Below are 115,343 nucleotides of genomic sequence, written 5' to 3'. Positions count from 1 at the left end.
CCGGCTCGAAAGTTCTTCAAGACGTAATCGCAGGAACCGATGACTGCGCGGATTTGGCCGATCTGATCGAAACCGTGCTGGTGGACGAGCCGCCAGTTTCCATAAGAGAGGGCGGGCTTATTCGGGTCGGCTACGATGCTTACCTCGATCAGTTGCGCGAGGCCAGCATGAACGGCAAGAAATGGTTAGCCGAATTAGAGCGCCAAGAGCGCGAGGCAACCGGCATCAAATCACTGAAGATCGGCTACAACAAGGTTTTCGGCTATTATTTGGAGGTATCCAAAGCGAATATAAACATGCTGCCCGAAGGCCGGTACGAGCGGAAACAGACACTTGCCAACGCAGAGCGATACGTCACGCCGGAGCTGAAGGAGAAGGAACGGCTCATTCTGGAAGCCGAGGACAAAATGGTCGATCTCGAATATGAGCGATTTATCGAGCTGCGCGATCAATTGGCTCTTCACTTGCATCGTTTGCAGCAGGCTGCGGCAATCATTGCCGAGCTGGATGTTTATCAATCCTTGGCTGCGGTCAGCGCCGAGCGCCGCTTCTCGCGCCCGCGCGTGAACGAAGGCTACGATCTACTCATAGAAGAAGGAAAACATCCGGTCGTCGAGGCGATGATGGACGGTACGCCGTTTATTGCGAACGGCACCTCCCTGCAAAAGGGCGAGCAGTGGATGTTGCTTATTACCGGGCCGAATATGGCGGGCAAAAGCACCTATATGCGTCAGGTAGCTCTCATTAGCATCATGGCCCAGATTGGCTGCTTTGTTCCTGCGAAGTCGGCGGTTATTCCGCTGATTGACCGGATCTTCACCCGTATCGGCGCTGCCGACGATCTCATCGGCGGACAAAGCACGTTTATGGTCGAGATGAAGGATATTCAAATTATGACCGAGAAAGCAACGGCGAACAGTCTGGTTATCATTGATGAATTGGGGCGCGGAACCTCGACGGGCGAAGGAATGGCGATCGCGCAGGCCGTAATTGAATATGTACATCATCATATCGGCTGCAAAGCGCTCGTATCGACTCATTTCCATGAGCTGGCGCATCTGGAGGAATCATTGCCTTCTTTAACCAACGCGCGTATGGCTGTCGAGGAAAGCGGCGATAATGTAACGTTTTTACGTAAGCTCATACCGGGTGCGGCGAGTACGAGCTACGGTATTTATTGCGCGCAGCTGGCGGGTCTTCCGCAGTCGATTATCGGCAGGGCGTATGAGCTTCTTGACAATTCCGGTGTCGTAACGTCTAAGGCTGCAGTTGAACCAAATGCAGCATCGCGCAATCAGAATCTTTATACAGCCCCGTCAACAAGCTTTACCAAACGCGAAAATAAAACCGAAAGCGTTGCGGAGCATCGCGGAATCGTCCAACTGTCGATATTCGACGAACCGGCGGCAGCTCTGGAGACAGAGACCGTCCGACGCAAGGCGAGTCCGAAGGCGGAGCAGCTGGCTGAGCAACTGCGCAAGCTTGATTTGTTTAATTTGACGCCGATGCAGGCGATGCAATGGCTGAACGAAATGAAGAGCAAGCTAAATAGTTAAATGAAACGATAAGAAAGGAGGAGCGGTAACGTCATGGGAAAAATCAAAGTGCTGGACGAGCAGCTTGCCAACCAAATAGCCGCCGGAGAAGTCGTTGAGCGTCCCGCATCGGTCGTAAAGGAGCTTGTTGAAAATGCGGTTGACGCCGGGAGCACGACGATCGACATTTCGATCGAGGAAGGCGGACTTGCCTTCATACGAGTCGTAGACAACGGCTTCGGTATCGAGGCGTCGGATATCGTAACGGCTTTCCAACGCCATGCAACCAGCAAAATATCTACGGGCAGCGATCTGTTCCGCATTGCCAGCCTGGGCTTCCGCGGCGAAGCGCTCCCGAGTATTGCCGCTGTCTCCCGCCTTCAATGCCTGTCGTCGGAGACCGCTTCCGGTCTTGCCAGGCGGATCGTTATCGAAGGCGGAACCGTGACGATCGACGAGCCGGCGAATGCGCCGCAAGGAACGGATATGACGGTGCGCGATTTGTTCTATAACACGCCTGCCCGCCTCAAATATATGAAGGCGATCCAAACCGAGCTGGGCCATATTTCCGACTATATCAATCGAATCGCGCTTGCGCATCCCGGTATTGCATTTACGTTCAAGCACAACGGAAACATCCTTTTGCGTACGCTTGGCACGGGCGACAGGCTGCAGGTGATCGCTGCGGTTTACGGTACGAATACCGCCAAAGTCATGCTGCCGGTCGAGGCCGAAAATGCCGACTACGAGCTTCGGGGCTATATTTCCAAACCGGAGCTCACGCGCGCGAACCGCAACGGCATTACAGCTGTCGTGAATGGACGTTTCATTCGAAGCCATGCGATTAACCAGGCTCTGCTGCAGGCCTACCATACGCTGCTTCCGATCAATCGGTTTCCTCTAGCGGTCATTGAGCTTGGCATGCATCCGAGTTTGCTGGACGTGAACGTCCATCCTTCTAAAATGGAGGTAAGGTTCAGCAAGGAGCCTGAGCTGCGTACGCTCATCGAGGCTGCGGTGAAGCAGGCGCTGACCCGTCAGCGTCATATTCCGGGTCCAGACTCAACCCGCAGGCAAGAAAGGTCGAAACCGGCATTTGTGCAGGATGCGATTTCATTTCATCAGACCTACATCCCGTCCAAAGCTACGGAGAAGCTGTATTCGCCGCCTCTTTCGGCAAAAGAGGATTTGCTTGCCGTCCGCGAGACGGCGGCATACTGGGAGCAAGCGGCCCCAGCCGCGCCAAACGATTCACAGCTGTCACCCGCGTATTCGGCCTCCGAACCTGCCGGCCAGCAGCAAGCAGAGGAGCTGCCCTTTGAGATCAAGGATACGAATGGCTCATCTGAGGAGCAATCTGCCCCCGAGCAGGCTGAAGCCGAACAGCCCGCTTTCCCTGAGCTGCACTGGATCGGTCAGCATCATGGCACCTATATCGTTGCGCAGGCAGAGGACGGGCTTTACTTGATCGATCAGCACGCGGCCCATGAACGAATCAATTATGAATACTTTTTTCATAAATTTGGGAATCCTGAAGATGCGAGCCAGACGCTGCTTGTCCCTTTGACGCTGGAATTTACGTCAGGGGAGGCTGAGCAGCTTCGCGGGTTGTTGCCGTTGTTTGCGCAAGCGGGGGTGGAGATTGAGCCGTTCGGCGCGCAGACCTTTCTCGTTCGCTCCTATCCGGAATGGATGCCGCAGGGAGAGGAGCAATCGCTGATCGAGGAGATGGCCGAATTAATCATTTCGGAGCGAAAGTCGATCAATATCGCCAAGCTGCGCGAAAAGGCGGCAATTATGTGCGCATGCAAAGCGTCGATTAAAGCCAATGACCGGATGAACCGGGAGGAAGGCGAAACGCTGCTTGCCAGGTTGTCAAATTGCAATCAACCCTATACCTGCCCGCATGGCAGGCCGATTATCGTTCATCTTTCTACTTATCAGCTGGAAAAAATGTTCAAGCGGGTGATGTCGTGATTGTTACGACTACGGCGAAACCGTCTTCAAGTTCGCAGGCGCTGGCGGCAAGGCTGGCAATCGAGCTGGCCGGACAACTGAAGCCTCGCGGCAACCTGACGGTCCGCAAGCTCCTGTCGATGAGTCCGGATGAACGCCTCCTTGTCGTAACGGAGCTGGAGGTAAGGTATTATGCCGGACAATCTGACGAGCCGCTCTACTTTCATCCCAGCATGGCGTTCGTACGCGTGAAGCGGCTGCGCCGGGGAGAAACGGATCCGCTCATTCAGCTGTCCCGCTGCGCGGAGGGCGACCATGTCATCGATTGCACAGCGGGGCTGGCTTCGGATGCTCTCGTGTTCTCTTATGCGGTTGGAGCTGGCGGAAGCGTAACGGCCATTGAGAGCGAGCCTGTCCTTTGCGCGCTCGTGCGCGAAGGGCTGGCCGGTTATGATACCGGACTGCCCGATGTGAACGATGCGATGCGACGAATTGTCATGCATGGCGTTAATCATCTTGAATATTTGAAGGGCTTGCCGGAAAACAGTGCGGATATCCTTTATTTTGACCCCATGTTTCGGCAGCCGCTCAACGAATCAAGCTCAATGGGGCCGCTGCGTTCGATCGCGAATATGGCCGCGCTGTCATTCGAGGTTATTGAACATGCGAAACGTGTCGCTCGTAAGACTATCATCATGAAGGAACATCAGGCCAGCGGCGAATTTGCCCGACTTGGATTCGAGCGCCGACATGTGAATACGTCAAAAATTGCATATGGAGTGATAGAGCTTTGAAGGTAGATATGATGAAGGCGCAGCAAGCAGCCGAAGGAGCGCCTGCACGCAAGCAGCCGCTGCTCGTACTCATTGGTCCGACGGCGGTCGGCAAGACAAGAATGAGTCTCGATATCGCGAAAGCTTGGGACGCAGAGATCATTTCCGGCGATTCCATGCAGGTATACCGCGGCATGGACATCGGTACCGCCAAGATCGCTCCGGATGAGCGGGAAGGGATCCCTCATCATCTTATCGATATTTGCGAGCCGGAGTCATCGTATTCCGTCGCCGATTTTCAATCAGGGGCGACTGCTGCCATCGAACAAATCACTAAACGGGGCAAGCTGCCGTTTATCGTCGGCGGTACCGGCCTCTATGTCGAGTCGGTATGCTATCAATATCAATTCGCCGATAACGGGTCCGATGAAGCATTCCGTCAAGAGCAGGAGCGATATGCGGCGGAGTTCGGCGCAGAAGCGCTTCACGCGCGTTTAGCGGCCGTTGATCCGCTGGCGGGTCAACGTTTGCATCCGAACGACTTGCGGCGCGTCATTCGCGCGCTGGAGGTCTATCATATGACGGGGCAGACCTTCTCCGAGCAGCAGGCAGGGCAGACGAAGGAATCTCCCTATAAGCTCTGTATAATCGGACTAACTATGGACCGCGCGGAGCTGTACCGCAGAATAGAGGCGCGGGTGGATCTGATGATGGAGCAGGGATTAATAGACGAGGTAAAGCGTTTGCTGGAGCGAAACCTGCCATCGCATGCGGTGGCCATGCAGGGGCTGGGCTACAAAGAAATGGCTGATTATTTGCATGGGAATTGCACGCTTGAGGCAGCAGTCGAGCGGTTAAAACGCGATACACGCAGGTTTGCGAAACGGCAGCTGTCATGGTTTCGCCATATGAAGAATATTCACTGGATCGACATGGGGGAAAATTTTCACAACAATTTGCTTTCCATTCATGGTATAATAGCAGGAAAGTTTCAAGTTGATCTTGAATATATTTCTAATCAATCTTTTTAGACGGGGGTAACGTCCAATGAACAAAACAATCAATATTCAAGATACGTTCCTGAATCAGCTGCGCAAAGACAACATACCGGTGACGGTTTTCTTAATGAATGGCTTCCAAATTCGTGGCGTTATTAAAGCATTCGACAATTTCACGATTATTATTGACAGCGAAGGCCGTCAGCAAATGGTTTATAAACACGCGATTTCCACGTTCACTCCGCAGCGGAATGTATCGCTCATGCAGCAGGATCCTGGCGGTTCCTTGACATAAGTGATGGCGAATAGTGAAACTTTCTAATATCGTGCTTCGTTTAACTAGATAGCGGCATGCAAGAGCAACCCGCTCCAAGCTGGGTTGTTCTTTTCATTTCGTGGTAAAGATAGATAGATAGACGGAAGGACTACGGTTCAACAGGAGGGGAGTCGGCAATGGCTGAGCGACCACGCAGTAAATCTGCATCAAAACAAAAGAAGAAAAAAAGAATGTCAGGACGCACATGGTTTTACGGGCTGTTCTTTACGGCGGCAATCGCAATCGTATGCGGGATTATCGGGTATTTACTTATCATTTTGAACGGAGAGAGGATCTTAACCGAAAATGGCAGCAAACTCAATTTTGGCGAAGCCTCCATCATTTACGACGCGAACGAGCAGGAGATTGCCAGAATAAAAATAGGAACAGACAACCGGGAAATCGCTGAATATTCAGAAATTCCGGAGCAATTGCTGAATGCGATTGTCGCGACGGAGGACCAGCGGTTCTACGAGCATGCGGGGATCGATTTCTTTGCGATCGGACGGGCTGTCGTCAAGGACGTGATCGCCAGAAGCGCCGTCGAGGGCGGCAGTACGATTACACAGCAGCTTGCTAAAAATGTTTTTCTAAACGCGGACAAAACCTTTTTCCGCAAAGCGACGGAAGCATCCATCGCCGTTGCGCTGGAGCATCAAATGTCGAAGCCGGAAATTTTAACGATGTATTTGAACCGGATTTATTTCGGTAAAGGCGTTTCCGGCGTTAAAGCCGCTTCCAAGTATTATTTCGATACCGAGCTCGAGGATCTGGAGCTTTGGCAAATCGCAACGTTGGCTGCTATGCCGAAAGCGCCGAACAGGTATAATCCGATTATTGACCCGGAATCTTCCATGAACCGGCGCGCCGTCGTTTTGAATCTGATGCAGGAACAGGACTATATTACGGCAACTGAGGCAGAAGAAGCGAAGGCAGTTGTCTATGAACGGCCGGATAGCCATGAAGATGGCCAATCTGAGAACTTTCAAGAGTTTATTGATTATGTCGTGGAGGAAGCGATGGAGATCACGAAGCTTTCCGAGGAGGAGCTGCGTGTCGGAGGCTTCAAGATCTATACGACTCTTAATCAGCAGGCGCAGCAAGCAATGGACGAACAGTTTGCGAACAACGAAAATTTCGAGAAGAGCAAGGATGAACAGATCGTTCAGGGAGCTATGGTCATTATCGATCACCGCGACGGAACCATCAAGGCGATGGCCGGCGGGAGAGACTATATAAATAAAGGGTTAACTCATAATCGCGTTCAAGTGAAACGCCAGCCCGGATCTGCTTTCAAGCCGATTATCGTTTACGGTCCGGCACTGGAGACCGGCGAGATGTCGGCATCGACCATATTGAAAAACGATAAGAAATGCTTTGGCAACTATTGCCCTACCGACAAGTGGGGACCTGCGCCTGTCTCAATGACACAGGCGATCAAGGACTCGCGAAATTTAGCAGCGGTATGGACGCTTAATGAGATCGGGCTGAAACGCGCCTTTGCATTTGCGGGCAAGCTGGGCTTCGAACTTGACAATGAGGACCGCAATTTGTCTGCTGCACTCGGCGGTTTAACGCACGGGACGACGCCGATGGAATTGGCTGCCGCCTTCAGCGTTATCGCAAATGGCGGAAAGTCGGTCGATCCCCATTCGATTGTCAGAATGGAAGGGAAAAATTATACGTATACGTATCAAGCCCCAGCTTCCAAGCAGCTGATGTCGGCTCAAACGGCGTATTATTTGACGGACATGATGCAGACCGTCGTACAGAAGGGCGGCACAGGCACTAGAGCCGCGATCGACCGTCCGGTTGCGGGCAAAACCGGAACGACTCAGCACGGCATTCCGGATTATAACGGCCCGGGCATAAAGGATGCATGGTTCGTAGGCTATACGCCAGAGTGGACAGCAGCCGTATGGATGGGATACGATAAGACGGACAAGGATCATATCCTAAAGTCTGGCAGCAGTCAGTCGGCAGCCATGTTCGCTAAGGTTATGAAGGCCGCGATGAAAAATGTGCCGAAGTCCAGCTTTAATAAGCCGCAAGAGTTAATAGAAGAAGAGCCGCCGGCAACCATTACGAATTTTAACGCGATATTTATTGAAGAAGAAATGAAGGTTCAGTTGTCCTGGAATCCTATCCAGGATGGAGAGGTCACGTATCAGGTATTCCGGAAAGAGGCTTCCGAGACCGAATTTATCCGATTCGTCGATTCGCTTACTTCGACGGGTGTCGATGATATGAGTGCATTTCCGGGTCTCACCTATGAGTATTACGTCGTTGCTTATGACGCCGGGAACGATTTGGAAAGCTCGCCTTCACCGACGATAAAGGTTGCCATACCGGAAACGGAGATCATACCTGATATCCCAATGGAACCGGATCCAACCGTCCCGGACGGTGGAGATGTGACTACTCCGATTGACGAAGGCGGCGAAGAAGCCTCTCCAGAGCCCGGCGACGGGACAGAGCAGCCTGGCGGAACGGAGGAGCCTGGTGCAGGTAACGGCACAGGAGAGCCAAGCCCTGCGCCAATCGAAACTGAAGGCAGCGAGAATGGCAATGACGCTTTTGAAAACACGGATACCGGCGGCAATACGCAAGGAGCGGGTGGTTAGTAATGGCGAGTACAAAGAATGCGCGATTTTCTTTTTTCATCGCACTATTGGCCGGAGTTATGCTATTAGCAGGCTGCGGCGGCAATGGCGATGATGGGGGAGCACAAGGAAACAGCGCAGCGGCTTCCGCGAAGATGTTGGATTGGGATAAAATGCCAGAGATGACGATTGATCTCAATAAGTCTTATATCGCGAAGTTTCATACAACCAAAGGTGAGTTTACAGTTACGCTGTTCGCCAATGAGGCGCCGGTAACGGTGAACAATTTCGTCTTTCTTGCGCGAGAGGGCTTCTATGAGGGACTGGCGTTTCATAGCATCATCGAGTCGTTTATGATACAAAGCGGCGACCCGAAAGGGAATGGAACCGGTACGCCGGGCTATTCCATTCCTGATGAACTGGACACCGATTTGAAATATGAGGAAGGCATTGTTGCCATGGCTAACGCCAACAAGCCGAATTCAGGAGGCAGTCAGTTTTTTATTTGTACCGGGCCGGATGCGGCTAATTTAAACCGGGAGCCTAAATACACGATTTTTGGCAAGGTGAACAGCGGAATGGATATCGTTCAGGCGATCGCCAAAACTCCGACCAAAAATAACTTCCCGAGCGAAGAAATCCTAATCGAATCGATCGTCATACAAGAAATGTAGCGAAAAACGCTGTCCCGCGCGGGCAGCGTTTTTTATTTTACAGCTGATGCTTGGTTTATTTTGGCTGTCGGCTGGAGATGGACGTTAAGATATGGTAATCTTTTTTTATAGGATGATTTCAATTGTCGTCAGTCGCGTGGTGGAGGTTGCTTAAGCTCAATATGAATAAGCAATCGCAAGATGTAACAGGCTATCCCCAAATGAACGGAAAGGTACGTTCCGTATGAAGAGAAAATTTTCAGACCGGGCTAACTGGCGGCGTATCTTGCGCAAGAGCTACACATGTCTGGCGCTCGACGGCGAGGAGTTCAAAGGTCTCGTGACGTTTTACCGGATTCATGAATTGCGTGAGCCGCTTTGGAAGGAATATAACGGACGACGGCTTTGCCTTGCTGACCGCGGCTACTTATGGATGCAGCATTTTCCAAGAGGCGAGCATTTTGTCGTCACGACAATGTTCGATGACAAAGGACGCGTCGTACAGTGGTATATCGATGTTTGTAAAACGCAGGGCTTAACCGACCAGCAGGTGCCTTGGTTCGATGATCTCTATTTGGACGTCGTCGTTCTTCCAAGCGGAGAAGTGTTTCTTATGGATGAGGATGAGCTGGAGGACGCTCTGCGCCAAGGCGACGTGAACGGTAAGGATGTCGCGCTTGCCCGCAAGACGGCAGGGAAACTGCTCTCAAGCATCCGCAATGGCAGATTTCGTTATTTCACATTAAGTCTAAAGCATAGAAAGAGCTTGCTCGAGAGAAGCGGGGAGTTAAGTGAATCATGATTGCTGCAACAAGCCGAAGGAGCAGACCGCGTAAACGAACGAAAAAAACTCGTCCGCGGCTGCTCCTGTTTCGCGTTGCTGCCTGGCTTATCTGTGCAGGCGTGTTTTGGTGCGGATATTTATTGTGGTTAATTAATGGGTACGATACAAGCAAGCCTTTACTTAAAGCTGATGCCGGCATTGTACTGGGCGCTGCCCTTTGGAACGATGTGCCAAGTCCGGCATTGAAGGAACGGTTAGATTTCGCCTTACATCTATATGAGGTAGGCATTGTGGACAAGCTTATTTTGTCCGGAGGTTTGGGCGCAAACGGTTCGACGAAGACGGAAGCGGCCGGCATGCGCGACTATTTAGTGATGAAAGGTATTTCAGCTGACAAGCTGTTGCTAGAGAGCGATGCGACAAGCACGTACGAAAATTTGCGATTCAGCCAAAAAATAGCCAATGAAAAAAAACTGTCCAAGCTCGTTGTCATCACGCATGACTATCATGCAGCGCGAGCGAAAGAAGTGGCGAAACAGCTGGATTTTGAACATTTTCAGATTGCGGCAACCAAGTCCAAAGTTTTAAATCCGGTATACAACGAGTCGCGTGAGGTACTTGCCTTCACCAAATGGAAGCTCGACCGGCTCCTCCTCTCATTAGGAATACGCTCTTCTGATACGATGCTGTAAATCTGCTAATATGCGGCTGTAAGCTAGAATAAACTTGTAGTGCGGTCAGCCGCTATTTCGCTTTCGATGCAAAGGATAGGTGATGCGAACGATGAGTGGACACGTCATATCAGGACCCGGTAATGGAACCGCAAGGCCTTCCCGTCAAATCAATGTGGTCCTTAGAAATCAGGAAACGTTCCAGAACGGTGCTTCCGCGCACGCACTTGAAGCAGAAACGCTGCCTGCCGTAAAGCCGCTGCCGAGTATGGATCATTACGCCGATATTCAGAAAGAGCTTGAGCCGATGATCGGAATGGATAATGTGAAGTCGCTCGTTTATGAAATATATGCTTTGCTTTATATTAGCCGTATGCGCACGGAGGCCGGACTGTTTGGCGGCTCTCAGGTGTACCATATGATTTTCAAAGGAAATCCGGGCACAGGGAAGACGACGATTGCCCGCATCGTAGCGAAGCTGTTTCAGAAAATGGGCGTTTTGACTAAGGGGCATTTAATTGAAGTTGAGCGCGCAGACCTGGTTGGCGAATATATCGGACATACGGCTCAAAAAACAAGAGATCTTGTACGGAAAGCGATCGGCGGCGTTCTGTTCGTTGATGAGGCTTACAGCCTTGCGCGCGGCGGTGAAAAGGATTTCGGAAAAGAAGCTATCGATACGCTCGTGAAGGCAATGGAGGATCATCGCAATCAGTTTGTGCTTATATTAGCTGGTTATCCTGCGGAGATCGATGATTTTCTGCAGACAAATCCGGGCCTGCCCTCGCGGTTTCCGATTCAGATCGAGTTTCCCGACTATTCGGTAGATCAATTGATCCAAATCAGTGAGCTCATGGCGAAAGAGCGGGATTATATTTTGCAGCCGCAGACCATATTTAAATTAAGACAGCATTTGATGCAGGAGAAGCAAAGCGCCATGTTCTCGTTCAGTAACGCAAGATACGTAAGAAATTCGATCGAGAAGGCGATTCGGTATCAAGCGGTTCGTCTGCTCAGCCATTATGCAAACTCTGTTCCCCCGAAACAGGAGCTTATGTCGATACGGCCGGAGGATTTGAAGTGGGAAACGAAAATACAATGAAGCTGAAGTTTAAAAGGAGCAAAGCATGAGCGAGAAAACATTTGAAACCAATACGAATTTAGTGGAGAAGGCAATTCTGATCAGCCTGGTTACGTCCAATGATAAGCGTAAGGGCGGAGATCCTGAGCATTCCTTGCAGGAGCTTGTGCAGCTTACGGAAACGGCGGGCGTCGAGGTGCTTGCGACCGTTACCCAAAATAAAGAATCGGTAGACTCCAAATGGTTCATCGGTAAGGGCAAGGTACAGGAAGTAAAGGCTATGGCGGATGAGCTTGGCGCCACGACTGCGATTTTTGACCAAGAGCTATCGGGAGCCCAGGTGCGGAATCTTGAAGAGACGCTCGATCTGAAAATCGTGGATCGCACGCAGTTAATTTTGGATATCTTTGCCGGCCGCGCCAAAACCCGCGAAGGCATTATTCAAGTAGAGCTGGCCCAACTCAGCTACCTGCTTCCCCGTTTATCTGGACACGGCAAAAACCTGTCGCGTTTAGGCGGCGGCATCGGAACACGAGGGCCCGGTGAATCTAAACTGGAGACGGATCGCCGTCATATTCGGGATCGAATCTCTGATTTGAAGACGGTACTCGAGGAGGTTGTCCGTCACCGAAAGCTCCATAGGGAGCGCCGCAAAAAAGCGGGCGTCATACAAGTAGCTCTGGCAGGTTATACGAATGCGGGCAAATCAACCTTGCTGCGCGAGCTGACGAAGGCGGATGTTTATGTGGAAAATCAACTGTTTGCGACACTCGACCCAACCTCTCGTTCGCTTGTACTGCCAAATGGCCGCGAAGTGGTATTAACCGATACGGTAGGTTTCATACAGAATCTGCCGCATGACCTTGTAGCCGCATTTCGTGCGACGCTGGAGGAAGTATGCGAAGCGGATCTTGTGCTTCATGTTATTGACAGCAGCTCTGTAATGCGGGATGAACAAATTAATGTCGTTAATAACATTTTGGGTGATCTGGGCGCTGCCGACAAGCCAACCGTAATGGTATATAACAAAAAGGATTTGGTCGAGGCGAGCGGGACATGGATGGACCTGCCGGTAAACGGCGGCGGTAATTTGGTAATAAGCGCATATGAGCCGGCCGATCTTGATTTGCTGCGTGAAACGATTCAAGACAGGCTTAGCGGAGATACGCTGACTTTCAACGTGCCTGCCGAGCGTGGAGATCTCATTGCGCTTGCTTATAGAAGCGGCGAGGTCATAAATCAAGAGGTCGATGAGGAAAATATGAGACTGACGGTACAGGTAAGCAGACAGGACTTTGAGCAGCATGGACAGCGTCTGCAGGAATATGTCGAATAAAAAGCAAGGTTTGCGTATACAAGGGGAGAAGATAACGGAATGAATGAGCAGCAAGAAAAGCAGAAGGTTTGGGAACAGCTGGAGAAGCTTGCAGAGGATGCAGAGCAGCGTGCCGCTGATTCGTTCCGCAAAGCAGAGCGGATAGCGGAGCGAAATCAGTGGAAAGTTATTAAAGCCTTCCAACGGCATAAAGTGAGCGATTTTCATTTTACAGGATCAACGGGCTATGGCTATAATGATCGCGGCCGTGAAATTCTGGATCTCGTCTTTGCGGACGTGATGGGAGCAGAATCGGCAATCGTCAGGCCGCATTTTGTTTCCGGCACGCATACGATCAACTGTGCTTTATTTGGTGTCCTGCGTCCGGGAGACGAGCTTCTTTATGTTACCGGCAAGCCTTACGATACGCTGCATAAAGTGATTGGTAAACCAGGCGACGGCAAAGGTTCGCTGCAGGACTGGGGCGTGAAATATGCCGAGGTTCCTCTCCTATCGGACGGCGGACTGGATTGGGAGGGGATCGAGAAGGCTATTTCCTCTCAGACGAAAGTAATCGGGATACAACGTTCGCGCGGCTATGACTGGCGTGCGTCCTTTACCGTCGCGGAAATTGAAGCTGCCGTTCAGCGGGTTAAAGCGCTGAAGCCTGATGTGCTCGTCTTCGTTGACAATTGCTATGGTGAGTTCACGGAGCTGCTGGAGCCTACACAGGCAGGCGTCGATATAATGGCAGGTTCGCTTATTAAAAATCCCGGCGGCGGGTTGGCAGAAACCGGCGGATATATTGCCGGAACTGCCGCTGCCGTGCAAGCTGCCGCTTATCGGCTGACAGCGCCAGGTATCGGCGGCGAGGTCGGAGCTATGCTCGGGACGCTGCGGGCAATGTTTCAGGGGTTGTTTCTAGCGCCTCACTTGGTCGGACAAGCCATTAAAGGAAGCGTACTTGCCGCTGCTTTGTTTGAGGAGATTGGATTTGAGACGAAGCCGCGGTGGGATGAACCGCGTACCGATTTAATTCAAGCGGTACGCTTCGGACAAGCCGAGCATCTTATTGCTTTCGTGCAAGGAATCCAGCAAGCGGCAGCGGTAGATTCGCATGTCGTGCCCGAGCCATGGGACATGCCCGGCTACGAAAATGCGGTCATCATGGCAGCCGGTACTTTCATTCAAGGGGGCAGTCTGGAGCTGTCAGCCGATGCTCCGATTCGAGAACCTTACATCGCCTATATGCAAGGCGGACTGACTTACGCTCATGCGAAATATGGTATTTTGACAGCGCTATACCGACTTGTGGACAGCGGTTTAATTGTGACTAAACCTTACATAACTTGACACATTTATGGAGTAACGTTTAGAATAAACATATAAAAGAGCGACTGGAAGGTTGATGCGACATGGCTGATGATATTCGCAGAAATATGGCCTTATTTCCCATCGGTATCGTAATGAAGCTGACGGATTTAACGGCCCGCCAAATACGCTATTACGAGCAGCACGAATTGATCGTGCCTGCAAGAACGTCGGGGAACCAACGGTTATTCTCGTTCAATGACGTAGAACGGCTTTTGGAAATTAAAGCTTTGATTGAGAAGGGCGTTAACATTGCAGGCATCAAGCAAGTTATGAATCCGGTTTCGAAGGAGTCGGAGGAAGCGACGATCGTCAGCGAACAGTCTGAAGTGAAGCGCAGGGAGCTATCCGATCAACAGCTTCATCGCATGCTTAAGCAGCAACTATTGGAGAAAAGGCCGGGTCAAGCGTCTCTTATTCAAGGTCAATTGACTCGTTTCTTAAATAAGCGTTAAGAATGCTACAATAAACAAACGATTCGCAAACAAGGGAGATGATTATGTGAGCTTCACTAAAGATGACATCAAGCGTATTGCACAGGAACAAAATGTTCGTTTTATTCGTCTGCAATTTACCGATTTGCTGGGTACGATCAAAAATGTTGAAATACCGGTAAGTCAGCTGGATAAAGCACTCGACAATAAAATGATGTTCGACGGATCGTCCATTGAAGGTTATGTGCGGATTGAAGAGTCTGACATGTACTTATACCCGGATTTGGATACTTGGGTCGTTTTCCCATGGGTAGCACATGATCGCATAGCCCGCTTGATTTGCGATATTTATATGCCGGACGGCACTCCGTTCGCGGGAGATCCGCGCGGAATTTTGAAGCGTGCGCTTAAGGAGGCCCAGGAACTTGGCTACACGGCAATGAACGTAGGACCTGAACCTGAGTTTTTCTTGTTCAAAACGGACGAGCGCGGCGAGCCTACTACAGAGCTGAATGACCAAGGCGGATATTTCGACCTGGCACCGATGGACATGGGTGAAAACTGTCGCCGTGAAATCGTGCTGACACTTGAAGAGATGGGCTTTGAAATCGAAGCTTCTCACCATGAGGTTGCTCCCGGTCAGCATGAAATCGACTTCAAATATGCTGACGCGATTAAAGCGGCAGACCAAATTCAAACCTTTAAGCTAGTTGTAAAAACGATCGCCCGCGAGCATGGCTTGCATGCATCCTTTATGCCGAAGCCGTTGTTCGGCGTTAATGGATCCGGCATGCACTGTCACCAATCGCTATTCCAAGGCAATACAAACGTGTTCTACGATGAGAAGGACAAGCTTGGATTAAGCGCAGCCGCTCGCCATTACATGGCTGGCATATTGCTGCACGCGCGTGCGATGGCTGCCATTACGAACCCGACGGTCAACTCGTACAAGCGTCTTGTCCCTGGTTACGAAGCTCCATGTTATGTTGCTTGGTCCGCAAGCAACCGCTCGCCAATGATCCGTATTCCGGCTTCGCGCGGTTTAAGCACTCGTGTAGAGGTTCGTAACCCGGACCCTGCCGCGAATCCGTATTTGGCTCTTGCGGTTATGCTCAAAGCAGGTCTTGACGGCATCAACAACAAGCTGCCTTTGCCGGCTCCTACGGACCGTAATATCTACATCATGACGGAGGAAGAGCGTCAGGATGCAGGAATTCCAAGCCTGCCGCTTGATCTGAAGGAAGCGCTTGATGAGATGCTAAGAAGCGATATCGTGTGCGAGGCACTCGGCGAACACGCTCTAGCGCATTTCTATGAGCTGAAGGAAATCGAGTGGGATATGTATCGCACGCAGGTTCATCAATGGGAACGCGATCAATATTTGACTCTTTACTAATCAGAAAAGGGATTGCCCAAAAGCAGCTGGTTGCTGCTTTTGGGCAATCCTTTCGTATTATTGCAGGAAGATCATCTAAACAGCGCGTCGGTTGAAGCGTACGAGACTGACGTTACTGGAAAAATCCAACATAAAGCGTTGGTTGAGACGTATGAGGCTGAAGTTACTGGAGAAATCCAACATAACGAGTTGGTTCAGTTATAGTTCTTGACATAAAGACGATTCTAGTAAACGTCGAAAGGAAACAAAGAAAAGGCAGAATCCATTGTGCATATGCACCTTGATTCTGCCTCGTCTTTATTTATTGCATTTTCATTTGAATTAATGAATATCGCGGAAAAGCCCGATGACCTTGCCTAGAATCGTAACGTTCTGGAGCAAAATCGGCTGCATCGTGGAATTCTCCGGCTGTAATCGAATGTGATTTTTCTCCTTGTAAAACGTCTTTACCGTTGCTTCATCATCTTCAGTCATCGCAACGACGATCTCGCCGTTATTGGCGGTCTGTTGCTGGCGAACGATGACATAGTCTCCGTCATGTATACCAGCTTCGATCATGCTCTCACCCATGACGTTTAAGATAAATACGCTGCTGTCGCCGACGAAATGTGAAGGAAGCGGGAAATATTCTTCGATGTTTTCCGTTGCGGTGATCGGTACGCCAGCTGTTACTTTCCCGACGATCGGCACTTTGGATACGGCGAGCGGTATAATTCCGTCAACGCCCTCTTGGTCTAAAATTTCAATAGCGCGCGGTTTGGTTGGATCGCGACGAATAAGACCCTTCTTCTCCAATCGGTCCAAATGTCCGTGTACGGTAGAGCTTGACAATAATCCAACAGCTTCGCCGATTTCTCGAACGGATGGTGGGTAGCCTTTCTCCCGGACTTCGTTCTTAATAAATTCAAGAATCGAATGTTGTCGGTTCGAAATCTTCGACAATGCGATCACTCCATTAGTAGTTTTGTAAAAAATTATAGCATAGAACCGGAGTTCGTACAAACATAAGTTCTTAAGTACAAAAGTTCGCATTTTTCGTTGACACCAAACGTTTGTTCGTGTATCCTGAAAACAGAACAAACGTTTGGGGTGATGAGAGATGATAATGAGTCCGAGTTTTTATAGAACGATACATAAGCGGGAAGAGCGCAATACGGTGGAAAAGTGGAGTGGGAATGCAGCGTTATGGATTAAACGCCATGCAGCTAAGATTATGGTTAGTCTGGCTGTGTTCGTCTTATTGTTCACAAGCTTTCTAATGATGGGAACAGATGCGTCTAGCACTACTCCTGCCGCTGCCTCCCCTCAGGAACAGGTCATCACCGTTAGCGCGGGAGACACGTTATGGGAAATAGCTAAGAAATATGGAAACGGCTCCGAAGATATCCGATTTGTCATCTACTTGATTAAAGATCGAAACGGTCTTGAAAGCGTGGATATTATTCCGGGACAGAAACTTATAATTCCCTCAATATAGTGTGTAACTAATAAGCAGCATAACCATGTTATGCTGCTTGTACTACGTTTTCTTGACAACTGTCGGTTGAAATGTAAAAGTAGAGAGTAGAGCTTTTGTCATCAAGAGAGGAGTAGAAAGAGGTCATGGAGTTCGAGAAAATAATCGCGCGAATTAACGAGCTGTCTCGTAAAAATAAAACGGTAGGTTTGACCGATGCGGAAACAACCGAAAGAAATGAGCTGCGGCAGCAATATTTAAACAATTTCAAAAGAAACTTCCGTCAACAATTAGATAATATAACCGTCGTAGACGGTGAAGACGAAGTTAAGCGCTAGATTACGCGGTTGTAAACTCATTTAAAGTCCAGGAGAGGGTATGAGATGAAATATAATCTGTTAGGTAAGAGCGGGCTCGCTGTTTCGGAATTATGTCTGGGGACGATGACGTTTGGAAATACGACAAGCGAAGGAGATTCAATCGAAATGATTAATCGCTTCGTGGACCGCGGGGGCAATTTTCTGGATACGGCCGATGTGTACGTAAGCGGACGGTCTGAAGAAATTGTCGGGAAAGCGATTAAGAACAAACGTTCGGATATAATACTGGCCACCAAGGTTCGAATGACCACCTCCAGTAATATTAATGGCGTGGGCTTGTCCCGGAAGCATATTATGGATGGCGTTGAAGCCAGCTTAAAGCGGCTTCAAACCGATTATATCGATTTATACCAGGTCCACGTATGGGACCATGCAACACCGATCGAGGAAACGCTGCGCACGCTTGACGATCTTGTGTCCTCCGGTAAGGTGCGTTACATAGGCTGTTCGAATTTTTTTGCTTGGCAGCTGATGAAGTCGCTTGCCTGCAGCGATGCTAACCGATATGTGCGATTCATTTCAATTCAGCCGCAATATAGCTTAGTCAGCAGACAGATGGACCGCGAGATGATGTCGCTTTGCATAGAGGAGAAGGTTGGTGTCATCCCATGGGCTCCGCTTGGCGGAGGCTTCTTGACGGGCCGATACAATCGCAATATGCCGGAAGAGGGGCGCTTGACCTCGAAAGCAGGCGAGAGCGCTTGGGTAAATCGTGCGCTTGATAAAAACTTTGTTATCTTGGACTCACTGTTGGAAGCGGCTCAGGAGGCAGGTAAAACACCTGCACAGGTCGCGCTCAGATGGCTGTTGCAGCGTGAAGGCATGACTTCCCCGATATTTGGCGCCAGTAAATTGGAACAGTTTGAAGATAATATCGGTGCAGTCGGCTGGGAGCTTCCGTCTGAGGTGTGGAGCCGATTGGATGAGGTTAGCGCATTGCCGGATGATTATCCTAATCGCTTCATTCACAAATTCCGCAGACCATTCGAATAGGAATATCAATCAGGAGGAGTGTTAGCTTGTCACGTTCTTGGGAGCGCAAAGTGCGCAAAAATATGAGTGTAGTAAATAAGCAGCGCAAGAAGCAAGGGTCGGGCCAAATCGTATTTAATGCCGAAAAATCAGAAAAAATCGTTGGCCGCAATTTCATTGCACCCATTCTTCTGATCTTGTTCATTGGGATGTACGTTGTGCTCATGCAAAGCTCAACCGAGTTCAAAATGGATACGATGTTTTGGGTAACGGTAGGCTGTTATGTGCTGTTAGCAGCATTATTTTATTTCCGCAGGCCTTATATAACGATCGGCAAGGACTATGTTCAAACGCGTCGTATGACGGGTGACAAGCGAGTGCCGGCATCCGCGATTAAAGCCATAAGCGTTCAAAAGGGCTATGTTATCATCGAACAGCAAAAGGGCGCTAACTGGGTATTCTCAAAATTAACGAATCGGTTTCCAACAGAAGAAATCGGCGAGAAGCTGAAGCAGTTCGCGCAAACGAACGGCATTTCTTTTCAGCAAAAATAAATAAGTAGGAGAGTTCGAACAACGATGGCTAAACAAGCAGTATTATTTGATCTGGACGATACGCTTTTGTGGGATGACCGCAGCGTAAAGGAAGCATTTGAAGCGACATGCCAATCTGCAACTGAAGCAGTCGGCGTTGATCCTGAAGCGCTTGAGGAAGCGGTTCGCCGTGAAGCGCGAGCGCTGTATGAATCCTATGAGACATTCCCATTCACGAAAATGATCGGAATAAACCCTTTTGAAGGCTTGTGGGCACCCTTTCGCGAAGGCGAGCAAGAGGAATTCCGCAAGCTTGAGAGTCTTGCGCCTGGCTACCGCAAAGCGGCTTGGACGAAAGGGCTTAAAGCTCTAGGGGTTGACAATGAAGAGCTTGGTGCTAAATTAGCCGAACAGTTTCCTGCAGAAAGACGCGCGCGACCGATCGTTTATGAAGAGACCTTCCGTTTGCTGGATGCCCTAAAAGGGAAATACAAGCTGCTCCTGCTTACGAATGGATCGCCTGATTTGCAGAGAGAGAAGCTGGCGGGCGTTCCGGACCTGGTGCCTTTTTTTGATCATATTATCATTTCTGGAGAGTTCGGAGAGGGTAAGCCGGCCGCTTCCATCTTCAAGCATGCTCTGGAGCGTCTCGGAATCGAGCCGGATCACGGGATTATGGTAGGCGATAAGCTGACGACCGACATTCTTGGCGCGAACACGATTGGCATGACATCGGTTTGGGTCAATCGCCATGGCGCGGTAAGAAACGACGAGATTGTACCAACATATGAAATTAAGCATTTAGAGGAACTTCTGCAGCTTCTGGAAGCTTAAAGATAACAATGAAAAACCCCTCGCAGACAGTGTTAGCTGCCAGCGAGGGGTTTGCATTATTTTATAAAGGCATCAAGCTTACTTCGACGCAAAGGATTCATCGGCAAAAGGATGCGCGATCCAGCCTTCCGTTTCGATAAATAAACGAACCGCTACGATTTGTCGATTATCCATCAGCGTGAAGAAATGCGGCTTGTATTCCGGTACGGAAATAACATCGCCTGCCTCAAGCTCTACGTCGAAATAGCCGACATCATCCGTTCCCTTAATAATGAAGATGCCCCGGCCCGCAGTGATGGCACGAACCTCATCTTCTGTGTGCGTATGCACGTTTTCGAATTTTTTGAGCAGTTCATCCAGATTAGGCGTTGCATCGGACAGTGCGATGATGTCCCATGTTTTATAGCCGCGACGCTCAGCGAGATCCCGAATCTCCGCGTCAAAAGCCGCTAGTATTTGCTGTTTATCTTCATCGGAGAGGACAAACTTCTCTTGTAAGTCTTCTTCTAATTTTTTCGGATTCCAGTGTTCATACAGAACCTCTTGCTTTTCAAGAAATGCACGGACATTCTCTTCACCCTGGATCCGTTCCTCAGTATTGCGAATTCTTATTTCAGCCATGAACATTCCCTCTTTTCCTATAGAAATTAAATGATATAATTATTATAAAACAAAACAAATGGAATGTCGATGGATGTACCTTTTCACTTAGAGGGTATTCTGATAAACTATGGGTTAATGATTTTTGGGGAAGGGTGTAGTAATTTGTCGAAACCGACCATGCAACAAATGCTTCAAAAGCGTATACTCATTTTGGACGGCGCTATGGGTACGATGATTCAGCAAGCGAACTTAAACGAGAGTGATTTCGGAGGGCCAGAACTGGACGGTTGTAATGAAATGCTCGTTCTGACTCGCCCTGATGTCATACAATCGATACATGAGCAGTACCTGGAGGCTGGCGCAGATATTTTGGAGACGAATACGTTCGGAGCTACGAGCGTCGTGCTTGCCGATTATGATATTCCCGAGAAAGCAAGAGAAATCAATATTGCCGCCGCTAAGCTGGCTCGGGATGCCTGCGATAAATACAGTACGCCTGATAAACCGCGTTACGTAGCAGGCGCTTTGGGACCAACGACCAAAACGTTATCTGTTACGGGCGGCGTGACGTTTGACGAGCTCGTCGAGAGCTACTATGAGCAAGCGCTCGCGCTGATTGAGGGTAATGTAGACGCATTGCTGCTGGAGACGTCACAGGATACGTTAAACGTAAAAGCGGGCAGCATTGGTATTCGGAATGCGTTCGAGACGCTCGGGCGGGAGCTGCCGATTATGATTTCGGGTACGATAGAACCGATGGGGACGACGCTCGCCGGTCAGACGATTGAATCCTTCTACATTTCGCTTGAGCATTTGAAGCCGATTTCGATCGGGCTAAACTGCGCGACAGGTCCGGAATTCATGCGTGACCATATTCGGACGCTGAGCGACATTTCCAAAGCAGCAATCAGCTGTTACCCGAATGCCGGCTTGCCGGATGAGAACGGTCATTATCATGAGTCGCCGGAGTCGCTTGCGAAGAAAATGGCCGCATTCGCAGAACAAGGCTGGCTTAATATTGCCGGCGGCTGCTGCGGTACGACGCCTGAGCATATTCGCGTGATGGCCGAGTCGATGGCGACCTTTGAGCCGCGCAATAAACTAGGCGATCATCCGAATGCCGTCTCAGGTATCGATACCGTATACATCGAGCCGGAAAATCGCCCGATCATGATCGGGGAACGTACGAATATTTCGGGATCGCGAAAGTTTAAGCGGCTGCTGAAGGAAGAAAAGTTCGACGAAGCTTCGGAAATTGCCAGAGCGCAGGTGAAAGGCGGAGCGCATGTCATAGACATTAACTTGCAGGATACCGATATTGATGAAGCGTATGCCGTACATCACTTTTTGCCACAAGTCGTGAAAAAGATCAAGGCGCCGCTTATGCTGGATTCCACCTATGATCATATTATTGAGCTGGGGCTGAAATATTCGCAAGGTAAGGCGATTATTAATTCCATTAACCTGGAGGACGGCGAATCGAAGTTCGAAAAAATATTGCCGCTCATTCACCGTTACGGCGCAGCGGTCGTTATGATCTTGATCGACGAGCGGGGACAAGCGGTTACGCGCGAAGCGAAGATGGAGGTTGCTGAACGCTCCTACAATTTATTGGTCGATAAATATGGCATGAATCCCGAGGATATTATTTTTGATCCGAACATGTTCCCAGTCGGCTCGGGTGATCCGCAGTATATCGGTTCCGCAGTAGAGACGCTGGAAGGGATCCGGATGATTAAGGAAAAATTCCCGCTGGCGAAGACCATTCTGGGACTAAGCAACATTTCCTTCGGCTTGCCGGATGCAGGGCGCGAGGTGCTGAACTCGGTTTACCTTTATCACGCGACCAAAGCAGGTCTTGATTATGCAATCGTGAATACGGAGAAGCTTGAACGTTACGCATCCATACCGGAGGAAGAGCGCAAGCTGGCTGAGGAGCTTATATACAATACGACGGACGAGACGCTAGCTTCCTTCGTTGCCGCTTTCCGGGATAAGAAGGTAGAGAAGAAAGAGAAAATTTCGAACTTGTCTCTCGAGGAGCGACTTGGTTCTTATGTTGTCGAAGGAACGAAGGAAGGTCTTTTACCCGATCTGGACGAAGCGCTTAAGAAATATTCGGCGATGGATGTCATTAACGGACCGCTTATGCGCGGGATGGAGGAAGTCGGACGTTTATTCAATGGGAACGAGCTAATCGTAGCCGAGGTTTTGCAAAGCGCCGAGGTCATGAAGGCTTCCGTTAATTATTTAGAGCAATTCATGGAGAAAAACGAGTCCTCCGTGAAGGGTAAAATTATTTTGGCGACGGTGAAGGGCGATGTTCATGACATCGGCAAAAACCTCGTAGAAATCATTTTATCGAACAATGGTTATAAAATTATTAACTTAGGTATCAAAGTACCGCCTGAGCAGCTTATCGAGGCATACCGCAAAGAGAAAGTAGATGCGATCGGTTTGTCAGGTTTGCTTGTAAAATCCGCTCAGCAAATGGTTATTACGGCGCAGGATTTGCGGACGGCAGGTATCGATGCTCCAATCCTCGTAGGAGGAGCAGCGCTCACCCGCAAGTTTACGAAAACAAGAATCGGTCCTGAGTACGACGGACTCGTGCTTTATGCGAAGGATGCGATGGATGGGTTGGATATCGCGAATAAGCTGATGGACCCTGAGCACCGTGTGCGATTTGAGGATGAGATGGCGGCTTACAAAGCGTCGGGCGGGGCTGAAGAGGAAGAGAAGAAGCCTTTGCCGCAACTAACCCGTGCCGTTCGTTCGAAAATTTCGCCTGATGCGCCAGTATTCACTCCGCCTGATTTAGAGAGACATGTGCTGCGTGATGTACCTATTCCGCATATTATTCCTTATGTCAACATGCAAATGCTACTCGGTCATCATTTGGGGCTGAAGGGCAATGTCGACAATTTGCTTAAGGAAGGCAATGAGAAAGCGTTGCACCTGAAAGCAACAGTAGATGAGATTTTGCATCAGGGCAGCTCGGACGGGTATATACGTGCGCACGGGATGTATCGGTTCTTCCCTGCTCAGTCCTCTGGTAACGATGTTATCATCTACAATCCGGAGAACCCGACTCAGGAAATAAAAAGGTTCACCTTCCCGCGTCAGCATGTAGATCCATATCTATGTTTGGCTGACTTCCTGAAGTCTGTGGAGAGCGGCGTCATGGATTATGTAGGGTTCCTCGTTGTGACTGCCGGTCACGGCATTCGCGATCTCGCGAATGAGTGGAAGAATAGCGGCGATTATTTGCGGTCGCATGCGCTTCAGTCGGTTGCGCTGGAAGTAGCGGAAGGGATGGCAGAGCGCGTCCATCATATGATGCGCGACATTTGTGGATACCCGGATCCGGCTGATATGACGATGAAGCAGCGCCTTGGCGCACGCTATCAAGGCATTCGCGTTTCTTTTGGATATCCTGCTTGTCCCAACCTGGAGGACCAGGAGCCGCTGTTTGATCTGATGAAGCCCGAGGATATCGGCGTTGAACTGACCGAAGGCTGTATGATGGAGCCGGAGGCTTCCGTTTCAGCTATGGTGTTCGCGCATCCGGAGGCGCAATATTTTAATGTTGAGAAAGTGTAATTTGTAAATTTAAGGAATGTAGAGCCCTCCGGCGTTCGGCTAACCGAGCCAGAGAGGGCTCTTTGTTTCATAATAAGCAAAGGCGAGGCGGATGCTAAGGTAGAGGTGGACAAACAATGAATATTTGGTTTTTGGGAACGGGGGCGGGCAGGCCGTCCAAGCATCGCAATGTTACGGCTATTGCGCTACAGCTGCCGGAGCCGAGCTGCGGCTGGTGGCTTTTTGATGCCGGGGAAGCTACGCAGCATCAGCTCATGCGAACGCCGCTGAAGCTAAGCAAGCTGGAGGCCGTATTTGTGACTCACCTGCACGGTGATCATATTTATGGGCTTCCTGGTTTATTGAGCAGCCGTTCCTTCGATGGAGGTATTTCGCCTGTTCAGCTCTTCGGGCCGCCTGGTCTGAAGCGTTATATGGAAACGGTTTTTGAAATTAGCGGGACTCAGCTTGATTATGAGCTTCAGATTCATGAGATTACGGATGATGAAGGCTTTATTACGGACAATGGGCAGGTCAAGGTTGAAGCGGGTCAGCTTGACCATCGTGTGCCATGCTTCGGATATCGGATAACGGAGCATGACCAGCCTGGCAAGCTGCTTGTGGATAAGCTAAAGGAACTTGGGGTAGAAGCAGGACCGTTATATGGGAAGCTGAAGCAAGGGGAATCCATTGCATTGCCGAATGGAACAGTGGTTCGAACAGCGGATGTAACCGGTCCCATACAGGCTGGCAGAGTTGTGACGGTACTTGGAGATACGAAGCCTTGCGGGAATGCCGTCAAGCTGGCGAAGGATGCGGATTTGCTCGTTCACGAAGCGACCTTCGCGGCAGGTCTGGAGGAGAAGGCGCATGAATTCGGACATTGTACAACGATAGATGCGGCGGAAACGGCTGCTAAAGCTAATGCAAAGCGATTGGTTATGACCCATTTTAGCGGCAGATATGGCAATGAGGATTTAATTCGTTTAGAGGAAGAGGCCGCCGAGCGATTCACCGCGGTTACGGCCGCTACTGATTTCATGATGATCGAGATTAAACGCGAGCAGCGATAGAGAACAAGAAAAACGCGGAGGATTCCCGCGTTTTTTCTTTTGGATTATTTTGTCTTTTTCGCAAAGTAATAGACATGTAAATAGAGTACAGAACGACTAATATGATGATGCAAATGAAGAGTACGGATTGAAGCGGAGCAGGAATAAATGCCGTTCCAACGATGAGAAGTCCGCCGATGACATAAAATTTAGCTGCTGCTTGATTCGTTTGAATAGGTAATCCATGAAAAATAAAATTGCAGCCCGAACATGTATTCTGTAAAATAAAGAGAAACATATGTTTGATGGGAGAGGGACGGTCATGAACCGTTTTACGGGTAAAACCTCCGGCTTGGAGGAGTGGCTCCAGCATGTGAGGCAAAATGCCGAGATTATGGACAATGTGACGCACTGGCGAACCATTGCTCCGCGCGAGGCGCGTACCGCCCCGCTGCCTGACGGTCTCCACCATGCTTGGAAGGAAGCACTGCGTTCCCGCGGGATAAGTGAATTATATACGCATCAAGCGGCGGCCTATCGAGCGGCCCGCGAAGGTAATCATGTCGTAGCCGTTACGCCGACAGCCTCCGGGAAGACGCTGTGCTACAATTTGCCGGTTATGCAATCGTTGCTTGAGAATGAAGAGGGAAGGGCATTGTACCTGTTCCCGACGAAGGCGCTTGCTCAGGATCAGGTTGCAGAATTGCAGGCATTAGCTGATTTAATGGACGTTGGTCTTAAGACGCACACTTATGATGGCGATACGCCGCCTACAGTTAGGTCGGCTATTAGAAATGCAGGTCATATTGTCGTGACGAATCCCGACATGTTGCATTCGGCGATACTGCCGCATCATACCAAATGGGTGAAGCTGTTTGAAAATATAAAATATATCGTTATCGATGAGGTTCACGCCTATCGAGGCGTATTTGGGAGTCATGTAGCGAATGTTATAAGACGTTTGAAGCGCATTTGCCGGTTTTACGGATCGACTCCGCAGTTTATATGCGCTTCCGCGACGATCGATAATCCTAAGGAGCATGCGGAGCGGTTAATTGGCGAGAAGGTAACGCTAGTCGATAATAACGGTGCACCTATGGGAGAGAAGCATTTTGTATTTTATAATCCGCCGATCGTTAATAAACAGCTAGGCATACGCAGAAGCAGCGTACTTGAAACCCGCAAGCTGGCTGGTTTGCTCTTAAAGCAAGGCATACAGACGATCGTCTTCGCAAGAAGCCGGGTTCGGGTCGAGCTGCTGCTCACGTATTTGCAGGAATTAATTCGCGATAAGCTGAACAATAAGTCCATACGGGGTTACCGCGGCGGTTATTTGCCGAAGCTGCGCCGTGAAATTGAGCGCGGGCTGCGATCAGGGGAAATACGTGGTGTCGTCAGCACAAACGCGCTCGAGCTGGGAATTGATATCGGACAGCTTCAGGCGTGCGTATTAAACGGCTACCCTGGCACGATAGCAAGCACATGGCAGCAATCCGGCCGCGCAGGCAGAAGACAAGAAGGCTCTGTTACGTTCATGGTTGCAAGCAGCAACCCGCTCGATCAATATATGATTCAAAATCCTGACTTTTTCTTCAACCGGCCTCCGGAACGAGCGTTGATACATCCCGATAATTTGCTCGTGCTGATCGATCATGTGAAATGCGCCGCTTACGAGCTTCCGTTTGATGCTGGCGAGCAGTTCGGCTCCGAATCGCTTGAGGACATGATGGAGTTTCTAGTAGAAGAGAAGGTGCTGCACAAGGCGGGAAGCCGTTGGTTTTGGATGGCGCAATCTTTCCCTGCCCACAATATCTCCTTAAGGACAGCGGCGCAAGAGAATTTTGTCATTATCGATAACACGAACGGCAGCCGTGTGCTTGGCGAGGTGGATCGGTTCAGCGCGCCAACGCTTATTCATGAGGAAGCCATCTATATTCATGAAGGCGTGCAATATCAAGTGGAAAAGCTTGATTATTCGGAGAAGAAGGCGTACGTTCGGGAGGTTAGTGTCGATTATTACACAGACGCGAATTTAGCGGTTGAGCTGAAGGTGCTGTATGTGGACAAAGAACGGGTATCAGGGGATTTGATCAGGCAATACGGCGAGCTTGCTATTAATGCGAAGCCAACCATTTTCAAGAAAATCAAGCTCCGCACACATGAAAATATCGGTTCCGGTCCGATCCATTTGCCGGAAGAGGAACTGCATACGAGCGGTTACTGGTTCTCGTTTAGCGAAGAAGCCGCTGCCCGCAAGAGCAAAAACGAGATGCAGTACGCTTTGCTAGGCATTGCTAACGTGCTCGTCCACATTGCACCTCTTTATTTGATGTGCGATCCTTTCGATATTAGAGTTGTGCCTCAGGTGAAGGCGGTTCATACGCAGAAGCCGACGATTTATTTTTACGACAGGTATCCGGGTGGAATCGGACTTAGCGAACGTTTGTTCGAAGTTCATGACGATCTCATTCGGCAAGCTAAGTCTCTCATTCGTTCATGCACGTGCTTGAGCGGCTGCCCGGCTTGCGTAGGCCCAATCGAAGAGGTCGGTCTTCTCGGGAAGAAGCAAGCGCTGGAGCTTCTGAATGAAGCGGAGGGGCTGGGATGAGCGGATTACGGAATAGAATGAACCGTTTGCGGGGCGAAACGGCATCGAATGACGCTCTTATTGCTGAAGCAGAAGATCATAGTTTTGTGGATGAAGAATCAGATAGGCTTTCACCGGTATGGGAGACATTTGGTGTTAAGCTATACTCGAATGTTGAAGGAAGCTTCTTACTCCGGAAAACCGTTTATCCGGTTTCCTTTCGCCATGGGCATCATGCGATTATGGAGCTGAGAAAAGCGGCATCCGGATTATCTGCATTTCACCCTTCGTTTCAAGCCTCTGCCGAGAAGGTGCTGTTTCTCGACTTAGAAACGACGGGGCTAGGCATTGGAGCGGGGAACATTCCTTTTATGATCGGACTTGGATACGTTTTGGATGAGCAATTTGTGATCGAGCAGACGCTGATCAGACATCCTGCCGAGGAAAGAGCAATGTTAGCCTATTTAGCGGAGAAACTTCAACATTATAACTATCTGGCAACCTACAACGGTAAGACCTTTGATTGGCCGCTAGTTCAAAATCGATTTATTATGAATGGGCTCGGCCGAAAAATATGGGAGCCGCATCATCTCGATTTTCTCCACCCAGCGCGTTCCATTTGGCGAAATACGCTTGCTTCCTGCAAGCTAAGCCGCGTCGAAGAGGAAAGGCTCGGCATTCACCGTGAGGACGACGTGCCGGGGTCAATGGCTCCGCAGCTGTATTTTCAATATTTGGCGGACGGGAATCCTTCAACGCTTGAGGGCGTGTACCGTCATAATGAAACGGATATGCTTTCGCTTGCTTGCTTAGCTATTCGTTTCGGCCATTTATTAAACGGGGACATTCATCAATATATTCGACTTCCGGATGAACCCGAGGAAATGGTGCGAACCGGTCTCTGGCTGGAAAAAATGGGGAGAACGGAGCTTTCGGAGCTTTTGTTCGATTCAGCTATGAGGGCGGAAACGGCTAAGCCTTCTACACTTTTAATGCTGGCCGCCCGCGATAAGAAGGCTGGAAATTGGATGCGTGCTGTGTTATTGTGGCAGAAGGCTGTCATTCATTCTTTTTCGAATGTCGGAGCGGACGCGTTGGAGGCTAGCATTGAGCTTGCCATGTATTACGAGCATAAGCTTAAAGATTACGAGTCGGCGCTTAGTCATGCCAATTTTGCATTTGAACATGCTTTTAATCATTTTAAGCTGGCTCGACTTGATTCGAAGAAACGTGCGGAGCTTGAGTCATTACGCAATCGGATCGCTCGGCTGAAACGCAAGCAGGATAAGCTGCTTCTGTAAAGGTACTGCTTTAAATTTAGGGGGAACAATGCTATGTCTGTAAATCTGCCTGCGATGCGCGGTTTTCTTATAGATCTCGACGGTACACTTTATCATGGCGCATATCGGATTGACGGTGCGGATACACTCATTTCCTATTTGAGGGATGCGGCTCTACCTTTTCGTTTTGTAACGAATAATTCATCCGCCTCACCCAAAGAGGTTGCCGAGCGGCTGTTGAATATGGGAATACCGGCGGCTCCGGAAGATGTTTGTACATCAGCGCAAGCGGCAGCAGAGCATATTGCAGCCGTTCATCCCGGCGCAGCCGTCTTCGTGGTTGGCGAGGCAGGGCTTAGAAGCGCTGTTCAAGAAGCCGGATTATTTATAACGGAGGAGCAGCCGGATTTTGTCCTGCAAGGAATCGACCGGACCTTCACCTATGAACGGCTTGCGAAGGCGGTACGATATATCCATAGCGGAGCGCATTACGTATTGACCAATCCCGATTTATTGCTCCCTTCGGGAGACGGTCTCATTCCAGGAGCAGGTTCGATTGGCGCGATGCTTAAAGCGGCTGGAGGCAAGGAGCCCGTGCTAATTGGGAAACCATCATCTATTTTAATGAACTATTCTTTGAAAAGCATCGGACTTTCCGCGGATGAAACATGGGTGATCGGCGATAATATGGCGACGGACATCGCATTTGGCAAAGCTGCCGGCTGCGGAACTTTACTGGTGTTAACGGGGCTGACAACCGCTCAAAATATGGGTTATTATATGGAGCAGGCAGCTTGTAAGCCGGATATCATTTGTAATCATTTAGAAGAGCTTCGTTCGTATATTTCTGACTATAGAGGGAAATAAGAGAATCAATACGAGGGCTACAGGAAGGAAGAGAACTTTCATGCTGGAATTACCGGAACTGGACATCTATCGGACTTTATTAGCGGAGCAATTCGCCGGAGCTCAAATTACCGGTATTGAGGTCATAAACGCAAAAACTTTTCAAGCAAGTCAGGAGCAATGGGATCGGGATATCGTTTTGAAAAGCGTATGGTTCGTTGAACGGCGCGGCAAGTTTCTGCTGTTCCATTTAGACAATGGCAAACGTTTGCGTATACACCTGGGCCAAGGAGCCTACTTATATAAAGGCAGCGAAGACGATCATCCAGGTCGTTCAGCGCAGGTGAAGCTTCATTTTGGAGAGCGGATCTTATATTTCGTCGGACTACGCACAGACGATATGCAATTGCTGACAGCAAGAGAAGTTGAGGAGCAGTTAGGAAATCTCGGTCCAGATCCGTTTCAGAAGAGTTTAACGTTAAATCGTTTCATTGAACGGTTCTCCAGAAAACGCGGATCGATTAAAACCGCACTAATGGATCAGAACGTCATTTCTGGCATTGGAACCGTCTATTCCGATGAAATTTGCTTTGCGGCTGCCGTCCGGCCTGATGCGAAAATTTCTGTCTTCGAACGCGAGTCATGGGCACGATTGTATGAATCGATGCATAAAGTACTAAAGGAAGCGGTTTCATGCGGTGGAATCGGAGTACATCCCTTTAGTGCAGACGATCAATTAACGGGCGGTTACGCTTCGCAACTTCAAGTTTATAATCGCGAAGGTCAAATTTGCGAGGAATCAGGTACAACGATTGAAAAAATAGATGTTTCTGGCCGCAAAGCATTCGTTAGCCCGGGCTTTCAGCAGGATCAATGAATAAGCACGCTTTGAATCTTACTTATGAATGGGGGATTCATTCATGATTCATGTTTATTTAGACGATTACCGCGCATGTCCAAAGGGGTTTGTATTAGCAAGCAATGCGGAGGAGTGCAAGCAGCTGATTGATCTCGAAGAGGTTGATATTTTATCGCTCGATTTCGACCTAGGCTGGGCTCAGCCTACAGGCTATGAAGTTGTGCGTCATATCGTGGAGACCGGCCGGTATCCGGAAAGGATCTACTTGCATACCTCCAGTGCCGCCGGGCGCATTCAGATGTACCACATGTTATCTTCTCATGCCCCCGCGCATACCAAGCTATACAACGGCCCAATGCCGGACGCGTTAATAAATGAGATAGCTAGTCAGTAGTTTTCTACCCAAACCTTCAAAGGCTTTTGCTACCAAACCTTAAAGGCTTTCGAACCCTCCCAAACCCTCCCTTCCAAGGGAGGGCCCCAAGGGTTGCACCCTCTGGACACCCGCAATTGGACGAACCTGGGAGAAGAACAGTCGCTCGCGAGTTACGGTTGAGCATTGAACGCTTTCGTCCCTGCGGGACACGCTTGCATTGGATCGGCTAGGGTTACCTAAAGTTCATGGGCTTGAAAAACGTTTGAGTTACAGAGAGGGTAGCAGAAATCTTCGTCGTAGAACGCTTTCGTCCCTGCGGGACACGCTTTCAAGCGAGGAGGACATTAGTATCATTTTGTGAAACTATATAAGTTGAACTAATCAATCATGCAAAACCAAGTCTACACCGGCAGTATGAACTGGAAAAACTGAAGCTAATCTCAGACATGCTCTATTAAAGCATTTTATGGCTATCAAGTTAGCTCAGTATAGGTAATGGTCTTTGTGGCTAAACAAGAATGAAGGAGTCGATTAAATCCTTCCCCAACGAACTTCTTGCGATTGAACCGATAGCAGAACTCGTCTAAATAACTTTGCAGGTGACGAGAATCAAGACCGTGAAAAATACCGTGCACAAACGATTTGAGGTTAGAGATCAGCGTTTGTACCCACTTGAGATGTTCTGGATCTTCCTTTGCATTAAACTTCTTTGCTTCAATGGTGTAGTTGTCTATCAGCGTTAGGATCGTCCGATGGCCATCCGCAATAAGGGTAGAGTTCACTTCAATATTTTTTTTCACAAACGTCTCTACGGTCTCTCTATTCATCTGGCAATTCGGACAGCTAAATCCATTCGTCCATTTCAGTTGAAATAAATGATCGTGACATGCTTTTTCTGAATCGAATCTCTGTTGGAACTTGTTGAACGTCATCGTCTCTTGCTTCGTCATATAGATCATCTCCGAACGTATGTTTGTTTCTGTTTTATCGAACGTACGTTCGTATATCGAGGTGTTTCTGAGCTAGCTTGAGCGCCATATTTCTTTTTGCATTTTCTTTTTTCTTTTTTCTTTTTATTAATGATTTAGTATTATATTATGGAATCACCAAAGTAAAGCATATCCCTCGGGAGGAAAGCGAGACATGCTCAACCTTTACAACATACCGGCTCTATACCATTATCGTTACTCAGTTATTGGTTTCAGGTAACACGTGCGCACAAACAGAAAGCGTGTCCCGCAGGGACGAAAGCGATCTACAGCTAACGTAACACACTACCGTCTCATTTTCTCCCGCGTTAGTCCAATTGCAGGTGTCCAGAGGACGCAGTCCTTGGGGCCCTCCCTTGGAAGGGAGGGTTTGGGAGGGTTCGAAAGCCTTTAAGGTTTGGGTAGAAGCCTTTGAAGGTTTGGGTAGAAGCCCCATGAGGGTTTGGGTTAATTTAAAGTGAAAGAGGCATACAAAAGTGAGTCAATGGATTGGAACGGCTAATCAAAGTTATGCGCCATATGCAATGGAAGAGCTTCGGCGGCTGATCGGGGGAGTGGGCTTTACGCAGCTAGCGGCTGGGGAAGTGTTTTTGATGAGCAGTCCGCAGGGACGCGAAGAGACGCTGCAAGCAATCCTTCAGCAGGAGCCAATATTTTTGCGGCATGTGCAGCCGGTTGATCGCATGATCGAAATCGCCGGGAATGCAAATGACCTCGAGCAATTATCGGACATGGTGCGAAATGCAGTGCTCACTTTCGAAAATAAACGGACCGCGGTTCATATAAGACGCACCTCAAAGACGGAATATCTATACTCTGCCGCTGATACGAAAGCGGTGCTCGACGCTGTGCTGGAAGAAATAGGCGCTGAACCGGTTGTTCAACAGCCGGAAATTATTATTGCGATATATGCAGCCGTTAATGAGCTGTATATTGGTTTCGGTACGCCGCAGGACATGCTGTCTGATTGGCCTGGGGGAGCGGTCCGCTTTCAACGCGAGGAAGGCCAAATTTCGCGAGCTAAGTTTAAGCTGTTGGAAGCGGAGCGAGAGTTTGGACTGAATTACGCCAAGCATCAGCTTGCACTTGATGTAGGCGCGGCGCCTGGCGGTTGGACCTCGCTTCTGCTTGAACGGGGGTTGCGCGTAACTGCCATCGATCCCGCTGATTTGCATCCTTCACTAATGGCCTATCCAACCTTGACTTATCTGAAGCGCAACGCATCAGAGGTGAAGTTTAATGAAGGAACTTTCGATTTACTCGTTTGCGATATGAGCTGGAGTCCAATGTTAATGTGTAAGCTTGTGCTCGATCTCGAGCCGGCTCTTACGAAGGGGGCAACCGCGATAATTACGGTCAAGCTCATGCATCGGAAACCCCTTCAAACGATCCGCGATGTCATTTCCAGGCTCTCGACGGAGTTTCAACTTCAAAAGGCGAAGCAATTGTTCCATAATCGCGAGGAAATTACTTTGTATCTGCAAAAAAAATAAGGAGAGTCTCCCTATCTTGAAGGGCGCTCCTTTTCTTTATATAATGGCGGATGACCGTTGCCTCAAGGTAAAGGCTGTATACGCATAAAGGAGGCATTTGCCAGTGCATAGCCTGAAAGCGCTTTATAGTAATTTGCGTATTAAACACAAAATGTTCGTGCTTATATCCGTCATTATGATTGTGGTTGCTGTGATTGGAATGGTTGTGCAGCAATATGCTTACGATTTCTATGACCAGGAGATTTACAAGCAATCGTCCAAAGCGCTCAGCTTGTCCTCCCTTAATATTGAGAATGAATTAAAAAAGATGGAAAAACTAACGTTCATGATCGCGACGGACACAACGATACAAAGCTATTTGAGATCGATTAAAAGCGGCTTGTCCGATTATGATAATTACGTCGTAAGAACGACGGTGCAAGAGCGAATGGTTAATATTGGTGCGCTCGATAAATATGTGTTGTCTGCACAGCTTTATGACGTGAATGACAACGAGTATGCGGTTGGCGCGAATTCGATAACAGTTAGCCAGAATCGGTTATATAAATTCATGAAGCTAACGGCCGTTAACAAGGGAGGAAATACATGGATCGCACCTGACACGAAAGGTGACTCTTTAATTGCAGCCCGTCAGGTTCGCTCGTTCGCACAATTACAGCTGGATTATATCGGTACGTTGGCAATCCGGATCGATATGAAGAAGCTGTTCAACGATTTTGCCAAGGGCATGAATAGCAATGAAGCGCAGCTGATCATTATGAAAGACAACGAAGCGATTTATGCAGACGCATCCGATTTTTCAGTCGAGCAGCTATCGTCTTTGACCGGAAATGACGGCTATAAGGTTATCAAATCCAATGGCAAGCAATACTTTGTGACTTATATGGCCTCCACTAACACAGATTGGACCTATTACACGCTTATTCCATTCGATGATATTTTTGATCGAATTGTACGTGTTAAAAATACGATCCTTCTTATAGCTGTCATTTTGTTTATTGCCATATTAATTATTGCCGTTGGCTTTGCGAATGGAATTACGGAGCCAATCGAGCGGTTGAATGCAAAAATGAAAAGGGTGCAGCTTGGGCATTTTGATTATACGGATGAGCCGAATGCAAGGGCGCTTGCGATGGACGAAGCGGGGCAAATGCATCGAAACTTCCGAATCATGGTCGAACGAATCAATGAGCTGATCCATGAAAACTATGTCAAACAGCTGACAATTCGCGATACGGAATTCAAGGCGCTGCAAGCTCAAATTAACCCGCATTTCCTATACAATACGCTGGAGTCAATTAATTGGTCGGCCAAGCTCAGCAAACAAACGCATATTTCGCAAATGGTTGAAGCGCTTGGTTCGCTGCTCAGGACTTCTATAAACTTAAAAGAGCCGCTAATCCCGCTGAGCAAAGAGCTGGAGATTATAAACCATTATGTCACGATACAGAAATACCGTTTTGAAGAACGTCTCGATTTTCATGTCAATGTACCGGAGAAGCTGCTGCATTGCAGCATTCCCAAGCTTTCTCTGCAGCCGCTTGTCGAGAATGCCATCAATTACGGACTTGAGCAAATGATCGATACCTGCACAATCAAGATCCATGCATACGTAGAAGAAGCGCTTTTGTTCATTGCGGTTGAGGATAACGGTACAGGCATGGAGGAGCATTTTGTCGCGCAATTACTAAGCGGGCAAGTGAAAACAAAGGGCTCGGGACTCGGACTGAAAAATATAGAGGACCGTATCAAGCTGCTATACGGTGATGCGTATGGCATCACGGTGGAAAGCGAGCCAAACAGAGGCACGAAGGTCATATTAATGCTTCCTTATGAAATGAGGGATTCCGATGTATAAAGTGCTTTTGGTTGACGATGAAAGAATCATAGTGGAAGGCATATCGCTTACTGTAAGTTGGGAAGCATATAACACGGAGCTAATTGGAACAGCGCGAAACGGGATTGAAGCCTTGTCCTTTATTGAAACGCATATGCCCGACATTGTCATTTCGGATATTAAGATGCCTGGCATGAACGGATTGCAATTGGTTGAAAAAGTTTACGAAAGATTTCCGCAAATCGCCTTTATTTTGTTATCCGGCTTTAGTGAATTTGATTATGCCCGCACGGCGATGCAGTTTGGCGTCAAGCATTATTTGTTAAAGCCTTGTAACGAGAATACGATCACGGAAGCATTGACCGAAGTCATAGAGGAGCTGGAGAATCAGCATTCGCAACAATCGTTTATGCTCAATATTCAGAAGGAACTGTCTAAGGTGCTTCCTCATGCAAAGGAGCAGTTTCTGAAGGAGCTCGTAACGAATAAAATGTACGGTCAGCGTGACTGGGATGATTATGGACGGCTTTTTCATATTACCGTTGATAATCACAAGGTTCAGCTGCTGCTGTTTCAAATCGAAGGAGATTTCGAATACGAGCATATGTTTGCCATCAAAAATATAGCGCAGGACGTACTCGGCAATTCGATTGTCCTCCTAAGCACGACAATTGGGAAGCATGTCCTTCTTCTGATCAAGGAGACGGATGAATCGCCGCCGCTATTCTCAAGGCTGATGGAAATCAAACAAACGTTTACAGCCTATTATAAACTTGACGCCACGGTTGCCGTCAGCGATTTAGGCCATATCGTCAATGCCCGTAAAATGTACCGCGACACATTAGAGTGCTTGAATTATCGATTTTATTTAGGCGAGGGCAGCATCATCACGAAGAACGACATCGAGGGCGGAGATGACGATTTTCTAAGACCTTTTATTTATGACGAAGAGCCGCTTTGCATGCACGTCAAATCGGGTGATTGGGCGTATGTGAAGGCGGAGCTTCAAAACTATTTTACACTGCTGGCCGAGAGCAGGATGGATACGCATTTATCCAAATCTTATGTTATTCCGCTGTACGTATCGATCGTTAGGCAAGGAAATCCGGAAGAAATTAATGAATATTTACAAAAAATAGTAAGTTTCGACCAATTTAATACGTTGCGGACGATTGAACAATTCGTGATGGAAAACACGGAGCAAATTTGCTTGAACAATTTTCAGTCACATACGAAAAAGCATTCCATCATTATTCATAAAATGCTTCACGTTATCGAGGAGCAAATCGCGAATCCGGAGCTTTCGCTTAACTGGGTAGCCAGCGAGATCTTGTATATGAACGCCGACTATTTAGGCAAGCTGTTCAAGAAGGAGACCGGCGATAAGTTTTCAAATTATGTGATGCGGCTTCGCATGGAACGGGCAATGTCAGAGATTGAGCAAACGGGCGACGTGAAGGTGTTCGAGCTTGCCGAAAAATTAGGGTTTGGAGATAATCCGCAATATTTCAGTCAGGTTTTCAAAAAATATACGGGCTTCACGCCATCCGAATACAAAAGGTCGCCGTAATGGCGACCTCTGTTTTTTTAACAAAGAAAACGGTTTTTTTAATTCCGGCATTTCGACATTCCCCCTATAATTAAGCTTGTAAACAACATTAAAGAGTCTGGAAGGGGCGTAACAAATGAAAGCACCGAAAAAAATGCTTTTGCTGCTAATGGCTTTTGCACTCGTTCTCGTCAGCGCATGCGGCAGTGCTAACTCCGGCAATGCGGGGAACGCAACTAACAAACCGAGCACTGAAAACAGCGGCACTGAAACGACCGAGGCTAAGCCTGTCACACTTCGGATCGCTTGGTGGGGCGGACAGCCTCGACACGATTACACGATGAAGGTTATTGAAATGTACAAGGAAAAAAATCCGCATGTCTCGATCGAAATGGAATATGCGAACTATGACGATTACTGGAAGAAGCTTGCTCCTCAAGCGGCAGCTAACGAGCTTCCGGACATCATACAGATCGATACGCAAAACTATGCGCAATATGCAGGCAGAAATCAATTGGCTGACCTGACACCGTTCCTTGGCAATCAAATCGACGTTAGCGACATTAGTCAAAATGCGATCGATGGCGGTAAACTCGGCGATGGATTGTACGGCTTCAACCTTGGTGTTAACGCACTTGGTCTGAACTATGATCCAGCGCTTCTAAAAAAAGCGGGTATTGATTCCATTCCTGAAAACCTTACATGGGATAACTACCTAGAGATGGCTGGAAAAGCGAAAGAAGCTGGTTTGTTCTTCGATAATGGAATGCGCCCTGAAGTATTCTTTGGTTACTACCTTCGCACGTTAGACAAAACATTGTTTAACGCTGAAGGTACTGGACTCGGCTATGAGGATGACAAAATGTTCGTCGATTTCTTCGGCATGCTGGCAAAATTGGTTATTGACGGAGCTGTTCCTTCTCCGGACGTGCTTGCTCAAATCAAAGGCGCTGAAGACAGTCACCTCGTCCTTAATCAAGGTATCGGCGTATGGCAATGGTCGAATCAATTCGTAGGTTTGCAGCAGGTTGCGAATCGTCCGCTTGCAATTGCACCTATGCCAGGCCCTAACATGGAAAAAGGCTTGTTCTTGAAGCCAAGTATGTTCTTCTCCGTTTCTGAAAACTCGAAAGCGAAAGAGGAAGCAGCTAAATTTATAAGCTTCTTCGTAAACGATGTCGAAGCTAACAAATTGATTTTGGGTGACCGCGGCGTGCCGGTTTCCGCAAAAGTAAAAGAAGCGCTTAAAGCGGTTTCCACTGAAGCGCAAATTCAAGTTTATGACTATGTAGCTTGGGCTGAAGCGAACAGCTCCCCAATGGATCCTGCTGATCCTATCGGCTCCGCTGAAGTATTCAAATCGTTAACAAGCCTTGCAGAGCAAATGAACTACAACAAAATTACGCCAGAAGAAGCAGCTACGAAATTTAGAGACGAAGCAACCGCCATTCTAAAGAAAAACAAGTAATATTGTTTGAGTAGATGCGATGGTTGGTCATTTGATCGGCCATCGCTCTTCCTTAATTGGCACGTTAGACTTCGTATAGGAGTTGGATAAGATGAAATCGCTATCGCTCAAAAACAACTTGATCGGATACACATTTATTGGTCCGTTCGTAATCGGGTTCTTGATTTTCACATTGATTCCTGCGATCGCATCCTTATATTTCTCGGTTACAGACTATGATCTATTATCTACGCCATCCTTTATCGGATTAGAAAATTACTCGTCGATGTTCACCGATGATTCGAAGTTTTGGGCTTCACTCAAGGTCACGTTTCTATATGTTTTTATCGGTGTACCGCTTCGCTTGGCGTTCGCGTTGTTTATCGCTATGATTTTAAATACAGCCTCGAAAGCAATCGGGTTATATCGGACGGTTTATTATCTTCCTTCCATTATCGGCGGCAGCGTCGCAGTATCCATCATGTGGCGCAACCTATATGGCGACGAGGGAGTCATTAACCATTTTCTGAATGTACTCGGTTTAGATAGCGTGAGATGGTTTGCAGATCCGATAGCTGCTCTATGGATGCTTATTACCTTGTCAGTCTGGCAGTTTGGTTCATCTATGCTTATCTTCCTTGCAGGCTTGAAAAACATCCCGCCGGAATTATATGAAGCATCTAACGTAGATGGAGCGGGACCAATCGTAAGATTTTTCAAAATTACATTGCCAATGCTAAGCCCGATTATTTTGTTCAACACCATTATGCAAACGATCGGTGCGTTTATGACATTCGTTCCGGCCTACATTATTTCCAAAGGCGAAGGCGGTCCGCTCGACGGTACGCTGCTTTATTCGCTTTACTTGTTCCGTCAAGCTTTCGTTTATTTCGATATGGGCTATGCATCTGCAATGGCTTGGGTGATGCTTATCATTATCGCCATTCTAACAGCTGTCCTGTTTGCAACTTCTAAAAAATGGGTTCATTATGAGTCGAAGGGTGGGCATTAGTCATGTTAATCAAAAAACTGAAGTGGCCCATCTACCACATTTTTGTAGCTGCTCTGGCCTTAGTTATGATTTATCCCGTCTTGTGGCTGTTAATGAGCTCGTTCAAGCCAAGTAATCTTATATTTGCAACGGCAGACTCGCTTATTCCTCAGCCATGGATATGGGAGAATTACAAAATTGGATGGATCGGAATTGCGGGTCAATCCTTCGGCAATTTTATTATGAACTCGCTCGAAATCGTTGTATTGTCAACGATCGGAGCCGTGCTGTCATCTGCTTTCATCGCGTTCGGTTTCGCAAGGCTTCAATTCGCAGGCAAAACCTTTTGGTTTGCGGTGATGATGGTTACGCTCATGCTGCCTCATGATGTCGTACTCGTACCGCAATATATATTGTTTGCGAAGATTGAGTGGCTAAATTCGATTAAACCAATCGTCATTCCTCAATATTTCGGTATACCTTTCTTCATTTTCTTGCTCATCCAGTTCATTCGGACGATTCCGAACGAGCTTGACGAAGCAGCGACGATTGACGGCTGCGGAAAATTCCGCCTATTTTTCCGTATCATATTGCCGCTCGTTGTGCCGGCGCTCGCGACTGCAGCGATTTTCTCCTTCTACTGGCGCTGGGAGGATTTGCTCGGACCGGTCCTTTATTTGAACCGTCCAAGTTTATATCCGGTTTCGATGGGCTTAAAGATGTTCCTTGACAGCGATACGGTTTCAAATTGGGGTGCGATGTTCGCGATGTCGGTCGTCAGCTTAATTCCCGTATTGGCAATTTTCTTTGCCTTTCAGAAGTATATTGTTGAAGGCATCAGTACAAGTGGTTTAAAATAGAAATTTAAGTGAATCAGGGGAGAGGAAGATGGAAATGCCTCAACTTCAATTTGATGAAAATCATATTCGTGACGTAATCGATCGTGTAATAGACCGTACATTTAGAATGGATTTTAGTTGGGATTGGCCGGGAGGCGTCGCTTTCTACGGTGTGGCGGAAGCTTATGAAGCAACGGGTAACGAGCGCTATATTCAATTGCTTAAGGAATGGGTTGACGAGAAGCTTGAGGATGGACTGCCTAAGCTGTCCGTAAATGGCGTATCCATCGGACATTCATTGATTTCCTTGTACAAAGCAACCGATGATCAAAAATATTTAGATGTAGCCATTCAAATGGCAGAGTACTTAAAGCATGACGCGGTTCGCTTCGCGGATGGGATTTTCCAGCATACGGTTAACTCGGAGAACTATAATTTCCCTGAGCAGGCATGGGTTGATACGATGATGATGGCAGGTTATTTCCTCATACGCATGGGCCATCTGCTCGATCGTTCGGATTATTTGGAGGATGGCCTCAAGCAGTATCATGGCCATGAGCGCTTCCTGCAGGATCCGGTTACTAATTTGTATTATCATGGCTGGGACAATATCGCACAAAATCATATGTCATCGATCTTCTGGGCGCGCGGCAATTGCTGGGCTTCCCTAACGATGGCGAAGGCTTTTCCGCATATTGCCGTTCAGCATCCGTCGTTTATGATCATTGAAGGCTCGTTGCGAGATCAGCTTAGCACGCTTGTCCGCATGCAAGCGGATAACGGATTGTGGCATACGGTTCTTAATGATGAGACTTCTTATTTCGAAACGTCGGGCTCGGCGGGGATTGCGACTGGACTATTCGCCTTTGGCACGCTGTACAACAAATATATCCAACGCTCGATAGACGGTATTTTGAGTCAGATTACCGAGGATGGCGCCGTCTTGAACGTGTCAGCGGGGACGGCGGTCATGAATGATTTGCAAGGCTACCGCGACGTAGCTCACAAGCGGGTGCAGGGTTGGGGACAAGGACTTGCATTGGCTTTCCTGGCTGAGCTGCTAAATTCGAAGAAACGAGTATTCTAGTCAGTTGAAATAGTGGTTGTACAGTTGAAAAGGGATATGTTATTGTAGAGTAATCGAATAACGTATCGGGAAAGCATCCTGATGCCGCTTGCTGAAAAGCAACGGCATCAGGGTGCTTTTTTTTGTATCCAATAAGGGGAGCGTGCATAAGGATGAATCGTGACATGTCCATTTCTCAGCTAAATACGGGAGATATTATCGGAGAGCGTTACCGTATCGTCGGCATGATCGGCAAAGGCGGAATGGGAGTCGTATATGCCGTAGAGGATTTAAAGCTGGGCAGCATGCTTAGAGCTGTTAAAATAACATCGCAGCAAACGGACGGGAGTCTCGCCTACTCTGAAGAAGCGGTTATGCTCATGAAGCTGAACCATCCTCACCTGCCTCAGATTATTGATTACTTGAAGATGGGTGAACAGGGTTACAGTGCGCTTGTTATGGATTATTTTCAGGGACAGACGATTGCAGCCTATTATGGTAAGCTGTTTGCCGGGTTTACCTATCAACAGATTGTACATATTGCTTTACAACTTTGCTCCGCGCTCAGGTATCTCCATGGTCAAGATCCGCCAATTATCCATAGAGATTTAAAGCCTTCGAATGTGATGGTTGACAGCAAGGGGCTCGTGAAGCTCATTGATTTTGGCATATCAAGATACTATAAGGAGGGCGGTTCGCAGGATACCGTTCAACTCGGAACCGTGGGCTTCGCGGCACCGGAGCAAGGAGGAAATAATGGCCAGAGTGACGGCAGAACGGACATCTATGGATTAGGAGCTTTGCTTTATTATATGGCAACCGGCGGCACGGTCTTTCGCCGGGATGACAGGCTTCTTGAAAGAAAGGATCCATTTGCTCTTATGCAAGCCGATGTATCCCATGACTTCAAAGCGTTTCTAGACCGGATGCTGCAGCCTGTCCCATCCAGCAGGTATCGCTCTATGGCTGAAGTGGAGCAGGAGTTAAAGTCGATAGAACGGCAGAGCATAAGGAAACAAGAGGAGGGATCCTTTAGAGAGGCACCGCCTTTATTTCACCCGGAGTATTTGCTTATCAGCATGATTTCATTATCTCCGGGTGCAGGCGCGAGTTTCTTGACGCTTACATTAGCCGCTTTGCTAGGACACCGGAACAAATCCGTTTCAGCAGTTGAATACAGCGGCTTAAGGCCGGAGTGGCATGCCATTTTATCGCAGCGCGATCGACAAACGATGGCAGCATCCAGCGGCAAATTCGCCTGCGACGATAGATATATTCAATACATCCAGCAGGATCATAAGGTAAACTGGTTGGCCATTAATCCTGTTAGGATGTCCAAATCTGTAAATGAGGAACAAATATTCGAACGGATGCTGGGTCAAACCGCAAGCTCTATCAACATCATTGATTTGTCTCATAAATGGCAGGAGCCGCAGGCAATCGAGCTATTGAGGCAATCGCGGGTCGTCATTGCCGTTGGGGATCCAGCTGTGTTTAAGTGGCAGGCAGCCGAGCTGCAAAAGCTTAATCAATTAGAAACAGAGATCCAAAATAACGGGGGTTCTCTTGCGTGGATTGCGAATAAGGATATCGACTTTGAAGGACGAAAGGAATGGCTCACGCTTTTTCCTTCGAGACCGCTCGCGGTTATCCCGCGATTATCTTCGCATTCCATTCTTCAGGCACAATGGGCCGGCCGTTGGATCACTGATCATGCGCAGGTAAGAAAACGAATGCTTCGAGCTTTTCAACCGGTTTTCACATTGCTTTACAATGAAATTAATACAAATTAGCTTTAACTGTGTTACAATAATACGGGCGAAATCGGCAATAGCCGTCGCTTCTTATTACTGAAATGCTTGAATGGAGCTAATGAAATCATGAGTTTGTTAACGGTAGTGCAATTATCACATACGTTCGGCGATCGCGTTTTATTTAAAAATGTTTCATTCCGTTTGCTGGCAGGCGAGCATGTCGGTCTTGTAGGCGCGAACGGAACCGGAAAATCGACGCTGATGAATATTATGACCGGCAAGCTGCTGAAGGATGAAGGAAAAGTAGAATGGACGCCCCGCGTTCGTTACGGGTATTTGGATCAGCATACGAAGCTGGAAGCCGGCAAAACGATTCGCGATGTGTTGAAGGATGCCTTTGCACCGATGCTTGTATTGGAGCAGGAGCTGAACGAGATCGCAATGCAAATGGGCGACGCCGATCCGGATATGCTTGATCAATTACTTGTGCGAATGGGCGAAATTCAAGAAGAACTGGATATCGGCGATTTTTATTTGATCGATGTCAAGGTAGAGGAGATGGCTAACGGCTTGGGCCTGAATGCCATTGGGCTTGACCGGGACGTAACGGCGCTAAGCGGGGGACAACGGACAAAGGTTTTGCTTGCGAAGCTGCTGCTCGAGAAGCCGACCGTCTTACTCCTCGATGAGCCTACGAACTATTTGGATGAAGAGCATATTAACTGGCTGACTAACTATCTGAAAAATTACCCGTACGCATTCGTTCTCATTTCCCATGAAACGGGCTTTATGAATCAAGTTGTCGATGTCATTTATCATCTTGAATTCACGAAGCTTACCCGTTATTCGGCTGACTACGAGAAGTTTCTTGAAATGGCGGACATGAACAAGGCGCAGCATATAGACGCTTACGAGAAGCAAAAGGAATTCATTAAGAAGCAGGAAGATTTTATTCAGCGCAATAAAGCTCGTGCGTCAACCTCCGGACGTGCGAAGAGCCGCGAGAAGCAGTTGGATAAGATCGATCGTATCGACCGTCCGGAGGAAGCGGCAAAACCGACTTTCGGCTTCAAAGAATCCAGAACGAGCGGCAAAACCGTATTCGAGGCTGACGGCATGGTAATCGGCTACAATAGGCCGCTGCTTCCAAAGATGGATGTGCTTATTGAGCGCGGAGATAAAATTGCTATCGTAGGCTGTAACGGAGTCGGTAAATCGACGCTTCTGAAAACCATCCTGGGTGTAATTCCTCCGCTTGACGGCAACGTTTATCGTGGGGATTACTTGAATCCCGCTTATTTCGAGCAGGAGGCTAAGGCTCCTACAATGACGCCGCTTGACGATGTATGGAACGAGTTCTCGTTCATGAACCAGCATGAGGTGCGTGCTGCGCTTGCACGCTGCGGCTTGAAAAATGAGCATATTACCCGTGCGCTTAATCAATTGAGCGGCGGCGAGCAGGCCAAGGTCCGTCTATGTAAGCTAATGATGCGCGAAAGCAATTGGATTCTGTTCGATGAGCCGACGAACCACTTGGACGTCGTTGCCAAGGCGGAGCTAAAGCGTGCGCTGCAAGCCTTTAAGGGCACAGTCGTTCTCGTTTCCCACGAGCCTGACTTCTATGAGGATTGGGTAACGAAAATATGGGATGTTGAAGCCTGGTCGATGCAAAGCTAGGGGTGATCAATGGATGAATAGGCGAGTATATGGTATCGGTTCTCTATGGGAGGTGTTCTTGGCAGCTTTAAAGCTTGGACTTACCTCCTTCGGCGGACCAGTTGCACATATCGGCTATTTCCGCAATGAGTATGTTGAGAGTAGGCAATGGCTCACTGATCGCGCTTTCGCCGATCTTGTCGTGCTTTGCCAATTTCTTCCGGGGCCTGCCAGCAGTCAGCTCGGCATGGCGATCGGCGCGAAACGTGCAGGGGCATGGGGAGCGGTTGCGGCTTGGATCGGCTTCACCTTCCCGTCAGCGCTGCTTATGATTCTGTTCGCTTACAGTGCGAGCTCCTTAAACATAGCGGATGCAGGATGGCTGCAGGGATTGAAGCTGGCTGCTGTCGCTATCGTGGCTCAGGCCGTTTGGAGCATGGCGCGCACTTTGGCTCCTGATTCGTTCCGTGCGGCATTAGCTCTCGGAACAGCATGCATGGCCATCTTAATCCCTCATATGTGGGGACAGCTGCTGCCGCTGATCGTTTGTGCGGTAATTGGAATTTGGATGTTAAAACCGAAAACTGATGCTGATCTGACTGCGGAGCCTGAGGAAAATATGCCCAAGATCAGCCGACGCTTCGGAGGAAGCATGCTCGTTATATTTTTTTTTCTGCTGATTGGTTTGCCCATCGTCAGTCATTGGGGCGGCGGATCCTTAATAGCCATTGTTGATAGCATTTATCGCGCCGGCTCGCTTGTGTTTGGCGGAGGACATGTCGTATTGCCGATGCTTGAGGTAGAGCTTGTAGGCAAGGGTGAGCCGATGCTGACTCACGGCCAGTTTATGGCTGGATATGGAGCGGTGCAAGCTGTACCCGGCCCTTTATTTACCTTCGCAGCTTATATCGGAGCGGCCATGCAGACGGGGCCGATGAGGATGATTTATGCCTTTATAGCGCTCTTCGCTATTTTCTTGCCATCGTTTCTGCTTTTGATCGGGACGCTGCCTTTCTGGGAAGCTTTAAAGCAAAATCGGGCAGCTCAAGCTGCGCTTAAGGGTGTAAATGCCGGAATCGTAGGTATTTTACTGGCTGCCTTATATGACCCTATATTCGTAGACACGGTTAACACGACAATTCAGTTCGTTTTTGTTTTGGTTTTCTTCGCTATGATTCAATTATGGAAGCGTCCGCCGTGGCAAGTGGTCTTGCTCGCGGCAATTGCCGGTCTACTTTTCCTGTAGGCCGGCTTGCTTGCTTTTGTGAAACAGCTTCATTATGATAAAAATAATGGTACCAGCAGACTAATATTGGAGTATAGATGATGATTTGGACTAATAATGATAACCGGAAGCAGGTGAGCCTCTAAGATGAAAGAGCGTATTCTTGTTGTGGAAGATGAAGCAGGCATTTCTCGAATTTTGCAGCTCGAGTTGGAGCATGAGGGCTATACGGTTGGCACTGCCGCCGATGGACGTACCGGTTATGAGATGGCCTCTACCGGTGATTGGCAGCTAGTGCTGCTGGATGTCATGCTGCCGGAGATGAGCGGGATCGAGGTGCTCAGACTGCTGCGACAAGCGGGTAATCCTGTGCCTATTATATTATTAACGGCTAGAGATACCGTTCCTGATAAAGTTAGCGGCTTCGAGCACGGCGCGAACGATTATATTACTAAACCGTTCGCGATGGAGGAGCTGCTGGCACGCGTTCGTAATATTTTGCGAATTTTTCAGCAGCATCCCAGGGAAGCAGAAGGCTCGGATATGATTAAAGTGGGCGATCTGACCATCGAGCTGAGGACGCGCAAGGTTTACCGCAAGGATATATTAATTGAATTAACGCCGCGTGAATTCGAGCTGCTTGTTTATCTTGTAGAGAACAAGAACGATGAAAAATCTCGCGAAGACATTTTGTCGGAAGTGTGGGGTTACGATTTTATCGGCGAAACGAATTTGGTTGATGTGTATATCCGATATCTAAGGCAAAAGCTGGACAAGGGCTACCGTCATAAGCTGATTCATACCGTTCGCGGAGTAGGCTACATGATAAAGGAGCCCGATGCATGACACTGCGCAAAAGGTTCACGCTTTTCACCATATTTTGGCTTATTTTTATTTTGATTCTGTTTAATATATTCGTTTACTTCTATGTGATCAAGATCACGACGGAAAGTGAAGAGGAAGTTATTGCGAATAAGGTTAATCTCATGCTGGAGAATCCCCGAATACAGAGCGGCCGAGGACTCCATACACCGGAGCTGCTCAATGAATATTACAACGTGAATGAAATGATCCGTATTATTGTGCCAAACAATAGGGTAGTCAACATTACGGGATCCGATCCGCTGCTGCTGCAGCTGCCTGCAACCTTCGAGATTCTGCATCATACAGGTATGATTACGAAAGGCGGAGAGCGTATTTTATTTATGCGCGTACCGCTTTACGAGGATAACCGCGTGATAGCCATGCTGGAGGTTAACCGTATTTTGGACGAGCTGGACAATTATTTGCAGGTGCTTGTCGCTGCTCTCAGCATAACGAGCGGAGGCGCCATTTTGTTCGCTATATTCGGTACCTATTGGTTCACGTCAAGGTTAACGGCGCCGATACAGCAAATGGTGAATACGATGCGGGAGATCGACAGAAGCGGGAAGCTGCGGCAAATTGAACTGGGCAGCCGAGAGGAATCTGCGGAATTGCTGCAGCTCGTTCGCGCATTTAATCAAATGATCGAGCGGCTGGACCGTACGTTCGCTAAGCAGAAGCAATTTGTTGCCGACGCCTCACATGAGCTAAAAACGCCTCTTACGGTTATTACGAGCTATGCGGGGATGCTAAAGCGTTGGGGACGCGATGATGAAAGCTTGCGTGATGAAGCTATCGAGGCTATTGATAAAGAAGCAAACCGTTTGCAAAATTTAACGAAATCGATGCTAATGCTTGCCGAGGCCGAGCAAGAGGATTGGCTGAGGCTGGAGCTTTTCGACGTCGTGCATGTAGTCGACGAGCTTGCCACGATGCTGCAAACGACGTTTGGACGTCCCATCCGCGTTAAGGCGATGTCCAAGGTCGTTCGCATGGTGGGCGACAGGGACAAAATTAGGCAACTGCTGGTCATATTACTCGATAATGCGATTAAATATTCAAAGGATCCCATCGATGTCACCATCTCGCTTACGCGGCAAATCGTGAAGATTGAGGTGAAGGATAAAGGGATGGGCATACCGGAGAACGAGATTCCCCATCTGTTTGAAAGATTTTACCGCGTGGATGGAGCCCGCAGCCGCACTACGGGCGGCGTTGGCCTTGGTTTGTCCATTGCCAAACGGATCGTCGATTTGCATGAGGGCAAAGTAGATGTTTTCAGCTTGCCGGATCTTGGTACAACGATTACGCTGCAATTTAAACAGCGGAAGTCATAAAAGTTGCGCATGGAGGTTGCATAGATGAAGCTCATATTTAGAGGAACCGGAGATTCCATGGGCGTTCCCCGCGTCTATTGCGAGTGCGGCGTTTGCATGGAAGCTCGGACGACAAACGTTAACCGACGCCTCAGATCCTCGCTGCAAATGGAGGACCCGGATGCGGGAACCATATGGATTGATTGCGGCCCTGATTGGGGAATGCAAATGGAAGCGGCCAAAATTAGAGAGATCGATACGATGCTGATCACCCATGCGCATTTCGATCATATCGGCGGCTTGGTGGAGTGGGCGGACGCATGCCGTTGGCTAAACAAAAAGGGTATCGCTTATGCTCCTTCAGAGGTTATTCAAGAAATATTAGCCCGGTTTCCATGGCTGGGTAATCATCTGACCTTTCTTTCATTCGATCAGCCGATAACACTGGGAAAATGGTTTGTTACCAGTTGGCGCGTCAATCACGGTAAGAACGGCTACGCGTATGCATTCCGGTTCGAGCACGTACAAAGCGGTTACAGATGGGTTTATTGCTCGGATTCGATAGGTTTGACGGAGCAGCAACAGAAACCGCTGTACGGACTTGATTTGCTTGTGCTCGGCACAAGCTTCTACCGGGAGCCGTTCGCTTATGAAACGCGTTCCGTTTACGATGTGCTTGAAGCCGTCGATTTGACGGAGTTATGGGGGGCGAAGCGCACGCTGCTTACGCATATGTCTCATGACATCGATCTTAGAAAGTCCTATTCCTTGCCGGAAAACATGCGGTTTGCTCGAACCGGAATGATAATACCGCTATAGCATTGCTATTTATTTGTATGGCAGCTTGACATTGGACTTGTCTTTTTTGTACATTAAGAAAGTAAAGATTTTTATTTATTAGAATGTTTAAAGGGGAAATTTTGATGTTTGCTGGTGTCCATAACTCATAAATTGGATATGGTCAGATGAACAAATGTCTTGCGACCCAGCCCGGTGCGAATGCATCGTGCGGCAAGACTCTATTTGCGATCTGACGCCAAGAGTTCTGGACATGAGGATTTCCGCCTGCATGCATTTCGACAGCGGCCCAATCACCGTGCTCTCATAGCGCGGTTTTTTTATACCCGATTTGTGATTAAGGATTAATCATGAAAGCGGGATAGGATTGGAGCGGCAATAGGTCGATGAAGACAGGAATGGAACGCACCCGCGTTCTGTTTCTGTCTTTTTTTTACCCAAAAACAGAGGAGGCTTTATAAAAGATGAATGAAGCATCATGGAGAAAATTAGAATTTGACAAGGTTAAGCAAAGCGTCATTAGCTATACGGTTTCGCCGGCAGGCAGATTGCTCGCAGAACGACTGGAGCCTAGTACGAAATTTCGTCAGGTTGAAGCATGGCTGCAGGAAACGGAGGAGGCGGCGGGATTGCTGGCGAGCGGAGCGAGTATTCCGTTATCGGCTATGGAAGGCATTGACCCGTTTCTATCCTTGCTTGGCAAAGGGCGGATTTATAACGAATCGGAGCTGGAGCAGCTGTCGGTATGGCTCACCTCCGTCTTGCAAATGAAAAAGTACATGAACAGCAAACGCCATATCGCGCCTACGATTGCAGCTTACGCGGAATCCATGTTTGATTGCCCCTCATTGCGGGAAGAGCTTAACCGTTGTATTCGGTATGGACATTTGACCGATCAAGCAAGTACGGGTCTTGCCTATCTGCGAAGACATATTTATTCCAAGGAGGATAAAATCCAGAAAAAAATGGATCAAGCCATGCATAAGTATCGTTCATCCCTGCAGGAGGCACTCATTAGCAAAAGGCGTGACCGTTTCGTCATCGCGGTCAAGCGTGAGCATCGAAAGCAGGTGCCGGGTACGGTATGGGATGAATCCTCCAGCGGTCAGACCTTGTTTGTCGAGCCGGTTGATGTGGCTGAGCTGCAGGTAGAACTGCAACAATGGAAATCGGAAGAGGAGCGGGAGCGTACAATTATTTTAGCCCGTTTGTCGGAGCTTGCCGAATCGTTTTCATTTGAGCTGCATCGCAACGTTGAGGCGATGGCCACCTTTGATTTCATTACGGCAAGGGCAAAGCTGTCGCGCTCTTACGATGGGAGGCGCGTTCAACTATCGGACCAGTCGGTCATACGGCTCGTTGGCGCGCGGCATCCTTTGCTGGGATGTGGAAACGTGCCCTTACATGTCGATTTGGGCTATAACTGGAAGCAGCTCATTATAACAGGACCGAATACCGGCGGAAAGACCGTCACGTTGAAGACGGTCGGATTGTTTGCGTTAATGGTGCAATCGGGCTTGCTGGTCCCGGCGGAGGAGGGGAGCGTAGTCGGCGTCTTTCAGCATATAATTGCGGATGTGGGCGATGGCCAAAGCTTAGAGCAATCGTTGAGTACGTTCTCTTCTCATATTACGGTGTTGAAAGAGATGCTGAAATGCGCGGGTCCAAGAGCGCTTCTTCTGCTCGATGAGCTTGCTGCCGGTACCGATCCTTCCGAAGGGATTGCGCTGTCCGTCGCGCTTCTGGAGCGGTTGCTGCAAAGCGGGGCACTAACCGCGGCAACGACCCATTTTAACGAAATCAAATCATTCGCCGCTCGAACTGCCGGCTGTCAAAATGGAAAAATGGCCTTTGATGCGGAAACTCTAAAGCCGCTTTATCGGCTGGAGATAGGGGAGGCGGGGGATAGCCATGCTTTGGCGATTGCCCGGAGGTTCGGATTGCCGGAGGATTTGATGCAGCGAGCCGAGCAATTGCTTGGCAACAAGCAGGAGAATGCTGCTCTGAGCGCGATACTTGATTCGAATCCTAATGCAAAAAAAATAATGGACAAGGAAGCAGCAGATGGAGGGGGATCGAAGAGGAAGGCGATAGCTGAAGGGGATAGCGAAGGCACCGAGGGCAAGCAGGTAAAATTAAAACGCAAAAGATTCGAGAAGGGTGACGCCGTATGGATATACCCGCTCAAAAGAGCAGGCGTCGTATTTCGCCCGGCCGATGAGCGGGGAAATGTCATCGTTCAGGTACAAGGCCAGAAGCTTGCGTTTAACCATAAGCGTCTTAAATTGTATATTGCCAGGACGGAACTGTATCCGGATGAACAATATGACATGGACATTATTTTCGATTCAAAGGAAAATAGAAAAGCCCGCAAAATCATGAATCGCAAGCATATGGATGGACTAACGATTGTTACGAAGGAAGAAGATCATTATTAGTGGCCACATTAGCAGCTAAAGATAAACGAGAGCCAAAGCAAAGTCTGCCTTGGCTCTTCTTCTATCTTCGCCATTAGTCTCGGCTCTGTATGACAAGCAGCAGACCTTCGTCCAATTGAATGGTGCCCGTAGAAGAAAGCAGCACATTGCTTATGCCAAGCGATTGTCCAAGCGTTAGGCTGGCATTGGTTAACGGATATCGAAATCCCGTTAACGTTATGCCTTTAACCTCCATAGACAAGGGAAGCAAAGAAACGTTGGGATATCCTTGCTGCTCCACAATAAGGCGATCTGTTGCCAGCGTGATCTTATTATGGTTGTCTATAATTACGACATGAACCTGCTGCTGTGCGGCCAGCGCCAGTAAATGGACGTTTGCTAACGAATGGTCGAATCTTGTGCCCAGCGCACCGAGCAGAACGAGCTCATTGGGCTGCATATCGAGCGCTAGCCGAACAGCCATTTCCGTATCTGTATAGTCCTTATCGACTGGGTCGCAGGCGATTGTCTTCCCGCTGCTGTTGCGAATGGAGATAAGTTCTTCTTCGGATACCGAGTCGAAATCGCCGATCGCAATATCCGGCCTCAAACCTTGCAGGATGAGATAAAGCGCGCCGCTGTCAGCTCCTATAAGCAAATCCCCGGGTTTTATATGCTGTATTGCCCAGTCGCCCAGCTGGCCGCCGGTACATATGACGATGCGTTGCTGCATGAAGAATGTCCTTTCTAAATGGAGGAATGGCATTGCAAACAAATACAAGTATAAATCCTATTGTTCTATAAAAACTAGGGTGAAGCAAGAAGCTTCTAAAATCGATGGAGGAAAACTCGAAATTTGTCGTTGCGCAACCGAATGCTCCCAGCTAAAATGGGGAAGGAAGTACCGATGATTTGGATTGGTACACGGGACGGGAAGCGAGGAGTTTGTTCAGTGGGCATAGATATTTTTGGCGTCTTCAGTATTATTGGCACGATAGCCTTTGCGGTCAGCGGAGCGACTGTCGCGATGGAAGAGGAGTACGATATTTTAGGCGTATTCGTTCTCGGCTTGGTCACTGCCTTTGGGGGAGGGGTCGTACGAAATTTATTAATCGGCATGCCGGTTACATCGCTTTGGAGCCAAGGATATTTGCTTAAAATCGCGATAATTGCCATGACGATCGCGTTTATTTTGCCGGCCGTATGGATTCAACACTGGCGGCGAAGCGAGGCTTTCTTCGATGCGATCGGCTTGTCGGCCTTCGCGATCCAAGGCGCGCTGTATGCGACTCAGATGAAGCATCCCCTCAGCGCCGTTCTTGTCGCAGCAATGCTGACGGGCATTGGCGGGGGAATCATTCGGGATGTGCTGGCAGGGCGGAAGCCGCTGGTCCTTAAGGACGAAATATATGCGGTGTGGGCCATGCTCGCGGGACTGGCGATCGGGCTTGGCTGGTTTAAGTCGACGATTGAACTTTTATTTTTATTTATCGTTATTATTACTTTTAGAATGCTGTCGGTTTATTACAAGTGGAAGCTGCCGCGCCGTTCGCTCCGGACGGCAACGGTTGAATCGAAGCAGAAAGGAGATTCGCAATGAAGGCTCGCATTTTATTCGTCTGCTTGGGTAATATTTGCCGCTCTCCCATGGCGGAGGCCGTTATGCGCTATCAAGTGGTACAAGCTAACTTAGGCGATCAGATTGAGGTGGATTCAGCGGGAACGGGGGATTGGCATTTGGGGCACCCGCCGCATGAAGGCACACGAAAGCTGCTGGATGAGCACCGCATCCCGCATAAAGGGATGAAGGCGCGGTTAGTAACCGCGGATGATTTCGATACTTTCGATTATATCGTATGTATGGATACGAATAACCTGCGCGACGTGCGAAAGCTGTTAGAGATCGGAGAGGGCGGGAAGGAGCATGCAGCTCGGAAGAAGCTGTTCACCTTCATGGAGCTGCTTCCCTCTAAGGGCTTGAAGGATGTGCCGGATCCTTATTACGATGGTAATTTCTCTTTCGTATACGAGCTGGTGGACAGCGGCTGCAAGGAGCTGTTGCAGAGGGTGAAAGCTGATTTGGAGCAGGTAAGATAAGCGTTTTAAAAGCGAAGAAGCTGTCCGGCGGTTCCGCAAGGAACAGGCTTGGCAGCTTCTTGTGCGCTTGCCGCCAGAAAACTTTGCCGGCCGTACACGCATGTTTACCTGCTATTCAACCTCAATAAAGTAGGAGAGCGCCCGGTCAAGCTCCTTTTGCCAGAAGCCCCACTGGTGCTTGCCGTCTTTCTCCTCGTAAAATATCGCGGCTTGCTTATGTTCCAATAATGCCTTGGCGTTACGGTTCAATGCGACGAAGTCGAATACGCCTCTGTCGGTCTCATAGGCATCCTCTTGTAAACCTACAATCATATAAATGTGAAGCCAGCTTAAGTCTCCCTGCTCAGAAATAATATTTTGGGACACCCCGTAGAAAGCGCCTGAAAGAGACATCACGCGCGTGAACAGCTCGGGATAGGTCAAAGCAAGATGAAGCGAAACTGAGCCTCCGAGAGAATCGCCTGCAAGCACTCGATTCTCAGGCTCGCGTCTGACGCTGTAGCGCTCCTCTACGAAAGGAATAAGCTCTTCCGCAAAAAAACGGATATAGGCCGCATGTCGATTGCCGTCTGGCGTATACTCGTCGGTTCTATATTTCTTGTCGACGTCTACCCCTACAATAATAAACGGCTCAAGTCCTTCGTCCAAAATTAACCGGGTTGCCGTAGTTGCGATACGTCCGAAGTTAAAGAAATCTTCTCCGTCCTGGCAATATACGACAGGGTAGCTTAGCACTTCATTGTAGCCCGGCGGCAAAAAGATGCGTAAATTTCTCGATTGCTCGGGCAGATAACGGCTAGGGACGGTTTCTTTCACAATCGTACGTTTTAAATATCTCTCATCGGTCATTTCTTTATCTCCTTACGATTTGATTTTATTGAATGGAATGCTGTCGTTGTGGGTAAACAATAGAAAGGCATGAAAGGGAATCCCATCTATTTCTGTTGTATTGTATTATGCTGTTACAGTGTAAAAATAAATCTGTAGCATATACAATTTCTTAAAAGAATGATGAGAATCGGCGAAAAAACAACGGTTTTTTTGTTTTTTGCTTTGACCATTTTCATTAAACAGGTTTATAATAATTCTATAACAGAGGTAAACGATTTTCAAATATTTCGATTGAGGTGAGCGTTCAAAATGAGCAAATTGCCATATGAAGTTCAAACGGAACCGGTAACACCGCTATCCGTCCTGTCCCTTGACGGTGAAGTTGTTAACCCGGACTTAATGCCGGAATTAACGGATGACCAATTAAAAGAAGTGATGCATCGCATGGTTTTTACCCGTACGTGGGATGAGCGCGCTGTCAACCTTGGGCGCCAAGGGAGATTGGGTTTTTACGCGCCTGTATCCGGTCAAGAAGCATCGATGATCGGCAGTGAGTACGCGCTAAATAAAGATGATTTTATTTGCCCGGGCTACCGTGATATGCCGCAGCTCGTATGGCATGGATTACCGCTTTACCAAGCATTTCTGTATTCCCGCGGTCATCAGCATGGTGGTCAGATTCCGGAGGATGTACATGTCCTTATGCCGCAAATCATAATCGGCGCACAAATTTTGCACGCGACTGGTGTAGCCATGGCGTTTAAGAAAAAGAACGAGAAGCGCGTAGCGATTACGTATACAGGTGATGGCGGTTCGTCAGAAGGCGACTTCTACGAAGGAATGAATTTCGCTGGCGTTTTTAAGCTGCCAGTTATTTATGTCGTTCAAAACAACGGATATGCGATTACGACACCGTTTGCAAAGCAAACAGCTTCACTTTCGGTCGCACATAAAGCGGTTGCTGCCGGTATCCGCGGTATCCAAGTAGACGGCATGGATGTGCTTGCGGTAATTAAAGCGGTGCAAGAGGCTGCTGAACGCGGCCGCAATGGAGAAGGCGCAACTTTGATCGAGATGCTTACCTACCGTTTCCGCCCGCATTCGATGGCGGATGACACGACAAAATACCGTACAAAAGAAGAAGAAGCGGAATGGGCGCTTAAGGATCCGCTTACTCGTTTCGGCAAGTTTATGGAGAAAAAAGGCCTTTGGACGGAAGAGGATACGAACCGCGTGAAGGAAGAAGCGAAAGCTACGGTAAACGAGCATATCAAGAAAGCGGAAGCCGCTGAGAAAATGACGGTTGCCGGCTTGATCGATTCCATGTTCGAGACGACGCCGCAGTATCTGGAAGAGCAAAAGGCCGATTTTCAATAGTAGAGGAGGATCAGACGATCATGGCTCAAATGAATATGTTGGAAGCGATTCGCGACGCGATGCGCATAGAACTTAAACGCGATTCTAACGTTCTCATCTTCGGTGAGGATGCAGGTAAGGTCGGCGGTGTATTCCGCGTGACAGAAGGTTTGCAAGAGGAGTTTGGCGAGGACCGCGTATTCGATACGCCGCTTGCTGAATCGGCTATCGCCGGCATGGCTGTAGGAATGGGGATTCAAGGCTTCCGCCCCATCGCAGAAATTCAGTTCGTTGGTTTTATATATGAAGCGCTTGATCAAATGTTCGTTCAAGCAGCACGTATGCGTTTCCGCTCCGGCGGACGCTATAACGCTCCAATCGTATTCCGTACGCCATTCGGCGGCGGCGTTAAAGCGGCAGAACTTCATACCGATTCCCTTGAGGGCCTTGCCGTTCAAACGCCTGGCATTAAAGTAATCATTCCTTCGAATCCATACGATGCAAAAGGTTTGATGATTTCCGCCATTCGCGACAATGACCCTGTTTTCTTCATGGAGCATTTGAACCTGTACCGCGCATTCAAAGCAGATGTGCCTGAAGGAGAATATACGGTTGAGATCGGAAAAGCTAACGTTGTTCGCGAAGGCAGCGACGTTACGATCATTGCATACGGCATGATGGTTCATACAGCCGTGAAAGCAGCGGAGGAACTGGAGAAAACGGGCGTGAAAGCAGAGGTTATCGACCTTCGTACGCTGCTTCCGCTTGATATCGATACAATCGTAGCTTCGATCCAAAAAACGAACAGAGCAATCGTCGTGCAAGAAGCGCAAAAAACATCCGGCGTTGCAGCTGAGGTTATCGCTCAAATCAATGAAAAAGCAATTTTGCACCTGGAAGCACCAGTACTCCGCGTTGCCGGACCGGATACCGTATATCCGTTTGCTCAAATAGAGGATGCGTGGCTTCCATCCGTAGCTCGTATCTCTGCAGCAGTACAGAAAGTACTGAACTTTTAAAGGAGGTTACTAGCGGTGGCTAAATTCGAATATCGTTTCCCGGAGCTGGGCGAAGGCTTGCACGAAGGCGAAATTATTAAAGTGCACATCAAAGCCGGCGACACGGTTACAGATGATAGTATTATTATGGAAGTTCAGAACGACAAAGCGATCGTTGAAGTACCTTGCCCGGTAGACGGAAAAGTGCTTGAGGTGCTCGTGAAGGACGGACAGGTTTGTCATGTTGGCGAGGTTGTTGCCATCATCGATGCGGAAGGCGAATTGCCCGAGGGAGCAGCGCCTGCTGCCGAAGCGCCTAAAGCAGAGGCTCCGGCGGCAGCTGCACCGGTTGCAGAAGCGCCTAAAGCAGAAGCTCCTGCAGCGCAAACGGCAGCTCCGAAAGCCGGCGGTCTTGTGCTTGCAACGCCAAGCGTCCGCAAGTTCGCACGCGAGAAGGGCGTAGACCTGACTCAAGTTGGCGGCACCGGCAAAAACGGCCGCATCACTCGTGAGGACGTTAATGGCTTTGGCGGGGCGCCTGCAGCAGTGGTTGCAGCCGATCCGGCAGCTCCTGCAGCAGCTGAGCAGCAGGAAAAAGCATCGGTCGAAGCGAAGCCTGCTCAAGCAGCAGCTGGAACAGCCTACCGTCCAGAAGAACGTATCCCTTTCAAAGGCATCCGTAAAATTATTGCAAATGCAATGTCGAAATCGGTATACACAGCGCCGCACGTTACCATTATGGACGAGGTTGACGTAACCGAACTTGTTGCACTCCGTGCTAAATATAAGCCATACGCCGAGAAAAAAGGGTCCAAGCTTACGTACTTGCCGTTCATCGTGAAAGCTCTCGTGGCAGCTTGCCGTGAATTCCCGATCCTGAACGCTACGCTGGATGAGGCAAACCAAGAGATCGTATTGCGCAAATACTATAATATCGGTATCGCAACGGATACGGATAACGGTCTGATCGTTCCGGTCATTGAAGATGCTGATCGTAAAAATCTGTTCAAAATCGCGGATTCGATTCGTGATCTGGCAGCTCGCGGCCGCGACGGCAAGCTTGCTGCAAACGAACTGAAAGGCAGCACCATTTCAATTTCGAACATCGGTTCCGCAGGCGGTATGTTCTTTACGCCGGTTATCAACTTCCCTGAGGTTGCGATTCTTGGAACAGGCAGAATTACGGAAAAAGCGATCGTCCGTAACGGCGAAATCGTTGCTGCGCCTGTCATGGCACTTTCTCTCAGCTTCGATCACCGTCTTATCGACGGCGCAACGGCACAAAACTTTATGAATTACATCAAAACACTTCTGGCTCAGCCGGAATTGTTCATAATGGAGGTATAAGACATGGTCGTAGGTGATGCTTCCCTTGATATAGACACATTAGTCATTGGTGCGGGTCCAGGCGGATATGTAGCGGCGATCCGTGCTGCTCAGCTTGGTCAAAACGTACTCATCGTGGATAAAGAATATGTCGGCGGCGTATGCTTGAACGTAGGATGTATCCCGTCGAAGGCGCTTATTTCCGCATCGCATCAATATGAATCGATCAGCCACGCTTCCGCATTCGGTATCGAAGTTGGTGAAGCGAAGGTTGATTTCAGCAAGGTTCAGCAATTCAAGAACGGGATCGTCAAGAAACTGACCGGCGGCGTTGCTTCTCTATTGAAAGCGAACAAAGTCCAATATTTCCAAGGCGAAGTCATGTTCATTAACGAAAATGAAGCGCGCGTATTCAATGATCAAGAAGCGCCGCGCTACCGTTTCAAAAACTGCATTATCGCTACCGGCTCCCGTCCGATCGAGCTGAAAGCATTCCCTTATGGCGGACGCATCGTCTCTTCAACCGGCGCATTGTCATTGCCTGAAATTCCGAAGAGCCTCGTCGTGATCGGCGGAGGTTATATCGGTATCGAGCTTGGCCAAATGTATTCCAAATTCGGTACGAAAGTGACGGTTATCGAAGGCTCCGACGCGATCTTGCCGGGCTTTGACAAAGACATGTCCTCGATTGTTGCGAAGAAGCTGAAGAGCACGAACGTTGACATCGTTACCGGAGCACAGGCGAAGAGCGCCGAGCAAACGGACAAAGACGTCACTGTAACCTACTCCGTTGGCGACAAAGAAGAGAAAGTAACGGCAGATTACTTGCTCGTAACGGTTGGACGCCGTCCGAATACCGATGGTGAGCTTGGTCTTGATCTAATCAACATCAAATTGTCCGATCGCGGTTTGGTTGAGGTTGATGAGCAATGTCGTACGAACATTCCTCATATCTTTGCCATCGGCGATATTATTGCTGGACCTGCTCTCGCGCATAAAGCGATGTACGAGGGCCGCGTAGCTGCCGAGGCGATTTCCGGTCATACGAGCGTTATTGATTACAAATGTGTTCCTGCCGTTTGCTTCTCCGATCCTGAATGCGCAAGCGTCGGCCTTAGCGAGAAGGAAGCGAAGGATAACGGCTATAACGTGAAGGCCGGCAAATTCCCGTTCGCGATTAACGGTCGCGCGATGTCATTGAACGCTAACGAAGGTTTCGTGAAAATCGTATCCGATGCAGATTCCGGTCTTGTGCTGGGTGCGCAAATTATCGGTCTTGAAGCTTCCAACATGATTGCCGAGCTTGCTCTTGCCATCGAAATGGGTGCAACGCTTGAGGATATCGCGCTTACGATTCACGCGCATCCTACGCTTGGCGAGATCGTGCTTGATGCAGCGGAAGTTGCGCTAGGCCACCCGATTCACACGTTTATTAAATAAACGGCTTTTATCGATGCTGTTTAGCGATATGAGAGGTCACGCGGCTGTTCCAGCCGCGCGGCCTCTTTTCGTATCTAAGACATACCTATAATGGTTACTGGGGGCGTGAAGGGACATGGAGCATTCGTTCAAACCGGCTAAGGAATCCCGGACGATCATGACGCAGCTGATCTTTCCGCTGGATACGAATCATAACCATACGATGTTTGGCGGAAAGCTGATGGAATACATGGATAAGGTTGCTGCCATAGCTGCCATGAGGCATGCCAGAATGCAGGTCGTGACCGCATCGACGGACAGTCTCGATTTTTTGGCGCCCATACGTGTCGGGGAAGTCATTGAGGTCGAAGCTTTTGTCACATGGACGAATCGCAGCTCCATGGAAATTTACGTATCGGTTGAATCGGAAAATTTGTTTACGGGCGAAAGGAAGAAGACGGTAACGGCTTTCTTTACGTTTGTTGCGCTGAATGAGCACGGAAAGCCAGCCTTGGTGCCTGCCGTAGTTCCCGAAACGGAGGATGAGATGAAGCTTCATGCGTCCGCACCCGACCGTTATGGGCTGAGAAAGAAACGAATGCAGGACAGACGGCGGAATTAATGCTATAATAGAGGATATTTTGTCGATTTTTTTCTGGTTTACGATAGGGGGCGACATCGGTATGAGTAAGAGCGAGCAAACCTATTTGGGATTGATAAAGCATGTAATAGAAAATGGGACGAAAAAGGAGGACCGTACCGGCACGGGTACGATTTCCACCTTCGGTTACCAGATGCGCTTTGATTTAAGCGAAGGCTTTCCGCTGCTTACAACGAAGCGCGTGCCTTTCCGTTTGATTGCGAGCGAGCTTATATGGTTTATTCAAGGGTATACGAATATTCGTTTTCTTCTTCAGCACAATAATAATATTTGGAATGAATGGGCATTCAAAAGATGGGTGGAGAGCCCGTCTTATACAGGCCCCGATATGACGGATTTTGGTTTGCGCTCGCAATCGGATGCTGCTTTCGCGAGCGTCTATGAAGAGAAAATGGAGACCTTTAAACAGCGGATTTTATCCGATGATCCATTCGCGGCCGAATTTGGTGAGCTAGGCAACGTTTACGGCAAGCAATGGCGCGAGTGGAAAACGTCGCAGGGTGACACGATCGATCAGTTGAAGGATGTTATCGATGCGATTAAGCGCAATCCGGAATCGAGACGACACATCGTAACCGCCTGGAACCCGGAGGACGTGCCTTCAAATATGGCTTTGCCTCCTTGTCATACGATGTTTCAATTTTATGTGGCGGACGGTAAGCTATCCTGCCAGTTATATCAAAGAAGCGCGGATATTTTTCTTGGAATCCCGTTCAACATTGCAAGCTACGCGCTGTTAACGCATATGGTCGCTCATGAATGCGGCTTGGAAGCGGGCGACTTTGTCCACACGCTCGGAGATGCGCATATCTATACGAATCATCTGGAGCAAGTTCAGACGCAGCTAAGCCGTGAGCCGAGGTCTCTGCCAAGTCTCAAGCTCAATGCCGATAAAAAGTCGGTATTTGACTTTGAGGTTGCAGATTTGGTTATTGAGAGGTACGAGCCGCATCCTGCGATAAAGGGTCCGGTCGCCGTTTAGCTGAAGCAGCTTATAAATAGAAAGGTGCTGGCCCGCATGTCTATCACACTCATTGCCGCTATGGACCTAAACCGGACGATTGGCGTCGGCAATAAGATGCCGTGGCGCCTGCCGGCGGAGATGGCGTTTTTTACGAAGAGCACGACAGGCAAAACCGTATTGATGGGACGCAAAACGTTCGAATCGCTTCCGAAGCCGCTGAAGGATCGGAGAAACGTCGTTTTAACCCGTCAGCAGCACTTCCAGCCAGAAGGATGCGAGGTCGTTCACTCTTTGAAAGAGGCGATCGAGCTCTGCCGTGCTGACGAGCTGATGGTCATGGGCGGGGGAGAGATCTACGAACAGTTTCTCCCCTATGCGGACACGATCCTGTTGACGGCTGTTGAGGTCGAGATTGAAGGCGGCGACGCGTTTTTTCCTCCTTTTTCTGAATCCGAATGGGAACTCGTGGAAAGCGATAAGAGAGTAAGCGATGAAAGAAACGCCTACGCTTTTACGTTTCAAACGTTTAAACGGCGTTCCAACTGAAAAGAAGCGAACGTAACGAACATTTGACGAACGATATGTCATAAAGTGCAAATGATTGTGCGGAAAATCCATTAACGGCCAGAAGTCAGGAATGCTAGGATGTTATAAAATAGTAAACGAGTAATCTGAACATTTCATAGCAGAGGATAAAGATAGTTATTGAATATTTAATGGATTCCCGATATAGTTTGGTAAGAGAATCATCATAATGGTTAACGGGAAATATGGATGGAGGAAATGCGATCATGTCTACACCTACTGGATTTATGGAATATAAACGCGAATTGCCTGCCGATCGCGACCCGCTGGAGCGGATTAACGATTGGCAAGAATTTCATAAGCATTTTTCCGAGGAGCAGTTGAAGACGCAAGGCGCGCGCTGCATGGACTGCGGTACGCCGTATTGCCATACAGGCATCGAGCTTGCCGGTTCGGTATCGGGCTGCCCAGTCAACAACCTTATTCCAGAATGGAATAATCTCATTTATCGCGGTTTGTGGCGCGAGGCGCTCGACCGCCTGCATAAAACGAATAACTTCCCTGAATTTACGGGCCGCGTATGTCCTGCACCATGCGAGGGATCTTGTACGGTTGGTTTAATCGGCGATGCCGTAACTATTAAAACAATCGAACAAGCTATCATTGACCGCGGCTTTGAAGAAGGCTGGGTCGTTCCGCAGCCGCCGAAGGTACGCACGGGCAAGCGTGTTGCGGTTGTAGGCTCAGGGCCTGCCGGTATGGCTACTGCTGCTCAACTGAACAAAGCAGGGCATACAGTAACGGTTTACGAACGCGCAGACCGCATCGGCGGCTTGCTCACATACGGTATTCCTACCATGAAGCTCGAGAAACATGTTGTGGAGCGCCGTGTTAATTTGATGGAAGCAGAAGGCGTTGAATTCGTAACAAATACGGAAATAGGCAAAGATATTACAGCAAACGAGCTGGTTAACAATTTTGACGCTGTCGTTCTTTGCGGCGGTTCGACAAGAGCTCGCGACGTTGAGATCGAAGGACGCGATTTGAATGGCGTTCACATGGCAATGGATTATTTGAACGGTACGATTAAGAGCTACCTGGAATCCAACCTCGAGGATGGCAACTACATTTCGGCGAAAGACAAGGACGTCATCGTTATTGGCGGCGGCGATACAGGTACGGACTGCGTAGCTACAGCTTTGCGTCACGGCTGCAAGTCGGTTACCCAATTCGGTACGCATGCGAAGGCTCCGCTTGTGCGCGATAGCGTGAATAATCCTTGGCCGCAATTCCCGAATGTGTATACGCTCGATTATGCGCAAGAGGAAGCGAAAGCTTTGTTTGGCGATGATCCGCGCGCGTTCTCTGTACTGACGAAGAAATTTGTCGGCGATGAGAATGGAAACCTGAAAGAGCTTCATACGGTACAAATAGAGCGTACGGTCGATGAGACCGGCCGCAAAATTTATAGCGAAATTCCAGGTACGGAAAAAGTATGGCCTGCGGATCTTGTGTTCATCGCGGTAGGCTTCGAAGGTCCCGAAACGATGCTGATCGATCAGCTCGGACTAGCGCAGGACCGCCGTACGAACGTGAAAGCAGCTTATGGCAAATATACGACAAACGTAGACAAGGTTTTTGCTGCAGGCGACATGCGCCGTGGTCAAAGCTTGGTCGTTTGGGCGATCAATGAAGGTCGCGAGGCTGCACGCGAAGTTGATAAATATTTGATGGGCTCTTCCATGCTTCCATAAGCAAGGGAGCGTCGATAGAAATAGAGTTGAATATGCTTGCAGAGAAGCGCCTACGGGCGCTTTTCTTGCTGTGAGAACCAATCATGACCTAAAGATAGAGAGGATGAAGCAGATGATTAAATATGGACTGGACAGTGTAACAGAGCTAAGATTTCAATCCTTTCAACCCATTATTGAACGCAGGGACGGGCAATGGGTCGACATTACGCTGCGCTTCGAGCTTGCGCCGGAAACGGAGGCTCCGGGTGACTTGATCGATTTTTCCGCACTCGTCATTTGTACGGCAGACGGTACAATCGTCCAAATGGTGCCGCATGATGAGGGCTGCGATTGCGAATATCAGTTCACGGTAAGCGAGAAGGAGCAAATTGCGGCCTTTATCAATCAACCAAGTATTCAATCTGCGATTCAAAAACTAAGCTCCCAAACGTAAGGAAAGTTGTGGTAAAATCGGGTTGAGATGAAGGGAAGGGGAGATCCTCTTTTGAAGACATTAATCATTGCGGAAAAACCGGATATGGGGCGAAATATAGCAGCCGCAATCGATCCCAAAGCAAAAAATCACCGTTCCTATATAGAAGGCGAGCAATACATTATTACATGGGCGATCGGCCATCTTATCGGATTGGCTGAACCGGATGCCTATGATGATCGGTATAAAAAATGGAATATAAACGATCTTCCTATCATACCTTCGCAGTTCAAGCTTGTACCGAACAAAAAAACGATAGAACAGCTAAAAGTAATTGGAGATTTGGCGAAACGCAGCAACCTGCTTGTCAATTCCTGCGATGCGGGGCGGGAGGGACAATACATTTTCTCGCTAATCCAGCGCCATTTGAAGCTAAGCCAGCCTGTAAAGCGGCTGTGGATTTCGGACCTTACCCCGGAAACGATACGCAAGGGCTTCGATGAGCTTAGGGAGGGCTCGGAGTACGAGAATTTGACCCGTGCCGCCACCGCACGAAGCGAAGCGGATTGGCTGATCGGGATGAACGGTTCGCGTGCGTTTACGACGAAGCATAATGTACTGCTCTCGGTAGGAAGGGTTCAGACGCCCGTGCTTGCGCTTATCTATGACCGGCAGAAGCAGATCGAAGCCTTCTCCTCTTTAAAGTTTTTTGAGCTGGAAGGACACTTCACGCAGAATGAGATGACTTACCGCGGCATGTGGCAGGGCGAGAGAATGACCGATCAGGCGAAAGTAGAAGCGCTTGCTGCCAAGGTGAAGGGCAAGACTGGGCGGATTGCTTCTTACGAGGTGAAGGAGACTAAGGAGTATCCTTTTAAGCTTTACGATTTAACGCTGCTGCAGCGGGAAGCGAACGGCAAATTTGGCTTTTCGGCGAAAAAAACGTTGGACACCGCTCAGGCGCTGTACGAGAAGCATAAGGTCATCTCTTATCCCAGAACGAATTCGAACTACGTAACGGAGCAAAATATTCCGGAGATGCACAAGACGCTGTATTCGCTTCAAGGTACGGTCTACGACGAACTTGTCAAAGGCGCGAACCGAAGCCTTGTTCACAAAGGAAATAAGTTTATTTGCAATCCGTCCAAGGTTGAAGACCATCATGCTATCTTGCCTACTAATCGCAAAGCGAATGGACTAAGTCCCGACGAGCAGAAGCTGTATGATTTGGTTGTCAGACGGTTTCTGTCGCAGTTTTATCCGCCTGCCGAATACAAGGTGCACATCGTCATGACGGAGGTGGAGGACGTGCAGTTCAAGACGACGGTCAAGGAGCTGCTCAGCTTAGGCTGGAAGGTCATTTATGCGGATCAGAAGAGGGATAAGACGAAGCCAACCGCGAGGGGCAAAGAGAAGGACGAGCCTGAAGAGGAAGAGATAGAGGTGAATGAACCGTTCTCTATTAATGCAAACGAGAGCGTCGTGTGCGCGGATGCCTTAGTGAAGGAGAAGGATACGCAGCCGCCAAAGCATTATACGGAGGGAACGCTGCTGAAAGCGATGGAAAGCGCGGGCAAGCAGATCGAAGACGAGGATTTGCGCGATGCGATGAAGGATTCTGGCTTGGGAACGCCTGCAACGCGGGCTGCTACGATCGAACGGTTGAAGAACGTTGGTTATGTTGAAATGCAAGGTAAGAAAATATTGGTTACCCAAAAGGGCCGTACAGCGATAGAGTTAATTCGAGGGGCGGGTATCGACCTGCTGACTTCCCCGGAGATGACGGGATTGTGGGAACGCCGCTTGACCGAAATTTCAAGAGGAACAGCATCCAACGAACAATTCATGGAAAATGTGAAGAAATTCGCTGCGATGATCGTCGACAAGGTTCGAGTACAATCACGTGCAGCAAAAACGTCGTTTGAAGGCGAGACCACTGTACCAGGTAAAGGAGCGGCAGGCAAATCGGCTGCAGCCGCACGCAGCCGCACGACGAAACCGAAGTCGGCAGCTCCAGCGAGGAAAGGGGAGTCTGCCGATGCTTCGGCGGTAAACGGCGCTGCAATAGTTGCGGCCTGCCCGCGGCCAGGCTGCGGAGGGTCGATCTTTATGGGGCGAAAGGGATATGGCTGCTCTCATTACAAGGAAGGCTGCAAATTCGTCATTTGGAAGCAAAGTTACGGTCGCAGTCTAACGGATGCTCAGGTGAAGGCTTTGGTCCAAAAGGGGAAGACAACAAAACTGAAGCTTTCCCTGGAGGACGGCACGCCTGTCGAAGGCAGAATTGTCGTAACAAATCTGGACACCGGCGAGCTTGCGATCGAGCAATAAAAACGACAGCTGGAAATAAAGAAAGACCCGATTCGCTCCATTGGAGGAGAATTCGGGTCTATTTGCTGCGGTATAGGCCGTTCATCGATTCACGTATTGATGAATGGCGTCCGGCACATCCTTCAGATGGTCCAGAGTAAGAAAGGCGCCCTTCGGCTCCACATTGATTTGAATGACATTAAACTCCCATTCGGATGGCGCGCGCATATGAATGGCGTGAATTCCAGCCGTTAAGGCCGGGACAACGTCGGTCCGGATCGAATTGCCGATCATCCACGTCAACTCGCGGTTAAATAATCCATTGGATAGAATGTCCTCCAAAGAATCGTTGTTTTTCATTCGACGAATATAGATCCGGGTGTCAAAATAACGCTCTAATTGCAGCTTCTCGATCTTGCGGCGCTGAATGGGCATTTCGCCGCCGGTATACAAATGAAGCTCATGGCCGGCCTCTGCAAGCGCGAACAACGTTTGCTCCATATTGGGATACGGCTCCGTATCATGCTCATAAACGCTTAGGCCGAGCTTCCACAAAAAATTTTTTTCCGATACGGAGCGTTTCCGTCCGGTTAGATGTGAGAAATGAATGTACGTATCAACGAAGGACTGCGGAAAGTGCTCGCTCTTGAAGCCGAACACAGCTACCCCCGCAATGTCGATTTCCATTTGCTTATCGCGAATAGCTTGTTCGGTGACTAGGCTAAAGCCGCCAAACCATGTCGTCATGGCATCGATAAATTGATCGATGACCATATAAAAATATTTATTGCAGTGAATTAGCGTATCGTCCAGGTCAAACATGATTTGTTGTTTCATTTGAAGTTTCTCCTTTACGGAAGTTGAATCTGTATGATCAATCTACCGCAAATGAAGGGGCTCCGTCAATGTAAGGGGCTTAAATGAAGAGGGTTTACATAGATATCCAATTCATTCCGCATACTATTAGTGGAGGTGATGAAATGGTCCTTAACAAAAATGGCAAAGCAGACGGTCATCGCATTCATACAAGCGTCCGCGAGCATTCGCGTACGTTACCGACGAATAAATTCGCCAAACGTCCGCCAAGCCTGAACGGAATCAACAAACAGCTTCCTTAATAGGGATTATCGAAGGTCAAACGAAAGGAGAGGGCAATCAACCCTCTCCTTTACACGAACTTATGCATATTTGAGCTGCGAGGCAATTAATTGGTTTTTAATAAACGCGATTCGTTTGTGAATATAGAAGTCTCTGCTGTCTCCTTTTAATTCCTTTGGGGTGATCACCTCCTCTGCTGCATTGTCGATAATGATGAGCCGTCCGTCAGAGTAAAACTTAAAGGTCAAGTCTCGCCAAGGACGAACTTTCTCTACATAACGGAAATTTTCGCAGATGTTTTTCATGGTGATCAAGCCTCCTTCAAAAGGTTGAATTTCTCGATCAATGGAACGTTTGTTCTTGTTTATATTATACCAAACATTCGTTCGTATGGAAACTGTTTTTTGTTTAACGTAAACTAGATTCATAGATACGATTGCTGCTAACAGAAGGAGCGCGGAAAATGATTAGAATAAAGAACCTGACCAAACGTATACCCGGAGGACCGAAGGTGCTGGATGACATTACTTTCGAAGCCTATCCGGGCGACTTTATCGCGATAAAAGGCGATAGCGGAAGCGGTAAATCTATGCTGCTTCGTTGCCTGGCCCTGCAGGAGAAATGGAATGCGGGCTCCTATCAGTTTGAAGGGAAGGATGTCTTCAAGGAGGGGCTCGCGGGTAAGATGAAGGTGAGGCGCGAGGTTGCTTACGTGGAGGAGAAGCCCTTCTTGTTCCCGAATAAGACGGGACTCAAAAATGTAATTATCGGCTCGGTTGCGCAGACGCCAGCTTGGCGCAGATGGACCGGCATGGTTCGAAATGATGATTATATGGGCGCGATGGATATGATTGAGAAGCGCGGGCTTCTCGAAAAGGCCCATCTGAAGGCGAGCACATTAAGCGGCGGGGAAAAGCAAAGGATGGCGATCGCCAGAGCTCTCGTACACGGCGCGAAGGTCATTGCCGCTGACGAGCCGGTAGCCGGACTTGATCCGCACACGGCAGATCAAGTATTAAGCGATTTGAAAGCGCTCTGCCGGGAACAGGGCGTTATCGTAATCGCGGTTATGCATCAAGGTGATTGGGCGGAGCGTTTCGCGGACCGTATACTGGGATTAAACAAAGGCAAGCTCGTGCTGGACGTCAGGGGCAGACGGCTGACTGAGCGCGAGAAGGCGATGCTGTGAGCGGCTCAATCGAGCTCCGGTTAATCGAGGAGCATGAGCTTCATGCCGCCATCATGCTCGAGCAGAGCTGCTATACGCCGGAAGCGGCCGCTGCGCTAAGCGGCTTTCGATTTCGTTATCAGCAATATCGGCCGTTTTTCTGGACGGCATGGTTAGACACTAAATTAGTCGGTATAACGAACGGGATCCGAACGAACCAATCGGCCTGCGGCGATGAAATGAAGGGCGATCAAGCGGATGATCCGGACGGCATCCATTTCTGCGTGCTGACGGTCGCGGTTGATCCGCATGAACGTCGCCGAGGCATTGGTAAGCTGCTGCTCCGCAAGCTTATTCAGCAATGCGGGACAGCGGGTATAAGGAAAATGATTTTAATTTGCGAGAAGCAGCTTATTCCTTTTTACGAGGCGGAGAAATTCCGGCTGCATGGCGTTTCAGCTTCGAGCCACGGCGGAATTGTTTGGCATGAGATGAGCCGCACTCTGCATACAATAGAGCATCTTACCGAATAGGAAGGTGTCTTCGACATGTCATTTCAAGCTCCAGTCGTCATTCAGACCGTAAATGCCGCTTTTCCGAAAGCAGAGCTGTCGCTGCCGCATGTGAGCGGCGGTCCTAGTGAAGCCGCGGATAATAAAATAAACAAGAAGATTCATGAAACGGTTCAACAGCTTGTGAATAGCCAGGGTTCCCTGGATGATCCAAGGGCGCAAATGATCGGCTATTACGAGCAAAAGACAAACGAGAAGGATTATCTCAGCTTATCGCTGTTTAATTACGCTTATACCGGCGGTGCGCACGGTTTAACCCTTCAGGAATCATTAACGTTTAAGCAATCGACCGGACAGACTTTTACGCTGGAGCAGCTGTTTAAGCCGGGCTCGGATTATGTAAAGCGTATAAGCGCTATCGTCAGCGCACAAATTAAAGCGAGGGCAATCGATACATTGGAGCCGTTCACGGCGATTCGGCCAGATCAAGATTATTACGTAGCGGATCGTTCCCTCGTCATTTATTTTCAGCTATATGAGCTGGCAGCCTATGTATACGGCTTTCTTTATTTTCCGATATCCGTTTACGAGCTGCAAGATATCATAAATGAAGAGGGGCCGCTCGGACCGATGACAGTGAATGATTAGTTCATACCAAATCCGCTTCGTATCTATATGGATGCGAAGCTTTTTTCTGCAATGAAATCGGCTTCATTCGGGAAATGCGGGAAGGAAATATGGGGAATATTCTAACTATTCCGAAAACATTTCCCGGGGAAACGCAATAAGCTACACAAAAGAGAACTTTTCGACAAACGCCGATGGATACGGGATGGATTATGTCGAATAGGAATATGGACATTGAAAGTACATTAATTGTTAACGCAGTTATATTCCTTTGCCAACATCTCCCTCCCAAGATTATAATAGTCAGATAACAGAATGGTAAGGAGGATGACGCAGAAATGACACAAAACATGGGGGCTGCATGCCTTGTATCCTTGAATGTCGGAGAGCCTGCCGCCCTGCTTCATGGCACTAAGGAGGTTATTTCCGGCATCTTCAAGCACGCATCGCAGCACGCGCATTCCCTAAGCTTTACCGGACTGCAAGGAGATGGTCAAGGGGATACCGTACATCACGGCGGTCCTGATAAAGCGGTATGCGCTTATTTCGAGCGGCACTATCCCTATTGGAGAGAGAAACTCCAATTGCCGGTTGAATATGGGGCCTTTGGTGAAAATTTCACTTTGTCGAGCTGGACGGAAGAGGATCTGTGCATCGGCGATATCGTTGAAGCAGGCGAAGTGATTCTGCAGGTCAGTCAGCCGCGTCAGCCTTGCTATAAGCTCGGACTGAGGCATCAACTGCCTGAATTGCCTGAACGCGTACAAAAAAAGGGCTATACTGGATTTTATTTCCGTGTATTGCGCGAGGGTACGGTAAAAGCGGGAATCGGATTTTCCATTACGCAAAGGCATCCGGCAGGCAAGACGATTGCGGAGGCAAATCGGGTCATGTATATACATAAAGACGACATTCGCGGCATTAGAGAGCTTCTTGAAGTCAAAGAGCTTGCCCAGAGCTGGAAGGATCAGCTTGAAAGTCGGCTGCAGCGTTTGCAGCAGCAGAATTAAGGAGGCTTGCATCCTTGAAAGACAGCATGGATTTTGACCGGCTTTTGGCTAAATACGAATTTAAAGCGCCTTACACGATTGAACAACGAGAAAGCGGAATGAATAATACGACACGAATGATTACGGCTGGAGCCGACCGCTACGTCCTGCGGATCTACAACAACCATAGAGATGCGAATATTGTAAGGCTCGAGCATGAAGTGCTGGCAGAGCTGAGACGGCTGAAGCTGCCGTTCCAAGTACCTGTACCTGTTCAAAATAAATGGGGCGATACGATCAATATCTCAAGGGACGGCACCTTGTCGGCTATGTTTCATTATATTGACGGGGAACGTCCGAGCTCCGCGAACGAAGCTCACGTACTCGCGCTGGGCAAGGCGGCAGCAAGGCTTACTTCTGCTCTAAGCGAAATTAAGCCTGAGCGGGGGCCTTTGTACAGTCCTTATTATTCTTTGGAAAGCACGTATTCGTCTATGGATGAAACCGCATTCGCGGCTATGGCAGACCTGGGAGAAGGGCTTGCAGCAAGGAGCGAAAGCTTTGCTCTGCTGCTGGGGGAGAGGCGAGGTTTAATCGAGGAATGTGAAGCGATCTCCCGTTTGCCTAAGCAGTGGATTCATGGCGACCTGGTGTTTAATAATACGGTAGCGCAAGGCGATGATATTGTTGGCGTGCTTGACTTCGAGTTTTGCACGGTAGATGTCAGAGCTATGGAGCTGGCTGTTATCCTTGTGGATTTGATTAAACCGGATGATCCTGCATGCGGGGCAAAAGTAAAGCTTTTGCTAAAAGAATACGTCCGGTCGTTTCCTTTGCCCGCGGAAGAGTGCGAAAGGCTGCCTGCGTTAATGAAACTGAGGCTGCTTGACGTAGCGCTTCATTTCGCAGCTCGTTTGAAGGACGGGTTGGATGAAGAGCATATTTTATGCGGCATAATCGATCAATCCGCTTTCGTCTGTAAATGGATAAATGAAAATGGGGAGGATTTGAAAATATGAGCTTAGCCCGGGAGCTTGGATATGATGAGAAGGATCGGCTTCTTCTCGTAAATGCGGATGATTTCGGTTTATGTCACTCGGTTAACGTCGGCATTCAGCAGCTGCTGCTTGATGAAACAGTAAGCTCCGCTACGTTAATGCTGCCTTGCGGTTGGGCGAGAGAAGCGGCCATTTGGAGCGCAAGGCATCCGCAAATCGATGTCGGCGTCCATTTCACATTTACGAGTGAATGGGATGCTTACCGATGGGGTCCGGTAAATCGTAAAGGGAGTACCGCCTCGCTCGTTGCGAATGAAGGTTATTTCCCGAAGGACTGCAAAACCTTCGAACAGCAGGCTGATCCGGAACAGGTGAAAGCGGAATTGATTGCTCAAATCGAAATGGCATTGGCACTTGGGATGAAGCCTTCGCATGCCGATAACCATATGGGAAGTTTATACGGATTGGCGACGGGTCGCCATTTCCTGCCGATCGTGCTAGATGTATGCGCTTCCTATGGCCTTCCGTTTCGATTGCCGCGCTTCTTGTTGCAGGAGAATGGACAAGTGGCGCCTCCCGAGCTGGCTGAACAAGCAAAGCAGCTTGCCCAGCTTGCCGATTCGAAGGGGGTCGTCATTCTGGATTATTTGATCGGTCTTCCTTTTCAATTGCAGGCCGGCGAAACCTTCGATACTTTGAAGGCGAATATGCAGCAATTATTGAAGGGGCTGCATTCCGGCGTAACGGAGCTTATCATCCATCCATCGCTCGTAACGGATGAGCTCCTGGCATTCCACGGACAACCGGAGAAGCGGGGAATGGAGCTGGAGTTGTTCCGCGATGCCGATATCCGGCAAACGCTGCAGGAGGAAGGCATACGGCTGATCCGTTGGCGCGAGCTGCAAAAGCTGCAGAGAGACCGCAGCGGCTATTCGATTTAAAACAAAGGAGCTGCTCTAAATGTCATTTGAAGCTGTCAGGCAATTGGCCGAACGGGTTAAAGCTAATATCGGCCGCGTCATTATTGGGAAAGAGGAGGTTATCGATTTATTATTAGTCGGACTCATAACTTCCGGACATGTTCTGCTGGAGGATGTGCCAGGCACTGGGAAAACGCTGCTGGCGAAATCGCTTGCCAAATCGCTCTCGCTTTCATTCAAGCGTATTCAATTCACGCCGGATTTGCTTCCTTCGGATTTAAGCGGCATTCATTTCTATAATCAGAAGCATAGCGAATTTGAATTTCGGGCAGGGCCCTTGTTTACGAATCTCTTACTTGCGGATGAGATCAATCGGGCGACGCCGCGCACGCAATCCAGTCTGCTCGAGTGTATGGAGGAGCGGCAAATCAGCATAGATGGAGAAACCAAATATTTGGAGAAGCCGTTCATGGTTATTGCCACGCAAAATCCGGTCGAGCATCAGGGTACATTCCCTTTGCCTGAGGCCCAGCTCGATCGTTTTCTCTTCAAAATCAAAATGGGCTATCCAACGACCGAGGAAGGCTTGCTGCTGTTGAAACGCTTCAAGGAAAATGACCCGCTTGCCTCGCTCGAGCCCGTAGCGGACCAAGAGATGATTCAGAGAGCGCAGCAATCGTATGCAGGAGTGAAAGTGACGGACGATATGCTTCACTATCTCCTGCAGTTGGTAGAGCAGACGAGAAAACGCGATGAGGTGTCCGTTGGCGTCAGCCCGCGAGGCAGCCAGGCTTTGCTCCGGGCGTCGCAGGTTCATGCGATATTGCGCGGACGTGACTTCGTGACGCCTGACGATGTCAAGGCGATGGCGAAGCCAGTATTATCGCATCGCTTGGCGATTCGCGGCATGCAGCGTTCCTCCGGAAATGCAGATTCGATCATTGAAGACATTATTAGCCGGACGGCTGTGCCTGCGGAAGCCGGCATTTCGGTCCGATAGGCGGCAGCGGATGATCTTGTTTTGGTTTATCGTCGCTGCAGTCGGTATTTTGTACGTGCAAAGCCGCATGTTTCAGCGTTACGTATTGCGAAAAATCCAGTATAAACGGCATTTTCAAACAAAAGCCTGCTTTCGCGGCGATCAAGTCGAGCTCATCGAGCAAATATCGAATGCGAAATGGCTGCCTGTGCCTTGGCTGCGTATAGAATCGCAGCTGTCTACTCATTTGCATTTTCAAAGACTAGACAATTTCTCGGTAAGCAGCGGACAGCTCTACCAAAATCACAAGAGCTTCTTCAGTTTATCGCCCTATACGAGAATAACGAGAAAGCACCGGATCACTTGCGCCAAAAGAGGCTGGTATCAACTGCAGACGGTTACGCTGACTGGCGGAGATTTGCTTGGATTAACGAATGCTTCCGAGCAGATTCAGCTGGATGGCCGGCTGCTTGTTTATCCTAAGCCAGCCCAAGTACCTGTGGACGAGCTTCCGTATCATAGCTGGCATGGCGATCAGTCGATACGACGCTGGATCATAAGCGACCCTTTCGTTATTGCGGGAGTAAGGGATTATCAGGCAGGCGATACGTTTAAGCAGATCAATTGGATGGCGACGGCGAAGACCGGTCGTCTTCAAGTGCATCAGCATGATTTTACGGCAGATCGCAGACTGATGATTTATTTGAATGTGGATGATGCGGAGGGCATGTGGCGCAGCGTAACGGATCAAGCATTGATTGAACGCGGCATCGAATGGGCGGCCGGCGCGGCAGAAGCCGTTATCCAGCAGGGCATGGACGTTGGGTTCGCAGCCAATATGCCCGTCATCGGAACAAGAGACAGCGTTCATATCGAGCCGCGCGGCGGACATGAGCATTTGTTGGAAATATTCGAATGGATGGCGATGCTTCAAATTGAGCGAACGGAGCTATTTCATCAGCTTCTGGAGCGAGAAGCTCTGAGCGGCTATAGCGAGCGCGATGTGCTCGTGATCTCCACATATTGGAACGATGACTTTGAGCAGCAAGCGGATCGTCTACGTTATAACGGCAATGCCGTTTCGGTATGGTCGCTTACGAACGCGGCATTGACGGATGCGAAGACAGCAAGGCCGGGGGAAGGCAGAGAAGAGGTGAGCGCGTGAATACTGCGATGAAGCGGTCGCTTTCCTTGGCTGTTCTTGGACAAGGCGCTATCGAGCTGTTTTTTTACTTGCCCGTTCTGCTAATTGCTGCGGTATATGTCCTTCCGGCTTCGGCCGTCTGGTTATGGATAGGGACACTGCCAATCTGCTATTGGGCAGCGTCTGTTCCGGCCAGACTTTTCCCCAAGCTGCGAAGAATCGAAAGGCTGCTTATTTCGTTAGCGTTAGGAGCCGCCCATGCATTCGTATTGTTCGGCTTTCGGCTAGGAGAGCTGTCCATTTTACCGCTGGCCGTTTGCAGCGTGGCAGGTACTCTCATAGCTGTGCGAGGTATGTCGGTGGTTTTGCGAGGCTGGAGCGTTTCGTTTCCGAATTCGCAATTGCTGATCGGCGTGACGACCTATTTAGCTGTGCAGCCTTTGAAGCTTTTTTTATTTAAGAAGATCGCTGACTATAACAGTGTTCTAATTATTTGCGGGATTGCTGCCGTCCTATTATTTTTCTTCATTGCCAATGAGAGGCACCTGAACAGTGAAACGGTAGATACGGCCCAAACGCCGGCGACATTAGCCTTCAAACGCCAAAATCGATTTTTGATGCTGATTGTCGTGTCCATTATCGCGATTCTTGCTTTATTCCGACAAATTCAGCAGGCGATTGAACGCTTATTTCTAACGGTGATCGAGAAGGTGATGAGCTGGTTCAATCGACCGCAGGAACAAGAGCCTGCTCCAGAGACTGCTGTTCCTCAAACGCCGCCCGATATGGGGGGAGCGGAAGCGAAGCCGCCTTCGGATTGGATGATTTTGCTGGAGCAAATGTTGAAAATGATCGGGATAACGCTTATTATCGCTGCAGTGTCGATTCTGCTGTTCTTTATCCTTCGAAAGCTTTACCGATGGGCGAAAGTACTGGTGGCAAAGCTGTTGGAGCGGGGAGCGGAAAACCGTAAAAGCGATGCCGATTTTACAGATGAAGTTGAACATTTAATGTCGTCGTTTAACCTCAGAAAGCAGATGGGCGATCAACTTAAAAAGCTGCTTCCGAAAAAACGGGTGCAGGGCGCAGTCTGGGAGGATTTCGCTACGAATGCCGAAAAAATAAGATTTTTGTACACATATCTAGTGCGGGCGGAGCTCAAACGGGGCCGAAGCTTCCAGGCTCATCTGACCCCCCGTGAAACGGCTGAACTGCTGACAGGCTGGAAAAGCGGCGGACAGCGGCAAGAGGGTTTAAACGACTTCATAGCTGCTTACGAAAAGGTCCGATACGGCGAGAAAAATATCAATGATGCGCAGTTAGAGGCTCTCAAGCAGCAGCTTTACCAGGAAAAAAAGTAAAAAAAGACATACCGGCTTTAATGAGCCGGTATGTCTTTTTTGCAAATTTGGATTTTTGGCTCTCTTGTACAGGCAATGGAATATTGTATAATAATGTGGAATCGTTTTTATTAGTTTGGATACTAGAATCTTTTTTAGGAGGAGATCACATGCGGAGGCGTTTTGTAATTGAGGCAGTATTAGTAGCAACGTATGGGCATCTTCTTGTACCGAGCCGTCCTATTGAATATGTTGTTCCTTATTCATCGATAGCCGAGCTGTATGAAATGAGAGATGGTGTCGATCCCGTCATGGACGATCCGGATGATGATGGACACGTGAAATTAAAAATAAACGAACTCATTACCTTTTTCGAGGATTCGCTCAATCGGAAAAAAATAGAAAAGGCCATGCAGGTGCCATGGAGAGAAAGCTCTCCGCTGCTTCTGAATGAAACGATTCAGTTCACAGTCGTGCATGCCGTCGATAACGCGCATTATGGCGAAATGTTCGATCCGATCGAGACCGAGCTGCTTCTTACCGGGCTGAAGCTGGGTATCCCGTTGTTATCCGACCAGTTTGAATTCCAGGATAAGCTGATCGAGGCGGAGGTGCCGGTTCAAGTTTACGATATCGAGGATTTTGAGTTCGCGGTGGAGGAAGGTATTTCTACTAGTGAATTGGAGCAGTTCAATGAGTCGGACAGGTTTTAATTTTTTTTTCATAAAGCCTCTTGCGCAACGACGGAAACAGGTGTTAAGATTTGGGTGGATTAGGAAGAAATTGCGAATCGGAATAGGAAAAGGGGGGTCCCTGGATGTTGATCAATCAGATTGGAATGAATGTCGGCGGCGTTATGTCCAGCATGCTTTTCGATACGGTTCATCTAATATGCCGACCGGCCTGCCTTCGTACAATGGCGGAAACGTAGCTGTTTGGCTGCGCAGCCGTCCATTCATACGGAGATCTTGAGCCTTCTGCGGCTTGAGGTCTTTTTTTGTTTCCATAAGGGAAAGGGGTAGTCATGTGAAAACGCTTTTACGATTGATGATTTATGTTCGGCCGAGTGCGGGATGGGTGTTTATTGCCGTAACGATTATGATTTTGGCTACCATAATTGATCTGGTCGCTCCGTGGATTTTGCGCGAAATATTTGATGAAGGGATCGACAAACGGAACATGGCCGTCGTTTTGTGGTTGACGCTTTCTCTTGCCGGCATTCAGGCGCTGAAGAGCGCAGGGATGTTCGTACAAGGCTACACGCAGGAATTGGTCGGCCAAAATGTAGTGTTTTTGCTTCGCAAGGAGCTCTATTCGCATTTGCAAAGGTTATCCTTCTCCTATTATGACCGTGCGCAGACAGGTCAGCTCATGTCCAGAATGACAGGAGATATCGAAGCGGTCAAAAATTTCGTCGGCTTCGGCGCGATGAATCTCTTTACGGGCATGCTGACGTTTCTGGGAACGATTATCTTTATGATGACGATGCAATGGAAAGTCACTCTTATTAGCTTAATTACAATTCCTTTTATTTTGTTTGTGCTATGGCGTTTTAATCATAAGGTTGGTCCTGCCTGGTCCAACATACGCGAGCAAATGGGGCGGTTGACTACGACGCTGCAGGAAAATATTGCGGGCATTCGGGTCGTTAAATCGTTTGCAACCGAAAAGGTGGAGCAGCGGAAATTCGCGGAGCGGAACGAACAAAACTTTGAAACGAATATGGAACGCGCCAAGCTCGAGGCGAAAGCATTTCCGCTAATGGGCTTCTATGGCGGACTTACGTTCGTCTTGATGATTTGGATAGGAGCGATCTTCGTTGCCCGCGGAGAAATGTCGCTCGGTACGTTCATGGCGTTCCAATGGTACACTTGGGGAATTATATGGCCGCTTAATATGCTTGGCTGGCAAATCAATATTATGCAGCAGGCCGTGAAAGCCGCGCCACGCGTATTCGAGGTGTTGGATACTCCGCTCGATATCGTATCGCCGGCTGGAGGTACCGAGACGGCTGGGATGAAGGGGAATGTCGTCTTCGACCGGGTAACGTTCCATTTTGCCGATCAGGATGCGGAGAAGGATCAACCGATATTGAACGATGTCTCCTTCCGGGTTAAGCAAGGGGAGGTCATCGGTGTTCTGGGAGCTACGGGCTCGGGAAAGAGCAGCTTGATTGGCCTGCTGTCCCGCTTCTATGACGTAACCGGCGGATGCGTATGGATTGACGGTGTCGATGTGCGCGATTATGAGCTGGACGGTCTGCGCAGCAGCATTGGTATCGTCCCGCAGGAGACGTTCTTATTCTCGGCCTCAATACGCGACAATATCGCTTTCGGATATCCGGAGGCGACGCAGGAGCAGATCGAGAACGCTGCGCGCAAGTCGCAAATCCATTCTTTTATCGAAAGTATGCCAAATGGCTATGATACGCGAATCGGCGAGCGCGGGGTTGGCCTTTCAGGAGGTCAGAGACAAAGAGTGGCGCTTGCGCGCGCCATATTAATGGATCCGCCGATTCTGGTGCTGGACGAAGCGACCGCAAGCGTGGATACCGCGACGGAATCGGCCATTCACGAGGCTTTATTGGAGGTCATGAAAGGTCGGACCACGTTCATAATCGCGCAAAGGCTTTCCTCCATTCAGCATGCGGACCGAATCATCGTACTCGAGCGCGGAAGATTAACGGAGCAAGGAACGCATAAGGAACTGAATGAAGGGAACGGATTCTTCCGTCAATTGTTTGATAAACAGAAGCAAATTGCGCATGAATAGAAGAGGGGGTGTATGCAATGAGTCAAGTAGAATGGGATATGGATGAAGAGGCAGACGAGAAACCGTTTAACATGAAGCATATGCGGCGTATGCTGCAGTATCTTGTCCCCTATCGCAGATTAATGACCGGGGTCGTTGTCATTGTCCTTATTAATATGCTGCTAAGCTTATCGGAGCCGATTATTCTCGCGTATATCATAGATATAGGAATAAGTGAAGGAAATATTGCGGCCATACATATTCTTGGCGCGGCGCTGCTAGGAATAAAATTAGTAAGCTGGTTGTTCAGCTTCATGCATACGAGGTGGATCAACTTCACCGGCCAGCGTATATTGTTCGATTTGCGTCAGCAATTATTTAATCATTTGCAATCGTTGTCGTTTCGTTTCTTCGACGGACGTCCGGCGGGAAAGATTATGTCAAGGATTACAAACGATACGAACGCGATCGGGGAGCTTATCAACGGCGGATTAATTACGATGGTGATGGAAACGACGCATTTGCTAGGCATTGTCATCATCTTATTCTGGATGGATTGGCAGCTGGCGCTGCTCTCTTTCATCATGCTGCCGTTATTATACGTTATCGTTGCGAAGCTTCGTCCGAAAATTGAAGGCTCCTGGTCGCGTTCAAGATCGACTATGTCGGCGATAAACGGTAACTTGAATGAGACGATTCAAGGGATTCGCGTTATACAGGCTTTTTCACGCCAACGTGTCAACAATGAGAAATTTAATGGCATTAATACTCGGAACAAGCAAGCGTTTATGCGCGCGATCACTCTAGAGTCCACAGTATATCCGCTCGTTGAAATGATTGGCATGATCGGAACCTGCATCGTCGTTTGGTTCGGTGCAGTCCGCGTCTTAGAAGGCGCTATTACGCTCGGTTTTATAATGGCGTTCATTAACTACTTGTGGCGTTTCTGGGGACCTTTAAGCGCGTTATCCAAAGTATACAGCCAGCTTCTCTCCGCGATGGCATCTGCCGAACGGATTTTCGAGGTGCTGGATACGGCTCCTGAAGTGAAAAATAGCAGCCGCGCACGCGAGCTTCCATCCATTCGCGGAGATGTGTCCTTCGAAGGCGTCTCCTTTCGTTACGAGGAGAACAAGCCGAACGTGCTGCATGATGTTTCCTTTCATGTAAAAGCGGGACAGCGCGTCGCGCTTGTCGGACCAACCGGCGCAGGCAAGAGCACGATCGTCAATTTGCTGATGCGCTTTTATGAAGCGACCGAAGGGGCGGTGCGCATAGACGGGATTGACGTTAAGGATGTTACGCTTGAATCGTTGCGAAAGCAAATGGGAATCGTGCTTCAGGATTCGTTTATTTTTGCGGGAACGATCGAACAGAACATGCGTTACGGCAACGAAGAAGCAACCGAGGAGCAGCTTCGCAATGCGGCAGAGAGCGTCAGGCTTGATCGCGTCGTCGCTCAGCTTTCTCACGGCTATCAGACGGAGCTGGAAGAGCGCGGTTCTAAGCTTTCGGTAGGGCAAAGGCAGTTGCTGACGTTTGGCCGGGTGCTGTTATCCGATCCGCGAATCTTGATACTGGATGAGGCCACCTCCAGCGTGGATACAGAGACGGAGCAGCACATCCAAGAGGCTCTGCAAACCTTGCTCGCAGGCAGAACGGCATTCATTATCGCGCATCGTTTGTCAACCATCAAGGATGCTGATCTGATCCTCGTCGTGGAGGATGGGCGAATTGCGGAGCAGGGATCCCATGAGATGCTTATGAAGCATGGAGGCATCTATGCGAATCTCGTGCTGACGCAGCTGTCGATGCAGGAATCGGTCATCTTGCAATCGAGTCATTCTTAAGCGGTTTATAATTAAAAAAGAGGGCGAGGCGAGGCGTATGAAACGCTAGCGCGACTCGTCCTCTTTTTTCATATGATCAATCGCCTGTGCCATCGTTTTGTCAGTCAAATGAGCATAAATTTGCGTCGTTTCGGGTGAAGCGTGGCCAAGCTGCTCCTGCGTTTTGTAAATATCGTTGCGCAAGTAATAATCAGTGGCGAAGGAGTGTCTAAGTTTATGAACGGATAAATAAGGCTTGCCGAAACGCTTCGCATATTTAATAACCATTTCTTGAATAGCCCGCTTTGTCATGCGGGAGCCTTCATTTTTTCCGTTAGCAACGGCTAGAAATAAGGCTTTTTCCCGTTTTGGAGCATGGTAGCGGACTTCCCGGAGGGTCAAATAGGCTTGCAGGTCTTCTACCGCTTCCTGGCGGAAATATACAGGCGTTTTAAAGGTATCGTCATTCTTGCCTTTGCGATATACGTAGCATAGCTTTTTCTTAAGATCTATGTCGTCCGCATTCAGATTTACAAGCTCCGAAACCCTCAAACCAGAATGGAGGATGAGGCTTACAATGCACGCATCGCGGATCATATTCCGTTCATAAGAATATAATGCTTGCTTATTTTTCGCGAGATCAGAACCATAATGGTGCTTAATGTAGGCCATAAATTCCGTTATTTCTTCCTCCTGAAGCAGCTTTCCCTCCAACTTGGCCGCCGTATCCTTAGGCTTATGGGTACGTTTAATCGTAACCTTCGCCATGACGTTGCGCTTCAAAAGCGGATAAAACTCCTCGTCCTCGGCAATCTGGCTTAAATAATGAAATAACGAACGAAGAGAGGAGAGCTTACGGGATATGGTCGTTTTGCTGTTTCTCTCTTCTTTATGAGTCGATAAATACATGCGGAAGCCGTCGATGCTGTCCATATGCAGCTTCTCCAGCTCCAACAGCGAAACATCTTTGACCGTAGCGGCTTCCGAAAGTCCTTCTGCCATAAGCCATTTTAAAAAAGTGTCGTAATCTCTAATATATTCGACTAAGGAAGAAGGCGATAAATCCGGCAGCTTATAATTGATGAATTTCTCGATGTACCAAGGCATTGTAGGCAGCTTCTTGTCCAGCTCCCGGCGGTCCTTTTCTTTCAAAATGTTGATGAGTGGTCACCCCGAATTATTAATGACATAATTAATTAAACCAGTTAAATAAACATAAATATTATTATGTAAACAAATATGAATAGAATGAAACGATTTCTTACTTCCATTGTAGCAAGAATTTAAGTATTTAGGGCAGTTAGTCAACAAATTGCTTCAGATTTTATCGTAAAAGTAAAATAGTAAATGTATGTAATTTTTGTATTTCGGTTACATTTCAAAAGTAACTGTGTTAAACTCGAACACATCGGTCGATAAGTTACCAATCTTATTCCAATTTGCGAATGTTACGTGCATGCGCAATAGAAAAGGGAGGATCATTACACACAATGAACATTAAGTTTGTACAAAATAGTATGGCGTTAATTCTTGTTTTTATGTTAGCTCTTGGTTTGCCTTTGCAAGCTGTTGACGCCGCGCCGCCAGCCACTTTAAAGGTCGGAAGCAAGGGCGAAGACGTTCCGGATTTGCAGTACCGATTGAAGACACTGGGCTACTTAAGCACGGATCTTACCGATTATTTCGGGCCGAAAACATTGGATTCGTTGACACGTTTTCAAAAGGATTACGGATTAGAAGCTGATGGCATTGCGGGCGAGAAAACATGGGCTGCGCTAAAGAAGGTTTCCGTTAATCAAGCTGAGCTGGATTTACTTGCTAGAATTGTTTATGCGGAGGCTCGCGGTGAATCCTATAATGGACAGGTTGCGGTTGGAGCGGTTGTCATGAACCGGCTTGCTTCCGGAAGCTTTCCGGATACGATTAAAGGTGTCATTGAGCAGCCGCGCGCTTTCACAGCTGTGGATGACGGGCAATATCAATTGAAACCGGACGAAACGGCTTATAGGGCAGCATTGGATGCAGTGAAGGGCTATGATCCTACGAATGGGGCGTTGTATTATTTTAACCCGGAAACGGCCACATCGGAATGGATTTGGTCGCGCAAGCAGACCTTGAAAATGGGACGCCATATATTTGCGGTCTAAAGAGAAAGCGAACCTTGACGTGAAGTGATTATCACTTGCGACAAGGGGCGCTTCTTTTTTTATGTTAGACTGTTTAGACCGGTTTTCAAAATTGTAACTAAACATGTTACAATAGTGGGACCGTCGTACATTTATTAATCATCATTTGGAGGTGCCTTGCATGAAAGTGGAAATTTGGTCGGATTATGTTTGTCCGTTTTGTTATATAGGCAAAAGAAAGTTTGAGCAAACCCTTGAGAAATTTGCGCATAAGGATCAGATCGAGACTGTATTTCGCAGCTTTGAGCTTGATCCGGGCGCTGACCCGAATTCTAACGTCAGCACGTATAGTATGCTTGCTGCTAAATATGGCAAGAGCGTTGAGCAGGCAAAGGCAACGACCTTAAACGTAACGGAGCAGGCAGCTGCTGTAGGACTTATTTTTAACTTCGATGGAACAGTTGCTACTAACACCTTCGATGCGCACCGCGCGGTGCATTTTGCTTCCGAGTATGACAAGGATAAGGCGCTATCGGAAAGACTGTTCAAAGCTTATTTTACGGAAGGTATAAACCTCGGAAACAGAACGCGTTTAGCCGAGCTGGCAGCTGAAGTTGGATTAAATGCTGCAGAGATGGCAGACGTTCTTGCTTCCGACAAATATGAAGATGCAGTGCGCAGTGAAGAGGAGGAAGGCAGCCGCCTTGGCATTCGGGGCGTTCCGTTCTATGTCATCGACCGCAAATATGCGGTTTCAGGCGCGCAATCGCCTGAGGTGTTTTTAGAAACGCTTACTAAAGCTTGGGAAGAGAAGAATCCTGCTATTCCGTTTGTATGAATTGATTTGTCTGAAATGGAATGACGATTTATAATGGAATCGGTGTTTATATCGCAGAGCAAAGAAGAAAGCACTTTTTTATACATTTTTTAGGGGGAATTCACTTTGACAGTTGAACGACAACGCCTTCTCGTATTCGCAGGCTCTTATTCGGAAGCGGAAGACAGCGGCATTTATGTGTATGCTTTTGACGAAGAAACGGGTACATTAACGTTGACAGACGAGTTTGCCGGACTCAAAAATCCCACTTTTCTTAACGTAAACGCAGATCGCAGCCTATTGTACTCGATTTCCGAAACCGTAAGCGCGGAAGGTAACAAGATAGGTGAGGCAGCTGCTTTTGCCATCGATGCCGCAGGCGGAAAGATCCGTCTAATGAATCGTGAAATAACGGTTGATTCGACAACCTGCCACATTCAGCGTGATGCAGCGAGCCGTTATCTGACGGTGACCAGCTATCACGGCGGCATGATCGGTCTATTCAGCATTGCGGAGGATGGGAAAGTAGGCAGGAAGCTCGACGTGCAGCAGCATGCGGGAAGCAGCTGGCATCCTGAGCGCCAAGACCGCCCGCATCCGCATTCCTCGATTTACAGTCCCGATGGGCGCTACTTGCTTGTATCGGATTTGGGACTTGATCGCATCGTAACTTATTCGGTGGACGAAGGGAAACAGAAGCTTATTAAAATAGATGAAGTGTCTCTTCATCCAGGGGCAGGACCTCGTCATCTGGCCTTTCATCCAAACGGGGAATATGTCTACGCGATCAATGAGGTCGATTCGACGATTACTTCCTTTTCATACGATGCGGAGAAAGGCCGAATAACGGTCAAGGATAACGTAAGCACGCTGCCGGCTGGTTTCGCAGAAGATAATTCCTGTGCAGAAATTACGATATCGGCTGACGGTAAATATCTGTACGGTTCGAATCGCGGACATGACAGTATCGTTGTGTTTGCCATTGATGAGCTGTCGGGACTTCTTAAGCTTGTTCAGCATGTATCCGTTGGCGGCGTCCATCCGCGGCACTTTGCGCTTACGCCTAACGGCCGGTATTTGATTGCTGCGAATCGGGACACCGATAACATTGTTACGTTCAAAGTGGATCAAGAGAGCGGCAAACTGCAGGATACGGGCAAAAGCGTGATTGTATCAAAACCCGTTTGTGTAGTTCCTGTATATTTAATGACATAAATAATTAACGGCATGAGTATAGAGATGAAGAGGGGAAAACAGAAGCGTGGCTACTAACGAAGACGATAAACCGAAATTAAAAGCGACCAAAATTTTTAAATGTAAAAATCCGGAATGCAAAGCTTGGGTGAGAGACGAGTTTGCGGCAACCGAGCAGACTTGTCCGATCTGCAAAGGCCCGATGCTCAGAAGCATGCGGCATTTGCCAGCCGTTCAAAACAAGCCGAAGCCGCAGCCGCGCAAACCGAAATCCGAATTCTAATCGAGAACTCAAAATCCCAATCCTTTGCTTCTTGCGGGATTGGGATTTTTTCATCCAAGCCGGACTACTCGATTAATTTCAAACCGATAACGGAACCCAACACCAGCATCATAAATGCGATACGCATCAGGCTCTTTGATTCTTTATAAAAAAGGATACCGATTAGTGCGCTCCCGACAGTTCCGATTCCGGTCCAAACCGCGTAAGCGGTACCCATTGCCAATTCATTCATGGCTAGTGCTAGAAACCAAAAGCTAATTGCAAAGCCGCCTGCCATAATCAGAAACGTTCGTACGGAAGGACGGCGATTCAATTGAGCAATTCCCGTTACGCCAGCGATTTCAAATAACCCTGCTAAAATGACGAATAACCAGCTCATGTCCGTTCACCTCGGCTATTATTGGATTGGGCGGATTCACTTTTGTCAGGGGTGACCATCTTCAGTCCGATAATGCCCGCTAACAAGCTCGCGATTAGCGCCATTTTCGCCCACCTGAAAGGAACATCGTACAATAGCATTTCACATACGACCGTACCGGCCGTTCCAAGCCCGACAAATACCGCATATGCCGTGCTCGCAGGCAGTTTCTTGGCTGTGTAAATCAATAAGGCAAAGCTGACGATAATAGCGGCTATCGTTACAGCCCAGAAGATCACGTCTTCCGCATGCTTTAGGCCCATCACCCATACGACCTCAAAGCAAGCGGCAATCACGACAAGCAGCCAATATTGATTTTGTCCTTTCTTCATGCTCTTCCACTCCTTTTCTTACGAATAGGATGCACAGTAGAGAGAATAAATAAAAAAAAGCCCGAGAAATATCGTATCGATATCTCCCGGGCTTTTGTCCCTCCGTGTGTCCACGGCGGCGCCGTGTGTTTTCCCTCGGACCAGACCAGCAGCAGCTGCGGAACCCTAGAAAACCTTACATATTAAGTTACATCTAATTATAGTACATGACGGTTAGAAGGTCAACACTCACGGAGCGAAAAGGGGAAGTAAATGGTGGAAACAGCGATTGCAAGCATGTCCAAATATGTTAGGATAAAGGCACCATTGATGGCAGAAAGGTAGCTACGCATGATATTTTATTTCATTGCTCTATTAACAACAGCTCTCATCGTCATGATTAACAACCGAAGGAATGAAACCAATCGATGGGCGGCCTATTTCTTAAGCAGCGCGTCGATCGGAGGACTATCCGATTCGTTTCAGAACGCGGATTTCTTCGTAACCGCCGATATTTTGCAATTTTTCAACTATACCTTAACACCTTATTCGGTACTTATATTTAGCATCCTCTATACAAGGGTGTCTCTATCTATCCAATCGAAGCGGAAAATAAAGCTTTGGCTTCTGTTCCCTATAGCCGTGATGGCTGTTATCGTCACGCTATCGACGAGTAAACCTTTGTTTTTCACAGGACTGCTCTTATGGAGCGCGCCTTATTATCTCATTTCCTGCTTTCTTCTCACGGTTTCGTTCTGGAAAGAGCGTGATAAGAGACGGAAGCGGAACCGTTTCATTACGACGATTATTATCGTTCCCACCTTACTCGGCGTCCTTATTTTTATTTATGTTGCAAAGGCGGTATCACCCGATTTTGAATTTTTTAATTATATCTTGGTGTTTATCGTTTATTCGCTGGCGCTTGCTTTGTTATGCACGTTTGTGTACGGGGGTGCTCGGCGTGAAGCTCCGATTCGAGCGCGATCCGCTGGAAAGCACGATGAAGGCCGTCAGTACGGGCACTACGATGCTCAATCATACGATCAAGAACGAAATCGGAAAAATATCGATAAGCACGGAAAACTTGTAAGCAATGTTTCCCGAAACAGACGAGCCGTCGAGGCAGCAGATGCAAATTGTAACAAACGCCTCCAAACATATGCTCGAGTTAGTTACAAGAATCCATAGCCAAATGAAGGACATTATTCTTAAAGAAAATCCGGCGAGGCTCGATCTGCTGGTCGATCAATGCATGATGCAGCATCAAGAACAACAGCAAGGAAGCTGTTGAGAAGGTGCGCCGGAGATGATTATTTCAACGGGAAGACAAGGAATGAAATAATCATGAAGAACGATAAACAAAGGGGACTACGTTTCGTAGCACCCCTTTGTTTATCGTTCTACGAAAGTTGGAACTGCCGGAGTAACTACGCTTGAGCTTACAATTAATCCGAGAGGAAAGTGATGATTGCATGAAAGGTTCGCATCTAAACGAACAGAATACCGCGGTGCTGCTTATAGACGGACAGTGCCTTCTCTGTAGCAGAATAACTCGATTTGTGGCAAAACGGGATGCAGGCATGTACTTTCAGTTTGCATCGCTTCAATCGCCAGCCGGACGCAAGCTGCTTATGGAAGGACACTTATCGCTTGACGATTACGATACATTCGTTATGGTGCAGGATGGACGCTACTATACAAAATCGGCAGCAGCGCTGCGAGTGTTTCGTAAGCTGAATAGGCTCTGGCCGCTGTTATTTATCCTCATTCTGGTTCCAGCTGCTTGGAGAAATCGTGTTTATGACTGGATCGCCCATCATCGCTACCAACGGTTTGGCAAGACAGATCTATGTATCATGCCCGCACCTGATGTGAAGGCAAGATTTCTAGAAAATGGCATACACGCAGTGGAGTAGGGGGGCTTTAGTTTGAAAAGTAAACCGATCTATGTCGAGCTGGATATGGGTGCATCTCTTGCGGAGCTTTGGGAGCATACGCAAACACCGGAGCTTCATGAGCAGTGGGATCTTCGTTTCTCGGATATTCAATATTTGCCGCGCGCAACTGAAGACGATGTGCAGAAATTTCAATATGTGACACGTATCGGTTTTGGCTTAAAAATAGAAGGCACCGGGGAGTCGGGGGTTCAGGGGCAATCTAATGCAGATGAAAGGTTATCCACTCTAACCTTTTCTTCTGAACAGCCCCTCTTTTTAATCAGACAAGGCGGCGGTTATTGGAAATACAAATAGAACGGGAACAAGGTTACATTTATAACCTTATATGATTACAAAACACGTTTCGGTCTGGCAGGGCGGCTGCTCGATCGCTATGTATTTCGACCGCTTTTTGGCTATGCAACAGCTTGGAGCTTTGACCGGCTGCGAATTTGGCTGGAGCACCGAGTACCGCCTTCCATCATCGCAGAGAGAGCGCTTGTACATTATGCTTGCGTCCTTCTATTGATGCTGCTGTGGTGTTATGAGGGACTGGTTCCTAAGCTATTATTTCCCGAAGCTGGAGAGCTCTCTATCTTGAGTTCATTAGGGTGGTTTGAAGGCAAAGAACAGATAATGGTTCAACTGCTCGGGCTCGCAGAGATTGGCTTTGGTCTATTGACTGCCTACTGGCATCGTAAAAAATGGACGATACGTCATCTGCCGATGGCTAGCCGATGCAAAAGACAGCTGGTTAAGGACCGGACGAACAGGAGGTCATCGAATTGAAATCCATTTACGAACAGGCATTAGGGCAGGACTTTCATAAGCTTCATCCTCGCATTCAGCAGCGTTTCGGTTTTAGCAGCCAGGATCGGAAGGCGTCCATCGGACATGGGGTGATGAAGCGAATTTGGTATAACAAGCTCGTTTCCCTCCCTTTGTATATCGGGACGTTCCGTCATATTATGTTTCCGCAGGGAGGCAGCAACATTCCTTTCTCGATTGAGAACTTTGCTTATCGGGACCGCTACGGACGAGAGACGGTTACTTGGATACGTAAATATAAATTTCAACGCGCTGTCCGACAATTTGACGCGACGATGATTTACAGCAAGAAGCGGGATCAAATCGTCGATTATTTGGGAAACATGCAGCATTTAGCCGTCGATTTGGACATCTCTGCGGCTCCTAACGGAGGGATCCGGATTCGCTCAGGCGAGCAGCGCTTCTACGAGGGCAAGCTCCAATTTCGTTTTCCTCGATTATGTACGGGAAGCGCGGAAGTCAACGAATGGTATGATGATCGGGAAGATTGCTGCAAAATTACGGTCGATGTGCGCAATCCGGCCTTCGGTCAAATTTTTCGCTACGAGGGATCCTTTCAGGCGACCTTTATTGCGGCTGACCCGGCGTACATTCCGGTCGGTATACAACCGCTGCGCGATGAGATAAGGGAATAAACGGCTGCTGCCGGTTATTCCTTTTTGTCAGTTGCTGGCTTGGCGTTGTATAATAAAGTTTGAATGGCCTGGAACGGCTGAAGATTGAGAGGCTGATTCTGACAGCTGTCAGAGGAAACGGAGTTTTACGCAGATGAAAAAATTCAAAAAGTTTTATATAGAGACGACCAGCATATGCAATCTTTCATGCAGCTTCTGCCCCCCTACGCAGCGTGCGAAAGGTTTTATTAGCGTAGACAATTTCAGAAAAACGCTCGATCAAATTAAACCGCACACGGACTATATTTATTTTCATGTAAAGGGCGAGCCGATGCTTCATCCGAAGATCGATGAACTGCTCGACATCAGCCATGAGAAGGGCTTTAAAGTGAACATTACGTCCAACGGGACGCTCATTACGAAAAATAAAGCAAAGCTGCTGAATAAGCCTGCGCTCAGGCAAATCAATTTTTCGCTGCACAGCTTTGACGGCCATGCCGGCTCTACGAATAAAGAGGGTTATTTGGCAGAGATACTATCTTTCGTGAATGATGCCGCAGCCAGCACAAACATGATTATATCGTTCCGGCTATGGAATTTGGATATGGACAACGAAACGAATCAGCAGAAAAATAAAAACCGCGAGCTGCTGGGCATGATTGAGAAAGCATTCAATCTTGATTACAAAATAGAAGAAAAGTTCATTCCTGGCTCAGGCGTAAAAATCGCCGAACGCATTTATTTAAATCAGGATCCCGAATTCAAATGGCCGGATTTGAAGGAGGCCGAGTATAACGGCAAGGGCTTCTGTCATGCGCTTCGCAATCAAGCGGGGATTCTGATCGACGGCACGGTCATTCCTTGCTGCCTGGACGGGGAAGGCGTCATCAATTTAGGCAATATACATGATACTCATTTCTCGGAAATCATTGAGAATGAACGATCGACTAAACTGTACGACGGCTTCTCGAGACGAGAAGCGGTCGAGGAGCTTTGCCGCAAATGCGGATATCGCCAACGCTTCGGTTGATCGGTTGAGGATGTTTTATAGCTTGCTGATTTTGCAGAGCGGTCATTTTATGATATGATTTGTTTCGAGCTGTTCAATATTGTCTTTTCTACCATTCTTAAAGTTAGGAGATTACACTGCACATGGATTTTTTAACTCTATTAAAAGCGATTATTTTAGGAATTGTGGAAGGTTTGACGGAGTTTGCTCCCGTATCGTCCACGGGGCACATGGTCATTGTCGATGATATGTGGCTCCAATCGGAGCAGTTTTTGACGAAATATGTTGCGAATACATTCAAAATCGTCATTCAGCTCGGCTCCATATTAGCGGTTGTCATTCTTTTCCGTGACCGCTTTATTGAGCTGCTTGGTCTCCGCATCGGCAAGAAGGAAACAGGTAAGGCTAATGTCGAACGACAAAGCAAGCTTAAGCTTACTCATGTTATCGTCGGCCTTATTCCCGCAGCTGTGTTCGGCTTGCTGCTCGAGGATTATATCGATGAGTATTTATTCTCGATTGAAACGGTGCTGATCGGTCTCGTCATTGGCGCTGTGTTCATGATTATCGCGGATAAACTAAGACCGGCTAAGCCGAAGGTGGAGTCGGTTGACCAGATCACGTACAAGCAGGCGCTAACAATCGGCCTTGTACAATGCTTTGCGTTATGGCCGGGCTTTTCACGCTCGGGCTCGACGATATCGGGAGGGGTGCTGCTCGGAATGAGCCATCGCGCTGCTGCTGATTTTACGTTTATTATGGCGGTGCCGATTATGGCGGGAGCGAGTGCACTATCTATAGTGAAAAACTGGCAATACTTCACGCTTGAAACTTTACCGTTCTTCATAGCAGGCTTCATAAGCGCATTTATCGTTGCCATTGTTTCGGTTCGTTACTTCTTGAAGCTTATTAACAAAATCAAGCTTGTACCGTTTGCGATTTATCGCATTGTACTCGCGGCAGTCATTTATATCGTCTATTTCTAAGAAACGAAAGGCCTGTTTCCCTCGAAGGGAAGCGGGCCTTTTTTTTATGCGATCGATGAGACGAAGCTACTTCGATTTCTGCGCTTCGTATAGGCCGAGCGCTTCATAGCTAATCGCCTCCGGCCGGAAGAAGCCAGAGCAGCCAAGGGCTTGTAGTCCGCGCTTCTGTTACCCATTCGAGGCTTGCAAGGAAAAAGGCAGAGGCCGAGCCTGCCGCCACGCCGACGATCCCTGCAATCAAGAACCATTTTGTTATGTATTTAATAAGTATGCTCAATAAAAATCGCTCCTTCGGTTCGACAATAAAAAAAACTCCTACCAGCAGAAATAAGACTGGTAGGAGCCATTAGCGTTAACGCGGTTATGGCGAACTCCATCGCCGATTAGACTTTATTATTATAGAAAATGGTTTAAATACGGTCAATAATTAGAAGAGCCTGTTTGCGGAATTTCGACAAATACGGCTCTTTTTGTCGGTTTGGCCACGTTTAATAATTTATAACGATTTATAATAAATATCGGCCTTTTACGGAGTGATACGTTCTGATAACCGGCTAATTACGATCTTCCGATCGGATGAATCTCTTTTGAAAAGCACTGCAGTAAAATTATAAATAAAACTTATATAACATACCTCGCCGGATTCTTAAACTGCCGTCTTCCCTATGATGTGGGAGTATATGGGAGGAATTAGCTGAATCCGCCGGGTGACCTTCCTTCTCATAAGGAGAGCCTCATATTTGCTGAATTATCACTCTATTCTGGAAATGACCTCTCTGGAAATAGATGTTAGCCTTATAGGAGCACGAAAATACAGGAAGAGGATGTGGGAATACGTGAAGAAAGCTTTAGCCGTTTTATTGGCAATGCCGATGCTGTTATTAGCCGCATGCGGAAACAACAACGGTGGAGAAACGGATACGTTGTCACAAGCAAAGGAACAGGGGTACATAACAGTGGGCTTCGCGAATGAGAACCCGTACGCCTATAAAAACGAGAGCGGCGAATTAACGGGGGAAGCGGTGGAGATTGCACGCGTTATTTTGAAACGACTGGGGATTGAAGAATTAAGAGGGGAATTGACGGAATTCACCTCTTTGATTGCGGGGCTGCAAGCCGAGCGATTTGACTTGATAACGGCCGGCATGTTCATTAATGAAAATCGTTGTGAAGCCGTATTGTTTGCAGATCCGGAATACAGCATAGGAGAGGCGCTAGCCGTTAAAGCAGGAAATCCGCTTGGATTAAACAGCTATGAAGCGATAGCGGAGCAGCCGGATTCGAAGGTAGCGGTTATGGCTGGAGCAATCGAAGTGGATTACTTGAAGGCTTCCGGCGTTTCGGAGGAACAGCTGCTTCAAGTGCCCGATCAGGATGCGGCTATCAGCGCACTGCAATCGGGACGCGCCGATGCAATGACCATGACAGGACCTGCTTTGCAATCGCGTCTGGATGCGGCGAATGATAGCGGATTGGAACGCGTCATGAATTTCGAGCAGCCTACTGTAGATGGTGAGAGCGTTCGCGGTTACGGCGCCACTGCATTTCGATTTGGCGACGAGGCCTTCCAAGAGGCGTATAATGCCGAGCTTAACAAAATGAAAGAATCCGGCGAGCTGCTGGAGATTTTAAAACAATTCGGATTCACAGAGCAGGAGCTTCCACAGGATGCTACAGCTAAACAGCTCTGCAAGGCTTGAGATGAACATGCCATTGCTCGAATGGCTGCCTTTATTGCTTGACGGCACGATTATTACCATTCAAGTAGCCCTATTATCTGCGATCGTTTCATTGCTGCTTGCCATAGCGGCGGGTCTTGGCAGCATATCCCGATATGTGTTCGTTAGAGGGTTCGCTAAAGGTTACGTAGAAATTTTCCGGGCCTGTTCCTTGCTGGTTCTATTATTTTGGGTCTATTTCGCACTGCCATTTCTTGATATTGAGCTTTCCAAGCTTATGGCGGCGGTGCTGGCCATCGGATTAAATGTAGGCGCCTATGGTGCGGAGATCGTGAGAAGCACCATTGCTGCTGTATCAAAGGGGCAGCATGAAGCGGGCATTGCGCTGAATTTATCAGGAAACAAAAGAATGGTTCGTATTATTTTGCCCCAGGCGGCTGCAAGAATGATACCGCCCTTCGGCAACCTAATGATCGAATTATTGAAGTCGACATCGCTTGTATACTTTATTACGCTGTCTGATTTAACATTCGAAGCGATGATATTGAGGAATAACTATTACATTTGGACGCCGCACATATTCGGGTTACTGTTACTCATTTACTTTGTGCTATCGTCCTTCATCTCCGTAACGGCCCGCTTGCTTGAGCGCAAGCTTACGGTTTGGAGGTGAAAAGAAAATGTGGAATTGGGATTATGTTATAGAGCTGCTTCCGGTTTTTCTAAAAGCCTTTCCCGTTACATTAGGCGCTGCTTTTCTCGGGTTCACGCTTTCGATCGTTTTCGGTCTTCTATTCGCGCTTGCCGGCCGCTCGGCTTTCTGGCCGATTAGATGGACCTCCCGTGCGATCGTTGAATTTATCCGCAGCACGCCGCTGCTCGTTCAAGTCTTTTTTCTTTATTTCAGCGTTCCGATGCTTACGTCCTTCGCGATGTCGGCGTTTATAACGGGCGTCATCGCGCTTGGTCTCCATTACGGCACCTATATGTCCGAAGTATTCCGTTCCGGTATCGATGCGGTACCCCGCGGACAGTGGGAGGCAGCAACGGCGCTTCATTTATCGAAGAGAAAGACATGGCTATCTGTTATTTTGCCGCAAGCACTGCCGCCTGTTGTCCCGGTGATGGGCAATTATTTAATCGTGATCTTTAAAGAGACGCCGACCTTGATGGCTATCACGCTTGTGGAGCTTCTTCTGACCGCGAAAACTGAAGTATCTGCTTCCTACCGCGTCTTTGAGCCCTACACCATTGTCGGTCTCATCTTCTTAGTCGTCAGCTTGATTTTTTCAATCGGCGTACGCCGTTTGGAGAATCGTCTGTCGCAAAGAGAGAATCCCGGGGGAGGAGGAAAACGATGAATGCACAGCTGGATAAGAGTTTTATGACCGAACCGGAAAGCACGCTTCACATTGAACCGTCATCCCTGCATGCAGCTTCGGCAAAGCCGAATCCGATAGTTAGTTATCAATCGATACAGAAAAGTTTCGGCGATCTGCATGTTATTAAAGGAATCGATTTAGACATTTATCCGGGTGAAAAAATCGCCCTCATTGGCCCTAGCGGTTCCGGTAAGACTACGCTGGGCCGCATGTTAATGACACTGGAAGAACCGACATCAGGGACGATATTGATCGATGACGAGCCGTTGTGGCAAACGGAGTTGAAGGGGAAACGGATCCGCGCGAATGAAAAGCATTTGCGAAAAATGCGCAGCAAAGTAGGAATGGTATTTCAGCATTTCAACCTCTTCCCGCATATGAGTGTGCTGAACAACGTTTCCATGGCGCCGCGCTCCGTTCTTAAGCTTACGAAGGAAGAGGCGGAGGAACAGGCGATCATGATGCTTCGCAAGGTTGGGCTGGACCAGAAGCTACAAGTCTATCCTTCGCAGCTGTCCGGCGGACAAAAGCAACGGGTTGCCATTGCAAGAGCGCTAGTCATGCAGCCTAAGGTCATGGTATTCGATGAAGTAACATCCGCTCTCGATCCGGAGCTTGTCGGCGAAGTATTGTTCGTAATTAAAGAAATTGCCGATGAAGGTCAAATGGCGATGATGCTTATTACGCACGAAATGGAATTTGCCCGCGAGGTAGCGGATCGCGTTGTATTCGGAGCGGATGGACTTATCGTCGAGCAAGGCACTCCCGAGGACATTTTTACTAATCCGCAAAGCGAACGGCTGCAAGCTTTTTTGAAACGATTTTTATAAACGAATGGCCTATGAAGCTGCTGCTATAAGGGAGGTGTAAAGGTTGAAGATTTTTGCGAATGAAGCCATTCAAGTACGCGCGACAACAGAAAGCGACGGATCAGCCGTTTGGCGGCTTATAAAGGAAGCAGGTACGCTGGACTTGAATTCCTCTTACTGCTACATCATGCTTTGCGATATTTTTAAAGAAACATGTGCAGTCGCCTGCAGGAGCACGGAGATTATCGGCTTTATGTCAGCTTATCGGCGACCCGATAAGTCAGATACCCTTTTTGTTTGGCAGGTTGCCGTCAATGAGCATGCAAGGGGACGAGGGATAGCCAAAGCCATGCTGCAGGAGCTATTGGACCGTAAAGAAAATAAGCATATCCGTTTTGTTGAAGCGACCGTCGGGCCAGACAATATTCCTTCCGGAAAGCTATTTACGGGACTAGCGGGGGAACACGGAACCGAATGTAAAGTAGTTGAACATTACGGGCAAAACCTTTTTCCCGAAGGGATGAACCATGAGCCAGAGCTGTTGTATCGAATTGGTCCGCTTAGAGACCGGCGCTAGACCTGGTAATTTCTAACTACAAACGGGGAGGTTTTAAAATGGATCACATACAGGATAAAACAAATAACATGAACGTTTTTAACCAAATGGAATCCGAGGTGCGCAGCTATTGCCGCAGCTTTCAAACCGTATTTACGACGGCAAGCAATGCAAAAATGCAGGATGTAAACGGCAAAAGCTACATTGATTTCTTTGCAGGGGCAGGAGCATTGAATTACGGGCACAATGATTCCCGCATTCGGACAAAGCTGATCGATTATTTGCTGGAGGACGGAGTCGCTCATAGCTTGGATATGGCTACGAAAGCGAAAGAAAACTTTCTCTTAACGTTTAATAGGACGATTCTGGAGCCGCGGGGACTTCAGTATAAGGTGATGTTTCCAGGCCCTACAGGTACGAATACGGTGGAAAGTGCTTTGAAAACAGCGCGTAAAGTGACGGGCAGAACAAATATTGTTTGTTTCACGAACGCGTTTCACGGGATGACGCAAGGATCCCTGTCTGCAACGGGCAATCGGTTTAAACGAGCTGGCGCCGGCTTGCCTTTAAGCGGCACGACCTTTATGCCGTACGATGGCTATTTCGGAGACTCGATAGATACGTCAGCGATGCTGGAGAAGCTTCTCGACGATCCGGGCAGCGGAATCGATCTGCCGGCAGCGGTTATATTGGAAACTTTGCAGGGCGAAGGCGGTCTTAATCGCGCTTCCGCGTCTTGGCTGCGGAAGGTGGAGCAGATTTGCCGCAAGCATCAAATGCTGCTCATCGTCGATGACGTACAAATGGGCTGCGGCCGTACGGGAACCTTCTTTAGCTTCGAGGATTCGGGCATTCTACCGGATATCGTCTGCTTGTCGAAATCGATCGGCGGCTACGGGCTTCCGCTTGCGCTGACGCTGATAAAACCTGAGCATGATATCTGGAGTCCTGGCGAGCATAACGGGACGTTCCGCGGCAATAATCTTGGCTTCGTAGCTGCTACCGAAGCGCTCCGTTATTGGGAGTCGCATACTTTTCAAAAGGAAATAAAGCGTAAGTCCGACGTCATCCATACTTGCCTGAGCAGGCTTGCGGCGGACTATCCGGAATGGATAAGCGAAATAAAAGGGATGGGATTCATACAAGGGATGAGCTTCCATGAACCGGAGATGGCCTCAAAAGTATGTAAAGAAGCATTCCATAACGGCTTGATCATGGAAACCTCGGGACCCTTCGACGAAGTAGCGAAGCTTATGCCGCCGTTAACGATAGAGGACGAAGTGTTGAAGCAGGGGCTCGCCATCATAGAGCGCGCGCTGAAGACCGTGACTGAAAATGAAGCTGGCCGCAAAGTCGTGGTGACAACGGACAAAGTAGAAGTAAAAGTTTAATGTCGCAAATGCTTATTTCAACATAACGAAGATTAGGAAGGTGTCCGGAAAATGATCGTAAAACATTTGGATGACGTCATTCAAACGAAGGACGATATCGATACGCAAAGCTGGAATTCCCGAAGACTGCTTCTTAAGAAAGATGGGATGGGCTTCTCCATGCACGATACGCTGATTAAAGAAGGAACCGAAACCCTTATTTGGTATCGCAATCATGTTGAAGCCGTATATTGCGTCGAGGGCGATGGCGAAATAGAGGTCGTCGGAGGAGAAACGTACCCGATAAAAGCGGGAACGCTGTATGCGCTCAATGGCCACGAGAAGCATCTGCTTCGTGCCAACAGTCAAATGAGAATGGTCTGCGTGTTCAACCCTCCGCTAACGGGCGATGAAGTGCATGACGCAGACGGTGTTTATCCTTTAGTAGAAGCCAACTAATCCCAATCTACGAGGAGTGATTGCTATGAATCCAATCGCAAATGAAGAGAAAATGGTAAAACAAGGTGCAAAAGATAAGTATCCTTCCAGAGTCAAGGATAAGCCGGCAGTGTTGAAGCGTAAGGATGCCGTTCTCTATTCGGAATGGTCGGAGCAAAGTCCTTTGAGCAGAGAGCAATCCGATTTTTACGAGAAAAACGGCTTCTTGGTTTTGGATTCATTTTTCTCGGAAAAGGATTTGTCCGAATGGCGGTCCGAATTGAAAAAGCTAAACGACGTATACCGCGAGGAAGAAGCGGAGCATGTCATATTGGAGCCGGAGAGCAGAGAAGTGCGGTCGGTCTTCGCTGTTCATGACAACAATGAACGTTTAAAGCAGCTTGCTGCCCACCCGAGGCTCGTAGCCATTGCGAATTATTTGCTGGGCTCCGATACTTATATTCACCAATCCCGCATTAATTTCAAACCGGGCTTTACGGGTAAAGAATTTTATTGGCACTCCGATTTCGAGACCTGGCATGTGGAGGATGGAATGCCTTCCATGCGTGCGTTCAGCTGCTCCATATCACTCACGGATAACTTTCAGCATAATGGACCTTTGATGGTCATTCCCGGATCCCACACGAAATTTATTTCCTGTGTAGGGAGGACGCCCGATAACCATTTCAAGCAATCGCTTCGCCGCCAGGAATACGGCGTTCCCGATCCGGATAGTCTGGAGATGTTAAGCAAGGAGGGCGGAATCCATACGATTACCGGCAAAGCGGGCTCCATCGTTTTGTTCGATTGCAATACGATGCACGGCTCTAACAGCAACATTTCGCCAGATCCGCGAAGCAACGTTTTTCTTGTTTATAATAGTAAGGAAAATAAACTTCAGGAGCCTTACTCCGGTCAGAAGCCGCGTCCTCGCTACATCGCTTCGCGAGAGTAAGCGATGAGCACGTTGCTCCTGGTCGGGTCGATCATCGGCATTAATATCGCTTACGTGTCTTTGTTTACGCTGCGCCTTATCTTCTCGATAAAGGGAAGAAGAGGCGCGGCGTCCCTCCTTGCGATGTTCGAGGTTTTTATTTACTTGGCGGGCTTGAACCTGGTTCTTCAGAACCTATCCAATCCTGTAAATATGGCTGCTTATTGTCTCGGCTTCGGCGCGGGCGTCTATCTGGGAAGCCGGATAGAGGAATATATGGCGCTTGGCTATTCCGTCGTTCAAGTGATCACCAATTCGGTTGAAACCAAGCTGCCGGACAAGCTAAGAAGCTTCGGCTATGGCGTGACGTCTTGGGCTGCGGATGGCCGGGACGGCAAACGGTTGGTCATGCAAGTACTCGTGAAGAGGAGCAACGAGAAAAAGCTGATGGACAGCATAGCGGCAGAAGCGCCGCGGGCATTCGTTATTTCCCACGAGCCAAGACAATTCAAAGGCGGCTTCTGGACGAAAATGATTGAGAGATAACTCCATTTTCTTTGACTAAGCATAGGTTTTAATGGTATATTGGAATGTATGTTTAGAAGAGGAACCGCACAAACGGCTGCGTGCTTGCACGCAGCCGTTTGTGCCTATTATATGGAGGCAACCCATCGTGAATAAATATCCGTTTGAGTTCGACCCGAAGCAATCCTTTGTCAGGCAGGCGAGTGATTGGATAGCCGATGTTTTCTATGAGAAGCTGCCCGAGGCAGGCTTTGAAATTAGAGACGAGCAAATTTATATGGCCTTTCAATTGGAAAGGGCGTTTGCCGAAAAACAGACGATTTTCGCAGAAGCCGGCGTGGGAACCGGGAAAACGCTTGTCTATTTGCTTTATGCGATAAGCTATGCGCGTTATATGAGGAAACCCGCCATCATTGCCTGTGCGGACGAATCATTAATAGAGCAGCTCGTTAAACCGGAAGGGGATATTGCGAAGCTGGCCCGTCATCTCGATTTCGTTATTGATGCAAGACTTGGAAAATCCGCAGACCAGTATTTATGTTTGAATAAGCTTGACGATGTACGCGACGAGCTTGACGATGGCGAGCTGTTCGATGGCATTTATCGCGATTTGCCTGGCTTTGTTAACAAACCGGATTCGATGCAAGGCTTCTATCCGTACGGGAACCGGAAGGATTATCCAAGCCTTAACGATGAACTGTGGAACAGGCTTGGCTGGGATGTCTTCCAGGACTGCTTGGTTTGCGACAGAAGACATCGCTGTGGTCAAACCTTATCGCGAGACCATTACCGCAAAGCCGCGGACGTCATTATTTGCTCCCATGATTTCTATATGGAGCATATATGGACAAATGAGGCGAGAAAGCGCGAGGGGCAGCTGCCGCTCTTGCCGGAGCATAGCTCCGTTGTATTCGATGAGGGACATTTGCTCGAAACCGCCGCGCAGCAGGCGCTGACTTACAAGCTGAATCACCCCGTATTTGAAGGCATCATCACACGATTGCTGCAGGAGGAAATTCGCGAGTCATTAGCGGTAGCCGTAGAAGATGCCATTACCCAAAGTGAGTTTTTGTTTCGTTTAATTGATAGGAAAAGCGTGAAGGTCCCGGGTTCAACCCGCAAGGAGCTGGTATGGAGCGATGAGCTGCTTCACGAAATTAATCGGCTTCAGGATATGCTGTCGGTCATCGAAGAGGAGCTCGTTTTCGAGAGCGGCTTGTATACGATTGACGCATATCAGCTCAAAATCGTTGAAGAGCATCTGGAAATGATTCAATTCGCCCTTTCGTTATATAAGAGAGAGGATAAGCCCATCACCTGGGTTTCGCAGGACAAGGACAGCCTATCGCTCGTCATTATGCCGAAATGGGTGAAGGAGATATTGAAGGAGCAAGTATTTTCCCGGAAAATGCCAATCGTATTCTCCTCCGCAACGTTATCCGTAAACGGCTCGTTCATATACATGATGGATATTCTCGGAATGGACAACGCTTTATCCTTCTCCGTTCCTTCTCCGTATGAGTACGCGGAGCAAATGCGCGTAATGGCACCTTTGATGGGGAAATCAATGGGGATTGATGAAAAGGTAGAGGAAACTTTCCGGAGGTTAAAGCAGGCTGGCGGCAGAACTTTAATCTTGTTTCCATCGATGGAGCAGCTAGAGCTGTTTAAGTCGAAGTCCGAGCATCATGACGAATCCGCCGCATACAGATTTTTATATGAAGGCACTGCAGAAATCAGCTACATCATCGAGCAGTTCCAGACCGATGAGGCGAGTATTCTGTGCGCGGTAACGTTGTGGGAAGGACTCGATATTCCAGGCCCGTCATTATCCCAGGTTATCGTATGGGAGCTTCCATTCCCTCCGAATGATCCCTTGTTTGCGGCAAGAAGGAAGGATGCCGGTTCGCCGTTCGAGCAAGTCGATATGCCTTACATGCTGCTTCGTTTGAGACAGGGTATGGGGCGTTTGATTCGTTCGCGGGGGGACAGCGGAACGATCGTTATTTTTGGCGAAAAGCTGAATGATGCTGCCGTTCGCGAGCAGGTTATGCAGATTATTCCGCAAGGAGTAACCATTGAAAGCCTATAATCGTTTCATCTATATGAACTAGCTTGAAGAGGGATGCTCCCTCTTCTTTTTTTTTTGCGCGATTAGCTTCCTCAACCGTTTAAAGGCGACGATTAACGGCAAAAATGTTAATTATTCGACACGGTTTTGATGCGGGAGAGTGGATCATTCATGCTGCAAGCGATTATTCAGAACATACCGGAATGGAAGGTTTTTGTCGAAGCCTTCGTTACCCTTGCCGTTCCTCTTATGATTGCATACCTATTCAAATGGTTCCGTAAACCAGAGGAAGAGTGATTCAGATGAACGACAATTTGTTGGAAAATTTAAGTCTCATTCAAGAAAAAACGAAATATTACTCTGATGTGGTTGTCAGACCATTTGCATTAGGCGATTCAGGTAAGGCTGGAGCTATTATATTTGTAAATGGGTTAGCCGATCGCGAGCTGATTGATCAGCATATTTTAAAAGCATTAATGTCCATACATGTGGATCAGGCATCCATCACGAAAAACTATATTAAAAATCAAGTTCTATCCGTCAGTCAGCTGACGGAAGCTTCCTCCATAGACGAATTTATACCGAAGGTGCTCTTAGGGTCTACCGCGCTTGTCATCGATGGTTTTTCGGAAGCGCTGGTGATCGGTACGGCTAAAGTCAAGTCGCGTAATATCGAGGAGCCGATTTCGGAAGCGCTAGTTAGAGGCCCAAGAGCCGGCTTTAATGAAACCCTATCGGATAATACCGCGCTTCTTCGCCGTCATGGGGAAAATGCCAGCTTGGCATTTATGTCGATACAGGTTGGTGAACGTGCTAAGAAAGACCTGATCATCGCTTATATTATGGATATAGCGGACCCGGATTTAGTTGAAGAGGTTCGGCGAAGAGTGCTGAAAATCGACATTGATAACGTAATGGAATCCGGCTATGTCGAGCAGCTGATTGAGGACAATTATTTGAGCCCGTTCCCGCAGGTGCAAAGCACAGAAAGGCCGGATCGCGTCATTGCTGCGCTGATGGAGGGCCGTGTGGCGATTTTGTTGGACGGAACGCCGTTCGCTTTGATCGCGCCCGTTACGTTTAGCATGCTGTTACAATCCCCTGAAGATTATTATGAGAGATGGATGGCAGGAACGCTGCTCCGACTTCTGCGGTTTTTCGCTGCATTAATTTCATTATTGACGCCTGCCATGTACGTTTCCTTTATATCGTTTCACCCTGGCCTCATCCCGACAAAGCTTGCGATCTCAATCGTAGGAGCTAGGGTGGGCGTCCCGTTCACCTCGCTCGTGGAAGCATTAATCATGGAGGTCGCGATTGAGATATTGAGGGAAGCAGGACTTAGGCTTCCAAAGCCTATCGGTCCGGCAATGGGTATTGTTGGCGGTTTGATTATTGGTGAAGCAGCTGTACAAGCCGGCATCGTTAGTCCGATTCTTGTTATTGTCGTAGCGATTACAGCCATTTCTTCCTTTGCCATACCGCAATACAGCGCGGGGATATCTTTGCGCATGCTGCGTTTTGTGCCGATGTTTTGTGCCGCGGCATTTGGCATGTATGGGGTTATTTTGTTTTTCCTGATGTTATGCGCACATGTTGTGAAGCTGAAAAGCTTTGGCGTTCCGTATGCCAGTCCTGCCGTGCCATACCGTTTAAGCGATTGGAAGGATTTTTTCTTTCGTATGCCCATGTTTATGATGAAGCAAAGACCTGAGATGCTGCATACGAAAAATCAGAAGAGGAAGCGTAACTAATTCAATTTGGAAGAAGGTAATGATGATCAATAATAATACGGATCAAATTACTACTGCTCAAGCGGCTGTCATTGTCTCGAACTTTTTACTTGGAACGGGAGTGCTTACGCTGCCGAGAGTTGCCGCGGAAGCAGCAGGGACTCCGGATGTGTGGCTTTCCGTTCTCATAGGAGGAATGATTGCTATTGCTGCCGGCATCATCATGGCGGTTTTGTCGAAATCACATCCCGGACTAACCGTATTTCAGTATAACAAGAGTTTGCTGGGCAAATGGATCGGCGGACTTATCAGTGCTGCGTTTATTATTTATTTCTTTATGCTGGCCGGTTATCAAGTACGAGCTTTAACGGAAGTAACAAGCTTATTTTTACTCGAAGGCACGCCCTCGTGGGCTATCATTATAGCGTTTATGTGGGTAAGCCTCTATCTCATGACGGGCGGACTGAATCCGATCGCACGATTATTCGAGATCATTCTTCCGCTGACGATCGTCATTTATTTATTCGTTATGTTTATGGGGTTTAGCATCTTCGAGCTTGATAATCTGAGACCGGTATTAGGGCAAGGATTTATGCCTGTATTAGCAGGCGTTAAACCTACGGCGTTGTCCTTTATCGGCGTAGAAATTATTTTGATCCTTACTGCATTCATGAAGCAGCCTGCCAAATCCGTCAAAGCGGTCGTTTACGGTACGGCAATAACCGTTATTCTGTATCTCATTACCGTCATTATGGTTATTGGCGCTTTGTCCGTTGACGGTGTTCTGACAAGAACATGGCCCACGCTCGATCTGGTGCGCAGCTTTGAATTACCGGGTCTCATATTCGAGCGGTTCGAGTCGCTGCTGCTAGTCATTTGGATTATGCAAATTTATTCCTCCTATACGATTTCCTACTATGCGGCAAGCTTGGGACTATCGCAGCTATTGAACATCAACTTAACCTCATGCCTGTTTGCTTTGTTGCCCGTCGTATACATTATTTCGAACATTCCGAAAAATTTGGATGTTTTATTTGCCTTCGGTGATTTACTTGGAAATACGGCTATCTATTTAGTCGGATGCATACCCTTTGCGTTATTGCTTCTCACCAAATGGAAGAAAGGGAGCAGGGGATGAAGATCACTTTTAACCGAACGAAATATTTGTTAATAGGCTTGTGTACTTGTTCTTTACTCATTCAAACTGGCTGTTGGAGTAAAGACGAAATCGAGGAACTTAGTATTTACGTTGGCGTAGCGCTTGATCAGGCCAAGGAAACGAAGCTGGAAGCAAAACTTGGCAAGTTAGCCGTAAATGCCAATGATAGAAAGCTATTATCGGTGACCCTCCAAATCGTGAACAAGCAATCCGAGGAAAAAGGAGGGAATTCGGCTGGGGATCCTGCCACCAAAGCTTATTTAAACGTGTCCGAAACAGGTGATTCGATCATCGATATGATAAGACAGTTGTCTACCCGGATGGAACGTCCTGCAATCGGTCACCATCTCAAAGTGATCGTCATTAATGAGCAGCTTGCCAGACATAAAAGCATGTATCAGCTGTTGGATTTCTTCTTAAGGGATAATGATATTAGACCAAATTGCGTTGTGATGATGAGCAGCGGATTGGCCAAACATACATTGGAAGCAAAAGGGAATTCGATCGTTCCAGCCTTTCGACTAATGGGCATGCTGGAAAATCGTTATCGGACGCTTAAAATTATGCCGCGAATGACCTTATACAAGCTGGAGAAGCATATGCACGCGGAATCAAGCTATATGCTGCAAAATGTGGTTGCAGCAGAAGGGGAGGTCAAGCTTTCAGGGGCGGCGGTCATTAAAGGTAAAACGCAAAAATTCAGAGGGCTTCTGAATGAAGAAGAATTGTTAGGGGTCATTTTACTTAGCGGCGAGGCTGAGGGAGGCATTATTAAATGTGTAAATGAAAAGACAAATGAAATGATCGCTTATGAGCTAAAAGCTATGAATAGCGAAATTTATACAAGCGTCGACGGCGATAACGTTTCTTTTGATGTAAAGATGAAATCGGAAGGTCGCATTATTGAAGATTGGAGTGAAAATAGCGGGCCCATCGATGATGCTTATAGAGCTGGCGTGGAGCAGTCGGTAGAACGGGAGATCATGCGATTAGCTAAGCAAGGCTTAGACAAAATACAGAAGGAATATAAAGCCGATGTCGTCGGTTTTGGAACGCGTCTAAGCATTGAACAGCCGAAGTTATGGCAAAAGGTAAAGAAGAACTGGGACCAGGCGTTTAGCCGGATTCCGATTACTTATAGCGTAGAGCTGACTATTACGGAAACAGGTACGGAAAAAAGCCAATAGCCGATAAAAACGGGAAATAGGCATCCATTTTCCTCTATAAAAATGGCGTGAAATACATATTTCACGCTATTTGCCTTTCGATCGGCTTTTCTTATGAATAACATTTCGAGTAAAATGGCTGCACTCATTCGAATTAAGTAGACATCATTATAATTATGTAAACAAAAAAGCGGATGGCAGATACGAATCGTAACTGCTATCTGCTTTTTTTCGTGTTAATTTGCACTAACGTGCTGTCGATAGATAAGGCTCAACAATTGCTTTAATCCGATCAAGTCCTTGCCACATATCGCCCGGACCGTCATAAATCAGGACATAAGAGCCATTATAGCCGGTTTCTTGAACTTGCTTAAGATAGGAATTGAAGGATTCCGCATCCGGAATTCCTGCATCGACGTAGTTGGGTTTGGCATGAATCGATACGCTGAGAGGTGTTGTCGCGGCAATTTCCGCCATCTTGTCAGGTCCATGATAATTTCCGAAATCGGTAATAAACCCGACTCGATCTCCAGCTCCCGCTAACAGCTTGAGTGAGCTTTCGGCAGTGGAAGTAAGCGGCTTGAAGTTTTCTGTTACGACTCGAACGTCTTTTGGCGCAGCGTATTGAGCAAGCTCCGATAATGCAGACGCGGCTTGCTGAATAGCAGCTTCGTCAGTTGGGGACGCCTCGCCGGCGATGATACGGATTTGCTTGGCTCCGCATAGAGAAGCTGCATCAATCCATTCGCGAATGAGGGATATATCTGCCGTCCTTCTTGTTACATCTGTATTCGTAAGATCGCCGTAATCAAGCAGAAGCGTATCGAACGAAACGTCCGCGGCTAGAAAGGATTGACGAAGCTGTTCTAAATAAGAGGCTTCGGTAGCAGGAAAGTGAAAATGACAAACCTCAATGGCTTTATAACCCCTTGATGCAGCTGCAGCAGGGAGCTCAAGCAATGTTAATTGTTGCGGTTGTTCCTGCACTCTCGTTTGGTGAGTGCAAGAATCGGCATCCCACACGGTCCAGCGGAGAGGGCCAAGAATGCGGTGTAAGCTCCATGTACTAACGGATAAGTATGACAATTTCATCCCGCCTCATTATCATTATGGTTAAGACTATTTACAGGATAGCATTAGTCCACTTGGAAAAGAATGCACCGAATTTGGCTTATAATTCCGCTCGTTGGTCATTTGAAGAAATAAAAGGCGAACAGAGCCGCTCTGTTCGCCTTTTATTTCTTATTTGGAAGGAACCCACGTTTTGACGCCGTTGTCATCCATAATGCCCAGCGTAACGTCGGAAATATCGCTGTCGGTTAGCAGCCTGTCTTTAAGCCTCAATTTAATATTAGTCGCGTCTGCTAAGGAAAGTCCGTTGCGAAGCTCGATATAGGCTTCAACATGATATCGCCGTCCCTCTTGGACGATGCGAAGTTTGCCAATATCGGTAACATCTGCATCGGAAATGATCAAGCCGGCAATACGGTCCTCCACATCCTTGGGTGCCGCAACTCCTATGAGGCCAATCATATTATCAAATCCAACCTTAAACGCCACTCCGATCATCAAACAAGCAATAAGTATAGTGGCAATACCATCCATCGCCTTGAAGGGGGTAAATGCAGCGAATACGATCGCCACTGTCGCAAACACGGCACCAAGCGTTGCTACGATATCCTCGTAAAACACGAGACGCGTAGGAGGAGAGGCGCGATTAGCGTTCCGAAATGCCTCGTAGAAGATGTTAAAGCCTTTCGCATCCGAGCGGGTTTCCTTTATGATCTCTTTCATCGCTTTCAACAGAATGCTGCCGTCAATGACGATCGCGATCAACAATACGATAAAGTTCAGCCAAAAATTTGTCGCTTCTTCGGGGTGCTTGAGAAGCTTAATGCCTTTGAGAAACGTTTCATAAGCCATTATCGTGACAACAATAACAGCAATCATGCAAAATAGATTGATAATGCGTCCGAAGCCGGTCGGGAAGCGTCTCGTTGGCGAGCGTTCGGCAAGTACGCTTCCGATAAATACAAAGCCTTGATTAACCGCATCCGCAACTGAATGCATAGCTGATGCAAACATAGTTCCGCTGCCGCTAATGGAGGCAGCGATGGCTTTTATGATAGCCAAGCCCGTGTTGCCTAACGCAGCCGTTGCAGAAGAGGTGTTGCCTTTCTTAATTAGAGCGATCCAATTGCTCATGTAATTCGATGACCTCCATTTGTGGGAAATTTAATGTTAAGTATAGTATTTATATGGTAAAACATCAATCTCTTGAAGGCAATGGTAAGAGCAGCGATGCCAATTGTGGCCTTTAAGCTGTAGCTTTTGAGAAAGGGGTAGCTGAAGAGGTTGAGATGGATGAGTTCGAGGATATGGCTAAGCATGTTCTCGTTTATTATGATATGGAGCCAGTCGGTACAGGAAGAGTGCGTATCGTAGAGGGGAAAGCTGGAGAGAATTTGCGTATTATCCTCGTACAATTCCTCACGTTAATATGGTTAAGGATTTATCTCGTTAAATACTATTATAATTAATTAGCGCGAATATTCGGCATAAATTTCAACATTCGGCCATAGATATGGTAATGGGAGATGTTCGTAAGGCAATCGAGAGGAGAGGCTGCAGCGAAGGAGCATTACTTATAGCTGGGAGGGATTGAAATGAGTGCGGAATTGCTCATTCAACTACTCGTGCTTATCGTAATGATCGTCGATATGGCCAACAGATCAAAAAATTCTTAACGTTACAAGGACAAAACATCAGTTTTTGGTGTTTTGTCTTTTTTTCGCGGAGATATGGTACAATTTAGTGGAATTCCACTTGCAACCATATGAAGCTGCATTAGATTTAAAAGAAAATACCGTAGATCACTATTGTTTAGACACATTTAAAATTAACTCCATTAATAAAAAAACGGCCTTTTTCGGATCAACGATCATTAAGAAGTACGGTTCGTAATTCTTGTTTTTTATAATCCGGACATCCTAAGAGGAAAAAAAGCAGGGAAACTAGGCATGGCAATCGATATTTTGTTCGGGAATTAATGGCCGATAGCAATTGAATGTCCCAGCAGGAGTTGGGAACGAGGAAGCCGGGAGGCTCAATCTTCGTTCCTTTTTTTGTGATTTACCATGATTCGACAAATTCCTCCGTTGTCAAAATAATGAAAGCGCTCTATAATAAAGCCATGAAGTTAATTATCGATAATCGATAATACGAAACGGAGATTTGGGTTCGATGCAGGGGAAATCGCCGATTATGCCAGTTAACTCGATCAGTGAGCACGTATATACGATGCTTACAGGCTCCCGTTCGAGAAGCATATGATTCTTGACCTGTGGAATCATATGAAGCTGAAGGTCATGCGGTTTATGGCCATATCTAATCGATATTTTACGACGGAAGCTCTTGCTGAGTGGCATCTGCTGCTCGTCGAAGTGCTGCGAACGGGGGATGCAGACGCTGCCGAGCAAGCCTTTATCGAGCATATGCACTCCTACAAAATGATTCATCTCAATTAGTAACGCATCTCATCGATCAACCTTACAAAAAGGGGTAATGGAGCATGCTGAAAGAGGGACTATTATTTGAAGAGGATATCATATTGACATGGATGAGAGATCGGTTTCTCCGGAATTTGGTTTCCGACGAGAGGTGCACCAAATCTGATTTAATAGACAGCTTATCGCGCTTAAAGCTAAATCCGTATTATACCTTTCCCGCGCTTGCTTTAATAGAACCGACAGCCCACTTTGAGGACGAGCATGAGAAAACTATTTTTTTGGAGCAGATGCGTGACTTTTTGCACAAGCAATTATCGGACGGCAGCGTCGTCTTTCTGGATGAAGAAGGAAGAGCAGCGCTGCTATTCTCCTGGGTCTCGAAGGATTTGCTCGTAACGTTGCAACATAAGCTGAACGAACAACTGAATGGACCGGTTAACATTGGAGTTGGGAAGCCGTGCAGCCAATTGTATGATATTTATCATTCGTACCGTCAAGCGGCCAAGGCGCTGCAGTATAAGTTCTACCGGGGAACCGGGCAGATTATCCATTATAGCGAGCTTGGACGTTATGAATCCCTGCAGCAATATCCTGCGGACAAAGAGAAGGAGCTGTTCAATGCTTTCAAGGCAGCTGAATCATCTGCTGAGATCGAGGAGTCCGTCAACGTTTTTTTCGAATGGTTGCTGCAAAAGGGGCCAATCGATACTCAAAGCGTGTATGATTTGACGGTTAGACTGCTTGTGGGGATGGAGAAGAAAGCGCTGGTTGAAACGGAAAATATAAGTCCTTATGAACATTTCGATGTCATGACGATCGTAAAGCTTGAGACGCTTGAGGAAATCAAGGATTATGTAATCCGTTTTCTAATCGGTCTTAAAGAAGTCCTCTCCCACAACCAAAAGGAAAGCCACCGGAGCATTATTAAGAAAACGATTCATCATATGGAGCAGGAATGTCAATATGCTTCGCTCCAAAGCGTAGCCCGGAAGGTGTATATGACACCGACTTATTTGAGCCTGCTATTCAAAATGAATACCGGAAAAACTTTCATTGAGCATCTAACCGATATTCGGATCAATAAAGCGAAGGATATGCTGAAAAGAACTCATTTCAAAAATTACGAGGTAGCGGAAAAGGTCGGTTATCAGGACCCGCGTTATTTCAGTCAAATTTTTAAGAAAAAGGTGGGGCTTTCGCCAAGCGAATACCGGGAATCGATAGGGAAGTAACCAATACGAATAAAAAAAGGACTCAATTGGCATCGAGTATGCCATTTTAAGTCCTTTTTTTTCATGATATTACAGGCGTTAAAGAGATTGCTGCCAAAGCAGGAATCTAATCCGAAAATAAGAAAGAGGTGCTCTATAGATAAGTTCTGATCATGTTCCGACGATGGAAGGGGAGGACAACTTAACACATCTCAGCTATTTCAATTGTTCTATGATATGGTCCGCACTGCGAATAGCCAAGGCAACAGTGGTAAGTGTTGGATTGGCTGCTCCATTGGAAGGTAATACGCTGTTATCGGCTATATAGAGTCCAGATATACCGTGAATTTGCCCATATTGGTTAGTTGCAGAGGTGGAAGGATCATAACCCATCCGGCACGTTCCGGATTCATGAAAATCAGCTCCGGGAGGCCTGAGACACATTTCAGGTTGGCCGTTTTCTGAAGCTAATCGTATTCCCATGACTGAAGATGCCTGTCTCATGGCGGATCCCATTTGGCGAATAACCGCTTGATCTTTTTCACTGTACGAGAAATGGACTTGTATCGGTGGAACCCCGTATTCATCCCGCCTGACGGGATCAAGGCTGACCCTGTTTTCAAATCTTGATTCCACCTTGCCAAAAGCGCCATAAAAACCGATATCCCATTCATCCTTTCTAGGTTTTTCTTTATAATGATACACTTGATATCCTTCCGGTCCACCAAGCTGCAACTGATAGGGAAGGTCCTCCGTGTACGGAATCAAAATATCCAGCGTTCCTAAAACTTCGGGAAAATCTTTGGTGTTCAGGAATCCATTGGCTGTTATGAATGAATGATTTGTAAGATAATGGCCGATCGCTTTCCCCGGTATTCCTGAATTGAGTAAAATGCGCGGCGTTTCAAAAGCATTTGCCGCCAAAACAACGGTTTTCGCTTTGATAATATACGAATTCTTTTCCGGTGTCATAACCCTTACGCCGGACGCTCCTCCATCTTCTGTCAGCACTTGAACGGCACGAGCCTTTACAGCCAAATCGAATGACTTTAGGTTTAAAGCTCTGGCAAAAAATAAGATCGAACTGAAAGCTACGTTGGAATGAAACTCTCCGTAGTTGGTCGGTTCAAGATCGACGGCCAACGGAGTAAATAGGGCATCCGGAAAACCATTTTCCCGAAGCCGTTCAAGAAGAATTTCGGTGATCGAAGACCCCTTGCTAAATTCTTTATTGACATCCATTACCTGTTCGGCGATGTTATAGTATTTCTCCATTTCCTTAACGGTTACGGGCCATCCGGCAAACTCGGTAATATGCATTCTTGGGCTGACAAGTCCCCAGAATAAGGTTTTTCCGCCAAAAGTGAGAATGTTTCTCGCACCTGAATATTCCGGAAGGGAGTTCCCAATCGGAATCGATACTTTCGGATTTGAGAAATATCGCCAGCCGCGTTCGCCATCAAACGTGGGAATGTTCCATGCATGAGTCTGCAGCAAGAGATCCCCTGCTTCCACGACCCCGATCCGTTTCCCGCTTCTTCCCCATTGTTCGCATAATCTCCAAAGAACAGATCCTCCACCTGCACCGGTACCGACGATAATCACGTCATATTCCGTTTTAGCCATTTGATTCAACGGCGTAAGCGGAATCCAGTGATCGAGGTAATCCGGCGGTTGAGCAGGCGGGCACGGGGGAATATTCGCCTGATTTCTGTCCGGTCTGGCTGAAGCGGGGAATATTACTTGTCTGCCGGCGATATTTTGATCAGGACTTGCAATATGTGGATTGATAAAGATGAGATCTAAAACTTGGACACCATTTTTTTTCGCGATAGTTCTGAGAGTATCCCCGTCATCCGCAACATATATCTTCAATACTTCACACCCTTTTATCCGATTCTTAACTATATATAAAAAAAACTCCATGTTTATGACAGTTGGCACGCAGCGTGCGACTGACGGTCTCGTTTATTGCGTTTAGTCATGGGAGCAGGCTAATATGGAAATCAATCATTGAAGCTCATGAATGTCTGATGATGATTCGACGTAAAAAAGCTCTTATTCTATCGGGAATAAGAGCTTTTTTACGCGTAATTGCGGGAGATGCAAGAATTTCTACTGCTGAATGCGAATTATTTATTTTTTCTCATAATTGCCCTTTTCCGCGAAAACGGGACGAAATCTCGTCTTTTTTGGGAACTAACCGACATATAATCTTCACAGACTGTCTGATTGTCCCCAAGGCTGCGTATTATAGCCATCTAACTTAGCTCGTAACGCGTATCCTTCAATAAATTATGGGAAGAGGTATAGTTATGCGAAAAAAGTTAATTCAGCAATCCTTCATTTATTTCTTAATGTTATCGGTAATCGTCACATTAGGCATGTATGTTCAACCTATAAATAAGAACAAAGCGGAATCAGTTATTGCAGCAGCGGTAGTGCCTGCTGAGGCAGCGCCAATTGCGTCCCCCAAAGAAATCATTTTCTCTCAAACCATGCCCCCATATCCCCCGGAACCGACCATTGAAAATAAGCAATCGGATGTGAGTATTCTATCCGTAGATCCGCCAGCGAAGAAGGAGTCGCCGGTTATTGAAGAGCCATTGCCTGCCTACCGGGTTACCGCATACTACCTGAACGTCCGAACGGAGCCGAATGCGAGATCCCGAATCATGACGGTTGTCGAGCTAGGAACAACATTCGAAATCGTCACGGTATTGGATAATGGCTGGCTGGAATTGAAGGATGGCGGCTTTATCCATGGAGGCTATGCTAAATTAATCGAGAGAGAAGCACAGGATAGGGAAATGGCGGACCAGAAGAAGGAAAAAGGAGCCGTAAGCATTGAAAGCAATACATATGAGGCATCTCAACAAACCGAGGAAGAAGAAATGGCTTCGGAGCCGGGCAAGCCGACATCGATCGTTGAATCGGATTCCGGTCTAACCGTCGCCCATATTGAGAAAATTTTCGCGGGCACTGCTTTATCAGGACACGGTTTAGAAGAGGCCATTCTTGAAATCGAAGATGAATACGGCATAAACGCTTTTTTCACCATTGCGGTCATGAAGCTTGAAAGCGGGAATGGCAAGAGCAAGATTGCTAAACTTAAAAATAATTTATTCGGTTTAAATGCGATTGACGGGGATCAATATAATAAGGCTTTCAGCTTCAAAACAAAGGGAGACAGCGTTAGGAGATTCGGAAAGCTTCTGGCAAAGCATTATGTAGGAAAAGGATTAGAGACCATTGAGCAGGTAGCCAAAAAATACTGTCCAGCTAATTCGAAGTGGTCAGGACTAGTGAAGAATATAATGAAAAGCGACTATAGAAAGCTCTGAAATGGCATTTACGATACATATGTGTTATTTTCAATTGCAAGACAATCGTTAAACATAGGAGAGCAAACTTATGAGTGATATCGCGAAAAAAGTGCCATTCGGCTACGAGCCGCCAAAGGATGATCGTAAAGGGACGATCGTCTATTATGATTCATTCGAGCATATAACGGAGCGCGAGCTTGATTTCGCGGCTTATATCTCCAAGGAGCGTTCCTTCGCGAAGCTGGTTCTATATCCCTTGCATGAGCAAAGCGTTAAGCGGTTGTCGAAGGAGCCGGTAAGCGCGTATCATAAGCGGGAAGATAAGCTGCACGAATGGAAGCGGGATCGTGATGCAGCGAATGTAATCGTTGAACGGCTGGAGGGGAAACGGAAAAAATATACGCCGATCGATTCGGCGCTGCGGCATTTATCCGAAACGTATCCGGCACCGCTTTTCCTGCTCATGACTGGTGAAATGGCGAATTTATTTGCTTCTTTTTCGTCGTTCGAGGAATGGATTGTAAAAATACGACTTTTCGTAATCACTGAGTCTGGCCATGTCCATCCGCGCCTTGTCCAGTATCGCCAACGGTGGGAACCCGTCACTTCACATTAGAATAAGAAGAGCTGTCTGCGAGAATGATCTCGCCGGCAGCTCTTTTTTTCGGTTTCGTCTAGCCTGTTGATGGACTATTCGGAATATGACCCTTCTGATTGCGGTTTTCTTCCGTGGAAGCAGCTAAGTTGTTCTCCGCTTCCCGCGAGTTCACTTTAAACGCTTGATTTTTGCTTGGAATCGATTTTTTTTTGTTGCGAGCCATTCGTATGACCTCCATTAGCTTGATTGCCTAAACCACTGAGGCAACTTTAGGTTATCCAATGTTATAAAATTGGAAACATTTTTTTTGAAAAATACGAAACAAAGGTTGATCTCCGATAAGGAAGATCAACCTTTGTTTTAGGATATGTTAATGACATGCTCTTCGCATTCCGACGAGCAGAAGCCCTGCTTGGTTTCCTCGCATTCCGTGCAAACCAGATGCTGACGGTGGCAGGAATCATCCGCGCAATTGATATACGTATCGGCAGGCTGCTGACAGTGATGGCATTTGCCCACGACGACAGCTTCATCCGTTCGATTAATCGTAACGGAGGTCCGCTCGTCAAATACATAGCATTTGCCGTCGAACAATCTTCCTTGCACTTCCTCATCCTTGCCGTAGGTTACAATTCCGCCCTCTAATTGATATACATCCTTGAAGCCCTCGCTCAGCATGACGCCTGTCAGCTTCTCGCAGCGTATGCCGCCCGTGCAGTAGGTGATGATCGGTTTGTCTTTGAATTCGCCCATATGCTCGCGAAGCCATTCCGGAAACTCCTTGAACGTCTCTAGATCAGGTCTAATCGCGTTGCGGAAATGGCCGAGATCATATTCATAATCGCTGCGACCATCAAGAACGATAACGTCTTCTCTTTGCAAATACTCATGAAATTCCTTCGGCGAGAGACGAGTGCCGCTAAGCGTGTTCGGATCAAGCGGTTTGTCGTAACGGAGTGTAACGAGCTCTTTCTTGTACCGGACAAATATTTTCTTGAAAGCATGCTGATCGGCTTCGTCGATCTTGAATACGAGATCTGAGAAAAGCGGGTTCGCATGCATGTCGCGCATATATTGCTCGGTTTGCTCAACCGTTCCCGAGAGGGTTCCGTTAATGCCTTCATCGGCAATAAGAATGCGGCCCTTCACGTTTAATTCCTTACAATATGCAAGATGCTCGGCCGCAAACTGCTCCGCATCGGGTATCGCTACAAATTTATAATACAATAAAATGCGATAATCTTTAATTTCGCTCATCGTAGTATTCCTTTCTGGTAAACAAATAAAAGCAATCTATTAATTTTCTCTGAGAGGACTCCCACTTCTGCAAGTGGCGAGGTGAATCGGCGACCTCCTGAATACGCCCACAAGAAGGTCTTTCCTTCCATATTTATTAGCGGTATAATAAATATGGAGGGAACATACATTCGTGTATTTCGTATTTTATGGCTGGAAGGAGGTGAAGTCATGTCAGATTCAAAGTTCACGTACAGGACCCATCAAGTGTGGATCAAACCTGGCCATCGGTTGTTTGCGTACCTGGATCAAGCGTGTCAGAATGCCAAAAATCTGTATAACACGACCAACTTTTACATCCGACAGGTGTTTACTTCCTTTGGACGGAATGAGCCATTGCAGCCGCTGCAACAACAAGTGATGCAAACATTGGAAGCGCATATTGATGCGATGAATGAACGGCTAAGCGAGAAGAATCGTTCCCGTCCGTTCATGCTGCCTTCAGGAGAAGCCATTTGTGTATTACAATTTCTTGGACGCTTTATTCAAAGTGATGGAGCAAACCGATTATCGCGCAACCTGCGCAGAGCAGTCAAGGAATTATGAAGGTTGTGTTCCAAAAA

Annotated in this window: 111 protein-coding genes, 2 pseudogenes and 2 riboswitches (1 of these 115 running past the window's edge); of the genes and pseudogenes, 96 read left to right on the top strand and 17 right to left on the bottom strand. The window is 48.0% G+C overall.

Annotated elements, in window-relative coordinates; translation table 11 throughout:
- From mutS to glnA, 14 genes are all read left to right on the top strand, one after another.
- Positions 1–1,556: the 3' portion of a DNA mismatch repair protein MutS gene (mutS, locus tag L1N85_RS07705; RefSeq protein WP_235236770.1), read on the top strand. It extends 1,132 nt beyond the left edge of the window; only the last 1,556 of its 2,688 coding nucleotides appear in the window; its start codon lies beyond the left edge, outside the window; its stop codon occupies positions 1,554–1,556.
- 33 nt (positions 1,557–1,589) lie between these two features.
- Positions 1,590–3,512 (top strand): DNA mismatch repair endonuclease MutL, encoded by a 1,923-nt coding sequence (mutL, locus tag L1N85_RS07700; protein WP_235236768.1) that lies wholly within the window; start codon positions 1,590–1,592, stop codon positions 3,510–3,512.
- Positions 3,509–4,285 carry a class I SAM-dependent methyltransferase gene (locus L1N85_RS07695; RefSeq protein WP_235236766.1) on the top strand — a complete coding sequence of 259 codons (777 nt, stop codon included), beginning with the start codon at positions 3,509–3,511 and terminating at the stop codon, positions 4,283–4,285. The genes mutL and L1N85_RS07695 overlap by 4 nt, the downstream gene beginning before the upstream one ends.
- A gap of 11 nt (positions 4,286–4,296) precedes the next feature.
- The gene (miaA, locus tag L1N85_RS07690) at positions 4,297–5,295 is read left to right on the top strand and encodes a tRNA (adenosine(37)-N6)-dimethylallyltransferase MiaA (protein WP_235236852.1); all 999 of its coding nucleotides are present in this window, start codon (positions 4,297–4,299) and stop codon (positions 5,293–5,295) included.
- A 16-nt stretch (positions 5,296–5,311) separates the two neighbouring features.
- A complete protein-coding gene (hfq, locus tag L1N85_RS07685) occupies positions 5,312–5,557 on the top strand; it encodes an RNA chaperone Hfq (RefSeq protein WP_235236764.1) in 246 nt (81 codons plus the stop codon).
- 158 nt (positions 5,558–5,715) lie between these two features.
- Entirely contained in the window at positions 5,716–8,202 is a 2,487-nt protein-coding gene (locus tag L1N85_RS07680; protein WP_235236762.1) for a penicillin-binding protein 1A, read from the top strand.
- A 2-nt stretch (positions 8,203–8,204) separates the two neighbouring features.
- A complete protein-coding gene (locus L1N85_RS07675; RefSeq protein WP_235236760.1) occupies positions 8,205–8,855 on the top strand; it encodes a peptidylprolyl isomerase in 651 nt (216 codons plus the stop codon).
- Between the two features lie 223 nt (positions 8,856–9,078).
- Positions 9,079–9,636 carry a DUF402 domain-containing protein gene (locus tag L1N85_RS07670; RefSeq protein WP_235236758.1) on the top strand — a complete coding sequence of 186 codons (558 nt, stop codon included), beginning with the start codon at positions 9,079–9,081 and terminating at the stop codon, positions 9,634–9,636.
- Positions 9,633–10,310 carry a YdcF family protein gene (locus tag L1N85_RS07665; RefSeq protein ID WP_235236755.1) on the top strand — a complete coding sequence of 226 codons (678 nt, stop codon included), beginning with the start codon at positions 9,633–9,635 and terminating at the stop codon, positions 10,308–10,310. Before L1N85_RS07670 ends, L1N85_RS07665 begins: the two co-directional genes overlap by 4 nt.
- 91 nt (positions 10,311–10,401) lie before the next feature.
- Entirely contained in the window at positions 10,402–11,391 is a 990-nt protein-coding gene (locus tag L1N85_RS07660) for an AAA family ATPase (RefSeq protein WP_235236753.1), read from the top strand.
- A gap of 25 nt (positions 11,392–11,416) precedes the next feature.
- Positions 11,417–12,706 (top strand): GTPase HflX, encoded by a 1,290-nt coding sequence (gene hflX, locus L1N85_RS07655; RefSeq protein WP_235236751.1) that lies wholly within the window; start codon positions 11,417–11,419, stop codon positions 12,704–12,706.
- A gap of 39 nt (positions 12,707–12,745) precedes the next feature.
- Positions 12,746–14,038 (top strand): methionine gamma-lyase family protein, encoded by a 1,293-nt coding sequence (locus L1N85_RS07650; RefSeq protein WP_235236749.1) that lies wholly within the window; start codon positions 12,746–12,748, stop codon positions 14,036–14,038.
- Positions 14,039–14,100: 62 nt separating this feature from the next.
- Positions 14,101–14,511 (top strand): MerR family transcriptional regulator, encoded by a 411-nt coding sequence (locus L1N85_RS07645; RefSeq protein WP_235236747.1) that lies wholly within the window; start codon positions 14,101–14,103, stop codon positions 14,509–14,511.
- 46 nt (positions 14,512–14,557) lie between these two features.
- Positions 14,558–15,886 carry a type I glutamate--ammonia ligase gene (gene glnA, locus L1N85_RS07640; RefSeq protein ID WP_235236746.1) on the top strand — a complete coding sequence of 443 codons (1,329 nt, stop codon included), beginning with the start codon at positions 14,558–14,560 and terminating at the stop codon, positions 15,884–15,886.
- Positions 15,887–16,207: 321 nt separating this feature from the next.
- Here glnA and lexA read toward each other — a convergent pair whose 3' ends face one another.
- On the bottom strand, positions 16,208–16,828 hold the full coding sequence (gene lexA / locus L1N85_RS07635; protein ID WP_235236744.1) for a transcriptional repressor LexA: 621 nt from the start codon (positions 16,826–16,828) through the stop codon (positions 16,208–16,210).
- Positions 16,829–16,991: 163 nt separating this feature from the next.
- Between lexA and yneA the strand changes: the two genes are divergently transcribed.
- The 5 genes from yneA (at position 16,992) to L1N85_RS07610 (ending at position 20,061) form a co-directional block, all read left to right on the top strand.
- Complete coding sequence (gene yneA, locus L1N85_RS07630) at positions 16,992–17,363, top strand: cell division suppressor protein YneA (RefSeq protein WP_235236742.1); 372 nt, start codon at positions 16,992–16,994, stop codon at positions 17,361–17,363.
- Positions 17,364–17,488: 125 nt separating this feature from the next.
- On the top strand, positions 17,489–17,680 hold the full coding sequence (locus L1N85_RS07625; protein ID WP_235236740.1) for a DUF896 domain-containing protein: 192 nt from the start codon (positions 17,489–17,491) through the stop codon (positions 17,678–17,680).
- A gap of 45 nt (positions 17,681–17,725) precedes the next feature.
- Complete coding sequence (locus tag L1N85_RS07620; RefSeq protein WP_235236738.1) at positions 17,726–18,715, top strand: aldo/keto reductase; 990 nt, start codon at positions 17,726–17,728, stop codon at positions 18,713–18,715.
- Positions 18,716–18,741: 26 nt separating this feature from the next.
- Complete coding sequence (locus L1N85_RS07615) at positions 18,742–19,248, top strand: hypothetical protein (RefSeq protein WP_235236736.1); 507 nt, start codon at positions 18,742–18,744, stop codon at positions 19,246–19,248.
- A gap of 24 nt (positions 19,249–19,272) precedes the next feature.
- On the top strand, positions 19,273–20,061 hold the full coding sequence (locus L1N85_RS07610) for an HAD family hydrolase (RefSeq protein WP_235236735.1): 789 nt from the start codon (positions 19,273–19,275) through the stop codon (positions 20,059–20,061).
- A gap of 78 nt (positions 20,062–20,139) precedes the next feature.
- Here L1N85_RS07610 and L1N85_RS07605 read toward each other — a convergent pair whose 3' ends face one another.
- The gene (locus L1N85_RS07605) at positions 20,140–20,682 is read right to left on the bottom strand and encodes a 1,2-dihydroxy-3-keto-5-methylthiopentene dioxygenase (RefSeq protein ID WP_235236733.1); all 543 of its coding nucleotides are present in this window, start codon (positions 20,680–20,682) and stop codon (positions 20,140–20,142) included.
- 144 nt (positions 20,683–20,826) lie between these two features.
- Between L1N85_RS07605 and metH the strand changes: the two genes are divergently transcribed.
- The 7 genes from metH (at position 20,827) to L1N85_RS07570 (ending at position 31,264) form a co-directional block, all read left to right on the top strand.
- Positions 20,827–24,267, top strand: coding sequence for a methionine synthase (gene metH, locus L1N85_RS07600; protein WP_235236731.1), 3,441 nt, complete (start codon positions 20,827–20,829; stop codon positions 24,265–24,267).
- A gap of 116 nt (positions 24,268–24,383) precedes the next feature.
- The gene (gene rnz, locus L1N85_RS07595; protein ID WP_235236729.1) at positions 24,384–25,319 is read left to right on the top strand and encodes a ribonuclease Z; all 936 of its coding nucleotides are present in this window, start codon (positions 24,384–24,386) and stop codon (positions 25,317–25,319) included.
- 301 nt (positions 25,320–25,620) lie between these two features.
- Complete coding sequence (locus tag L1N85_RS07590; RefSeq protein WP_328285178.1) at positions 25,621–27,906, top strand: DEAD/DEAH box helicase; 2,286 nt, start codon at positions 25,621–25,623, stop codon at positions 27,904–27,906.
- Complete coding sequence (locus L1N85_RS07585) at positions 27,903–29,186, top strand: ribonuclease H-like domain-containing protein (RefSeq protein WP_235236727.1); 1,284 nt, start codon at positions 27,903–27,905, stop codon at positions 29,184–29,186. Before L1N85_RS07590 ends, L1N85_RS07585 begins: the two co-directional genes overlap by 4 nt.
- 33 nt (positions 29,187–29,219) lie before the next feature.
- On the top strand, positions 29,220–30,032 hold the full coding sequence (locus tag L1N85_RS07580) for a TIGR01457 family HAD-type hydrolase (RefSeq protein WP_235236725.1): 813 nt from the start codon (positions 29,220–29,222) through the stop codon (positions 30,030–30,032).
- Between the two features lie 40 nt (positions 30,033–30,072).
- Positions 30,073–30,888: an Fpg/Nei family DNA glycosylase gene (locus L1N85_RS07575; RefSeq protein ID WP_235236723.1), complete on the top strand. Its 816-nt coding sequence runs from the start codon at positions 30,073–30,075 to the stop codon at positions 30,886–30,888.
- 43 nt (positions 30,889–30,931) lie between these two features.
- Positions 30,932–31,264, top strand: a complete 333-nt coding sequence (locus L1N85_RS07570; RefSeq protein ID WP_235236721.1) for a cyclic-phosphate processing receiver domain-containing protein — start codon at positions 30,932–30,934, stop codon at positions 31,262–31,264.
- Between the two features lie 455 nt (positions 31,265–31,719).
- Here L1N85_RS07570 and L1N85_RS07565 read toward each other — a convergent pair whose 3' ends face one another.
- Positions 31,720–32,073 carry a transposase gene (locus L1N85_RS07565; RefSeq protein ID WP_235236849.1) on the bottom strand — a complete coding sequence of 118 codons (354 nt, stop codon included), beginning with the start codon at positions 32,071–32,073 and terminating at the stop codon, positions 31,720–31,722.
- A gap of 6 nt (positions 32,074–32,079) precedes the next feature.
- Positions 32,080–32,178, bottom strand: a pseudogene (locus tag L1N85_RS07560) (transposase); the annotation flags it as partial.
- A 533-nt stretch (positions 32,179–32,711) separates the two neighbouring features.
- Here L1N85_RS07560 and L1N85_RS07555 point away from each other — a divergent pair.
- From L1N85_RS07555 to L1N85_RS07490, 14 genes are all read left to right on the top strand, one after another.
- Positions 32,712–33,728 (top strand): SAM-dependent methyltransferase, encoded by a 1,017-nt coding sequence (locus L1N85_RS07555; protein ID WP_235236719.1) that lies wholly within the window; start codon positions 32,712–32,714, stop codon positions 33,726–33,728.
- Between the two features lie 103 nt (positions 33,729–33,831).
- Positions 33,832–35,586: a sensor histidine kinase gene (locus L1N85_RS07550; RefSeq protein WP_235236717.1), complete on the top strand. Its 1,755-nt coding sequence runs from the start codon at positions 33,832–33,834 to the stop codon at positions 35,584–35,586.
- Positions 35,579–37,135 (top strand): response regulator transcription factor, encoded by a 1,557-nt coding sequence (locus L1N85_RS07545; RefSeq protein WP_235236715.1) that lies wholly within the window; start codon positions 35,579–35,581, stop codon positions 37,133–37,135. Before L1N85_RS07550 ends, L1N85_RS07545 begins: the two co-directional genes overlap by 8 nt.
- A gap of 115 nt (positions 37,136–37,250) precedes the next feature.
- Positions 37,251–38,582 (top strand): ABC transporter substrate-binding protein, encoded by a 1,332-nt coding sequence (locus L1N85_RS07540; RefSeq protein WP_235236713.1) that lies wholly within the window; start codon positions 37,251–37,253, stop codon positions 38,580–38,582.
- A gap of 91 nt (positions 38,583–38,673) precedes the next feature.
- A complete protein-coding gene (locus tag L1N85_RS07535) occupies positions 38,674–39,573 on the top strand; it encodes a carbohydrate ABC transporter permease (RefSeq protein WP_235236711.1) in 900 nt (299 codons plus the stop codon).
- 2 nt (positions 39,574–39,575) lie between these two features.
- Positions 39,576–40,412: a carbohydrate ABC transporter permease gene (locus tag L1N85_RS07530; protein WP_235236708.1), complete on the top strand. Its 837-nt coding sequence runs from the start codon at positions 39,576–39,578 to the stop codon at positions 40,410–40,412.
- A gap of 34 nt (positions 40,413–40,446) precedes the next feature.
- Positions 40,447–41,478, top strand: a complete 1,032-nt coding sequence (locus L1N85_RS07525; protein WP_235236847.1) for a glycoside hydrolase family 88/105 protein — start codon at positions 40,447–40,449, stop codon at positions 41,476–41,478.
- Positions 41,479–41,630: 152 nt separating this feature from the next.
- Positions 41,631–43,250: a serine/threonine protein kinase gene (locus tag L1N85_RS07520; protein WP_235236706.1), complete on the top strand. Its 1,620-nt coding sequence runs from the start codon at positions 41,631–41,633 to the stop codon at positions 43,248–43,250.
- Positions 43,251–43,337: 87 nt separating this feature from the next.
- On the top strand, positions 43,338–44,888 hold the full coding sequence (locus L1N85_RS07515) for an ABC-F family ATP-binding cassette domain-containing protein (protein WP_235236704.1): 1,551 nt from the start codon (positions 43,338–43,340) through the stop codon (positions 44,886–44,888).
- A gap of 13 nt (positions 44,889–44,901) precedes the next feature.
- Positions 44,902–46,113 (top strand): chromate efflux transporter, encoded by a 1,212-nt coding sequence (gene chrA / locus L1N85_RS07510; RefSeq protein ID WP_235236702.1) that lies wholly within the window; start codon positions 44,902–44,904, stop codon positions 46,111–46,113.
- A 126-nt stretch (positions 46,114–46,239) separates the two neighbouring features.
- Positions 46,240–46,938: a response regulator transcription factor gene (locus tag L1N85_RS07505; RefSeq protein ID WP_235236700.1), complete on the top strand. Its 699-nt coding sequence runs from the start codon at positions 46,240–46,242 to the stop codon at positions 46,936–46,938.
- Positions 46,935–48,293: a sensor histidine kinase gene (locus tag L1N85_RS07500; RefSeq protein ID WP_235236698.1), complete on the top strand. Its 1,359-nt coding sequence runs from the start codon at positions 46,935–46,937 to the stop codon at positions 48,291–48,293. The genes L1N85_RS07505 and L1N85_RS07500 overlap by 4 nt, the downstream gene beginning before the upstream one ends.
- Before the next feature lie 24 nt (positions 48,294–48,317).
- Positions 48,318–49,091, top strand: a complete 774-nt coding sequence (locus tag L1N85_RS07495; protein ID WP_235236696.1) for an MBL fold metallo-hydrolase — start codon at positions 48,318–48,320, stop codon at positions 49,089–49,091.
- A 443-nt stretch (positions 49,092–49,534) separates the two neighbouring features.
- Positions 49,535–51,508: an endonuclease MutS2 gene (locus L1N85_RS07490; protein WP_235236694.1), complete on the top strand. Its 1,974-nt coding sequence runs from the start codon at positions 49,535–49,537 to the stop codon at positions 51,506–51,508.
- A 73-nt stretch (positions 51,509–51,581) separates the two neighbouring features.
- Here L1N85_RS07490 and L1N85_RS07485 read toward each other — a convergent pair whose 3' ends face one another.
- Positions 51,582–52,220: a thiamine diphosphokinase gene (locus L1N85_RS07485; RefSeq protein WP_235236686.1), complete on the bottom strand. Its 639-nt coding sequence runs from the start codon at positions 52,218–52,220 to the stop codon at positions 51,582–51,584.
- A 225-nt stretch (positions 52,221–52,445) separates the two neighbouring features.
- Between L1N85_RS07485 and L1N85_RS07480 the strand changes: the two genes are divergently transcribed.
- The gene (locus L1N85_RS07480; protein WP_235236845.1) at positions 52,446–53,087 is read left to right on the top strand and encodes a trimeric intracellular cation channel family protein; all 642 of its coding nucleotides are present in this window, start codon (positions 52,446–52,448) and stop codon (positions 53,085–53,087) included.
- On the top strand, positions 53,084–53,584 hold the full coding sequence (locus L1N85_RS07475) for a low molecular weight protein-tyrosine-phosphatase (RefSeq protein ID WP_235236684.1): 501 nt from the start codon (positions 53,084–53,086) through the stop codon (positions 53,582–53,584). Before L1N85_RS07480 ends, L1N85_RS07475 begins: the two co-directional genes overlap by 4 nt.
- Before the next feature lie 111 nt (positions 53,585–53,695).
- Here the strand turns inward: L1N85_RS07475 and L1N85_RS07470 are convergent, their stop codons facing one another.
- Entirely contained in the window at positions 53,696–54,433 is a 738-nt protein-coding gene (locus L1N85_RS07470; protein ID WP_235236682.1) for an alpha/beta hydrolase, read from the bottom strand.
- Between the two features lie 291 nt (positions 54,434–54,724).
- On the opposite strand from L1N85_RS07470, the gene pdhA reads away from it, so the two are divergent.
- The 10 genes from pdhA to L1N85_RS07420 all read left to right on the top strand — a co-directional run bounded on the left by pdhA (position 54,725) and on the right by L1N85_RS07420 (position 66,161).
- A complete protein-coding gene (gene pdhA / locus L1N85_RS07465; protein WP_235236680.1) occupies positions 54,725–55,792 on the top strand; it encodes a pyruvate dehydrogenase (acetyl-transferring) E1 component subunit alpha in 1,068 nt (355 codons plus the stop codon).
- A 20-nt stretch (positions 55,793–55,812) separates the two neighbouring features.
- Positions 55,813–56,790, top strand: coding sequence for an alpha-ketoacid dehydrogenase subunit beta (locus tag L1N85_RS07460; protein WP_235236678.1), 978 nt, complete (start codon positions 55,813–55,815; stop codon positions 56,788–56,790).
- Between the two features lie 15 nt (positions 56,791–56,805).
- On the top strand, positions 56,806–58,116 hold the full coding sequence (locus tag L1N85_RS07455) for a dihydrolipoamide acetyltransferase family protein (RefSeq protein WP_235236676.1): 1,311 nt from the start codon (positions 56,806–56,808) through the stop codon (positions 58,114–58,116).
- A gap of 3 nt (positions 58,117–58,119) precedes the next feature.
- Positions 58,120–59,535, top strand: coding sequence for a dihydrolipoyl dehydrogenase (lpdA, locus tag L1N85_RS07450; protein ID WP_235236674.1), 1,416 nt, complete (start codon positions 58,120–58,122; stop codon positions 59,533–59,535).
- A 115-nt stretch (positions 59,536–59,650) separates the two neighbouring features.
- Positions 59,651–60,136 carry an acyl-CoA thioesterase gene (locus L1N85_RS07445; protein WP_235236672.1) on the top strand — a complete coding sequence of 162 codons (486 nt, stop codon included), beginning with the start codon at positions 59,651–59,653 and terminating at the stop codon, positions 60,134–60,136.
- Between the two features lie 61 nt (positions 60,137–60,197).
- Positions 60,198–61,157 (top strand): thymidylate synthase, encoded by a 960-nt coding sequence (locus tag L1N85_RS07440; RefSeq protein WP_235236670.1) that lies wholly within the window; start codon positions 60,198–60,200, stop codon positions 61,155–61,157.
- 36 nt (positions 61,158–61,193) lie between these two features.
- Positions 61,194–61,685 (top strand): dihydrofolate reductase, encoded by a 492-nt coding sequence (locus tag L1N85_RS07435; RefSeq protein ID WP_235236668.1) that lies wholly within the window; start codon positions 61,194–61,196, stop codon positions 61,683–61,685.
- 245 nt (positions 61,686–61,930) lie between these two features.
- Positions 61,931–63,418 (top strand): glutamate synthase subunit beta, encoded by a 1,488-nt coding sequence (locus L1N85_RS07430; protein WP_235236667.1) that lies wholly within the window; start codon positions 61,931–61,933, stop codon positions 63,416–63,418.
- 112 nt (positions 63,419–63,530) lie between these two features.
- Entirely contained in the window at positions 63,531–63,851 is a 321-nt protein-coding gene (locus L1N85_RS07425; protein WP_235236665.1) for a hypothetical protein, read from the top strand.
- 51 nt (positions 63,852–63,902) lie between these two features.
- Positions 63,903–66,161 (top strand): type IA DNA topoisomerase, encoded by a 2,259-nt coding sequence (locus L1N85_RS07420; RefSeq protein WP_235236663.1) that lies wholly within the window; start codon positions 63,903–63,905, stop codon positions 66,159–66,161.
- An 81-nt stretch (positions 66,162–66,242) separates the two neighbouring features.
- Here L1N85_RS07420 and L1N85_RS07415 read toward each other — a convergent pair whose 3' ends face one another.
- The gene (locus L1N85_RS07415) at positions 66,243–66,977 is read right to left on the bottom strand and encodes an HAD family hydrolase (RefSeq protein ID WP_235236661.1); all 735 of its coding nucleotides are present in this window, start codon (positions 66,975–66,977) and stop codon (positions 66,243–66,245) included.
- Positions 66,978–67,120: 143 nt separating this feature from the next.
- Here L1N85_RS07415 and L1N85_RS07410 point away from each other — a divergent pair, with 143 nt between their 5' ends.
- A complete protein-coding gene (locus L1N85_RS07410) occupies positions 67,121–67,258 on the top strand; it encodes a hypothetical protein (protein WP_235236659.1) in 138 nt (45 codons plus the stop codon).
- Positions 67,259–67,318: 60 nt separating this feature from the next.
- On the opposite strand, the gene L1N85_RS07405 is transcribed toward L1N85_RS07410, so the two are convergent.
- The gene (locus L1N85_RS07405; RefSeq protein WP_235236657.1) at positions 67,319–67,543 is read right to left on the bottom strand and encodes a hypothetical protein; all 225 of its coding nucleotides are present in this window, start codon (positions 67,541–67,543) and stop codon (positions 67,319–67,321) included.
- 158 nt (positions 67,544–67,701) lie between these two features.
- Here L1N85_RS07405 and L1N85_RS07400 point away from each other — a divergent pair, with 158 nt between their 5' ends.
- The 12 genes from L1N85_RS07400 to L1N85_RS07345 all read left to right on the top strand — a co-directional run bounded on the left by L1N85_RS07400 (position 67,702) and on the right by L1N85_RS07345 (position 80,516).
- Positions 67,702–68,427, top strand: coding sequence for a phosphonate ABC transporter ATP-binding protein (locus L1N85_RS07400; RefSeq protein WP_235236655.1), 726 nt, complete (start codon positions 67,702–67,704; stop codon positions 68,425–68,427).
- Positions 68,424–68,939: a GNAT family N-acetyltransferase gene (locus tag L1N85_RS07395; RefSeq protein WP_235236653.1), complete on the top strand. Its 516-nt coding sequence runs from the start codon at positions 68,424–68,426 to the stop codon at positions 68,937–68,939. Before L1N85_RS07400 ends, L1N85_RS07395 begins: the two co-directional genes overlap by 4 nt.
- Positions 68,940–68,954: 15 nt before the next feature.
- Positions 68,955–69,566 (top strand): DUF3298 and DUF4163 domain-containing protein, encoded by a 612-nt coding sequence (locus tag L1N85_RS07390; protein WP_235236651.1) that lies wholly within the window; start codon positions 68,955–68,957, stop codon positions 69,564–69,566.
- 317 nt (positions 69,567–69,883) lie between these two features.
- Positions 69,884–70,555, top strand: coding sequence for an MOSC domain-containing protein (locus L1N85_RS07385; RefSeq protein WP_235236649.1), 672 nt, complete (start codon positions 69,884–69,886; stop codon positions 70,553–70,555).
- A gap of 14 nt (positions 70,556–70,569) precedes the next feature.
- Entirely contained in the window at positions 70,570–71,553 is a 984-nt protein-coding gene (locus tag L1N85_RS07380) for a phosphotransferase (RefSeq protein WP_235236647.1), read from the top strand.
- Positions 71,550–72,473 carry a polysaccharide deacetylase family protein gene (locus L1N85_RS07375; RefSeq protein WP_235236645.1) on the top strand — a complete coding sequence of 308 codons (924 nt, stop codon included), beginning with the start codon at positions 71,550–71,552 and terminating at the stop codon, positions 72,471–72,473. Before L1N85_RS07380 ends, L1N85_RS07375 begins: the two co-directional genes overlap by 4 nt.
- 19 nt (positions 72,474–72,492) lie before the next feature.
- On the top strand, positions 72,493–73,452 hold the full coding sequence (locus tag L1N85_RS07370) for an AAA family ATPase (protein WP_235236643.1): 960 nt from the start codon (positions 72,493–72,495) through the stop codon (positions 73,450–73,452).
- Between the two features lie 10 nt (positions 73,453–73,462).
- The gene (locus tag L1N85_RS07365; RefSeq protein WP_235236642.1) at positions 73,463–74,596 is read left to right on the top strand and encodes a DUF58 domain-containing protein; all 1,134 of its coding nucleotides are present in this window, start codon (positions 73,463–73,465) and stop codon (positions 74,594–74,596) included.
- Complete coding sequence (locus L1N85_RS27540) at positions 74,593–75,936, top strand: DUF4129 domain-containing protein (protein WP_235236640.1); 1,344 nt, start codon at positions 74,593–74,595, stop codon at positions 75,934–75,936. The genes L1N85_RS07365 and L1N85_RS27540 overlap by 4 nt, the downstream gene beginning before the upstream one ends.
- 149 nt (positions 75,937–76,085) lie before the next feature.
- Entirely contained in the window at positions 76,086–76,628 is a 543-nt protein-coding gene (locus L1N85_RS07355; protein WP_235236638.1) for an ADP-heptose synthase, read from the top strand.
- Between the two features lie 313 nt (positions 76,629–76,941).
- Positions 76,942–78,687 (top strand): ABC transporter ATP-binding protein, encoded by a 1,746-nt coding sequence (locus L1N85_RS07350; protein ID WP_235236636.1) that lies wholly within the window; start codon positions 76,942–76,944, stop codon positions 78,685–78,687.
- A 17-nt stretch (positions 78,688–78,704) separates the two neighbouring features.
- The gene (locus L1N85_RS07345; RefSeq protein ID WP_235236634.1) at positions 78,705–80,516 is read left to right on the top strand and encodes an ABC transporter ATP-binding protein; all 1,812 of its coding nucleotides are present in this window, start codon (positions 78,705–78,707) and stop codon (positions 80,514–80,516) included.
- A 45-nt stretch (positions 80,517–80,561) separates the two neighbouring features.
- Here L1N85_RS07345 and xerS read toward each other — a convergent pair whose 3' ends face one another.
- Complete coding sequence (xerS, locus tag L1N85_RS07340; RefSeq protein ID WP_235236843.1) at positions 80,562–81,656, bottom strand: tyrosine recombinase XerS; 1,095 nt, start codon at positions 81,654–81,656, stop codon at positions 80,562–80,564.
- A 329-nt stretch (positions 81,657–81,985) separates the two neighbouring features.
- On the opposite strand from xerS, the gene sleB reads away from it, so the two are divergent.
- The 4 genes from sleB (at position 81,986) to L1N85_RS07320 (ending at position 84,915) form a co-directional block, all read left to right on the top strand.
- On the top strand, positions 81,986–82,642 hold the full coding sequence (sleB, locus tag L1N85_RS07335) for a spore cortex-lytic enzyme (RefSeq protein WP_407946343.1): 657 nt from the start codon (positions 81,986–81,988) through the stop codon (positions 82,640–82,642).
- A gap of 160 nt (positions 82,643–82,802) precedes the next feature.
- Entirely contained in the window at positions 82,803–83,459 is a 657-nt protein-coding gene (locus L1N85_RS07330) for a DsbA family oxidoreductase (protein WP_235236632.1), read from the top strand.
- Between the two features lie 105 nt (positions 83,460–83,564).
- Positions 83,565–84,653 carry a lactonase family protein gene (locus tag L1N85_RS07325; protein WP_235236630.1) on the top strand — a complete coding sequence of 363 codons (1,089 nt, stop codon included), beginning with the start codon at positions 83,565–83,567 and terminating at the stop codon, positions 84,651–84,653.
- A gap of 46 nt (positions 84,654–84,699) precedes the next feature.
- Positions 84,700–84,915 (top strand): cold-inducible protein YdjO-related protein, encoded by a 216-nt coding sequence (locus tag L1N85_RS07320; protein WP_235236628.1) that lies wholly within the window; start codon positions 84,700–84,702, stop codon positions 84,913–84,915.
- Positions 84,916–84,979: 64 nt separating this feature from the next.
- On the opposite strand, the gene L1N85_RS07315 is transcribed toward L1N85_RS07320, so the two are convergent.
- Both L1N85_RS07315 and L1N85_RS07310 read right to left on the bottom strand, forming a co-directional pair.
- Positions 84,980–85,294 (bottom strand): DMT family transporter, encoded by a 315-nt coding sequence (locus L1N85_RS07315; RefSeq protein ID WP_235236626.1) that lies wholly within the window; start codon positions 85,292–85,294, stop codon positions 84,980–84,982.
- A complete protein-coding gene (locus L1N85_RS07310; protein ID WP_235236624.1) occupies positions 85,291–85,665 on the bottom strand; it encodes a DMT family transporter in 375 nt (124 codons plus the stop codon). Before L1N85_RS07310 ends, L1N85_RS07315 begins: the two co-directional genes overlap by 4 nt.
- A gap of 81 nt (positions 85,666–85,746) precedes the next feature.
- A riboswitch (guanidine-I (ykkC/yxkD leader) is annotated at positions 85,747–85,845 on the bottom strand.
- Positions 85,846–85,995: 150 nt separating this feature from the next.
- On the opposite strand from L1N85_RS07310, the gene L1N85_RS07305 reads away from it, so the two are divergent.
- From L1N85_RS07305 to L1N85_RS07275, 7 genes are all read left to right on the top strand, one after another.
- Complete coding sequence (locus L1N85_RS07305) at positions 85,996–86,832, top strand: histidine kinase N-terminal 7TM domain-containing protein (protein WP_235236622.1); 837 nt, start codon at positions 85,996–85,998, stop codon at positions 86,830–86,832.
- Positions 86,833–87,116: 284 nt separating this feature from the next.
- Positions 87,117–87,560 (top strand): thiol-disulfide oxidoreductase DCC family protein, encoded by a 444-nt coding sequence (locus tag L1N85_RS07300; protein ID WP_235236839.1) that lies wholly within the window; start codon positions 87,117–87,119, stop codon positions 87,558–87,560.
- Positions 87,561–87,572: 12 nt separating this feature from the next.
- Positions 87,573–87,896, top strand: a complete 324-nt coding sequence (locus L1N85_RS07295) for a hypothetical protein (protein ID WP_235236621.1) — start codon at positions 87,573–87,575, stop codon at positions 87,894–87,896.
- A gap of 213 nt (positions 87,897–88,109) precedes the next feature.
- Positions 88,110–88,370: a DoxX-like family protein gene (locus L1N85_RS07290; protein ID WP_235236837.1), complete on the top strand. Its 261-nt coding sequence runs from the start codon at positions 88,110–88,112 to the stop codon at positions 88,368–88,370.
- Positions 88,367–89,044 (top strand): DUF4166 domain-containing protein, encoded by a 678-nt coding sequence (locus L1N85_RS07285; protein WP_235236619.1) that lies wholly within the window; start codon positions 88,367–88,369, stop codon positions 89,042–89,044. Before L1N85_RS07290 ends, L1N85_RS07285 begins: the two co-directional genes overlap by 4 nt.
- Before the next feature lie 133 nt (positions 89,045–89,177).
- Positions 89,178–90,053, top strand: coding sequence for a radical SAM/SPASM domain-containing protein (locus tag L1N85_RS07280; RefSeq protein ID WP_235236616.1), 876 nt, complete (start codon positions 89,178–89,180; stop codon positions 90,051–90,053).
- 122 nt (positions 90,054–90,175) lie between these two features.
- Entirely contained in the window at positions 90,176–91,018 is an 843-nt protein-coding gene (locus L1N85_RS07275; protein WP_235236614.1) for an undecaprenyl-diphosphate phosphatase, read from the top strand.
- 109 nt (positions 91,019–91,127) lie between these two features.
- Here L1N85_RS07275 and L1N85_RS07270 read toward each other — a convergent pair whose 3' ends face one another.
- The gene (locus L1N85_RS07270) at positions 91,128–91,295 is read right to left on the bottom strand and encodes a hypothetical protein (protein WP_235236612.1); all 168 of its coding nucleotides are present in this window, start codon (positions 91,293–91,295) and stop codon (positions 91,128–91,130) included.
- A gap of 53 nt (positions 91,296–91,348) precedes the next feature.
- Positions 91,349–91,408, bottom strand: a riboswitch (Fluoride riboswitch).
- A 476-nt stretch (positions 91,409–91,884) separates the two neighbouring features.
- Between L1N85_RS07270 and ehuB the strand changes: the two genes are divergently transcribed.
- The 14 genes from ehuB (at position 91,885) to L1N85_RS07205 (ending at position 104,861) form a co-directional block, all read left to right on the top strand.
- Positions 91,885–92,718 (top strand): ectoine/hydroxyectoine ABC transporter substrate-binding protein EhuB, encoded by an 834-nt coding sequence (ehuB, locus tag L1N85_RS07265; RefSeq protein ID WP_268818183.1) that lies wholly within the window; start codon positions 91,885–91,887, stop codon positions 92,716–92,718.
- Positions 92,687–93,370, top strand: a complete 684-nt coding sequence (gene ehuC, locus L1N85_RS07260; protein WP_235236607.1) for an ectoine/hydroxyectoine ABC transporter permease subunit EhuC — start codon at positions 92,687–92,689, stop codon at positions 93,368–93,370. The genes ehuB and ehuC overlap by 32 nt, the downstream gene beginning before the upstream one ends.
- 7 nt (positions 93,371–93,377) lie before the next feature.
- Positions 93,378–94,058 carry an ectoine/hydroxyectoine ABC transporter permease subunit EhuD gene (gene ehuD, locus L1N85_RS07255; RefSeq protein WP_235236605.1) on the top strand — a complete coding sequence of 227 codons (681 nt, stop codon included), beginning with the start codon at positions 93,378–93,380 and terminating at the stop codon, positions 94,056–94,058.
- Complete coding sequence (locus L1N85_RS07250) at positions 94,055–94,909, top strand: amino acid ABC transporter ATP-binding protein (RefSeq protein ID WP_268818179.1); 855 nt, start codon at positions 94,055–94,057, stop codon at positions 94,907–94,909. The genes ehuD and L1N85_RS07250 overlap by 4 nt, the downstream gene beginning before the upstream one ends.
- A gap of 43 nt (positions 94,910–94,952) precedes the next feature.
- Entirely contained in the window at positions 94,953–95,465 is a 513-nt protein-coding gene (gene ectA, locus L1N85_RS07245; RefSeq protein WP_235236603.1) for a diaminobutyrate acetyltransferase, read from the top strand.
- Between the two features lie 38 nt (positions 95,466–95,503).
- Entirely contained in the window at positions 95,504–96,835 is a 1,332-nt protein-coding gene (gene ectB, locus L1N85_RS07240) for a diaminobutyrate--2-oxoglutarate transaminase (RefSeq protein ID WP_235236601.1), read from the top strand.
- Between the two features lie 51 nt (positions 96,836–96,886).
- On the top strand, positions 96,887–97,273 hold the full coding sequence (locus tag L1N85_RS07235; RefSeq protein WP_235236599.1) for an ectoine synthase: 387 nt from the start codon (positions 96,887–96,889) through the stop codon (positions 97,271–97,273).
- A gap of 25 nt (positions 97,274–97,298) precedes the next feature.
- Positions 97,299–98,207, top strand: a complete 909-nt coding sequence (thpD, locus tag L1N85_RS07230; protein WP_235236597.1) for an ectoine hydroxylase — start codon at positions 97,299–97,301, stop codon at positions 98,205–98,207.
- A 3-nt stretch (positions 98,208–98,210) separates the two neighbouring features.
- Positions 98,211–98,732 (top strand): DUF2179 domain-containing protein, encoded by a 522-nt coding sequence (locus tag L1N85_RS07225; RefSeq protein WP_235236588.1) that lies wholly within the window; start codon positions 98,211–98,213, stop codon positions 98,730–98,732.
- 127 nt (positions 98,733–98,859) lie between these two features.
- Positions 98,860–100,803 (top strand): ATP-dependent DNA helicase, encoded by a 1,944-nt coding sequence (locus L1N85_RS07220; protein ID WP_235236586.1) that lies wholly within the window; start codon positions 98,860–98,862, stop codon positions 100,801–100,803.
- Positions 100,804–100,953: 150 nt separating this feature from the next.
- The gene (locus L1N85_RS27090; protein ID WP_268818178.1) at positions 100,954–101,079 is read left to right on the top strand and encodes a hypothetical protein; all 126 of its coding nucleotides are present in this window, start codon (positions 100,954–100,956) and stop codon (positions 101,077–101,079) included.
- On the top strand, positions 101,076–102,536 hold the full coding sequence (locus L1N85_RS07215; RefSeq protein WP_407946340.1) for a spore germination protein: 1,461 nt from the start codon (positions 101,076–101,078) through the stop codon (positions 102,534–102,536). Before L1N85_RS27090 ends, L1N85_RS07215 begins: the two co-directional genes overlap by 4 nt.
- 22 nt (positions 102,537–102,558) lie before the next feature.
- Positions 102,559–103,653 (top strand): spore germination protein, encoded by a 1,095-nt coding sequence (locus L1N85_RS07210; protein ID WP_235236833.1) that lies wholly within the window; start codon positions 102,559–102,561, stop codon positions 103,651–103,653.
- Positions 103,650–104,861, top strand: a complete 1,212-nt coding sequence (locus tag L1N85_RS07205) for a Ger(x)C family spore germination protein (RefSeq protein ID WP_235236584.1) — start codon at positions 103,650–103,652, stop codon at positions 104,859–104,861. The genes L1N85_RS07210 and L1N85_RS07205 overlap by 4 nt, the downstream gene beginning before the upstream one ends.
- A 225-nt stretch (positions 104,862–105,086) precedes the next feature.
- Here the strand turns inward: L1N85_RS07205 and L1N85_RS07200 are convergent, their stop codons facing one another.
- Positions 105,087–105,932 (bottom strand): sugar phosphate isomerase/epimerase family protein, encoded by an 846-nt coding sequence (locus tag L1N85_RS07200; RefSeq protein WP_235236582.1) that lies wholly within the window; start codon positions 105,930–105,932, stop codon positions 105,087–105,089.
- A gap of 150 nt (positions 105,933–106,082) precedes the next feature.
- Positions 106,083–107,045, bottom strand: coding sequence for a cation diffusion facilitator family transporter (locus L1N85_RS07195; protein ID WP_235236580.1), 963 nt, complete (start codon positions 107,043–107,045; stop codon positions 106,083–106,085).
- 155 nt (positions 107,046–107,200) lie between these two features.
- Here L1N85_RS07195 and L1N85_RS27535 point away from each other — a divergent pair, with 155 nt between their 5' ends.
- From L1N85_RS27535 to L1N85_RS07180, 3 genes are all read left to right on the top strand, one after another.
- Positions 107,201–107,380, top strand: coding sequence for a GNAT family N-acetyltransferase (locus L1N85_RS27535; RefSeq protein ID WP_328285173.1), 180 nt, complete (start codon positions 107,201–107,203; stop codon positions 107,378–107,380).
- 753 nt (positions 107,381–108,133) lie between these two features.
- A complete protein-coding gene (locus L1N85_RS07185; RefSeq protein WP_328285180.1) occupies positions 108,134–108,367 on the top strand; it encodes an FCD domain-containing protein in 234 nt (77 codons plus the stop codon).
- 44 nt (positions 108,368–108,411) lie between these two features.
- Positions 108,412–109,581 carry a helix-turn-helix domain-containing protein gene (locus tag L1N85_RS07180; protein ID WP_235236576.1) on the top strand — a complete coding sequence of 390 codons (1,170 nt, stop codon included), beginning with the start codon at positions 108,412–108,414 and terminating at the stop codon, positions 109,579–109,581.
- Positions 109,582–109,776: 195 nt separating this feature from the next.
- Here the strand turns inward: L1N85_RS07180 and L1N85_RS07175 are convergent, their stop codons facing one another.
- Positions 109,777–111,435, bottom strand: a complete 1,659-nt coding sequence (locus L1N85_RS07175) for a GMC oxidoreductase (RefSeq protein WP_328285172.1) — start codon at positions 111,433–111,435, stop codon at positions 109,777–109,779.
- A 440-nt stretch (positions 111,436–111,875) separates the two neighbouring features.
- On the opposite strand from L1N85_RS07175, the gene L1N85_RS07170 reads away from it, so the two are divergent.
- Both L1N85_RS07170 and L1N85_RS07165 read left to right on the top strand, forming a co-directional pair.
- Complete coding sequence (locus L1N85_RS07170) at positions 111,876–112,904, top strand: glucosaminidase domain-containing protein (RefSeq protein ID WP_235236572.1); 1,029 nt, start codon at positions 111,876–111,878, stop codon at positions 112,902–112,904.
- A gap of 70 nt (positions 112,905–112,974) precedes the next feature.
- Positions 112,975–113,502, top strand: a complete 528-nt coding sequence (locus L1N85_RS07165) for a hypothetical protein (protein ID WP_235236570.1) — start codon at positions 112,975–112,977, stop codon at positions 113,500–113,502.
- A gap of 58 nt (positions 113,503–113,560) precedes the next feature.
- On the opposite strand, the gene L1N85_RS07160 is transcribed toward L1N85_RS07165, so the two are convergent.
- The gene (locus tag L1N85_RS07160) at positions 113,561–113,707 is read right to left on the bottom strand and encodes a hypothetical protein (RefSeq protein ID WP_235236568.1); all 147 of its coding nucleotides are present in this window, start codon (positions 113,705–113,707) and stop codon (positions 113,561–113,563) included.
- Positions 113,708–113,844: 137 nt separating this feature from the next.
- Complete coding sequence (trhO, locus tag L1N85_RS07155; protein ID WP_235236566.1) at positions 113,845–114,741, bottom strand: oxygen-dependent tRNA uridine(34) hydroxylase TrhO; 897 nt, start codon at positions 114,739–114,741, stop codon at positions 113,845–113,847.
- Between the two features lie 210 nt (positions 114,742–114,951).
- On the opposite strand from trhO, the pseudogene L1N85_RS07150 reads away from it, so the two are divergent.
- Positions 114,952–115,343 (top strand): annotated as a pseudogene (locus L1N85_RS07150) (RNA-guided endonuclease InsQ/TnpB family protein); the annotation flags it as partial.

The sequence above is a fragment of the Paenibacillus alkaliterrae genome (genome assembly GCF_021532375.1).
GTDB lineage: Bacteria > Bacillota > Bacilli > Paenibacillales > Paenibacillaceae > Pristimantibacillus > Pristimantibacillus alkaliterrae.
This window is presented reverse-complemented; position numbering and strand designations above follow the sequence as displayed.

Excerpts from the sequence above, each read along its gene's own strand:
- L1N85_RS07670 (WP_235236758.1), top strand. The coding sequence starts at position 9,079 with ATGAAGAGAAAATTTTCAGACCGGGCTAACTGGCGGCGTATCTTGCGC.
- L1N85_RS07570 (WP_235236721.1), top strand. The coding sequence starts at position 30,932 with ATGATTCATGTTTATTTAGACGATTACCGCGCATGTCCAAAGGGGTTT.
- ehuB (WP_268818183.1), top strand. The coding sequence starts at position 91,885 with ATGCCGATGCTGTTATTAGCCGCATGCGGAAACAACAACGGTGGAGAA.
- L1N85_RS07590 (WP_328285178.1), top strand. The coding sequence starts at position 25,621 with ATGAACCGTTTTACGGGTAAAACCTCCGGCTTGGAGGAGTGGCTCCAG.
- L1N85_RS07645 (WP_235236747.1), top strand. The coding sequence starts at position 14,101 with ATGGCTGATGATATTCGCAGAAATATGGCCTTATTTCCCATCGGTATC.
- L1N85_RS07290 (WP_235236837.1), top strand. The coding sequence starts at position 88,110 with ATGCTGCTGTGGTGTTATGAGGGACTGGTTCCTAAGCTATTATTTCCC.
- L1N85_RS07385 (WP_235236649.1), top strand. The coding sequence starts at position 69,884 with ATGACACAAAACATGGGGGCTGCATGCCTTGTATCCTTGAATGTCGGA.
- L1N85_RS07370 (WP_235236643.1), top strand. The coding sequence starts at position 72,493 with ATGTCATTTGAAGCTGTCAGGCAATTGGCCGAACGGGTTAAAGCTAAT.
- L1N85_RS07365 (WP_235236642.1), top strand. The coding sequence starts at position 73,463 with ATGATCTTGTTTTGGTTTATCGTCGCTGCAGTCGGTATTTTGTACGTG.
- L1N85_RS07660 (WP_235236753.1), top strand. The coding sequence starts at position 10,402 with ATGAGTGGACACGTCATATCAGGACCCGGTAATGGAACCGCAAGGCCT.
- L1N85_RS07200 (WP_235236582.1), bottom strand. The coding sequence starts at position 105,932 with ATGAAATTGTCATACTTATCCGTTAGTACATGGAGCTTACACCGCATT.
- L1N85_RS07665 (WP_235236755.1), top strand. The coding sequence starts at position 9,633 with ATGATTGCTGCAACAAGCCGAAGGAGCAGACCGCGTAAACGAACGAAA.
- L1N85_RS07470 (WP_235236682.1), bottom strand. The coding sequence starts at position 54,433 with ATGACCGATGAGAGATATTTAAAACGTACGATTGTGAAAGAAACCGTC.
- L1N85_RS07305 (WP_235236622.1), top strand. The coding sequence starts at position 85,996 with ATGATATTTTATTTCATTGCTCTATTAACAACAGCTCTCATCGTCATG.
- L1N85_RS07330 (WP_235236632.1), top strand. The coding sequence starts at position 82,803 with ATGAAAGTGGAAATTTGGTCGGATTATGTTTGTCCGTTTTGTTATATA.
- L1N85_RS07345 (WP_235236634.1), top strand. The coding sequence starts at position 78,705 with ATGAGTCAAGTAGAATGGGATATGGATGAAGAGGCAGACGAGAAACCG.
- L1N85_RS07460 (WP_235236678.1), top strand. The coding sequence starts at position 55,813 with ATGGCTCAAATGAATATGTTGGAAGCGATTCGCGACGCGATGCGCATA.
- L1N85_RS07300 (WP_235236839.1), top strand. The coding sequence starts at position 87,117 with ATGAAAGGTTCGCATCTAAACGAACAGAATACCGCGGTGCTGCTTATA.
- L1N85_RS07545 (WP_235236715.1), top strand. The coding sequence starts at position 35,579 with ATGTATAAAGTGCTTTTGGTTGACGATGAAAGAATCATAGTGGAAGGC.
- L1N85_RS07315 (WP_235236626.1), bottom strand. The coding sequence starts at position 85,294 with ATGAGCTGGTTATTCGTCATTTTAGCAGGGTTATTTGAAATCGCTGGC.
- L1N85_RS07205 (WP_235236584.1), top strand. The coding sequence starts at position 103,650 with ATGAAGATCACTTTTAACCGAACGAAATATTTGTTAATAGGCTTGTGT.
- L1N85_RS07625 (WP_235236740.1), top strand. The coding sequence starts at position 17,489 with ATGGAGTTCGAGAAAATAATCGCGCGAATTAACGAGCTGTCTCGTAAA.
- L1N85_RS07160 (WP_235236568.1), bottom strand. The coding sequence starts at position 113,707 with ATGGCTCGCAACAAAAAAAAATCGATTCCAAGCAAAAATCAAGCGTTT.
- L1N85_RS07440 (WP_235236670.1), top strand. The coding sequence starts at position 60,198 with ATGAGTAAGAGCGAGCAAACCTATTTGGGATTGATAAAGCATGTAATA.
- L1N85_RS07165 (WP_235236570.1), top strand. The coding sequence starts at position 112,975 with ATGAGTGATATCGCGAAAAAAGTGCCATTCGGCTACGAGCCGCCAAAG.
- L1N85_RS07195 (WP_235236580.1), bottom strand. The coding sequence starts at position 107,045 with ATGAGCAATTGGATCGCTCTAATTAAGAAAGGCAACACCTCTTCTGCA.
- L1N85_RS07250 (WP_268818179.1), top strand. The coding sequence starts at position 94,055 with ATGAATGCACAGCTGGATAAGAGTTTTATGACCGAACCGGAAAGCACG.
- L1N85_RS07170 (WP_235236572.1), top strand. The coding sequence starts at position 111,876 with ATGCGAAAAAAGTTAATTCAGCAATCCTTCATTTATTTCTTAATGTTA.
- L1N85_RS07520 (WP_235236706.1), top strand. The coding sequence starts at position 41,631 with ATGAATCGTGACATGTCCATTTCTCAGCTAAATACGGGAGATATTATC.
- trhO (WP_235236566.1), bottom strand. The coding sequence starts at position 114,741 with ATGAGCGAAATTAAAGATTATCGCATTTTATTGTATTATAAATTTGTA.
- L1N85_RS07530 (WP_235236708.1), top strand. The coding sequence starts at position 39,576 with ATGTTAATCAAAAAACTGAAGTGGCCCATCTACCACATTTTTGTAGCT.
- L1N85_RS07405 (WP_235236657.1), bottom strand. The coding sequence starts at position 67,543 with ATGAAAAACATCTGCGAAAATTTCCGTTATGTAGAGAAAGTTCGTCCT.
- hfq (WP_235236764.1), top strand. The coding sequence starts at position 5,312 with ATGAACAAAACAATCAATATTCAAGATACGTTCCTGAATCAGCTGCGC.
- ehuD (WP_235236605.1), top strand. The coding sequence starts at position 93,378 with ATGTGGAATTGGGATTATGTTATAGAGCTGCTTCCGGTTTTTCTAAAA.
- L1N85_RS07475 (WP_235236684.1), top strand. The coding sequence starts at position 53,084 with ATGAAGGCTCGCATTTTATTCGTCTGCTTGGGTAATATTTGCCGCTCT.
- L1N85_RS07400 (WP_235236655.1), top strand. The coding sequence starts at position 67,702 with ATGATTAGAATAAAGAACCTGACCAAACGTATACCCGGAGGACCGAAG.
- ehuC (WP_235236607.1), top strand. The coding sequence starts at position 92,687 with ATGCTACAGCTAAACAGCTCTGCAAGGCTTGAGATGAACATGCCATTG.
- L1N85_RS07650 (WP_235236749.1), top strand. The coding sequence starts at position 12,746 with ATGAATGAGCAGCAAGAAAAGCAGAAGGTTTGGGAACAGCTGGAGAAG.
- L1N85_RS07610 (WP_235236735.1), top strand. The coding sequence starts at position 19,273 with ATGGCTAAACAAGCAGTATTATTTGATCTGGACGATACGCTTTTGTGG.
- pdhA (WP_235236680.1), top strand. The coding sequence starts at position 54,725 with ATGAGCAAATTGCCATATGAAGTTCAAACGGAACCGGTAACACCGCTA.
- L1N85_RS07390 (WP_235236651.1), top strand. The coding sequence starts at position 68,955 with ATGTCATTTCAAGCTCCAGTCGTCATTCAGACCGTAAATGCCGCTTTT.
- L1N85_RS07535 (WP_235236711.1), top strand. The coding sequence starts at position 38,674 with ATGAAATCGCTATCGCTCAAAAACAACTTGATCGGATACACATTTATT.
- L1N85_RS07180 (WP_235236576.1), top strand. The coding sequence starts at position 108,412 with ATGCTGAAAGAGGGACTATTATTTGAAGAGGATATCATATTGACATGG.
- yneA (WP_235236742.1), top strand. The coding sequence starts at position 16,992 with ATGAGTCCGAGTTTTTATAGAACGATACATAAGCGGGAAGAGCGCAAT.
- ectB (WP_235236601.1), top strand. The coding sequence starts at position 95,504 with ATGGATCACATACAGGATAAAACAAATAACATGAACGTTTTTAACCAA.
- L1N85_RS07430 (WP_235236667.1), top strand. The coding sequence starts at position 61,931 with ATGTCTACACCTACTGGATTTATGGAATATAAACGCGAATTGCCTGCC.
- L1N85_RS07210 (WP_235236833.1), top strand. The coding sequence starts at position 102,559 with ATGATCAATAATAATACGGATCAAATTACTACTGCTCAAGCGGCTGTC.
- L1N85_RS07225 (WP_235236588.1), top strand. The coding sequence starts at position 98,211 with ATGAGCACGTTGCTCCTGGTCGGGTCGATCATCGGCATTAATATCGCT.
- L1N85_RS07620 (WP_235236738.1), top strand. The coding sequence starts at position 17,726 with ATGAAATATAATCTGTTAGGTAAGAGCGGGCTCGCTGTTTCGGAATTA.
- mutL (WP_235236768.1), top strand. The coding sequence starts at position 1,590 with ATGGGAAAAATCAAAGTGCTGGACGAGCAGCTTGCCAACCAAATAGCC.
- sleB (WP_407946343.1), top strand. The coding sequence starts at position 81,986 with ATGAACATTAAGTTTGTACAAAATAGTATGGCGTTAATTCTTGTTTTT.
- L1N85_RS07495 (WP_235236696.1), top strand. The coding sequence starts at position 48,318 with ATGAAGCTCATATTTAGAGGAACCGGAGATTCCATGGGCGTTCCCCGC.
- L1N85_RS07280 (WP_235236616.1), top strand. The coding sequence starts at position 89,178 with ATGAAAAAATTCAAAAAGTTTTATATAGAGACGACCAGCATATGCAAT.
- chrA (WP_235236702.1), top strand. The coding sequence starts at position 44,902 with ATGAATAGGCGAGTATATGGTATCGGTTCTCTATGGGAGGTGTTCTTG.
- L1N85_RS07435 (WP_235236668.1), top strand. The coding sequence starts at position 61,194 with ATGTCTATCACACTCATTGCCGCTATGGACCTAAACCGGACGATTGGC.
- L1N85_RS27090 (WP_268818178.1), top strand. The coding sequence starts at position 100,954 with ATGCTGCAAGCGATTATTCAGAACATACCGGAATGGAAGGTTTTTGTC.
- L1N85_RS07605 (WP_235236733.1), bottom strand. The coding sequence starts at position 20,682 with ATGGCTGAAATAAGAATTCGCAATACTGAGGAACGGATCCAGGGTGAA.
- L1N85_RS07375 (WP_235236645.1), top strand. The coding sequence starts at position 71,550 with ATGAGCTTAGCCCGGGAGCTTGGATATGATGAGAAGGATCGGCTTCTT.
- L1N85_RS07515 (WP_235236704.1), top strand. The coding sequence starts at position 43,338 with ATGAGTTTGTTAACGGTAGTGCAATTATCACATACGTTCGGCGATCGC.
- rnz (WP_235236729.1), top strand. The coding sequence starts at position 24,384 with ATGAATATTTGGTTTTTGGGAACGGGGGCGGGCAGGCCGTCCAAGCAT.
- L1N85_RS07490 (WP_235236694.1), top strand. The coding sequence starts at position 49,535 with ATGAATGAAGCATCATGGAGAAAATTAGAATTTGACAAGGTTAAGCAA.
- L1N85_RS07565 (WP_235236849.1), bottom strand. The coding sequence starts at position 32,073 with ATGAATAGAGAGACCGTAGAGACGTTTGTGAAAAAAAATATTGAAGTG.
- hflX (WP_235236751.1), top strand. The coding sequence starts at position 11,417 with ATGAGCGAGAAAACATTTGAAACCAATACGAATTTAGTGGAGAAGGCA.
- L1N85_RS07680 (WP_235236762.1), top strand. The coding sequence starts at position 5,716 with ATGGCTGAGCGACCACGCAGTAAATCTGCATCAAAACAAAAGAAGAAA.
- L1N85_RS07355 (WP_235236638.1), top strand. The coding sequence starts at position 76,086 with ATGCGGAGGCGTTTTGTAATTGAGGCAGTATTAGTAGCAACGTATGGG.
- L1N85_RS07575 (WP_235236723.1), top strand. The coding sequence starts at position 30,073 with ATGCTGGAATTACCGGAACTGGACATCTATCGGACTTTATTAGCGGAG.
- L1N85_RS07580 (WP_235236725.1), top strand. The coding sequence starts at position 29,220 with ATGTCTGTAAATCTGCCTGCGATGCGCGGTTTTCTTATAGATCTCGAC.
- L1N85_RS07310 (WP_235236624.1), bottom strand. The coding sequence starts at position 85,665 with ATGAAGAAAGGACAAAATCAATATTGGCTGCTTGTCGTGATTGCCGCT.
- L1N85_RS07585 (WP_235236727.1), top strand. The coding sequence starts at position 27,903 with ATGAGCGGATTACGGAATAGAATGAACCGTTTGCGGGGCGAAACGGCA.
- L1N85_RS07525 (WP_235236847.1), top strand. The coding sequence starts at position 40,447 with ATGCCTCAACTTCAATTTGATGAAAATCATATTCGTGACGTAATCGAT.
- L1N85_RS07415 (WP_235236661.1), bottom strand. The coding sequence starts at position 66,977 with ATGAAACAACAAATCATGTTTGACCTGGACGATACGCTAATTCACTGC.
- miaA (WP_235236852.1), top strand. The coding sequence starts at position 4,297 with ATGAAGGCGCAGCAAGCAGCCGAAGGAGCGCCTGCACGCAAGCAGCCG.
- L1N85_RS07505 (WP_235236700.1), top strand. The coding sequence starts at position 46,240 with ATGAAAGAGCGTATTCTTGTTGTGGAAGATGAAGCAGGCATTTCTCGA.
- L1N85_RS07485 (WP_235236686.1), bottom strand. The coding sequence starts at position 52,220 with ATGCAGCAACGCATCGTCATATGTACCGGCGGCCAGCTGGGCGACTGG.
- L1N85_RS07445 (WP_235236672.1), top strand. The coding sequence starts at position 59,651 with ATGGAGCATTCGTTCAAACCGGCTAAGGAATCCCGGACGATCATGACG.
- L1N85_RS07500 (WP_235236698.1), top strand. The coding sequence starts at position 46,935 with ATGACACTGCGCAAAAGGTTCACGCTTTTCACCATATTTTGGCTTATT.
- L1N85_RS07275 (WP_235236614.1), top strand. The coding sequence starts at position 90,176 with ATGGATTTTTTAACTCTATTAAAAGCGATTATTTTAGGAATTGTGGAA.
- L1N85_RS07410 (WP_235236659.1), top strand. The coding sequence starts at position 67,121 with ATGGTCCTTAACAAAAATGGCAAAGCAGACGGTCATCGCATTCATACA.
- L1N85_RS07235 (WP_235236599.1), top strand. The coding sequence starts at position 96,887 with ATGATCGTAAAACATTTGGATGACGTCATTCAAACGAAGGACGATATC.
- lpdA (WP_235236674.1), top strand. The coding sequence starts at position 58,120 with ATGGTCGTAGGTGATGCTTCCCTTGATATAGACACATTAGTCATTGGT.
- L1N85_RS07540 (WP_235236713.1), top strand. The coding sequence starts at position 37,251 with ATGAAAGCACCGAAAAAAATGCTTTTGCTGCTAATGGCTTTTGCACTC.
- L1N85_RS07425 (WP_235236665.1), top strand. The coding sequence starts at position 63,531 with ATGATTAAATATGGACTGGACAGTGTAACAGAGCTAAGATTTCAATCC.
- L1N85_RS07675 (WP_235236760.1), top strand. The coding sequence starts at position 8,205 with ATGGCGAGTACAAAGAATGCGCGATTTTCTTTTTTCATCGCACTATTG.
- L1N85_RS27535 (WP_328285173.1), top strand. The coding sequence starts at position 107,201 with ATGGATGAGTTCGAGGATATGGCTAAGCATGTTCTCGTTTATTATGAT.
- thpD (WP_235236597.1), top strand. The coding sequence starts at position 97,299 with ATGAATCCAATCGCAAATGAAGAGAAAATGGTAAAACAAGGTGCAAAA.